The organism is Kosakonia sp. YIM B13571 (genome assembly GCF_042788095.1).
In the GTDB taxonomy this organism is placed as follows: domain Bacteria; phylum Pseudomonadota; class Gammaproteobacteria; order Enterobacterales; family Enterobacteriaceae; genus Kosakonia; species Kosakonia quasisacchari.
In genome coordinates, this window is record NZ_JBHZPL010000004.1 from 286,454 (window position 1) to 399,947 (window position 113,494).

114 protein-coding genes, 1 tRNA gene and 2 pseudogenes (2 of these 117 cut by a window edge) are annotated in these 113,494 nt (G+C 51.1%); 68 read left to right on the plus strand and 49 right to left on the minus strand.

Annotation, left to right across the window (positions count from 1 at the left end; genetic code table 11):
* A protein-coding gene (gene lldD / locus ACFX4O_RS12825) for an FMN-dependent L-lactate dehydrogenase LldD (protein ID WP_380209512.1) crosses the window boundary here: on the plus strand, positions 1–1,167 show its 3' portion. The gene continues 21 nt to the left of window position 1, outside the view; the window shows 1,167 of its 1,188 coding nt (coding positions 22–1,188); the start codon falls outside the window, past its left edge; the stop codon is at positions 1,165–1,167.
* Positions 1,168–1,203: 36 nt separating this feature from the next.
* On the plus strand, positions 1,204–1,677 hold the full coding sequence (trmL, locus tag ACFX4O_RS12830; RefSeq protein ID WP_131411439.1) for a tRNA (uridine(34)/cytosine(34)/5-carboxymethylaminomethyluridine(34)-2'-O)-methyltransferase TrmL: 474 nt from the start codon (positions 1,204–1,206) through the stop codon (positions 1,675–1,677).
* Between the two features lie 257 nt (positions 1,678–1,934).
* Here the strand turns inward: trmL and cysE are convergent, their stop codons facing one another.
* From cysE to ACFX4O_RS12855, 5 genes are all read right to left on the minus strand, one after another.
* Entirely contained in the window at positions 1,935–2,756 is an 822-nt protein-coding gene (gene cysE / locus ACFX4O_RS12835) for a serine O-acetyltransferase (RefSeq protein WP_131411441.1), read from the minus strand.
* A gap of 84 nt (positions 2,757–2,840) precedes the next feature.
* The gene (gpsA, locus tag ACFX4O_RS12840) at positions 2,841–3,851 is read right to left on the minus strand and encodes an NAD(P)H-dependent glycerol-3-phosphate dehydrogenase (RefSeq protein ID WP_380209509.1); all 1,011 of its coding nucleotides are present in this window, start codon (positions 3,849–3,851) and stop codon (positions 2,841–2,843) included.
* Positions 3,851–4,318 (minus strand): protein-export chaperone SecB, encoded by a 468-nt coding sequence (gene secB, locus ACFX4O_RS12845; RefSeq protein WP_017458193.1) that lies wholly within the window; start codon positions 4,316–4,318, stop codon positions 3,851–3,853. The genes gpsA and secB overlap by 1 nt, the downstream gene beginning before the upstream one ends.
* Positions 4,319–4,357: 39 nt before the next feature.
* A complete protein-coding gene (grxC, locus tag ACFX4O_RS12850) occupies positions 4,358–4,609 on the minus strand; it encodes a glutaredoxin 3 (RefSeq protein WP_007369517.1) in 252 nt (83 codons plus the stop codon).
* A gap of 31 nt (positions 4,610–4,640) precedes the next feature.
* Positions 4,641–5,072, minus strand: a complete 432-nt coding sequence (locus ACFX4O_RS12855) for a rhodanese-like domain-containing protein (protein ID WP_380209506.1) — start codon at positions 5,070–5,072, stop codon at positions 4,641–4,643.
* Positions 5,073–5,318: 246 nt separating this feature from the next.
* Here ACFX4O_RS12855 and gpmM point away from each other — a divergent pair, with 246 nt between their 5' ends.
* The 3 genes from gpmM to ACFX4O_RS12870 are packed head-to-tail and all read left to right on the plus strand — an operon-like array spanning position 5,319 to position 9,086.
* Positions 5,319–6,866, plus strand: a complete 1,548-nt coding sequence (gpmM, locus tag ACFX4O_RS12860) for a 2,3-bisphosphoglycerate-independent phosphoglycerate mutase (protein ID WP_380209504.1) — start codon at positions 5,319–5,321, stop codon at positions 6,864–6,866.
* A gap of 9 nt (positions 6,867–6,875) precedes the next feature.
* Positions 6,876–8,141, plus strand: coding sequence for a murein hydrolase activator EnvC (envC, locus tag ACFX4O_RS12865; RefSeq protein WP_380209502.1), 1,266 nt, complete (start codon positions 6,876–6,878; stop codon positions 8,139–8,141).
* A 3-nt stretch (positions 8,142–8,144) separates the two neighbouring features.
* Positions 8,145–9,086 carry a divergent polysaccharide deacetylase family protein gene (locus ACFX4O_RS12870; protein WP_380209500.1) on the plus strand — a complete coding sequence of 314 codons (942 nt, stop codon included), beginning with the start codon at positions 8,145–8,147 and terminating at the stop codon, positions 9,084–9,086.
* Between the two features lie 35 nt (positions 9,087–9,121).
* Here ACFX4O_RS12870 and tdh read toward each other — a convergent pair whose 3' ends face one another.
* Together tdh and kbl are read right to left on the minus strand one after the other, a co-directional pair.
* The gene (gene tdh / locus ACFX4O_RS12875) at positions 9,122–10,147 is read right to left on the minus strand and encodes an L-threonine 3-dehydrogenase (RefSeq protein ID WP_131412392.1); all 1,026 of its coding nucleotides are present in this window, start codon (positions 10,145–10,147) and stop codon (positions 9,122–9,124) included.
* 9 nt (positions 10,148–10,156) lie between these two features.
* Complete coding sequence (gene kbl, locus ACFX4O_RS12880; RefSeq protein ID WP_380209498.1) at positions 10,157–11,353, minus strand: glycine C-acetyltransferase; 1,197 nt, start codon at positions 11,351–11,353, stop codon at positions 10,157–10,159.
* 216 nt (positions 11,354–11,569) lie between these two features.
* Between kbl and rfaD the strand changes: the two genes are divergently transcribed.
* The 5 genes from rfaD to ACFX4O_RS12905 are packed head-to-tail and all read left to right on the plus strand — an operon-like array spanning position 11,570 to position 16,740.
* On the plus strand, positions 11,570–12,502 hold the full coding sequence (rfaD, locus tag ACFX4O_RS12885) for an ADP-glyceromanno-heptose 6-epimerase (protein ID WP_131412394.1): 933 nt from the start codon (positions 11,570–11,572) through the stop codon (positions 12,500–12,502).
* A gap of 2 nt (positions 12,503–12,504) precedes the next feature.
* Positions 12,505–13,551 (plus strand): ADP-heptose--LPS heptosyltransferase RfaF, encoded by a 1,047-nt coding sequence (gene rfaF, locus ACFX4O_RS12890; protein WP_131412396.1) that lies wholly within the window; start codon positions 12,505–12,507, stop codon positions 13,549–13,551.
* Positions 13,552–13,554: 3 nt separating this feature from the next.
* Entirely contained in the window at positions 13,555–14,538 is a 984-nt protein-coding gene (gene rfaC / locus ACFX4O_RS12895) for a lipopolysaccharide heptosyltransferase RfaC (RefSeq protein ID WP_380209495.1), read from the plus strand.
* Positions 14,531–15,634 carry a putative lipopolysaccharide heptosyltransferase III gene (gene rfaQ, locus ACFX4O_RS12900; protein ID WP_380209493.1) on the plus strand — a complete coding sequence of 368 codons (1,104 nt, stop codon included), beginning with the start codon at positions 14,531–14,533 and terminating at the stop codon, positions 15,632–15,634. Before rfaC ends, rfaQ begins: the two co-directional genes overlap by 8 nt.
* Positions 15,631–16,740, plus strand: a complete 1,110-nt coding sequence (locus tag ACFX4O_RS12905; RefSeq protein ID WP_380209491.1) for a glycosyltransferase family 4 protein — start codon at positions 15,631–15,633, stop codon at positions 16,738–16,740. The genes rfaQ and ACFX4O_RS12905 overlap by 4 nt, the downstream gene beginning before the upstream one ends.
* On the opposite strand, the gene ACFX4O_RS12910 is transcribed toward ACFX4O_RS12905, so the two are convergent.
* Positions 16,719–17,822, minus strand: a complete 1,104-nt coding sequence (locus tag ACFX4O_RS12910; protein WP_380209489.1) for a glycosyltransferase family 4 protein — start codon at positions 17,820–17,822, stop codon at positions 16,719–16,721. The two genes, ACFX4O_RS12905 and ACFX4O_RS12910, sit on opposite strands and share 22 nt — an antisense overlap.
* 244 nt (positions 17,823–18,066) lie before the next feature.
* On the opposite strand from ACFX4O_RS12910, the gene ACFX4O_RS12915 reads away from it, so the two are divergent.
* The 7 genes from ACFX4O_RS12915 (at position 18,067) to coaD (ending at position 25,910) form a co-directional block, all read left to right on the plus strand.
* Positions 18,067–19,434: an O-antigen ligase family protein gene (locus ACFX4O_RS12915; protein WP_380209488.1), complete on the plus strand. Its 1,368-nt coding sequence runs from the start codon at positions 18,067–18,069 to the stop codon at positions 19,432–19,434.
* A gap of 159 nt (positions 19,435–19,593) precedes the next feature.
* Entirely contained in the window at positions 19,594–20,577 is a 984-nt protein-coding gene (locus ACFX4O_RS12920) for a glycosyltransferase (protein WP_380209487.1), read from the plus strand.
* Between the two features lie 7 nt (positions 20,578–20,584).
* Positions 20,585–21,556, plus strand: coding sequence for a glycosyltransferase (locus tag ACFX4O_RS12925; protein WP_380209485.1), 972 nt, complete (start codon positions 20,585–20,587; stop codon positions 21,554–21,556).
* 19 nt (positions 21,557–21,575) lie between these two features.
* Positions 21,576–23,210 carry a sulfatase-like hydrolase/transferase gene (locus tag ACFX4O_RS12930; RefSeq protein ID WP_380209483.1) on the plus strand — a complete coding sequence of 545 codons (1,635 nt, stop codon included), beginning with the start codon at positions 21,576–21,578 and terminating at the stop codon, positions 23,208–23,210.
* A gap of 172 nt (positions 23,211–23,382) precedes the next feature.
* Positions 23,383–24,657, plus strand: a complete 1,275-nt coding sequence (gene waaA / locus ACFX4O_RS12935) for a lipid IV(A) 3-deoxy-D-manno-octulosonic acid transferase (protein WP_131412416.1) — start codon at positions 23,383–23,385, stop codon at positions 24,655–24,657.
* Positions 24,657–25,427 (plus strand): glycosyltransferase family 2 protein, encoded by a 771-nt coding sequence (locus ACFX4O_RS12940; protein WP_131412418.1) that lies wholly within the window; start codon positions 24,657–24,659, stop codon positions 25,425–25,427. Before waaA ends, ACFX4O_RS12940 begins: the two co-directional genes overlap by 1 nt.
* Positions 25,428–25,430: 3 nt before the next feature.
* A complete protein-coding gene (gene coaD, locus ACFX4O_RS12945) occupies positions 25,431–25,910 on the plus strand; it encodes a pantetheine-phosphate adenylyltransferase (protein WP_131412420.1) in 480 nt (159 codons plus the stop codon).
* An 11-nt stretch (positions 25,911–25,921) separates the two neighbouring features.
* Here the strand turns inward: coaD and mutM are convergent, their stop codons facing one another.
* From mutM to radC (ACFX4O_RS12965), 4 genes are all read right to left on the minus strand, one after another.
* Entirely contained in the window at positions 25,922–26,731 is an 810-nt protein-coding gene (mutM, locus tag ACFX4O_RS12950; protein ID WP_131412422.1) for a bifunctional DNA-formamidopyrimidine glycosylase/DNA-(apurinic or apyrimidinic site) lyase, read from the minus strand.
* A 75-nt stretch (positions 26,732–26,806) separates the two neighbouring features.
* Positions 26,807–26,974 carry a 50S ribosomal protein L33 gene (gene rpmG / locus ACFX4O_RS12955; RefSeq protein ID WP_003024094.1) on the minus strand — a complete coding sequence of 56 codons (168 nt, stop codon included), beginning with the start codon at positions 26,972–26,974 and terminating at the stop codon, positions 26,807–26,809.
* 20 nt (positions 26,975–26,994) lie between these two features.
* Positions 26,995–27,231 (minus strand): 50S ribosomal protein L28, encoded by a 237-nt coding sequence (gene rpmB, locus ACFX4O_RS12960; RefSeq protein WP_002436699.1) that lies wholly within the window; start codon positions 27,229–27,231, stop codon positions 26,995–26,997.
* 216 nt (positions 27,232–27,447) lie between these two features.
* On the minus strand, positions 27,448–28,116 hold the full coding sequence (gene radC / locus ACFX4O_RS12965) for a DNA repair protein RadC (RefSeq protein WP_020455753.1): 669 nt from the start codon (positions 28,114–28,116) through the stop codon (positions 27,448–27,450).
* A gap of 173 nt (positions 28,117–28,289) precedes the next feature.
* Between radC (ACFX4O_RS12965) and coaBC the strand changes: the two genes are divergently transcribed.
* The 4 genes from coaBC (at position 28,290) to ACFX4O_RS12985 (ending at position 31,854) form a co-directional block, all read left to right on the plus strand.
* Entirely contained in the window at positions 28,290–29,501 is a 1,212-nt protein-coding gene (gene coaBC / locus ACFX4O_RS12970) for a bifunctional phosphopantothenoylcysteine decarboxylase/phosphopantothenate--cysteine ligase CoaBC (RefSeq protein WP_380209581.1), read from the plus strand.
* Entirely contained in the window at positions 29,479–29,937 is a 459-nt protein-coding gene (gene dut / locus ACFX4O_RS12975) for a dUTP diphosphatase (protein WP_131412426.1), read from the plus strand. The genes coaBC and dut overlap by 23 nt, the downstream gene beginning before the upstream one ends.
* 124 nt (positions 29,938–30,061) lie before the next feature.
* Positions 30,062–30,658 (plus strand): nucleoid occlusion factor SlmA, encoded by a 597-nt coding sequence (slmA, locus tag ACFX4O_RS12980; protein WP_017458168.1) that lies wholly within the window; start codon positions 30,062–30,064, stop codon positions 30,656–30,658.
* Between the two features lie 179 nt (positions 30,659–30,837).
* The gene (locus ACFX4O_RS12985; RefSeq protein WP_380209479.1) at positions 30,838–31,854 is read left to right on the plus strand and encodes an SMP-30/gluconolactonase/LRE family protein; all 1,017 of its coding nucleotides are present in this window, start codon (positions 30,838–30,840) and stop codon (positions 31,852–31,854) included.
* 33 nt (positions 31,855–31,887) lie between these two features.
* Here ACFX4O_RS12985 and pyrE read toward each other — a convergent pair whose 3' ends face one another.
* Together pyrE and rph are read right to left on the minus strand one after the other, a co-directional pair.
* On the minus strand, positions 31,888–32,529 hold the full coding sequence (gene pyrE, locus ACFX4O_RS12990) for an orotate phosphoribosyltransferase (RefSeq protein WP_380209477.1): 642 nt from the start codon (positions 32,527–32,529) through the stop codon (positions 31,888–31,890).
* A 181-nt stretch (positions 32,530–32,710) separates the two neighbouring features.
* The gene (gene rph / locus ACFX4O_RS12995) at positions 32,711–33,427 is read right to left on the minus strand and encodes a ribonuclease PH (RefSeq protein WP_131412432.1); all 717 of its coding nucleotides are present in this window, start codon (positions 33,425–33,427) and stop codon (positions 32,711–32,713) included.
* Positions 33,428–33,549: 122 nt separating this feature from the next.
* Here rph and ACFX4O_RS13000 point away from each other — a divergent pair, with 122 nt between their 5' ends.
* The 5 genes and pseudogenes from ACFX4O_RS13000 to ACFX4O_RS13020 form a co-directional block, all read left to right on the plus strand.
* Complete coding sequence (locus tag ACFX4O_RS13000; RefSeq protein ID WP_131412434.1) at positions 33,550–34,413, plus strand: YicC/YloC family endoribonuclease; 864 nt, start codon at positions 33,550–33,552, stop codon at positions 34,411–34,413.
* Positions 34,414–34,615: 202 nt separating this feature from the next.
* Positions 34,616–35,839, plus strand: a complete 1,224-nt coding sequence (locus ACFX4O_RS13005) for a tyrosine-type recombinase/integrase (RefSeq protein ID WP_380209474.1) — start codon at positions 34,616–34,618, stop codon at positions 35,837–35,839.
* Positions 35,840–36,011: 172 nt separating this feature from the next.
* Positions 36,012–36,821: a DUF3289 family protein gene (locus ACFX4O_RS13010; RefSeq protein WP_086533093.1), complete on the plus strand. Its 810-nt coding sequence runs from the start codon at positions 36,012–36,014 to the stop codon at positions 36,819–36,821.
* A complete protein-coding gene (locus ACFX4O_RS13015; RefSeq protein WP_380209473.1) occupies positions 36,808–37,254 on the plus strand; it encodes a DUF943 family protein in 447 nt (148 codons plus the stop codon). Before ACFX4O_RS13010 ends, ACFX4O_RS13015 begins: the two co-directional genes overlap by 14 nt.
* A 202-nt stretch (positions 37,255–37,456) precedes the next feature.
* Positions 37,457–38,188: pseudogene (locus ACFX4O_RS13020) on the plus strand (tyrosine-type recombinase/integrase); the annotation flags it as partial.
* Here ACFX4O_RS13020 and ACFX4O_RS13025 read toward each other — a convergent pair.
* The 3 genes from ACFX4O_RS13025 to ACFX4O_RS13035 form a co-directional block, all read right to left on the minus strand.
* Positions 38,188–38,844, minus strand: a complete 657-nt coding sequence (locus tag ACFX4O_RS13025) for a hypothetical protein (protein WP_139512886.1) — start codon at positions 38,842–38,844, stop codon at positions 38,188–38,190. The pseudogene ACFX4O_RS13020 and the gene ACFX4O_RS13025 sit on opposite strands and share 1 nt — an antisense overlap.
* 194 nt (positions 38,845–39,038) lie before the next feature.
* Positions 39,039–39,245 (minus strand): helix-turn-helix transcriptional regulator, encoded by a 207-nt coding sequence (locus tag ACFX4O_RS13030; protein WP_380209471.1) that lies wholly within the window; start codon positions 39,243–39,245, stop codon positions 39,039–39,041.
* Between the two features lie 99 nt (positions 39,246–39,344).
* Entirely contained in the window at positions 39,345–40,196 is an 852-nt protein-coding gene (locus ACFX4O_RS13035) for a DUF6387 family protein (RefSeq protein WP_380209469.1), read from the minus strand.
* A gap of 216 nt (positions 40,197–40,412) precedes the next feature.
* On the opposite strand from ACFX4O_RS13035, the gene ACFX4O_RS13040 reads away from it, so the two are divergent.
* The 5 genes from ACFX4O_RS13040 to ACFX4O_RS13060 all read left to right on the plus strand — a co-directional run bounded on the left by ACFX4O_RS13040 (position 40,413) and on the right by ACFX4O_RS13060 (position 43,846).
* The gene (locus tag ACFX4O_RS13040; protein ID WP_180339164.1) at positions 40,413–40,580 is read left to right on the plus strand and encodes a hypothetical protein; all 168 of its coding nucleotides are present in this window, start codon (positions 40,413–40,415) and stop codon (positions 40,578–40,580) included.
* A 66-nt stretch (positions 40,581–40,646) separates the two neighbouring features.
* A complete protein-coding gene (locus ACFX4O_RS13045) occupies positions 40,647–41,207 on the plus strand; it encodes a hypothetical protein (RefSeq protein ID WP_380209467.1) in 561 nt (186 codons plus the stop codon).
* Positions 41,208–41,234: 27 nt separating this feature from the next.
* Positions 41,235–42,185, plus strand: a complete 951-nt coding sequence (locus ACFX4O_RS13050; protein ID WP_380209465.1) for a hypothetical protein — start codon at positions 41,235–41,237, stop codon at positions 42,183–42,185.
* 310 nt (positions 42,186–42,495) lie between these two features.
* Complete coding sequence (tnpA, locus tag ACFX4O_RS13055; RefSeq protein WP_007369221.1) at positions 42,496–42,930, plus strand: IS200/IS605 family transposase; 435 nt, start codon at positions 42,496–42,498, stop codon at positions 42,928–42,930.
* Positions 42,931–43,228: 298 nt separating this feature from the next.
* Positions 43,229–43,846 (plus strand): trimeric intracellular cation channel family protein, encoded by a 618-nt coding sequence (locus ACFX4O_RS13060; protein ID WP_131412436.1) that lies wholly within the window; start codon positions 43,229–43,231, stop codon positions 43,844–43,846.
* Here the strand turns inward: ACFX4O_RS13060 and ligB are convergent.
* Entirely contained in the window at positions 43,840–45,519 is a 1,680-nt protein-coding gene (gene ligB, locus ACFX4O_RS13065; RefSeq protein ID WP_380209578.1) for an NAD-dependent DNA ligase LigB, read from the minus strand. The genes ACFX4O_RS13060 and ligB overlap by 7 nt on opposite strands.
* Positions 45,520–45,776: 257 nt before the next feature.
* Here ligB and gmk point away from each other — a divergent pair, with 257 nt between their 5' ends.
* The 7 genes from gmk (at position 45,777) to ACFX4O_RS13100 (ending at position 55,013) form a co-directional block, all read left to right on the plus strand.
* The gene (gene gmk, locus ACFX4O_RS13070) at positions 45,777–46,400 is read left to right on the plus strand and encodes a guanylate kinase (protein WP_380209463.1); all 624 of its coding nucleotides are present in this window, start codon (positions 45,777–45,779) and stop codon (positions 46,398–46,400) included.
* A gap of 54 nt (positions 46,401–46,454) precedes the next feature.
* On the plus strand, positions 46,455–46,730 hold the full coding sequence (rpoZ, locus tag ACFX4O_RS13075; RefSeq protein ID WP_007369481.1) for a DNA-directed RNA polymerase subunit omega: 276 nt from the start codon (positions 46,455–46,457) through the stop codon (positions 46,728–46,730).
* 18 nt (positions 46,731–46,748) lie between these two features.
* A complete protein-coding gene (spoT, locus tag ACFX4O_RS13080; RefSeq protein ID WP_380209460.1) occupies positions 46,749–48,866 on the plus strand; it encodes a bifunctional GTP diphosphokinase/guanosine-3',5'-bis pyrophosphate 3'-pyrophosphohydrolase in 2,118 nt (705 codons plus the stop codon).
* A gap of 4 nt (positions 48,867–48,870) precedes the next feature.
* On the plus strand, positions 48,871–49,560 hold the full coding sequence (gene trmH, locus ACFX4O_RS13085; protein ID WP_380209458.1) for a tRNA (guanosine(18)-2'-O)-methyltransferase TrmH: 690 nt from the start codon (positions 48,871–48,873) through the stop codon (positions 49,558–49,560).
* 3 nt (positions 49,561–49,563) lie between these two features.
* On the plus strand, positions 49,564–51,645 hold the full coding sequence (recG, locus tag ACFX4O_RS13090; protein ID WP_380209456.1) for an ATP-dependent DNA helicase RecG: 2,082 nt from the start codon (positions 49,564–49,566) through the stop codon (positions 51,643–51,645).
* A gap of 124 nt (positions 51,646–51,769) precedes the next feature.
* On the plus strand, positions 51,770–53,155 hold the full coding sequence (locus ACFX4O_RS13095) for an NCS2 family protein (protein WP_131412446.1): 1,386 nt from the start codon (positions 51,770–51,772) through the stop codon (positions 53,153–53,155).
* Positions 53,156–53,276: 121 nt separating this feature from the next.
* Positions 53,277–55,013, plus strand: coding sequence for an AsmA family protein (locus ACFX4O_RS13100; RefSeq protein WP_380209454.1), 1,737 nt, complete (start codon positions 53,277–53,279; stop codon positions 55,011–55,013).
* Between the two features lie 50 nt (positions 55,014–55,063).
* Here the strand turns inward: ACFX4O_RS13100 and yicI are convergent, their stop codons facing one another.
* Together yicI and ACFX4O_RS13110 are read right to left on the minus strand one after the other, a co-directional pair.
* Positions 55,064–57,382: an alpha-xylosidase gene (gene yicI / locus ACFX4O_RS13105; protein ID WP_380209452.1), complete on the minus strand. Its 2,319-nt coding sequence runs from the start codon at positions 57,380–57,382 to the stop codon at positions 55,064–55,066.
* Positions 57,383–57,392: 10 nt separating this feature from the next.
* Positions 57,393–58,784 carry a glycoside-pentoside-hexuronide family transporter gene (locus ACFX4O_RS13110; protein ID WP_380209450.1) on the minus strand — a complete coding sequence of 464 codons (1,392 nt, stop codon included), beginning with the start codon at positions 58,782–58,784 and terminating at the stop codon, positions 57,393–57,395.
* 289 nt (positions 58,785–59,073) lie between these two features.
* Between ACFX4O_RS13110 and ACFX4O_RS13115 the strand changes: the two genes are divergently transcribed.
* From ACFX4O_RS13115 to ACFX4O_RS13135, 5 genes are all read left to right on the plus strand, one after another.
* Positions 59,074–59,168: transfer RNA gene (locus ACFX4O_RS13115), tRNA-Sec, on the plus strand.
* A gap of 162 nt (positions 59,169–59,330) precedes the next feature.
* Entirely contained in the window at positions 59,331–60,542 is a 1,212-nt protein-coding gene (locus ACFX4O_RS13120; RefSeq protein ID WP_380209448.1) for a tyrosine-type recombinase/integrase, read from the plus strand.
* Positions 60,543–60,993: 451 nt separating this feature from the next.
* Positions 60,994–61,881, plus strand: coding sequence for a GTPase family protein (locus tag ACFX4O_RS13125; protein ID WP_380209576.1), 888 nt, complete (start codon positions 60,994–60,996; stop codon positions 61,879–61,881).
* 54 nt (positions 61,882–61,935) lie between these two features.
* On the plus strand, positions 61,936–62,772 hold the full coding sequence (locus ACFX4O_RS13130) for a hypothetical protein (RefSeq protein ID WP_380209446.1): 837 nt from the start codon (positions 61,936–61,938) through the stop codon (positions 62,770–62,772).
* Entirely contained in the window at positions 62,772–63,251 is a 480-nt protein-coding gene (locus ACFX4O_RS13135) for a hypothetical protein (RefSeq protein ID WP_380209445.1), read from the plus strand. The genes ACFX4O_RS13130 and ACFX4O_RS13135 overlap by 1 nt, the downstream gene beginning before the upstream one ends.
* Before the next feature lie 354 nt (positions 63,252–63,605).
* Here the strand turns inward: ACFX4O_RS13135 and ACFX4O_RS13140 are convergent, their stop codons facing one another.
* Together ACFX4O_RS13140 and ACFX4O_RS13145 are read right to left on the minus strand one after the other, a co-directional pair.
* Complete coding sequence (locus tag ACFX4O_RS13140) at positions 63,606–64,376, minus strand: hypothetical protein (RefSeq protein WP_380209443.1); 771 nt, start codon at positions 64,374–64,376, stop codon at positions 63,606–63,608.
* A 106-nt stretch (positions 64,377–64,482) separates the two neighbouring features.
* Positions 64,483–65,478 (minus strand): DUF6685 family protein, encoded by a 996-nt coding sequence (locus ACFX4O_RS13145; protein WP_380209441.1) that lies wholly within the window; start codon positions 65,476–65,478, stop codon positions 64,483–64,485.
* 468 nt (positions 65,479–65,946) lie between these two features.
* On the opposite strand from ACFX4O_RS13145, the gene ACFX4O_RS13150 reads away from it, so the two are divergent.
* Positions 65,947–66,288: a hypothetical protein gene (locus ACFX4O_RS13150; protein ID WP_380209439.1), complete on the plus strand. Its 342-nt coding sequence runs from the start codon at positions 65,947–65,949 to the stop codon at positions 66,286–66,288.
* A 3-nt stretch (positions 66,289–66,291) separates the two neighbouring features.
* On the opposite strand, the gene ACFX4O_RS13155 is transcribed toward ACFX4O_RS13150, so the two are convergent.
* The 4 genes from ACFX4O_RS13155 to ACFX4O_RS13170 all read right to left on the minus strand — a co-directional run bounded on the left by ACFX4O_RS13155 (position 66,292) and on the right by ACFX4O_RS13170 (position 70,446).
* On the minus strand, positions 66,292–67,110 hold the full coding sequence (locus ACFX4O_RS13155) for a DUF4225 domain-containing protein (protein WP_380209437.1): 819 nt from the start codon (positions 67,108–67,110) through the stop codon (positions 66,292–66,294).
* 635 nt (positions 67,111–67,745) lie between these two features.
* Positions 67,746–68,051, minus strand: a complete 306-nt coding sequence (locus tag ACFX4O_RS13160; RefSeq protein WP_380209435.1) for a hypothetical protein — start codon at positions 68,049–68,051, stop codon at positions 67,746–67,748.
* Between the two features lie 109 nt (positions 68,052–68,160).
* On the minus strand, positions 68,161–69,123 hold the full coding sequence (locus tag ACFX4O_RS13165) for a hypothetical protein (protein WP_380209433.1): 963 nt from the start codon (positions 69,121–69,123) through the stop codon (positions 68,161–68,163).
* Between the two features lie 384 nt (positions 69,124–69,507).
* Positions 69,508–70,446 carry a type II toxin-antitoxin system RelB/DinJ family antitoxin gene (locus tag ACFX4O_RS13170; RefSeq protein WP_380209432.1) on the minus strand — a complete coding sequence of 313 codons (939 nt, stop codon included), beginning with the start codon at positions 70,444–70,446 and terminating at the stop codon, positions 69,508–69,510.
* Between the two features lie 358 nt (positions 70,447–70,804).
* Between ACFX4O_RS13170 and ACFX4O_RS13175 the strand changes: the two genes are divergently transcribed.
* From ACFX4O_RS13175 to ACFX4O_RS13215, 9 genes are all read left to right on the plus strand, one after another.
* On the plus strand, positions 70,805–73,927 hold the full coding sequence (locus ACFX4O_RS13175; protein ID WP_380209430.1) for a hypothetical protein: 3,123 nt from the start codon (positions 70,805–70,807) through the stop codon (positions 73,925–73,927).
* A gap of 532 nt (positions 73,928–74,459) precedes the next feature.
* Complete coding sequence (locus tag ACFX4O_RS13180) at positions 74,460–74,765, plus strand: hypothetical protein (protein WP_380209428.1); 306 nt, start codon at positions 74,460–74,462, stop codon at positions 74,763–74,765.
* Between the two features lie 101 nt (positions 74,766–74,866).
* Entirely contained in the window at positions 74,867–75,178 is a 312-nt protein-coding gene (locus ACFX4O_RS13185; RefSeq protein ID WP_380209426.1) for a hypothetical protein, read from the plus strand.
* Between the two features lie 85 nt (positions 75,179–75,263).
* Positions 75,264–75,593: a hypothetical protein gene (locus ACFX4O_RS13190; RefSeq protein WP_380209424.1), complete on the plus strand. Its 330-nt coding sequence runs from the start codon at positions 75,264–75,266 to the stop codon at positions 75,591–75,593.
* A 79-nt stretch (positions 75,594–75,672) separates the two neighbouring features.
* On the plus strand, positions 75,673–76,509 hold the full coding sequence (locus ACFX4O_RS13195; protein WP_380209423.1) for a hypothetical protein: 837 nt from the start codon (positions 75,673–75,675) through the stop codon (positions 76,507–76,509).
* Between the two features lie 3 nt (positions 76,510–76,512).
* Positions 76,513–76,863, plus strand: a complete 351-nt coding sequence (locus ACFX4O_RS13200) for a hypothetical protein (protein ID WP_380209421.1) — start codon at positions 76,513–76,515, stop codon at positions 76,861–76,863.
* Positions 76,860–77,219: a hypothetical protein gene (locus ACFX4O_RS13205; RefSeq protein WP_380209419.1), complete on the plus strand. Its 360-nt coding sequence runs from the start codon at positions 76,860–76,862 to the stop codon at positions 77,217–77,219. The genes ACFX4O_RS13200 and ACFX4O_RS13205 overlap by 4 nt, the downstream gene beginning before the upstream one ends.
* Entirely contained in the window at positions 77,216–78,031 is an 816-nt protein-coding gene (locus tag ACFX4O_RS13210) for a site-specific integrase (protein ID WP_380209417.1), read from the plus strand. Before ACFX4O_RS13205 ends, ACFX4O_RS13210 begins: the two co-directional genes overlap by 4 nt.
* Before the next feature lie 17 nt (positions 78,032–78,048).
* A complete protein-coding gene (locus tag ACFX4O_RS13215; RefSeq protein WP_380209585.1) occupies positions 78,049–78,237 on the plus strand; it encodes a hypothetical protein in 189 nt (62 codons plus the stop codon).
* Positions 78,238–78,467: 230 nt separating this feature from the next.
* On the opposite strand, the gene ACFX4O_RS13220 is transcribed toward ACFX4O_RS13215, so the two are convergent.
* From ACFX4O_RS13220 to ACFX4O_RS13240, 5 genes are all read right to left on the minus strand, one after another.
* Positions 78,468–79,019, minus strand: a complete 552-nt coding sequence (locus tag ACFX4O_RS13220) for a hypothetical protein (protein WP_380209415.1) — start codon at positions 79,017–79,019, stop codon at positions 78,468–78,470.
* 350 nt (positions 79,020–79,369) lie between these two features.
* Positions 79,370–81,883: a S8 family peptidase gene (locus ACFX4O_RS13225; RefSeq protein WP_380209413.1), complete on the minus strand. Its 2,514-nt coding sequence runs from the start codon at positions 81,881–81,883 to the stop codon at positions 79,370–79,372.
* 16 nt (positions 81,884–81,899) lie between these two features.
* Entirely contained in the window at positions 81,900–82,901 is a 1,002-nt protein-coding gene (locus ACFX4O_RS13230; RefSeq protein WP_380209574.1) for an AAA family ATPase, read from the minus strand.
* Positions 82,902–82,969: 68 nt separating this feature from the next.
* Positions 82,970–83,524 carry a recombinase family protein gene (locus tag ACFX4O_RS13235; protein ID WP_380209411.1) on the minus strand — a complete coding sequence of 185 codons (555 nt, stop codon included), beginning with the start codon at positions 83,522–83,524 and terminating at the stop codon, positions 82,970–82,972.
* An 858-nt stretch (positions 83,525–84,382) separates the two neighbouring features.
* Entirely contained in the window at positions 84,383–84,640 is a 258-nt protein-coding gene (locus tag ACFX4O_RS13240) for a hypothetical protein (RefSeq protein ID WP_380209409.1), read from the minus strand.
* Between the two features lie 811 nt (positions 84,641–85,451).
* Here ACFX4O_RS13240 and ACFX4O_RS13245 point away from each other — a divergent pair.
* Positions 85,452–85,898: a helix-turn-helix domain-containing protein gene (locus ACFX4O_RS13245; protein WP_380209407.1), complete on the plus strand. Its 447-nt coding sequence runs from the start codon at positions 85,452–85,454 to the stop codon at positions 85,896–85,898.
* 67 nt (positions 85,899–85,965) lie between these two features.
* On the opposite strand, the gene ACFX4O_RS13250 is transcribed toward ACFX4O_RS13245, so the two are convergent.
* The 3 genes from ACFX4O_RS13250 to ACFX4O_RS13260 form a co-directional block, all read right to left on the minus strand.
* Complete coding sequence (locus ACFX4O_RS13250) at positions 85,966–86,457, minus strand: putative zinc ribbon protein (RefSeq protein ID WP_380209405.1); 492 nt, start codon at positions 86,455–86,457, stop codon at positions 85,966–85,968.
* Positions 86,458–86,702: 245 nt separating this feature from the next.
* The gene (locus tag ACFX4O_RS13255; protein WP_380209403.1) at positions 86,703–86,918 is read right to left on the minus strand and encodes a helix-turn-helix transcriptional regulator; all 216 of its coding nucleotides are present in this window, start codon (positions 86,916–86,918) and stop codon (positions 86,703–86,705) included.
* A 111-nt stretch (positions 86,919–87,029) separates the two neighbouring features.
* A complete protein-coding gene (locus ACFX4O_RS13260) occupies positions 87,030–87,677 on the minus strand; it encodes an inovirus Gp2 family protein (RefSeq protein WP_380209401.1) in 648 nt (215 codons plus the stop codon).
* Between the two features lie 560 nt (positions 87,678–88,237).
* Here ACFX4O_RS13260 and ACFX4O_RS13265 point away from each other — a divergent pair.
* From ACFX4O_RS13265 to ACFX4O_RS13290, 6 genes are all read left to right on the plus strand, one after another.
* Positions 88,238–89,239: a hypothetical protein gene (locus tag ACFX4O_RS13265; protein ID WP_380209399.1), complete on the plus strand. Its 1,002-nt coding sequence runs from the start codon at positions 88,238–88,240 to the stop codon at positions 89,237–89,239.
* Between the two features lie 189 nt (positions 89,240–89,428).
* The gene (locus tag ACFX4O_RS13270; protein WP_380209397.1) at positions 89,429–90,250 is read left to right on the plus strand and encodes a DUF932 domain-containing protein; all 822 of its coding nucleotides are present in this window, start codon (positions 89,429–89,431) and stop codon (positions 90,248–90,250) included.
* 145 nt (positions 90,251–90,395) lie between these two features.
* On the plus strand, positions 90,396–90,875 hold the full coding sequence (gene radC, locus ACFX4O_RS13275; RefSeq protein ID WP_380209395.1) for a DNA repair protein RadC: 480 nt from the start codon (positions 90,396–90,398) through the stop codon (positions 90,873–90,875).
* Positions 90,876–90,941: 66 nt separating this feature from the next.
* Positions 90,942–91,250: a type IV toxin-antitoxin system YeeU family antitoxin gene (locus ACFX4O_RS13280; protein WP_380209393.1), complete on the plus strand. Its 309-nt coding sequence runs from the start codon at positions 90,942–90,944 to the stop codon at positions 91,248–91,250.
* 11 nt (positions 91,251–91,261) lie between these two features.
* Positions 91,262–91,477, plus strand: coding sequence for a hypothetical protein (locus ACFX4O_RS13285; RefSeq protein ID WP_380209392.1), 216 nt, complete (start codon positions 91,262–91,264; stop codon positions 91,475–91,477).
* 23 nt (positions 91,478–91,500) lie between these two features.
* Complete coding sequence (locus tag ACFX4O_RS13290; protein WP_380209390.1) at positions 91,501–91,821, plus strand: TA system toxin CbtA family protein; 321 nt, start codon at positions 91,501–91,503, stop codon at positions 91,819–91,821.
* Between the two features lie 601 nt (positions 91,822–92,422).
* Here the strand turns inward: ACFX4O_RS13290 and ACFX4O_RS13295 are convergent.
* On the minus strand, positions 92,423–92,593 hold the full coding sequence (locus ACFX4O_RS13295; protein ID WP_380209388.1) for a YlcI/YnfO family protein: 171 nt from the start codon (positions 92,591–92,593) through the stop codon (positions 92,423–92,425).
* A 132-nt stretch (positions 92,594–92,725) separates the two neighbouring features.
* Between ACFX4O_RS13295 and ACFX4O_RS13300 the strand changes: the two genes are divergently transcribed.
* Positions 92,726–93,034, plus strand: a complete 309-nt coding sequence (locus ACFX4O_RS13300; RefSeq protein WP_131412458.1) for a SymE family type I addiction module toxin — start codon at positions 92,726–92,728, stop codon at positions 93,032–93,034.
* 243 nt (positions 93,035–93,277) lie between these two features.
* Positions 93,278–93,559 carry a hypothetical protein gene (locus ACFX4O_RS13305; RefSeq protein WP_131412460.1) on the plus strand — a complete coding sequence of 94 codons (282 nt, stop codon included), beginning with the start codon at positions 93,278–93,280 and terminating at the stop codon, positions 93,557–93,559.
* A gap of 48 nt (positions 93,560–93,607) precedes the next feature.
* On the opposite strand, the gene ACFX4O_RS13310 is transcribed toward ACFX4O_RS13305, so the two are convergent.
* Together ACFX4O_RS13310 and ACFX4O_RS13315 are read right to left on the minus strand one after the other, a co-directional pair.
* Positions 93,608–94,711, minus strand: coding sequence for an alkene reductase (locus ACFX4O_RS13310; protein ID WP_380209386.1), 1,104 nt, complete (start codon positions 94,709–94,711; stop codon positions 93,608–93,610).
* A gap of 114 nt (positions 94,712–94,825) precedes the next feature.
* Positions 94,826–95,500, minus strand: a complete 675-nt coding sequence (locus ACFX4O_RS13315; protein WP_380209384.1) for a helix-turn-helix transcriptional regulator — start codon at positions 95,498–95,500, stop codon at positions 94,826–94,828.
* Positions 95,501–96,360: 860 nt separating this feature from the next.
* On the opposite strand from ACFX4O_RS13315, the gene ACFX4O_RS13320 reads away from it, so the two are divergent.
* Positions 96,361–97,431 carry an AbrB family transcriptional regulator gene (locus tag ACFX4O_RS13320; RefSeq protein ID WP_380209382.1) on the plus strand — a complete coding sequence of 357 codons (1,071 nt, stop codon included), beginning with the start codon at positions 96,361–96,363 and terminating at the stop codon, positions 97,429–97,431.
* On the opposite strand, the pseudogene vapC reads toward ACFX4O_RS13320, so the two are convergent.
* From vapC to ACFX4O_RS13335, 3 genes and pseudogenes are all read right to left on the minus strand, one after another.
* Positions 97,428–97,831 (minus strand): annotated as a pseudogene (gene vapC / locus ACFX4O_RS13325) (tRNA(fMet)-specific endonuclease VapC). The gene ACFX4O_RS13320 and the pseudogene vapC overlap by 4 nt on opposite strands.
* A gap of 130 nt (positions 97,832–97,961) precedes the next feature.
* The gene (locus ACFX4O_RS13330) at positions 97,962–98,843 is read right to left on the minus strand and encodes a dihydrodipicolinate synthase family protein (protein ID WP_380209380.1); all 882 of its coding nucleotides are present in this window, start codon (positions 98,841–98,843) and stop codon (positions 97,962–97,964) included.
* A gap of 10 nt (positions 98,844–98,853) precedes the next feature.
* Positions 98,854–99,546, minus strand: a complete 693-nt coding sequence (locus ACFX4O_RS13335) for a B3/4 domain-containing protein (protein ID WP_380209379.1) — start codon at positions 99,544–99,546, stop codon at positions 98,854–98,856.
* Positions 99,547–99,591: 45 nt separating this feature from the next.
* Here ACFX4O_RS13335 and ACFX4O_RS13340 point away from each other — a divergent pair, with 45 nt between their 5' ends.
* From ACFX4O_RS13340 to ACFX4O_RS13355, 4 genes are all read left to right on the plus strand, one after another.
* Positions 99,592–100,194, plus strand: coding sequence for a helix-turn-helix domain-containing protein (locus ACFX4O_RS13340; RefSeq protein ID WP_131412472.1), 603 nt, complete (start codon positions 99,592–99,594; stop codon positions 100,192–100,194).
* A gap of 110 nt (positions 100,195–100,304) precedes the next feature.
* On the plus strand, positions 100,305–101,468 hold the full coding sequence (locus ACFX4O_RS13345) for a multidrug effflux MFS transporter (protein WP_380209376.1): 1,164 nt from the start codon (positions 100,305–100,307) through the stop codon (positions 101,466–101,468).
* Between the two features lie 213 nt (positions 101,469–101,681).
* Complete coding sequence (locus ACFX4O_RS13350; RefSeq protein ID WP_131412476.1) at positions 101,682–102,077, plus strand: cupin domain-containing protein; 396 nt, start codon at positions 101,682–101,684, stop codon at positions 102,075–102,077.
* A gap of 211 nt (positions 102,078–102,288) precedes the next feature.
* Complete coding sequence (locus ACFX4O_RS13355) at positions 102,289–103,608, plus strand: Fic family protein (protein WP_380209374.1); 1,320 nt, start codon at positions 102,289–102,291, stop codon at positions 103,606–103,608.
* 38 nt (positions 103,609–103,646) lie between these two features.
* Here ACFX4O_RS13355 and ACFX4O_RS13360 read toward each other — a convergent pair whose 3' ends face one another.
* The 3 genes from ACFX4O_RS13360 to ACFX4O_RS13370 form a co-directional block, all read right to left on the minus strand.
* Complete coding sequence (locus tag ACFX4O_RS13360) at positions 103,647–104,540, minus strand: WYL domain-containing protein (RefSeq protein WP_131412480.1); 894 nt, start codon at positions 104,538–104,540, stop codon at positions 103,647–103,649.
* Positions 104,541–105,124: 584 nt separating this feature from the next.
* Positions 105,125–106,078 carry an aldo/keto reductase gene (locus tag ACFX4O_RS13365; protein WP_380209372.1) on the minus strand — a complete coding sequence of 318 codons (954 nt, stop codon included), beginning with the start codon at positions 106,076–106,078 and terminating at the stop codon, positions 105,125–105,127.
* Between the two features lie 79 nt (positions 106,079–106,157).
* Positions 106,158–107,093, minus strand: a complete 936-nt coding sequence (locus ACFX4O_RS13370; RefSeq protein WP_131412484.1) for a LysR family transcriptional regulator — start codon at positions 107,091–107,093, stop codon at positions 106,158–106,160.
* Positions 107,094–107,296: 203 nt separating this feature from the next.
* Between ACFX4O_RS13370 and nfsB the strand changes: the two genes are divergently transcribed.
* The gene (gene nfsB, locus ACFX4O_RS13375) at positions 107,297–107,950 is read left to right on the plus strand and encodes an oxygen-insensitive NAD(P)H nitroreductase (protein ID WP_380209370.1); all 654 of its coding nucleotides are present in this window, start codon (positions 107,297–107,299) and stop codon (positions 107,948–107,950) included.
* An 83-nt stretch (positions 107,951–108,033) separates the two neighbouring features.
* Here the strand turns inward: nfsB and ACFX4O_RS13380 are convergent, their stop codons facing one another.
* The 6 genes from ACFX4O_RS13380 to ACFX4O_RS13405 form a co-directional block, all read right to left on the minus strand.
* Positions 108,034–109,227, minus strand: a complete 1,194-nt coding sequence (locus tag ACFX4O_RS13380; RefSeq protein WP_380209368.1) for a zinc-dependent alcohol dehydrogenase — start codon at positions 109,225–109,227, stop codon at positions 108,034–108,036.
* Between the two features lie 249 nt (positions 109,228–109,476).
* Entirely contained in the window at positions 109,477–110,454 is a 978-nt protein-coding gene (locus tag ACFX4O_RS13385; protein ID WP_380209366.1) for an ABC transporter ATP-binding protein, read from the minus strand.
* Complete coding sequence (locus tag ACFX4O_RS13390) at positions 110,451–111,431, minus strand: ABC transporter ATP-binding protein (protein ID WP_380209364.1); 981 nt, start codon at positions 111,429–111,431, stop codon at positions 110,451–110,453. The genes ACFX4O_RS13385 and ACFX4O_RS13390 overlap by 4 nt, the downstream gene beginning before the upstream one ends.
* Entirely contained in the window at positions 111,428–112,375 is a 948-nt protein-coding gene (opp4C, locus tag ACFX4O_RS13395; RefSeq protein ID WP_380209362.1) for an oligopeptide ABC transporter permease, read from the minus strand. The genes ACFX4O_RS13390 and opp4C overlap by 4 nt, the downstream gene beginning before the upstream one ends.
* Complete coding sequence (locus ACFX4O_RS13400) at positions 112,375–113,334, minus strand: ABC transporter permease (RefSeq protein WP_131412497.1); 960 nt, start codon at positions 113,332–113,334, stop codon at positions 112,375–112,377. The genes opp4C and ACFX4O_RS13400 overlap by 1 nt, the downstream gene beginning before the upstream one ends.
* A gap of 47 nt (positions 113,335–113,381) precedes the next feature.
* Positions 113,382–113,494, minus strand: partial view of an ABC transporter substrate-binding protein gene (locus tag ACFX4O_RS13405; RefSeq protein WP_380209359.1) — the end only. The gene runs 1,591 nt beyond the window's last position; the window shows 113 of its 1,704 coding nt (coding positions 1,592–1,704); its start codon lies off the right edge, out of view; the stop codon is at positions 113,382–113,384.

Sequence of the window (113,494 nt, forward strand, 5' to 3'; positions counted from 1 at the left end):
GACTACCGCGCGGCGGCTAAACGCATTTTGCCGCCGTTCTTGTTTCACTATATCGATGGTGGCGCGTATGCCGAATACACCCTGCGCCGCAACGTTGAAGACCTGTCCCAGGTGGCGCTGCGCCAGCGAGTGCTAAAAGACATGTCTGAACTCAGCCTCGAAACCACGTTGCTTAATGAAAAGTTATCGATGCCGGTGGCGCTTGCCCCAGTTGGGCTGTGCGGCATGTACGCCCGGCGCGGTGAAGTACAGGCGGCGGGCGCGGCAGATGCGAAAGGCATTCCTTTTACGCTCTCGACGGTTTCCGTCTGCCCGATTGAAGAGGTCGCGCCGACGATTAAGCGCCCGATGTGGTTCCAGCTATATGTGCTGCGCGATCGCGGCTTTATGCGCAATGCGCTGGAGCGGGCGAAAGCTGCGGGTTGCTCAACGCTAGTATTCACCGTGGATATGCCTACCCCAGGCGCGCGCTACCGCGATGCCCATTCCGGCATGAGCGGCCCGAATGCGGCGCTGCGCCGTTATCTACAATCGGTGCTGCATCCGCAGTGGGCATGGGATGTCGGCGTCAACGGGCGGCCGCATGACCTGGGGAATATCTCCGCTTATCTCGGTAAACCGACCGGGCTGGAGGACTACATTGGCTGGCTGGCGAAGAACTTCGATCCGTCAATTTCATGGAAAGACCTGGAGTGGATCCGCGAATTCTGGGATGGCCCGATGGTGATCAAAGGGATCCTCGACCCGGAAGATGCCCGCGACGCGGTGCGCTTTGGCGCTGACGGCATTGTGGTTTCCAACCACGGCGGCCGCCAGCTCGATGGCGTGCTCTCTTCCGCCCGCGCGCTTCCGGCAATTGCCGATGCAGTGAAAGGCGATATCACGATCCTCGCCGACAGCGGCATCCGTAACGGGCTGGATGTAGTGCGGATGCTGGCACTCGGCGCGGATTCTGTCCTGCTGGGCCGCGCTTACCTGTACGCGCTGGCGACGCATGGCCGCAAAGGCGTCGCGAATTTGCTCGATCTGATTGAGAAAGAGATGCGCGTGGCGATGACGCTGACCAGCGCGAAATCGATTCGCGACATCAGCAAAGACTCGCTGGTCCAGGAGCTGAACCAGTTACCTGCCGCGCTGGCACCGTTGTCGCATGGCGACGCCGCTTAGAGAGTGCTATCCTGCCCCCGCTATTAAGGGGGCAGTATGTTAAACATCGTGTTATTCGAACCTGAAATCCCGCCAAATACCGGGAATATCATCCGCTTATGCGCCAATACTGGTTTTCGTCTGCATATCATTGAACCGATGGGGTTCACCTGGGACGACAAGCGCCTGCGCCGCGCAGGGCTGGATTACCATGAGTTCGCCGCCGTAAAACGCCATCATGATTACGCCGCGTTTGTCGAAGCCGAACAGCCGCAACGCTTATTTGCCCTCACCACCAAAGGCACGCCAGCACACAGTGCGGTAAGCTACCAGGATGGGGATTATTTGATGTTTGGCCCGGAAACACGCGGCCTGCCAGCGACTATCCTTGACGCATTGCCGCCGGAGCAAAAAATCCGCATACCGATGATGCCGGACAGCCGCAGCATGAACCTTTCGAATGCGGTGTCGGTGGTAGTGTATGAAGCCTGGCGCCAGTTAGGTTACTCAGGCGCCGTGCTGCGTAGCTGAAGGGGAATTGACGGATGACGGCGACACGTTAATCCGCCCTGCGGATAGCGATGCCTGTCATTGCTCACGCACTTATTTTGCTGGCTTATTGGTGAAGGCAGATTAAAGACGGACAGCGCGGAAAAACCGGAGCGAACACGAAAGCCATGAGGATTATTCGCTTCGCCCCTGCGGGCAGATGTGGTGGCACTGAATACCCCGTCGCGTTTGTTTGCGCGCTGCCCTGGTTCAGACTGGCGAGTAAATTAGTCAGACAATTAAATGCCATCGCCGTACTCGAACCCTTGGTTTACCCCGTTGAAATGCTGATCCATATCCATTGATGGTTTATCGCTTTCCGGCTTACCGACAATTCGTGCCGGAACACCTGCTGCCGTGGTATGCGGCGGCACCGGTTGCAATACCACGGAACCCGCGCCAATCTTCGCACCGCGACCCACTTCGATATTGCCGAGAATTTTGGCACCGGCACCAATCATCACGCCTTCGCGAATTTTCGGATGGCGATCGCCGCTGGTTTTGCCGGTCCCGCCGAGCGTGACCGATTGCAGAATCGATACGTCATCTTCAATGACTGCCGTTTCGCCCACCACGATGCCGGTTGCATGGTCGAGCATAATGCCGCGACCAATTCGCGCCGCTGGGTGAATGTCCACCTGGAAACTGACCGACACCTGGTTTTGCAGGAAAATCGCCAGCGCCTCGCGCCCCTGCGTCCACAACCAGTGCCCTATGCGATAGGCCTGTAGCGCGTGGAAACCTTTCAGATAGAGCAGCGGCGTGGAGTATTTATCCACCGCCGGGTCGCGCGTACGCACGGCCTGGATATCACAGGCAGCGGAGGCGATCATTTCCGGGTCGGCAGCGTAGGCTTCTTCGACGACTTCGCGAATGGCAATCGCTGGCATAATCGGCGAGGCAAGTTTGTTCGCCAGCATGTAGCTCAGCGCGCTGCCCAGGTTTTCGTGCTTGAGTAATGTTGCGTGGTAAAAACTGGCCAGCATTGGCTCACACTCCGCCAGTGCCCGGGCTTCGGCTTTAATATTTTTCCAGACCAGATCCAGTTCTTCACACGGCATTGCTTACTCCAGACGTGATAAGACGACAGGCTGGTCTGCGCCAGCCTTATCGTGAGTTCAAAAAGAGTCCCTGCGACTAAGGGGTTAGTGCTCTTCCTTGCGGGCACGACCTAATAGGGTCAATGCTGCCTCGCGCGCATTTTTTCCGCAATACAATACCTGATAAATTTCCTCGGTTATTGGCATTTCGACGCCAAACCGGTGCGCCAGCGCGCGTACTTCTTTGGTATTGCGGTAGCCTTCGACCACCTGGCCAATCTTATCCTGGGCGCTTTGCACGTCCATGCCCTGACCAAGCATCATGCCAAAACGGCGGTTGCGCGATTGGTTGTCGGTACAGGTCAGCACTAAATCTCCTAAACCCGCCATGCCCATAAAGGTGGCAGGATCGGCACCCAGCGCGGCACCGAGACGCGACATTTCGCTCAAACCACGAGTGATCAGCGCCGTACGCGCATTGGCACCAAAGCCAATACCGTCGGACATGCCCGCGCCAATCGCAATGACGTTTTTCACCGCACCGCCCAGCTGCACGCCGATGAAATCCGGGTTGCTGTAGACACGGAAACTTTTGCCGCAGTGAAGGAGCTGCTGTAAATCCTCGGCGAACTGGGGATCAGCAGAAGCGAGGGAAATCGCCGTTGGCAGGCCCGCCGCCAGCTCTTTGGCAAATGTCGGGCCGGAAATCACCGCCAGCGGAATATCCGGGCCTAACACCTCGCGCGCCACTTCTTCGAGCAGACGCCCGGTTTCGGCTTCCAGCCCTTTTGTCGCCCAGACGATACGTGCGTCATCGCGCATGAGCGGCTTGATTTGCGCCAGCACATCGCCAAAGACGTGACTTGGCACTACCACCAGGATATTACGGCTGGCGGAAAGCGCACGGGCAAGATCGCTCTCTAATTGCAGCGTATCGGGGAAAGGCACATCGGGAAGGAACGCGGCGTTGCAACGGTCGTGTTGCAGGGTCGCGATATGTTTTGGGTCATGGCCCCACAGCACAACCGGGTGGCCATTTCTTGCCAGTGTGATGGCAAGAGCGGTGCCGTAAGAGCCGGCACCGATCACAGTCATTGCAGCATTAAATGCGTTCATCAGGCATCCTGATGTTGTTCGGCACCTTCGCCAGTCTGCTGTTGCAGGTAGTTCATGAACAGCGCATCAAAGTTCACTGGCGCAAGGTTCAGTTGCGGGAAAGTACCGCGGGAAACCAGGCTGGTAATGCACTCGCGGGCATACGGGAACAGAATGTTCGGGCAGTATGCACCCAGGCAGTGCGCCATCTGCGTTCCTTCGATACCGTCGATAGAGAAGATACCACCCTGCTGCACTTCGCACAGGAAGCCAGTTTCTTCGCCCAGGGAAGCGGTCACGGTAACGCGCAGAACCACTTCATAAACACCTTCCGCCAGCTGAGTGGAGGCAGTGTCGAGATCCAGTTTCACTTCCGGTTGCCACTCTTTCTGGAAGATGTGTGGCGCATTCGGCGCTTCGAAAGAGATATCTTTCGTGTAGATACGCTGAATCTGGAAAGTCATTTCGGTGTTGTTTTGTTCAGACATGAGTGAATAACCCTTTAGTGTTGTAGTGCTCTAAAAGCATTAACGCAACAGCGGATCCAGCCCGCCACGCGCGTCCAGCGCATATAAATCGTCGCAGCCGCCAATGTGCTGCGCATCAATAAAAATCTGCGGAACCGTCGTACGGCCACTACGTTGAATCATCTCTTCACGTTTCACCATGTCGCCATCGATAGGCAGCTCAGCAAAAGCGACACCTTTGCTGCTCAACAACGCTTTTGCGCGGTGGCAAAACGGGCAAGTCGCTTTCGTGTAGATCTCAATATTGGCCATATCTCTTCTCCGATGTTTACCCGTGGGTAAATTATTTACCGCGAACTAACGGCAGGTTTTCGCCCATCCAGCCAGAGATACCGTCTTTCAGTACAAAGACCTTCTCGAAACCGGCTTTCACCAGCTCGTTCGCCGGGGTCTGGGCCTGCATGCCGGTACCATCAACAACGATAATCGGCGCGCTTTTGTGTTTTTCAAGCTCACCTACATTATTGGCTTTGATCTCGTTTGGCAGCAAATTCACCGCACCTGCGATGTGACCTTTACGGAAATCATCACGCTGACGCAAATCCACCACTACCGCATCTTCTTTATTGATGAGGCGCGTAGCTTCGCCGCGAGAAATCACTTTCACTTTAGACGCAATGCCCTTGAAAGTGGTAAACAGCACAGCACCGAACAACGCAATCCAGGCGATACACAGGATTGGGTTGCGGCCAACAAATTGCATAATTTCTTGCATCTGGGGTTACAACTCCGGACTTAGTGATTAAAAACCAGCAAGGAGTATACCTGCGCGGTGGGGCAAATACAGCCAGCGAGCGTGACGGAATGCATTTTCTGCGGAGTGTTACAGAAAAAATAAAGACTCGCGGTGCAAACAAGAGGCTGGTCAGCCGCTTTCTTTGATCTTCTGCGGCTATTTTATCGATTCAGCTGTAGTAAAATTACGCAAATTTTTTTGTCTTCTGAGCATGAGGTTGTCGCAATGTCGGTTTCTAAAAAACCTATGGTACTGGTGATTCTGGATGGCTACGGCTACCGTGAAGACCAGCAGGATAACGCTATTTTCAACGCTAAAACCCCGGTAATGGACAAATTGTGGGCCACTCGTCCGCATACGCTGATTGACGCATCCGGCCTCGAAGTCGGCCTACCGGATCGCCAGATGGGTAACTCCGAAGTCGGTCACGTTAACCTGGGCGCAGGACGTATCGTTTACCAGGATCTGACTCGCCTGGATAAAGAAATTAAAGAGCGCACGTTCTTTAGCAACCCGGTGCTGGGCGGTGCGGTAGATAAAGCAGTTGCTGCAGGCAAAGCCGTGCACATTATGGGTCTGCTCTCCGCAGGCGGTGTGCACAGCCATGAAGACCACATTCTGGCAATGGTGGAACTGGCTGCGGAACGCGGCGCGGAAAAAATCTATCTGCACGCTTTCCTCGATGGTCGCGACACGCCGCCGCGCAGCGCGGAATCCTCGCTGAAAAAATTCGAAGACAAGTTCGCCGCGCTGGGTAAAGGCCGTGTTGCGAGCATTGTTGGTCGCTATTTTGCCATGGATCGCGACAACCGTTGGGATCGCGTTGAACAAGCTTACAACCTGATGACCGAGGCCAAAGGCGAATACACCTTCGATAGCGCCGTTGCGGGTCTGCAAGCGGCTTACGCTCGCGACGAAAATGACGAGTTTGTAAAAGCGACGGTTATCCGCGCCGCAGGCCAGCCCGATGCGGCAATGGAAGATGGCGACGCACTGATTTTCATGAACTTCCGCGCCGACCGCGCACGCGAAATTACCCGCGCGTTCGTTAACGCAGACTTCGACGGTTTCGTACGTAATAAAGTGGTTAAGCTGGGCGATTTCGTCATGCTGACCGAATATGCCGCCGACATCAAAACCGCCGTCGCTTATCCGCCCGCTTCTCTGGCGAACACGCTTGGTGAGTGGATGGCGAAACACAACAAAACCCAGCTGCGCATTTCCGAAACGGAAAAATATGCCCACGTCACGTTCTTCTTTAACGGCGGTATAGAAGAGCCGTTCCCGGGCGAAGACCGTATTCTGATCAACTCGCCGAAAGTAGCGACTTACGACCTGCAACCGGAAATGAGCTCCGCAGAGCTGACCGAGAAACTGGTAGGCGCTATCACCAGCGGGAAGTACGACACCATTATTTGTAACTATCCGAACGGCGATATGGTCGGTCATACCGGCATGTTTGACGCTGCTGTAGCGGCTGTTGAAGCGCTGGATCATTGCGTTGCCGAGGTGAGCAAAGCGGTGGAATCCGTCGGCGGCCAGATGCTGATCACCGCCGACCACGGTAACGCAGAGCAAATGCGCGACCCGTCAACCGGCCAGGCGCACACGGCACATACCAACCTGCCAGTGCCGCTGATCTATGTTGGCGACAAAGCGCTGAAAGCCGTTTCCGGTGGCAAACTTTCCGACATCGCGCCAACTATGCTGACGCTGATGGGCATGGAAATCCCGCAAGAGATGACTGGTAAGCCGCTGTTCATCGTGGAATAATCGCTCCCCATGAGGGGAAAGGCGATTTTTTCAATTACATGGGTCGGGATCCGGCCCTTTCTTTGCGCCAGCGCACTCAGCGCTGGCGCATTGCTGTGCGCCGTTTCCGCCCACGCGGATGATCGCGATCAGCTCAAATCTATTCAGGCTGATATCGCTGAAAAAGAGCGCGCGGTACGCCAGCAACAACAGCAACGCGCGAGTCTTCTTGCCCAGTTAAAGGCACAGGAAGAAGCCATCTCTGCCGCTACTCGCCAGCTGCGGGAAACGCAAAACACCCTCGCCCAGCTCAATAAGCAGATCGCCGAGATGAACGCCTCGATTGCCAAACTGGAACGTCAGCGCACCACGCAAGAACACAACCTTGCGGCGCAGCTTGATGCGGCGTTCCGCCAGGGGCCGCACACCGGGATCCAACTGATTTTAAGCGGTGAAGAGAGCCAGCGCGGCCAGCGTCTGCAGGCCTACTTCGGTTATCTCAACCAGGCGCGACAGGAAACCATTGCTCAGTTGAAACAGACGCGTGAAGAAGTTGCCACGCAAAAATCCGAGCTGGAAGAGAAGCAGAGTCAGCAACAAACGCTGTTGTATGAGCAAAAAGCGCAGCAGGCCAAACTTGAACAAGCGCGCAGCGAGCGGCAGAAAACCCTTTCTGGTCTGGAATCTTCCATTCAGGAAGGACAACAACAGCTAAGCGAAATGCGCGCCAACGAATCTCGCTTACGCGATCGCCTCGCGCGTGCGGAAGCGGCAGCTAAAGCCCGAGCCGAACGCGAAGCCCGCGAAGCGCAAGCCGTGCGTGACCGCCAGAATGAAGCCAGCCGCAAAGGTACCACGTATAAACCTACCGAGAGCGAACGCTCGCTGATGTCCCGCACTGGTGGTTTAGGTTCGCCGTCAGGCCAGGCCGTCTGGCCGGTTCGCGGCCCGCTGCTGCATCGTTATGGCGAACAACTGCAGGGTGAACTACGTTGGAAAGGGATTGTTATTGGCGCGTCGGAAGGCAGTGAAGTGAAAGCCATCGCCGACGGGCGGGTGATCCTCGCTGACTGGCTGCAAGGCTATGGTCTGGTGGTGGTGGTTGAACACGGCAAGGGCGACATGAGCCTTTACGGTTACAACCAGAGCGCACTGGTGAGCGTAGGCACCCAGGTTCGCGCCGGTCAGCCGATAGCCCTCGTAGGGAGCAGTGGCGGTCAGGGCCGGCCTTCACTCTATTTCGAAATTCGCCGTCAGGGTCAGGCGGTCAATCCACAGCCGTGGTTGGGAAGATAAGGTTTGCTTCAATTTCGTCGTATTGTTTTGACGCTCGCCAGTGCGCTGGCGTTTTCTGCTCCGGTATTCGCCGGGAAACTCGCCATCGTGATCGACGATTTCGGCTACCGTCCACAAACTGAAAACCAGGTGCTGGCCATGCCGCAGGCGGTTTCCGTCGCGGTGTTGCCCAATGCAACGCACGCGCGGGAAATGGCGACCAAAGCACACAACAGTGGCCATGAAGTGTTGATCCATCTTCCAATGGCACCGCTGAGCAAACAGCCGCTGGAAAAAGACACGCTGCGCCCGGAGATGAGTAGCGCAGAGATTGAGCGCATCATCAGCGATGCCGTCAACAAAGTGCCGTATGCCGTCGGGCTGAATAACCATATGGGCAGCGCCATGACGTCAAGCCTGTTTGGCATGCAGAAGGTAATGCAGGCACTGGAGCGCTATAACCTCTATTTTCTCGATAGCATGACCATCGGCAATAGCCAGGCGCTGCGCGCAGCCTCCGGCACCGGAGTGAAAATCATTAAGCGCAAAGTGTTCCTGGACGATACACAAAACGAAGGTGATATCCGCCGTCAGTTTGACCGCGCCGTACAGTTAGCGCGCCGCAATGGTTCCGCCATTGCTATTGGTCACCCGCATCCCACCACCGTTCGCGTTTTGCAGCAAGCGCTCTCCAGCCTGCCTGCAGATATTACGCTGGTGCGCCCAAGTGACCTGCTCAATGAACCGCAGACAGATACGTCTACACCCAACGCCACACCGCCAGGTAATGTCAACCCACCACCGCGTAATCCGTTCCGCGGTGCAAAACTGTGTAAAGCGAAGCACAAACCTGAGCCGGTTTACGCCAGCCGCTTCTTTAGCGTAATTGGTGAAAGCGTTGGCGAAAGTACGCTGGCGCGTTATATGCAGAATCAGTGGCAAGGGTGGAAAACAACCCACCCTTAAGCATTAAAAAGGCGCCCGCAGGCGCCTTTTCGTCATTAATCCCAGCTCAGAATCACTTTGCCGGACTGACCCGAACGCATCGCGTCGAATCCCTGCTGGAACTCATCAATGCTGAAACGGTGGGTAATGATCGGTGAAAGATCCAAGCCAGACTGGATCAACGCCGCCATCTTATACCAGGTTTCAAACATCTCCCGGCCATAAATCCCTTTGATAAACAGCCCCTTGAAGATGACCTTAGTCCAGTCGATCGACATATCGGACGGCGGAATACCCAGCATCGCAATACGGCCACCGTGATTCATGGTGTCGAGCATCGTGCGGAACGCAGGCGGCGCGCCGGACATCTCCAGACCCACGTCGAACCCTTCCGTCATGCCCAGTTCTGCCATCACATCCGCCAGATTCTCTTTGGCGACGTTAACCGCGCGGGTAACCCCCATTTTGCGCGCCAGCTCGAGGCGGTACTCATTCACATCGGTGATAACCACATGGCGTGCGCCAACGTGTTTTGCCACCGCCGCAGCCATAATACCAATCGGGCCTGCGCCGGAGACCAGCACGTCTTCTCCCACCAAATCAAAGGAGAGCGCGGTATGCACCGCGTTACCAAACGGATCGAAAATCGACGCCAAATCATCCGAAATATTGTCGGGGATTTTGAAAGCGTTGAACGCCGGGATCACCAGGTATTCGGCAAAACAGCCCGGACGGTTGACGCCCACACCGGTGGTGTTGCGGCACAGGTGCGTACGCCCGGCGCGGCAGTTACGGCAGTGGCCGCAGGTAATGTGGCCTTCACCGGAAACGCGATCGCCAATTTTAAAACCTTTCACTTCCTGGCCGATGCCCACCACTTCGCCGACATATTCATGGCCGACCACCATCGGCACAGGAATGGTTTTTTGCGACCAGTCGTCCCAGTTGTAAATATGAACGTCAGTGCCGCAAATCGCGGTTTTGCGGATTTTAATCAGCAGATCGTTATGACCAACATCCGGCTCCGGTACGTCGGTCATCCAGATGCCTTCTTCCGCTTTCAGTTTGGATAACGCTTTCATTTCACGCCCTCAGGCAATCACACCCAGTTGTTTACCAATGCGGGTAAAGGCAGCAACCGCACGCTCAATTTGTTCAGGCGTATGCGCCGCAGACATCTGTGTGCGGATGCGTGCCTGACCTTTCGGCACCACCGGGAAGAAGAAGCCGGTGACGTAAATCCCCTCTTTTTGCAGCTCACGCGCGAAGTTTTGTGCCACCACCGCATCGCCCAGCATCACCGGAATAATCGCATGGTCTGCGCCTGCCAGCGTAAAGCCTGCGGCGGTCATTTTTTCGCGGAACAAACGGGCATTGGCCCACAGGCGATCGCGCAGCTCAGCGCCGGACTCGAGCATTTCCAGCACTTTAATGGACGCCGCAACAATGGCTGGCGCCAGTGAGTTGGAGAAAAGATACGGGCGGGAACGCTGACGCAGCCACTCCACCACCTCTTTACGCGCCGCGGTGTAACCGCCAGACGCGCCGCCAAGCGCCTTGCCCAGCGTGCCGGTGATGATGTCCACGCGCCCCATCACGTCGCAATATTCATGCGTACCGCGCCCATTCGCGCCAACAAAACCGACCGCATGAGAGTCATCGACCATCACCAGCGCGTCATATTTATCCGCCAGATCGCACACGCCTTGCAGGTTGGCGATCACGCCATCCATCGAAAACACGCCGTCGGTCGCAATCAGCACATGACGCGCACCCGCTTCACGCGCCTCTTTCAGGCGGGCTTCCAGCTCCTGCATATCGTTATTGGCGTAGCGGTAACGCTTCGCCTTACACAGACGCACACCATCGATGATAGAAGCGTGGTTCAACGCATCGGAAATGATGGCATCTTCCGCGCCGAGCAGCGTTTCAAACAGGCCGCCGTTCGCATCGAAGCAGGAGGAATAAAGAATGGAATCTTCCATGCCGAGGAAGTCGGCCAGCTTCTTCTCCAGCGCTTTGTGGCTGTCCTGCGTGCCGCAGATAAAGCGCACCGACGCCATACCGAAGCCGTGGCTGTCCATGCCGGCTTTCGCGGCAGCAATCAAATCAGGGTGGTTGGCAAGGCCAAGGTAGTTATTGGCGCAGAAGTTAATAACATGGTCACCGTTCGCCACGGTGATATCAGCCTGCTGGGCTGACGTGATAATGCGTTCTTCTTTAAACAACCCTTCCGCACGTGCGGTTTCCAGGTCGTTCGTTAACTGTTTATAAAAATCCCCACGCATCGCAATTCTCCAGACTGGGCAAATTTCGGCACATATTACCGAAAGGTATACGGTGATACGAGATGACACAGCATCCATTCTTCATTTTGTAGCATAAATCACGCATAGCCATATCGTTCACTGGGTGAATGGCTGAAGGGTCGTCAATGTGATGATATGATAAGAGACATTAGTGTCTGAGATCGTCTCAACGCTCCACTTTTCAAAGGTACAGTTATGATCATCGTGACCGGCGGCGCGGGTTTTATCGGCAGTAACATCGTTAAAGCCCTGAATGATAAAGGCATCACCGATATTCTGGTGGTGGATAACCTGAAAGACGGCACCAAATTCGTCAATCTGGTCGACCTGCACATTGCCGACTACATGGATAAAGAAGATTTCCTGCTGCAGATTATGTCTGGCGAAGAGTTCGGTGATATTGAAGCCGTATTCCACGAAGGTGCGTGCTCATCCACCACCGAGTGGGACGGCAAGTATATGATGGATAACAACTATCAGTACTCCAAAGAGCTGCTGCATTATTGCCTGGAGCGCGAAATCCCGTTCCTGTACGCCTCTTCAGCCGCGACTTACGGCGGGCGCACCTCGGACTTTATTGAATCCCGCGAATACGAAAAGCCGCTCAACGTTTACGGCTACTCAAAAATGCTGTTCGACGAGTATGTGCGCGGCATCCTGCCGGAAGCGAATTCCCCAATTGTCGGCTTCCGCTACTTCAACGTTTATGGCCCGCGCGAAGGGCATAAAGGCAGCATGGCGAGCGTGGCATTCCACCTCAATACCCAGTTGAACAACGGCGAAAGCCCGAAACTGTTCGAAGGCAGCGATAACTTCAAACGCGATTTCGTCTATGTTGGCGACGTGGCGGCGGTGAACCTGTGGTTCTGGGAAAACGGTGTTTCCGGTATCTACAACCTGGGCACCGGTCGCGCAGAATCTTTCCAGGCCGTTGCCGATGCGACACTGGCTTTCCACAAAAAAGGCAGCATCGAATACATTCCGTTCCCGGACAAACTGAAAGGCCGCTACCAGGCGTTTACCCAGGCGGATCTGACCAACCTGCGCGCGGCGGGTTACGACAAACCGTTTAAAACCGTCGCCGAAGGCGTAACCGAGTATATGGCCTGGCTGAACCGCGACGCGTAAGTATGAAAATTTTGGTCATTGGCCCGTCCTGGGTCGGCGACATGATGATGTCGCAGAGTCTTTATCGCACGCTTAAAGCGCGCTTTCCCCAGGCGATAATCGATGTGATGGCACCCGCGTGGTGCCGTCCACTTTTATCACGCATGCCGGAAGTCAACGAAGCGATCCCCATGCCGCTCGGCCACGGTGCGCTGGAAATTGGCGCACGCCGTAAGCTGGGCCACAGCCTGCGCGAGCGCCGTTATGACCGCGCCTATGTGCTGCCCAACTCGTTTAAATCCGCACTGGTGCCGTTCTTTGCCAACGTGCCGCACCGCACTGGCTGGCGCGGTGAAATGCGTTACGGCCTGCTCAATGATGCCCGCGTACTGGATAAACAAGCCTGGCCGTTAATGGTGGAGCGCTATGTGGCGCTGGCCTATGACAAAGGCGTAATGCGCTCGGCGAAAGATCTGCCTCAGCCGCTGCTGTGGCCGCAGTTGCAGGTTAACGACAGCGAGAAATTACAAGTTTGCGCGGCGTTTGATCTTTCTGCAGAACGTCCGATGATTGGCTTTTGCCCCGGCGCAGAGTTCGGCCCGGCCAAACGCTGGCCGCACTATCACTATGCCGAGCTGGCAAAGCAGTTAATTGACGAAGGCTACCAGGTGCTGCTGTTTGGTTCAGCAAAAGATCACGAAGCGGGCAACGAGATTCTGGCCTCGCTGAGCACCGAGCAGCAAGCCTGGTGCCGCAATCTGGCCGGCGAAACTCAACTGGAGCAAGCCGTTGTGCTGATTGCCGCCTGTAAAGCGGTGGTCACCAATGATTCCGGTTTAATGCACGTCGCCGCCGCGCTTAACCGCCCGCTGGTGGCGCTGTATGGCCCAAGCAGCCCGGATTTCACTCCGCCGCTGTCGCACAAAGCACGCGTGATCCGCCTGATTTCCGGCTACCACAAAGTGCGCAAAGGCGACGCCGCTGAAGGTTATCACCAGAGTCTGATCGACATTACCCCGCAGCGCGTGCTGGAAGAGTTGAACGCGCTGTTGCTGGACGCGGAAGGATAATCGATGCGGGTATTGATCGTTAAAACCTCGTCGATGGGCGATGTGCTGCATACGCTGCCCGCGCTTACCGACGCCGCGCAGGCGATTCCCGGCATCCGTTTTGACTGGGTGGTGGAAGAGGGCTTCGCCCAGATCCCCTCCTGGCATGCAGCTGTTGAGCGCGTTATTCCGGTGGCGATTCGCCGCTGGCGTAAAGCCTGGTTCTCCGCGCCAATTGCGGCCGAGCGTAAAGCCTTTCGTCAGGCGGTGCAGGCCGAGCAGTACGACGCCATTATTGATGCGCAAGGGCTGGTGAAAAGTGCCGCGCTGGTCACCCGGCTGGCGCACGGTGTGAAACACGGCATGGACTGGCGCACCGCGCGCGAGCCATTAGCGAGCCTGTTTTACAATCGCCACCACCACATTGCTAAACAGCAACATGCGGTTGAGCGCACCCGCGAATTATTCGCCAAAAGCCTCGGTTATACCAAACCGCAAACGCAGGGCGATTACGCCATTGCACGCCACTTTGCCGTCGCTGACGCAGCGCGTTCGCCATATGTTGTGTTTTTACACGCCACCACCCGCGATGATAAGCACTGGCCGGAAGCGCACTGGCGCGAGCTACTTAATTTGCTGGCCGACAGCGGTTTACGCATAAAGCTTCCGTGGGGCGCGCCGCATGAAGAAGCCCGCGCGAAACGGCTGGCACAAGGGCTGGATTTTGTCGACGTCTTGCCGCGGATGAGCCTTGAGAATGTGGCGCGAGAACTGGCTGGCGCGCGGTTTGTCGTCTCGGTTGATACCGGTTTAAGCCATCTTACCGCCGCACTGGACAGGCCGAACGTCACGCTTTATGGCCCAACGGACCCTGGTCTTATCGGCGGCTACGGAAAAAACCAAACCATTTGCCGCCCGGAAAACGCTTCGCAGTTGAGCAACCTTTCTGCCGCTGCGGTTTATCGCCAATTACAGCCTTTGCTGGCAGCTGAGCGTGCCCATGTCTGATTTTTTCTCACCCGAGCGCCCGCCGAAACGGGTGTTGATTATCAAGTTGCGTCACCACGGTGATGTCTTGCTGACCTCACCGATGTTTACCGTACTGAAGAAAAACTGGCCCGGCGTTGAAGTGGATGCGCTGGTGTACGACGATACACAGGCAATGTTAACTAATCATCCGTATATCGATCAGGTGCACACCATTGGGCGCAAATGGCGCAAACAAGGTTGGTTGAAGCAGTTAAGCCTCTATCGCGGCCTGCGCAACCGGCTAAAGGCGCGCAATTACGATGTACTGATTAACCTGACCGAACACTGGCACGGTGCGCGTCTGGCGCGCAAGCTGCAACCTCGCGTCTCTGTCGGCTTCAAACCGGATAAGCGCGGCGGCCTTGCCCGCTGGCGCTGGGTGAAATCCTTCACCACGCTCTATCCGGCTATCCAGGATAACAGCCGCCATATGGTGGAAGTGAACCTGGATGCGCTGCGCCGCATTGGTATCCACCCGGCCAGCGCAGAGGACAAACGCACGCTGTTTACGCCAGGCGAGGAAGCGGAAAACACGATTCTGCAAAAACTGGCGGGCTTTGGCCTTGCCAGCAAATCCTATATCCTGGTGCACCCGACATCGCGCTGGATGTTCAAAGCCTGGCAAATCGACAAGCTGGCGGCGACCATCGACACGCTGGCAGCCCGTGGTTTACCGATCATTCTCTCTGCCGCACCCGCCAAAGAAGAGAGCGAATATATGGATAAGCTGCGCGCCGCACTAACGCAGCCGGTGTTTGATTTGAGCGGCCAGTTGAATCTGAAAGAGCTGGGCGCGTTGATGAAACATGCGCGGCTCTTCTTCGGCGTGGACTCCATGCCAATGCACCTGGCCAGCGCGGTGGGTACGCCTACTGTCGCCATTTTCGGCCCAACGGGCGCGATAAAATGGGCACCCTGGGGTGTCTCTTATCGAGTCATTATCGCCGGTTTCACCTGCCAGCCTTGTGGCAAAGCGGGCTGCGGTGACAGCCAGGTTTCCGATTGTATTACCGCCATTACGCCTGCGCAGGTGCTCGGCGCGATTGATACCTTACTGCTGGAAAACCCCGCATGAAGCTGGCTATCGTCAGACAAACCTATAACCCGAATGGCGGTGCGGAGCGTTTCGTCTCCCGCGCGTTGAATGTGCTGGCGCAGGACACCTCGCTGGATGTCACGTTGATCGCCCGCGAATGGGAAAACGCCGCTGGCTGGCACACTCTGACGGTCAACCCGCCATTTCGTAACCGCAAAATGCGCGAAGCAGGTTTTGCAGAAGCGGCGGCGGCGCGCTTTGCCGATTTCGATATTGTGCAAAGCCATGAGCGCATTCCCGGAGCAACCATTTTCCGCGCCGGAGACGGCGTACACGCTACCTGGCTTGAGCAGTACAGCCGCATTCTGTCGCCGCTAAAACGCTGGTCGCAGAATTTCAGCCCCTATCACCACTACATTCTGCAGGCGGAACGCCAGATGTTCGCGCATCCTGCGCTGCGCACGGTTATCTGCAATTCGCGGATGGTGCGCGATGATATCGCCCGCCGTTTTCAACTGCGCGACGACCAACTGACAGTGATTTATAACGGCGTGGATACCGCCCATTTCCACCCCCGCGTGCGCGAGTTGTCCCTGCGAACGGAACTGGCCATTCCCGCCGATGCGCCGGTGCTGGCGTATGTCGGCTCCGGTTTTACCCGTAAAGGCGTCGCGACGGCGCTGCACGCCATTGTTGCGCATCCGTCCGTCTGGCTGCTGATTGCTGGTCGCGATAAACACGCCCGTAAGTTTGAAAAGCTGGCGCACCAGTTGGGGGTAGCGAAGCGGGTGCGTTTTCTTGGCCCGGTGGCGGATATTCGCCAAGTCTACGGTTCGGCGGATGCGCTGATCCTGCCAACGCTCTACGATCCATTCCCGAACGTCTGCGTTGAAGCGCTGGCTTGCGGGCTGCCGCTGTTTACCAGCCCAGGCTGTGGCGCTGCCGAATGGGTGGTCGAAGGGGAAAACGGCTGGGTGCGCGATGCGCTGGACAGTGACGGCTACAGTGCGTCAGTCGATGAGTGGCTGGCTGGCCGCGCACGCGGCGTGGATTATGCGGCGGCGGCGCGCGCCACCGCAGAACCCTGGACACTGGAGCGGATGGCCCAGCAGTTGCAGGCGCTTTACCGCAATCTGCTGCGCTGAGTGGCGTCGGCGAAGACCTTTTCCATCGCCGCCAGCATACATTCACGCGTTAAGTGGGTGCACAGGTAATCATAACCCTGTTGTGCCAACGTATCGCGTAGCGCGGCATCGCCGATCAGGCGGACAATCGCGCCACGCAGGGCTTCCACATCGCGCTGCACCACCAGCAAGCCGGTTTGTTCATTGATAATGGCATCTGCCGTCCCCCCCGCATCTGTGGCGATAGTCGCGATGCGGCAAGCCAGCGATTGCAGTACACCTTGCGGTACACCTTCCATATCGTGCGACGGACTTAACGCAATATCGAACGCCGGAAACCACTGCGAGGGGTTGCTTTGATGACCCGCCATCAGCACACGATCCTGCAAACCTAGCTGAACGATTTCCTGTTCCAGCATCGTCCGATGTGGCCCTTCACCGACAATTGCCAGTTTGATCGCCGGGTCGTTAATTTGTGCCAACGCTTTTAGCAACACGCTATGACCTTTGTTCGGGCGCAAATGGGACACCACACCCAGCCACAGGGCATCTTGCGCTAATCCGCACTGTTCACGCGCAGCCATTTTATCTGCAGGATGAAAACGACGGGTATCAACACCGCTTGGCACCGAGGTAGTTTGTTCCAGCGGCACACCGATATCGACCATTTGATAGCGCAGCGCCTCTCCGGTACTGACGATATGCGCGCAGGCACGGCGGAATAGCCAGCGCGTGGTCCAGTTATTGCGCGGCGTACCGGAAGCGTGCCGAGTACGTACCAGTGGCACCGGACGCGACAGTGTGAGGTTTGCCAGCGCCACCAGCCAGGTATCGGCGGAGTTATGGCTATTAATCACATCAATGTTGTCGCGGTTCGCTCGTAACCACCGACGCAACTCAAGTAGATTAGCGATATTCTTACGTTTCAGCGGCATAGTCACCACCGTTAAGCCGGCATCGCTCGCCATCTGGTGCAGCGGCGCGGTTTCGGGACACAGGATAGTCACCTGATGGCCGCGCTCCAGCATGCCTAACGACTCATTGATAATCCGCAGCGGCTGCCCGCCTTTCCCGCCATCTGCTTCAGTGTGAACAATATGCATAGATTTCCTGTAACCTGGCTTACAGACGCCATAAGTGGGGCATTATATACATCGGTAACGCCGAAGTGCACGGCAAGCTATTTCCAGGAGAAAGCCCTGGTTACAAAGAAGCCACTTCTTAACATAATTTTTCTGTGGTAGTTTTCCCCGGGCTTCATCACACTGCCCTCGCGATCCTGGGGAATGTATTCTGGAACGTTAATTTGCCGATAAGGCCACAAATTTATTAATCAGCCTGAGAATTATGACTAAAACTCGCACTTTTTTGGCAGGGATCCTGGTCCTCTTCACCCTCGCTCTGTGTTTTGTCTGGCCAATGCCTAACGGTCAATTACCTTTCCACAGAAATGGGTTCATCTATCCGGTTATCGCGCTTTCACTCGGCCTGTTTTTCACCTCTCCACAAGCTCGCGCTCAATTGCACGGTAAACAGTTGCGCTTTGTCCTTTATACGCTTGGTGCGTTAACACTCTTCCTGCTGATCAACGGCTTGTTTGTTGCGCCAGATTTGAAAGAGATGCTCGGCACCTGGGATGGGCAATGGGTGCGTCCCGCACTACTTTTTTGTGCGGGTATTGTGTTGTTGCCAGCCGTACAATCGGCTTTCCCCAATTTTTCCGCTGCCCGGCTATTTACGTTGATTGTGCTTTCTTTCTGGGGCGTCATTCTCATTCATTTGTTGGACACGATTTGGCTTTACTGGCGTGATGGGATAATCCATTGGGGTGAGACGCGTATTGTATTTAACCGCACGCGTATGAGTTTCCAGATCAATATGATCACCGGTTTTATTCTGGCTGAGCTGTTGGCGCGCGGTTTAATGCACCAGCGTTTTCTGCGCCTGAGCACACCGGTGCTTGGGCTGCTACTGCTGTCTAACCTCGTCTGTACCGCATTAGTGGACACACGCTGGGGGACTATCGGCCTGGTTGGCGGCCTGTTTTCCGCCTTCATCCTCATTACGCTGCATAATATGCAACGCAGCCGGGTAGTGTTGACCTGTGGCATTTTAGTGGCAATCGTCACGGCATCTGCGGCGCTGGGCTACGCCTCGTGGAAAACAGACCCGCGCTGGCAAAGCCTGGAAAGCGATGCGATTACCGGCTGGAATGCCCCTTTTGACAGTTTCTGCTATATCAAGAGCGCAGCAGCACCCATAAACGATATGGGTATGCCGATGAACCACTCGAATGGCTGCCGGGCCAGCTTTTTCCATCAGGGATGGAAATTGGTTTTTGAGTATCCTGCAGGGATGGGCCCCCACAAAGAAGCCTTCAACTATATTTTGAATCGCGATTTACATACCGATCGCATTACCATTCCGCACAGCCACTACGGCCTGATTGAATTCGGTCTGCAAAATGGTTTCGCGGGCATCGCGGGCTGGTTAATTCTGTTGGCAGGATGTTGGTATATCGGCTGGCGGCACTTTCGCCATGGCAACACGATGATCGGCATGTTTTTGCTGCTGTTTACGATTGGCTTCTTCTCACGCACGTTGGTTGATCATAACTTGCTGGATCACTATCTTGAGCAATACATGTTTCTTACTGGCCTATTGATTGGCATGTGTGCTTTACAGCAGCTGCGCTCTGATCCCCCCAAAATCTAACAGTCTCCCCATGCGCCAGTAGCTTTCTTTATCGCTTCATAGATAATGAGCACCGCTGGCGCAACCACCACGGAACAAATCTGCCGCTTCGATGGTCTTTAAAAGGCCATCAACTATCAGGGTAAATCCCTCGCACAGTCCGCTTTTAACGGAGAAAGCATGTCCGATATACCGCAACTGAGCCTCGTTATTGCTGTTTATAATGGCGAAAAATTCCTCAGCGCATTCTTTGACAGTATCAAGAATCAGCAACTTGAAAGTCTCGAGATGATTGTTGTTAACGACGGTTCAACCGATGGGTCTGCCAAAGTGATCGCGCGTTACGCCAGTGAGTTTACCCACTTTCAGGTGATCAACCAGGCTAACCAGGGCGTTTCAGCGGCGCGAAATACCGGCCTTGCCGTCGCGCGCGGTGAGTATCTGGCTTTCCCCGATATCGATGATGTGATTTATCCCGGCATGTATCCACGCCTGCTGGAGATAGCGACACAGGGTAATCTGGATGTTGCTACCTGTAATGGCACTTACATCTATGATGACGGCCGCCCGGCAAAGAAAATTTTTCCGTCCGATAAACTCTCTTCAACAGGCGTACTCGAAGGGCCGGTGTGGTTGCAAATGGCGCTCTCGTCACGCAAGTTTCTGCATGTCACCTGGCTGAATATTTACCGTCATGCGTTTATCAAAGAGCATGGCTTTACGTTCGAACACGGTTTGCGCCATCAGGATATACCCTGGACAACTGAAGTATTGCTTACCGCGCAGCGTGTTCAATATGTGGATGAAACGTTTTACGACTATTTGATCCATTCTGCATCGGTATCACATATTCCTGGTACTAATGACACTCGTATGCGTTCAGCGCGCCATTATATGAAAATCCTCGAAATGCTCGACGCGATTAATCGTCGATACCCGGAACAAGTCAAACGTGTGCCGGCTTGTCAGTGGCAAATCGCCAAAGAAGGGTTGGGCATTTTGCATGAGATTAATAACATTGATGATCTAGCAAAAAAACGTGAGATCACGCAGGAGCTTTTTGACCGCGGGATTTGGTCAATGATTTGGCAGAACGCACGCGGATTCCGTCAACGTTGGCGGCTTGGGCGTCGCTACTTTCGGCTTAAAAAACTTATTAAATAACTAAACTATGACCAGATTTAGGTTACATATCGTCTCACATGACGACTTTATCGCGACGAATTTTGCCGATTTTCAGACCCTGCTGGATGAAAGCGTCAATCCGGATGATATTCCCCATCGTTTTTATTGCGGGGGCCGGGGTGTATGGACATTTCAAACCATACTCAGTCTGAATTATTACTACCCTGGCGAAATAGGATTTTCATGGGGCACTGAGTGTCGTGCAGACGCCATTAATTTGCTGCATAACGATCATTTCGGTTATCGGATAAAACCGTGGAATGGTCTGACCGTTGTCGCCCGAACCGATCGCCCACCCGTGCTCGGCGCAGATTATGTGGTCGAACAAAACCCAGCAGTCTTATCGACACCAGATCGCATATTCATCCCACATTGGCCTCAACCGGGTTTGCAACCACGTGAACGTGACGATAACACCGTGCGTACCGTCGCCTACTTCGGCAGTAAAGACAGCCTTCCGGATGCGTACCAAACCGAAGAATTTAAACAACGACTGGCGGAGCAAGGTATTACGCTGCGCATCTCGTTTGATAACTGGACAGATTACCGCGATGTGGACGTATGTCTGAGTTTTCGCAAAAACCACGATCACCGACTGGCACGTAAACCAGCCAGTAAGTTAATTAATAGTTGGCTGGGCAAAACCGTCATGATCTGCGATGACGAACCCTCTTTCCGGGCTATACGCGAAAGCGATCTGGATTATCTGATCGCCCAAACGCCCGATGAAACCTTTGCCGCCATTATGAAGTTGAAGAATTCTCCTGATTTGTTTGCACGTATGCGCGAACATGGCGAAAAACGGCGACTTGCACATTCCCATGAAGCTGTTGCAGCTAACTGGAATGCCTTGTTCGAAAGTATCTGGAAAAAAGGGTTACACAACCGCACTACCGTCGGGCGCGCTTTGCGTTTCGTATTGAGTAAGGCGATTCGCCCACTGACCAGGAAATTTTAATAATAAGCCAGGTAGTTAAATGTTAAGTAAGAGGTTTTCGGCCCATGGAAGAGTGGGGAGCGATAGCGTACGGACGCTGATCCTGACATTATCTTTTGTAGTGCTTTTTTCTTTTTCTGAACTCATTGTTATCGCGAAGGATCATGTCTATCGCCCCAAAAGTGATGATATTGCGCTCTATCTCATCATTGCTCTGCTGGCCGCTATCAGTGCACGTTTCATCATTACGCGTTTATTGCTATCCGTAACTTTCATCGTTCAGGTTACAGAGGCCATTTACTATCAATTTTATGGTCAGTTCTATGGGCCAAGTGAAGTCTGGCTGGCTTTCGTTGAAACAAACGATATCGCCAGAGGTATGATTGACAGCCTGAGTTCACTAGGAATCTTCTTTTCTATCCTGGCAGTCGCGCTTATCTTCATTCTCGGCTTTTCCCGCCGCCTTGCGCCGCAGTGGCGAAATTCACTGGCGGTACCGTGCCTGTTAGCCATTACTGTGATGTTTGTCGGCCAATTTTATAAGGCCAAAGATGGACAGATGTACAAATTCAACCCGGATCTGCGCCACTCCTTGCTACGTAATGGTTTATCTGCGATCAGCTTCAGTGCCATGCGTCTGATTCCCGAAGCCATGTCCGGCGAGAACCAGAATATAGCGAGTTACGAGCCTTATCAGGTGAAGCCAAGAAGTGATTTTCAGTTTGGTAAGTATTCAATCATTTTGGCCATTGGTGAAAGCCTGAACCCGCACCATATCAGTGCTCTCGGCTATGAGCGCGATACGACGCCGGAGCTGAAGGCATTGATGGAGCAATATCATGGCAGTAGCAAACTGATCGTCTCCAATGCCGTCTCCACCCGTGTCGCAATCCCGATGCTGGTGAATAATTTGCGTGAGCCAGATAACTATTTTGCATACAAGTCGAAAGCAACCAATATTTTCGCTAATGCAAACAAGCAGGGGTTTGAAACAGCGTTTATTTCAGCACAAGGGCTTGAGGGCTTGAGTAACTGGATCGGTATTCACGATATCGATTTATGGGAGGATACACAGATTCGCCCGGCACCAGACATCGGCGCGGATCAAGTGTTAACCCCGTCGGTTGAAGACGCTGGGATGAATTGGGATAAGCCATTCTTAATGGTCTTGAACAGCCGCGCACCGCATATTCCTTACGATAGCAATATCCCGCAAGGGTTTGCTAAATTCTCTACGCCAGCGCTTAGCGACACCGTGGCACAGAAGAAAAATGAATATGACGACGCCGTGCGCTTTTATGACAAAGAGCTGGCTTCTGCCATCCGTACTGTTATGGCGAAATCGAAGCTGCCAGTGCTGGTCTTTATTACTTCCGACCACGGCGAGCGGGTTGGAGAAGGCGGTTTATTTGGGCATTCGGTCGTTGAAATGCCGATCGCAGAGGTGCCGTTTATCTATTTCAGTAACGACCCCACAATGTCGCTAAGCGCTATTTCGCCACAAGCGCCACGTAACCATTACCAACTGGCAACCCTGATAAACAAAATGATTGGTTTTGATGTGAGCAACCCCAATCAAAAAGATGATAGCTACTACATCACCGGGGGCGATATTCGCGGCCTTTCCGAAAAAGTGACTTATCATCTGGATTCCCTTTCGGACGGTAAACCATAATCACCGCGTTGGGCGGGCAGAAATGCCCGCCTTTTCTTAATTTCCCACCAGAATCATTTCCCTACAGGACGTTACGCCCTCAAAAGAAGTGGCTTACGCGCCAAAGGTATAGCTTTAGCCGCCCTAAATGCTTAGAATTTGCCCGCCGAATCTTAAAAAAACGGATAGTCGCTTGGAATTGTTGTATACCACCCTGCTTTACTTAATTCAGCCTCTGGTGTGGTTGCGATTATTACTTCGCAGCCGCAAAGCCCCTGCTTACCGCAAACGCTGGGCTGAACGCTATGGTTTTTGTCGTAACAAAGTGAAGCCGGACGGTATTCTGCTGCATTCCGTCTCCGTGGGAGAAACGCTGGCGGCGATCCCGCTGGTACGCGCGCTGCGCCATCGCTACCCTTCGCTGCCCATCACTGTGACCACCATGACGCCAACCGGCTCGGAACGGGTGATGTCTGCGTTCGGCAAAGACGTACATCATGTCTATCTCCCTTACGATCTGCCCTGCGCCATGAACCGTTTCCTCAATAGCGTTCGCCCGAAGCTGGTGATCGTGATGGAAACCGAACTGTGGCCGAACATGATTTCCGCGCTGAAAGCGCGCCAAATCCCACTGGTTATCGCTAACGCACGGCTGTCAGAACGCTCGGCAAAAGGTTACGGCAAGTTGGGCAAATTTATGCGCCGCCTGCTGAGCAAAATTACGCTGATTGCCGCACAAAACCAGGAAGATGCCGACCGTTTTCTTCAATTAGGCTTAAAGCGCAGCCAGTTGACCGTGACCGGCAGCCTGAAATTTGATATCTCCGTGACGCCAGAACTCGCCGCCCGCGCGATAACTCTCCGTCGCCAGTGGGCGCCACGCCGCCAGGTGTGGATTGCCACCAGTACACACGATGGTGAAGAAGCGATTATTTTACAGGCGCACCGCAAACTGCTGGAAACCTTCCCTGATTTACTGTTGATCCTGGTACCTCGCCACCCGGAACGCTTCCCGGATGCGCGCAATTTGACGCAGAAAGCCGGGTTCAGCTACACCTTGCGCAGCTCGGGTGAAATTCCATCCGGCAGCACGCAAGTGGTGATTGGCGACACCATGGGTGAACTGATGATGCTGTACGGCATCGCCGATCTGGCGTTTGTTGGCGGCAGCCTGGTCGAGCGCGGCGGCCATAACCCGCTGGAGCCCGCAGCGCACGCGATTCCCGTGTTGATGGGACCGCATACATTTAATTTCAAAGATATCTGCGCACGCTTGCAAGAAGCGGAAGGGTTGATCACCGTCACCGATGCGGATTCGCTGGTGAAAGAGGTTTCAACGCTGCTGACGGATGAAGATTACCGTTTATGGTATGGCCGTCACGCCGTGGAAGTGCTGCACCAGAATCAGGGTGCGCTGGTTCGTCTGCTGCAACTTCTGCAACCGTATTTGCCTCAGCGGAGCCACTAATGTCCAAACGCTTGTCGGTGGTAATGATCGCCAAAAACGCGGCGGATCTGCTGCCTGATTGCCTGGCATCTGTTGTCTGGGCCGATGAAATCGTGCTGCTGGATTCCGGCAGTAGCGACGACACGGTTGGCATTGCCAGCCGCGCAGGTGCCAAAGTCTTCACTCATACCGACTGGTCGGGTTACGGCGTACAGCGCCAGCTGGCGCAGCGCTATGCCAGCGGCGATTACATCCTGATGCTCGATACCGACGAACGCGTGACCCCTGAGCTCGCAGAGCAAATTCGTGCGACGCTCGCCGCGCCACAACCAGGCGCCGTTTACAGCATTGCCCGCCGTAACTATTTCCTTGGTCGCTTTATGCGCCACAGCGGCTGGTATCCGGATCGTGTTACCCGCCTGTACGAGCGCGAGCGCTATCAGTACAACGGCAATCTGGTGCATGAGTCGCTGGATGCGCCGCAAGCGCCGGTTATTGCGCTCAGTGGTGATTTGCTGCATTTGACCTGCCGGGATTTCGCCAGCTTTCAGCGTAAACAGTTCAATTACGCCACGGCGTGGGCACAGGAACGCCATCAGCGCGGTAAAAAAACGTCGCTACCGGGGATTTTCGCGCATACTTTGGGCGCATTCGCCAAAACGTTGTTACTGCGCGGCGGCGTGCTGGATGGAAAACAGGGCTGGCTGCTGGCGGTGGTAAACGCGCAGTATACTTTCAATAAATACACCGAGCTGTGGGCGCTGAACCACGGTTATTCAGAGAAAGAATAAGCGATGAGCACAAAAGCGATTTATCCCGGCACCTTTGACCCCATCACCAACGGGCATATTGATATTGTGACCCGCGCCGCCACGATGTTTGGTGAAGTGGTGTTAGCGATTGCCGCCAGCCCAAGCAAAAAACCGCTGTTTGACCTGTCAGAGCGCGTGGCGTTAGCGCAAGCAGCGACGGCGCATCTGCCGAATGTTTCCGTGGTAGGGTTCAGCGATTTGATGGCCAATTTTGCCCGTGCCCAGCAGGCAAACATCCTCATTCGCGGCTTGCGGGCGGTGGCGGATTTTGAATATGAGATGCAGTTGGCGCATATGAACCGCCATCTGATGCCGGAGCTGGAGAGCGTGTTTCTGATGCCATCAAAAGAGTGGTCGTTTATCTCTTCTACGCTGGTCAAAGAAGTGGCGCGCCATCATGGCGATGTCACCCACTTTCTGCCGCCAGACGTTCACCAGGCGCTGTTAGAGAAGCTTAAGTAAGCTTCTGGCTCTTATTTCTGGCATTGCCGGCAATAAAATGTTGAGCGCTGAGCATGCTTTGCGGCAATGACAGGCGTACCGCAAACGCGACAAGGCTTCCCTTCCCGACCATACACCTGCAACTCCTGAGCGAAATAGCCCGGTTTGCCGTCGCTTTGCAAAAAGTCTTTTAGCGTAGTTCCGCCCTGTTCAATAGAGCGCAGCAGCACCGCTTTGATCACCCGCACCAGGATTTCGCACTCCTGCGCCGAGAGCGACGACGCCAGCCGATCGGGATGGATCCCGGCGGCAAACAGCGATTCGCTGGCGTAGATATTCCCCACGCCGACCACCAGCTTGTTATCCATGAGCCAAGGTTTAATGGCGGTTTTCTTCTTCACGCATTTCTGCTGGAAATAGTCAGCGTTGAAAGCGTCGCTGAGCGGCTCCGGGCCGAGATGCGCCAGCACATTGTGACCTTCCAGCTCTTTCGTCCACAGCCACGCGCCAAAACGACGCGGATCGGTGTAGCGCAGCACTTTGCCGTTGCTCATCACCAAATCGACGTGGTCGTGTTTTTCTGCGGGTAAATCATGGGGAAGAATGCGCAGGCTACCGGACATGCCAAGATGAATAATGATCCAGCCGTCAGGCAATTCGAGCAGCAAATATTTGGCGCGGCGCTGAACACTCAGAACCGGTTTGTCGCTCAGGCTATGGATCTCTTCGGAAACTGGCCAGCGCAATCGCCCGTTGCGCACCACCGCATGAAGAATGGTTTCGCCAACGAGGTGCGGCTCAATACCTCTGCGGCTGGTTTCGACTTCGGGTAATTCAGGCATCTCGTCTCCGGTTTATGAATGGTCAGAAATGCAAAAACCCCGACAGTGCGGGGTTTTTGTTCAAGAAGACTAAAATTATTTGATTTTAGCTTCTTTGTACAGCACGTGCTGACGGACAACTGGATCGAATTTTTTCAGTTCCAGTTTTTCCGGCTTAGTACGTTTGTTCTTCGTGGTGGTGTAGAAGTGACCAGTACCAGCGGAAGAAACCAGCTTGATTTTCTCACGAATACCTTTAGCCATGATTTATATCCTCTAAGTACTTAGTACTTTTCGCCACGGGCACGCAGTTCAGACAGAACTGTATCAATGCCTTTCTTATCGATTACACGCATACCTTTAGCAGATACACGCAGGGTGACAAAACGCTTTTCGCTCTCAACCCAGAAACGGTGAGAGTGCAGGTTCGGCAGGAAACGGCGTTTAGTCGCGTTCAGTGCGTGGGAACGGTTGTTACCGGTCACCGGACGCTTGCCAGTAACTTGGCAGACTCGGGACATGTCTATTCTCCAAAAATCAAATTAGCTCGAGCTTCGTATGGGGTATCGGCGCCTCGTCAGGCTTTACAGCCCGGTCATCGCAGTTCTATGTGAACTCTCGATTGCCAGGCCCAAATGCCAAACCCGAGATTCTCAAAGGTGGCGTAGTATACGCTGAGTCGGCGGTGTGCTCAAGTCCCGAACAGACAAAGATCCCGATGGATCGCGCAAAGTGGTCTAAATCCAACCACGTTCGGCAAAAGAAACGTACTCACCGCGGCCAATAACCAGATGATCGAGCACCCGGATGTCCATGAACTGGCAGCATTTTATTACCCGTTCGGTGATCTGCCTGTCCGCTTTGCTCGGCTCAGCGTTACCAGAGGGGTGATTATGCGCGAGGATCACGGCGGCCGCATTGACTTTTAACGCTTCGCGCAAAATTTCTCGCGGATGCACCTCAACCTGGTTAATCGTGCCGGTAAAAAGCCGACAGTGTTTGAGTATCCGGTTCTGGTTATCCATCAGGATCACCATAAAAATCTCGCGCTCTTCACCCGCCAGCTGGCTTTGTAAAAACTCGCGTGTCATTTCCGGGCTCAGCAGGGAGCTCTCTTCCAGCAGGCGCGCATTATAATAGCGCCGAGCCAGTTCGCCGATCCCCCGCAATTGGGCGTATTTGGCAAGACCAATGCCATGCACCTCCTTAAAATCATCAAGATCGGCGGAGAGCAGCGTATACAACGAACCAAACTGCTTAAGCATTTCACGCGCCACGGTGAGCACGCTCTTTCCCTGTGTTCCGGTGCGCAAAAAGAGCGCCAGGAGCTCCACATCAGTCAGTGACTCAATACCGAACTTCATCATCTTTTCACGCGGTTTCTGGGGCGTAAAAACAATATCCATATTCATTTCTCCTTCGCTCTCGCCAATGCTGCCATAGCTGCCGTTTCCCTTCGACTGTGGATAAATATCTCTGCGTAGCGCCTCGCAAAGTGGATTGTGGGCAACAGCACGACAACACCAGGATTGTGATAAAATGCCCAGCTTCTGGTGAAATCCAACAGGAAAGAATCATGATCAGTCTGGCGGGTAAAAAGATTGTCCTCGGCGTGAGCGGCGGTATCGCGGCCTATAAAGCGCCCGAACTGGTGCGCCGTCTGCGCGATCGCGGAGCAGAAGTCCGTGTCGCAATGACCGAGGCGGCCAAAGCCTTTATTACGCCGATGAGCCTGCAGGCCGTTTCCGGTTATCCGGTTTCCGATAGCCTGCTTGATCCCGCCGCCGAAGCGGCAATGGGCCATATTGAGCTGGGTAAATGGGCTGATTTAGTAATTCTCGCCCCCGCCACCGCAGATTTGATCGCCCGCATCGCGGCCGGTATGGCAAACGATCTGGTCTCCACTATTTGCCTCGCCACACCGTCGCCTGTCGCCGTTGTTCCCGCGATGAATCAGCAGATGTACCGCGCCGCCGCCACCCAGCATAATTTGCAGGTGCTGGCCTCGCGCGGGCTGTTGTTGTGGGGCCCGGACAGCGGCAGCCAGGCCTGTGGCGATGTTGGCCCTGGAAGAATGCTCGATCCGCTGACCATTGTAGATATGGCCGCCGCGCATTTCTCACCGGTCAAAGATCTGCAACATCTGAACATCATGATTACCGCCGGGCCGACGCGTGAACCGTTGGATCCGGTACGCTACATCACCAATCTCAGTTCCGGTAAGATGGGCTTCGCCATTGCCGCCGCCGCCGCACGCCGTGGTGCGAATGTCACGCTGGTTTCCGGCCCTGTTTCGCTGGTAACGCCGCCGCTGGTGCAACGTGTGGATGTCACCACTGCACTGGAAATGGAGGCCGCTGTTCAGAGCCGCGTTCAGCAACAGAATATTTTTATCGGCTGCGCCGCCGTTGCGGATTATCGCGCCGCCAGCGTCGCTGAAGAAAAAATCAAAAAGCAAGGCGATGAAATCACGATAAAAATGGTGAAAAACCCGGATATTGTCGCTGGCGTTGCCGCACTTTCTGCTCATCGCCCTTATGTTGTTGGGTTTGCTGCCGAAACAAATAATGTGGAAGAATATGCCCGGCAAAAGCGCGCCCGCAAAAACCTTGATTTGATTTGCGCTAACGATGTTTCGCAATCGAATCAGGGATTTAACAGCGACAACAACGCATTACACCTTTTCTGGCAGGATGGCGACAAACGCTTGCCGCTGGAGCGCAAAGAACTTCTGGGACACCTATTACTGGACGAGATCGTTACCCGTTATGATGAAAAAAATCGACGTTAAGATTCTGGACCCGCGCGTTGGCAAGGCATTCCCGCTGCCGACATATGCCACCTCCGGTTCCGCCGGACTTGACCTGCGCGCCTGTCTCGACGACGCCGTAGAGCTGGCGCCTGGCGCGACGACGCTGCTGCCAACCGGTCTGGCAATCCATATTGCCGATCCATCACTGGCTGCGGTCATTCTGCCGCGTTCCGGTCTGGGCCATAAACATGGCGTCGTGCTCGGCAACCTGGTAGGGTTGATTGACTCGGATTACCAGGGTCAATTGATGGTTTCCGTCTGGAACCGCGGCCAGGACAGCTTTACCATCGTGCCGGGCGAACGCATCGCGCAAATGGTCTTTGTGCCGGTCGTTCAGGCAGAGTTTAACCTGGTAGAATCCTTTGACGCGACCGAGCGCGGCGAAGGCGGCTTCGGCCATTCAGGGCGTCAATAAGCAGCCCTATTTAACGCATCACACGGCGAAATAACGCGATAACATCACCGCAAACGCACTCCGTTTGCGGTCGCCCTGTGGTTGCTCGCCTGACAAGTGCTTATTTTCAGGGGTATTTTGGAACATGGCAGAAAAACAAACTGCGAAAAGGAATCGTCGCGAGGAAATACTTCAATCTCTGGCGCTGATGCTGGAATCCAGCGATGGAAGCCAGCGCATTACGACGGCAAAACTGGCGGCGTCCGTTGGCGTTTCTGAAGCGGCGCTGTATCGCCACTTCCCCAGTAAAACGCGCATGTTCGACAGCCTGATTGAATTTATCGAAGATAGCCTGATTACCCGTATCAACCTGATTTTAAAAGACGAGAAAGACACGACCGCGCGTCTGCGTCTGATTGTGCTGCTCATTCTGGGCTTTGGTGAACGTAATCCGGGTTTGACACGCATTATGACCGGCCACGCCCTGATGTTCGAACAGGACCGCCTGCAAGGGCGCATCAGTCAGTTGTTTGAACGCATTGAAGCCCAGTTGCGCCAGGTGTTACGCGAACGCAAGATGCGTGAAGGCGAAGCCTACGCGACCGATGAAACGTTACTGGCAAGCCAGCTGCTGGCATTTTGCGAAGGGATGCTGTCGCGCTTTGTGCGCAGCGAGTTTAAATACAGCCCGACTGAAGATTTCGACGCCCGCTGGCCGCTGTTGGCCGCGCAATTACAGTAATACCTCATGCAGCCCTTGTGGCTGCATTCTCATTTCCCCGCAATCTGTGAAACAGCCCAACGTAATTCGTTAAGATGCCAGATGTCGCGGCGTCGCGGATTCTCTACCCTCCCTCTGGCAGTATCTTTCCACTTAAGCGAAATATCCTCATAAATACCCTACAAATAAGGAGACGCTTGATGGCAACATCACGTCGGGAACTGCTTAAACTCAGCGGTATTGCCACCGCATCATTACTTCTTAGTCAAAAGAGTATCGCCGCCTGGGCACCCTCAGCCCGCTACCCCGATCCAAGTATCGTCGCGCTGGATGACAGCTTTCGCGACTATATGGTTTCCAGTGCCAAAGTAGAGCAGATAGCGACCGGTTGCCGCTGGGCAGAAGGGCCAGTCTGGTTTGGTGATATGCGCATGTTGCTGTGGAGCGATATTCCCAACAACGCGGTCATGCGCTGGGATGAAGTCACCGGCGCAACCAGCATTTTCCGCCAGCCGTCGAATAACGCTAATGGCCATGCTCGCGACAGACAAGGGCGTTTAATCAGCTGTGAGCACGACACCCGCCGCATTACGTGCACAGAGTATGACGGCACGATCACCGTGCTGGCAGACAGCTATGACGGCAAGCCGCTGAATTCACCGAATGATATTGCCGTGAAATCCGACGGTTCCATCTGGTTTACCGATCCGCCATTTGGCATTGCCGGTTTTTATGAAGGGCACAAAGCCACGCCGCAACTGCCGCAGAACGTTTACCGCCTGGATCCTAAAACCCGCAAACTGGAAGTGGTGTTGGGCGATGTTAAAGGGCCAAACGGCATCTGCTTCTCACCGGATGAAAAAACGCTGTTTGTGGTAGAAAGCCGCGCGACACCTAACCGTTTAATTCTGGCGTGGGATATCGAAGGTAATCAGCTAAAAAACCGGCGAGTACATATCGACTGCGGCAACGGCACGGCAGATGGTATTGCCATTGATGTACATGGCAATCTGTGGTGCGGCTGGGGAATGGGAACCGAAGAACTGGACGGCGTACGCGTGTTCAATCCGCAAGGCAAAGCGATTGGTATGATCCACCTGCCGGAGCGATGCGCTAACTTGTGTTTTGGCGGCGAACAGCGAAACCGCTTGTTCATGGCCTCCAGCACCTCGGTCTATTCACTTTATGTAAATACCCAGGGCGCGAAGCTGGTGTAAAACGGGCCCGGCAGTCACCTGCCGGGAACACATTTAAACGCCGTACTGTTCGCGGTAGGTGCGCACAGCGGCCAGATGATCGGCCATCTCCGGTTTCTCTTCCAGGTAGGCAATCAAATCTTTGAGCGTGATAATCGAAATCACGTTACAGCCGTAGTCGCGTTCCACTTCCTGAATCGCCGAAATATCACCGCGACCACGTTCCTGGCGATCCAGCGAAATCAGCACGCCAGCAAGCGTTGCACCATTAGCCTGGATAATCTCCATCGATTCGCGAATCGCCGTACCAGCAGTGATCACATCATCCACCAGCATGACACGGCCCTGCAATGCGCTGCCCACCAAGTTGCCACCTTCGCCGTGGTCCTTGGCTTCTTTACGATTAAAGCAGTAAGGCACATCGCGCTCGTGGTGTTCCGCCAGCGCCACTGCCGTGGTGGTCGCGATAGGAATGCCTTTGTAAGCCGGACCAAACAGCAGGTCAAAATCGATACCGGAATCCACCAGCGCTTCGGCGTAAAAACGGCCTAACAGAGCCAGATCGCGCCCGGTATTAAACAACCCAGCGTTGAAGAAATAGGGGCTTTTGCGCCCGGATTTCAGCGTGAACTCGCCGAACTTCAGCACCTGCTTGTTAAGCGCAAATTCAATAAACTGACGCTGATACGCTTTCATGGATCCGCTCCTCATCTCACTTTTCATTATTTACAGATTACGCCAAATACCTCGCGCGACCTCGTGCAGACAACGTAAGCCACACCTGGTGAATAGTAGGCGTGCCCTGGGGTAGCCGACAAAGAAGCCGGGTGAAGTATAAAGCGCAAAAAAAAGGGCGACTCATCAGTCGCCCTTAAAATTAATTCTCTAGCGCCGCCTTCTGCGTCGCGATAATCGATTCGATTCCCCCTCTGGCCAGCGCCAGCAGGGTGAGCAACTCTTCATGGGAGAAGGGCTCGCCTTCCGCCGTTCCCTGAACTTCAATCATGCGACCGTCTTCAGTCATCACCACGTTCATATCGGTTTCGGCTGCGGAGTCTTCCACATATTCAAGATCACAAACGGCTTCGCCATTAACAATACCCACGGAAACCGCTGCAACCATGCCTTTCATCGGGTTGGTTTTCAGCTTCCCGGCGGCAACCAGTTTGTTCAGCGCATCCGCCAGCGCAACACACGCGCCGGTAATTGATGCGGTACGCGTACCGCCATCGGCTTGAATGACGTCACAGTCAAGCGTAATGGTGAATTCGCCCAGCGCATTCAAATCAACCGCCGCACGCAGCGCGCGCGCGATAAGACGCTGGATTTCCATGGTACGCCCGCCCTGTTTGCCTTTCGCTGCTTCACGCGCGTTACGGGTGTGGGTGGAGCGCGGCAGCATGCCATATTCGGCGGTGATCCAGCCCTGGCCCTGGCCTTTCAGAAAGCGCGGAACGCCCTCTTCGATGGACGCAGTGCACAGTACTTTGGTATCACCAAATTCAACCAGCACGGAGCCTTCTGCGTGTTTTGTGTAATTACGGGTCAGGGCGACGGGGCGCACCTGGTTGGCGCTACGGCCTGCTGGACGCATGATAATTTCTCCGGCTTATCGAATGTGGCTGCGCATTATACTGGCTTACCAAGGTTATTCCTATCCTGATAAGGCCACGAAAGCTATAATCCCCGCATCTCTCTTTGAAAACGGGAACGTCTATGATCCGCAGTATGACCGCCTATGCCCGGCGTGAAATCAAGGGTGAATGGGGCTCAGCCTCCTGGGAACTGCGCTCGGTTAACCAGCGTTATCTGGAAACTTACTTCCGTCTGCCGGAGCAATTTCGCAGCCTCGAGCCGGTTGTCCGTGAACGTCTCCGTAGCCGTCTGACGCGCGGTAAAGTCGAATGTAATCTCCGTTTTGAGCCCGATGCCAGTGCGCAGGGCGAACTGATCCTGAACGAGAAACTGGCAAAACAGCTAGTTAATGCGGCTAACTGGGTCAAAATGCAGAGTGACGAAGGGGAAATCAATCCGGTTGATATTCTGCGCTGGCCAGGCGTAATGGCTGCGCAAGAGCAGGATCTGGACGTCATCGCCGCGCAGATCCTCGCCGCGCTGGATGGCGCACTGGATGACTTCATCATCGCCCGTGAAACCGAAGGTCAGGCGCTGAAAGGGCTGATTGAGCAGCGTCTGGAAGGCGTGAGCACCGAAGTCAGCAAAGTGCGCGCCCATATGCCGGAAATCCTGCAATGGCAGCGCGAGCGCCTTGTTGCAAAACTGGAAGAGGCGCAGGTACAGCTTGAGAACAACCGTCTTGAGCAAGAGCTGGTGCTAATGGCGCAGCGCATTGATGTCGCCGAAGAGCTGGATCGCCTCGAAGCGCATGTGAAAGAGACATATAACATTCTGAAGAAAAAAGAAGCGGTTGGCCGCCGTCTCGACTTCATGATGCAGGAGTTCAACCGTGAATCGAACACGCTGGCTTCCAAGTCAATTAACGCTGAAGTGACAAACTCTGCCATCGAGCTCAAAGTGTTGATTGAGCAAATGCGCGAGCAGATTCAAAATATCGAGTAAATTCTTTCAAAGTCTACTCAAATCCATAAGCCCATGTTAAATGGGCTTTTTTATTTAAAAGATAGTCTATTAAAGACCACTAAAATCCATTAAAAACCACCACCAGGTGGGGAGTAAATGGGGGAGCATTTCTTCTTTACTAGCCCAATCTGGCAGTTTATAACAATGTCCCCCCCACATTGATTTTCATCAGGTTAGGTATATGGCATCACTCACAGTCAGGACGGTTCAGGCTCTCATCAAAGCAGGAGAACCAGGGAAGTTTGGTGATGGGCGTGGTTTGTATCTGAAAGTCCCACCTAAAGGTGAGCCGTATTGGATGCTTCGATACACAATCGGCTCTAAGAGACGAGAAATCACCTTAGGTAAGGTATCTCATCTATCTCTGTCCGAGGTACGTAGCCTCGCTGAGGATACCCGAAGAAAAGTTGCCACCGGGGATGATCCTATTGCTGAGAGAAAACTCAATCGCCCTAAGCAACTGACCACAGTAGATGGACTGTTTGAAGACTGGCACAAAGATCTGGTCAAGCGTTTGAAGTATCCACAAATCCCAGAGAGGGTGTACAGAAAAGATATCGCCCCAACGATTGGTCAACTTTCTTTGACGAAAATAACTCCCATTGATGTCCGAGCCATTCTGCAAAAAATTACATATAGCGGAAGGCCAACCATCTCAAATGATGCTCTGCTTTACATGAAACAACTTTTTGATCACGGCATTAAACTTGGTCTGGTTCAAAGCAACCCAGCGACTGCTTTCAAAGTGAATGATGCCGGAGGAGTTGAAAAAAGCAGAGAAAGAGCATTGAGTCTGGATGAGATTACTCATGTTTTTAAAGTGTTCAGGCAACACTCTGACAGCTTCTCTCGTGATAACTACCTTGCATGCGCCCTGCTACTACTCCTTGCTGTTCGCAAAAGTGAACTAACGGAAGCACCTTGGTCAGAATTCAATTTAGACGAGAAAAAATGGTGCCTGCCAAAAGAAAGAAGTAAGTCTGGTGTTGGCATAGTCATCCCACTTCCCCCGCTCGCTGTCAAGATTCTGGAAGAGCTAAAGATCAGAGCATGGGATTCGCCTTATGTCTTCCCAAACCGCCGCGTGAGCAAATCTCAGCACATGGGTAAAGACACTCTAAACAGAGCAATTGCTAAGTTGTTTGGAGCTGAACCAGGCAAGAAGAAGCAACCACTTAATGTCATGGGACACATTGAATACTTCACTGTCCATGACCTGAGAAGAACCAGTAGAAGCCTACTTGCCTCACTGTCCGTTCCTCCGCATGTGGCAGAACGGTGTCTGAACCACAAACTCAAAGGTGTTGAAGGGATCTATGACAGGTATGATTATTTTGATGAAAGAAAAGAAGCCTTACAAAGAGTTGCAGAGAAAATAAGTTTTATTATTGAGAGTCAGGTTTAATCAACTTTGTCCCTGAGCGACTGCCTACCTTAACAGGCACAGCGACATAAAGTGCATTTGAAGGAACATCCTGTCTGACTTTTTGAAAAAAATGTTAAGAAAAGTCCTAATTGCGCCACAGAGCGATAGTTGTATAGTGGTTGCACATTTGACTGTAAGGGATTTATTTCGAATGAACGCAATCGATAGTAGGCTGATAGTCTTCTCAACCCAAAAAAAATTCAATGACAGACATGCCGATGATATGCAAAGCGGCGACATTGATGTTGATACACTAATAAAGCATTACCATCTTGGGCAAGTATCAACTTTCATTGACTGGACAACTTTTGGTCCTTCCTATAAACATCCCTATCTGAATTCAATACAGCCAGCAAGTAAAGAAAAAGCCATTGCAATGCTATATGATGAGTTAAGATCGCAGTCGTATGTATTTTCTTTTCAAGGGCCATACCAGGGTTTGATCAAAGATCTTTTCAATCATATGCAACGAAATAATGGAAGAGATTATCAAAACCCTGCAATGAACAATGCGTACAGAAATTTAATATTGGCTGACAATTCCCCGAACAGCACCAGAGCGATAATTAAAAGAGCTATAGAACAGTTTGATTTTAGCAAATCAAAACTAACAAAAGAAAACTTCACTAATGATTTATATAAAAGTCATTTACCCAAATATACAAGATGGAAAGACTGGGTTAATGGTATGGGTATTACCGTTCATGACGTGAACAGTACAGAGATTTCAATTGAGAGTCTCGTACTTGAAGGAAATAAATATACTGCGGTTATCAAATACAGAGCACAGGACCATTTTGGATTAGACAGAGAAGATATACTGAAACCTAAATTTAACTCGATTTCCTTTTTTAGGATATGGTTTGTACTTCAGCGTGCAAAGCATTTGGCTCAAAAACCATTTTTCACTAATTTTGAAGCCACAATAACACTGACAGGAGAAGCCAATGTTAAAATATAAAAGGACTGTAGCAACTGTAATTGTTTTAATCATTGCATACTGCATATGGATTGCTGTCAGACCAGCGAAAATAGTCAGAGTCGATAATGATGCTGTTTTTGTAGAACACTTGCCAATGACAACAGAAGGAAAACTAAAATGGTGGTTGAAAAACAAAGAATTATTGCAGGAAAAATATCACATCATTAATAAACCGTATAACTTCACGGTTACCATCATGAGCTTTGATGGTTATGAAGAATTACCTAAAGGAACAATGGACGGTTCTATCGATGATTATACCTGCTTTGATGATACTGATCAAAAGCATGAAAAATGCGTGTATAACAATATAGCAATAATTATTAGAGGCAACCTTGATGGAAAACAATTTATAAATATTGATGGCAAAACATATACCCAGACACAAGACGGAAAAGTTGAGTTAAAATGAAGATTATTTTCTTTCTATTTATTTATAAAAAAAATAGGCATTAATACGAAGGCCGGACTCAAACATCGCAACTATTCTTATGATCTTAAGACATTAAAAATTACCACAATGGGTATGATACCATCATTGATACCATCACGCGCACCTATTCACTATAATCCACCAGGTTCAAACCAAGTATCAAGGTCAATGTTCATCAAGTATGCACTTTTTGCAACTCTTCGACCATGCAATCAAGCTTAGATTATTGTTAAACAATTCAGCTTCTGCGTTTAAGGTCAATGATGCAGGTGGAATCGAAAAAAGCAGAGAAAGAGCATTGAGTCTGGAAGAAATTGGTCAGGTATTTAGAGTTTTCAGAGAACACTCTGACAGCTTCTCTTGTGATAACTACCTTGCCTGTGCCCTACTACTACTCCTTTCTGTTCGCAAAAGTGAGCTAACCGAGTCTCCTTGGGCAGAATTCGATTTGGATGAGAAAAAGTGGTCTTTACCAAAAGAAAGGAGTAAGTCAGGAGTGGGCATTGTGATTCCGCTACCACCACTGGCAATTGAAATGTTAAAAGAGCTAAAGGTCAGAGCTTTTGGTTCTGATTATATCTTCCCTAACCGCAGGGTGAGTAAGTCGAGGCATATGGGAAAAGATACCCTCAACAGGGCGATAGCCAAGCTATTCGGGGTAGAACCAGGTAAGAAGAAGCAACCACCTAATGTAATGGAAAATATTGAATATTCCACAGTCCATGACTTACGAAGGACTTGCAGAAGTTTACTTGCATCGCTGTCTGTTCCCCCACATGTCGCAGAAAGATGTCTGAACCACAAGCTGAAAGGTGTAGAAGCTATTTATGACAAATATTATTATTGTGAAGAAAGAAGAAAAGCCCATCTTTTATTAAACGAAGAGCTAAAACAAATAATTTTACTTTCAAGTTATTTTCTTTTTACCCATTCACTTTTAGAAAAAGTCATAGAAGACTTACAGGCAAAACCTATAGAAATACAAAATGAAAAAGATAATGCTAGGATGGTTATACAATACCAATTAGGATTATCATAAAGTTTCAACTTAATCACTTCCCTAAATAAAATCGATATCCATATAAATAACACATAATAGCTTATTGTTTGATTAATTTTTGAAACAGAGTATGGTTTTGAACTTAAAAATAATTTATTTATGACACTACTCTCATTTTCTCCCAAATGAGAATTGGCTACAACTTTATATAATGGGCCTGTAATATCATCTTCTAACATATCAACATGTTTTTCCCAATTTTGCTGCCAAAACTTACTTCCTTTATTAACGCAAACCCAAGCGAATGAAAAGACAGCTCCTAAACATCCAACTAATAAAGTAAGCTCTCCCCTATACTGGGCTAATAAACTGTTAGATGATTGAATAGCAATGAATGCAACCAAACTTGCCCCAATGAAAGTCCAAAAATAAGTGGCCCTTTTCCAATATAATTCTATTTCGAACTTTCGTATTTCAAGAGCATAAGTTAAAGCTTTGTCTCTCTTACATGAGTTTGACAGAAAAGCCTCTTTATAATCCAATTCATTGAAATCATTACTTTTTTGCATGAAATCCTCCTGATATTTTTGTATGAATATTATAGGTATCCATACCCGATATTAAGAAACCACCTTTAAATACCTATGACGTAAGCCCTGCCTGAAAAAATGTAAAGAATTACGTTAAATATAGGCTTAGTTAAGATATAAACTTTACAAATCTGAGAATTAATCTTCATAAATACGAAGGCTGTAATTTTATTTCAAGCGACATGCTTTCTTGAATTTTCAATAGTTAATTGAATCCACTCTTCCACTTCACTTTCAATGAAAGCAACGGCACGAGCACCGATTTTAACGGGGGAAGGAAAACGATTTTGGTTGATGAGGTGATAGACCCAGGCTTTACCATATCCAGTGCGATGCAGAACCTCTGGTAAACGAATAAGGCGTGTAGTGTGCTGATTCATAGTCGTTTCCTTTTATGTGTTTCGATGGAAACGACTATACGAATGAATCAGCGGGAAAGAGACCGAAACCGGGAACGCCAGAGCTAATGGAGATTGGCCTTAGTCAGAATCAGAGATTCTCATCACGTCTGAAACTCTGATGTTTTTGAGATGGCTGTTTTTGTTGATGAACAGATGAAACTGTCGGATGAAAGGTATACTCGCGGCCTTCAGAGCAAAGGGTCTGTCTGTATCTCTGATTTGGTGATTAAGACGTGTTTGTTCCTCATTGTCATCGTCCGTATATAGAAGCCGGGAAAGGCGGTCTTCGGATACACGAACCTGGTGCAGGTTTGACCATACTAAGATATCAATGAGGGGTATCAGTCTGTAGTTGATGATTTTCTTAATCGTGCCATAGCCGAAGCGGATAGCGTCGTTTGTATCTGCCTCGATACCTCTGACCTTACGCCACTGAGGTAGTGCAGCCTTCAGGGATTCAGCAATTTCTTCATCTGTTCCATTAGTCAGGTCGATTTCGACCATAACGGTATCCCTGAACAGGCGAGGTAGAGCTTCTGATACAGGTCTATCGAGGAATTCACGGTTAACCGAATACTCATTGCCGCCTTCCCAAAAGAACAACGAATTTTGTAAACCTACTATGCTGAGTTGAGCCAGTCTCTCGGTTGTCGTCAAAAAGAAGTGCGGTGGCTGGTAGAGGGTGTCTTCCCTGGTCAGGTAGCCCAGATGCTGCTCTGTAATTAGGAAAGGGTTCCCACTGAAAATCCGGTTAATGTAGAGTCTGACCGCTTCTGCCTCAAACTCTTCATGGTATGGCTTGAAGAACAGCGTCCTTGCAAGCAGCTCGTGGTATAACTGTAGAAGGGTGAGATCTTCGAACTTACGATATGTGTCGATATTCAGCCATTTTTTGATCTCCTTTGTATTCTCCACAGACCAATTCTTCATCAACCTAGCCCTCTCATATTAATTAGCATTTGCTTTTTTCATTAGTAGTTATCTAAAAGTAGTAGGGAGTTTATCCTTGAAAAAGTAAAGCTTTTATATATATAAAACAAGATCACTTAAAATTATAACTTAAGATAGCTGAATATAATTTGACCAAAACGAAACAATAAAGTATAATTATAATACTATTATGTTATTTATCCACAGGAGGTTCTTATGGATATGGTAGAATTATTAAGAAGGGCGAAAGAATCAGCAAAACATCGCTCTGATGAAGAAAGGCGTCAGATTTTAATTGATGCAAAGATCCTTACCAAAGAAGGTCATTATAATTCTCGTTTCTTTACAAAAGAAACTGTTGAGAAAAGTAAAAAAAACGATTGATTATAAAGGGTTTTTATAAATCAAATGTATTCATCTAAACCAAGTATTGTATATGGCTTTCATGGAATGGATAAAACAGCGGGATTATCCATTCTTCTTCAGGATGAAGAATTCAAACATAGTAATAATTTATATGATTGGTTAGGTGGTGGTGTTTATTTTTGGGAAAATAATTATGAACGGGCAATTCAATATGCTGAAGAAGATAAAAAAAGAAAGCATTCCAAAATAAAAACACCATTTGTTCTTGGCGCAGTGCTTGAACTAGGTCGCTGCTTCGATCTTTTAGATCAAAAAAATATAGATTTCCTTAAATTTTCCTATGACGAGTTAATGATTTCTTTAAAAAAGGACAAAAAGGAAATCCCTGTTAATTCTGCATTTGGTAAAAATGACTTTGATTTTAAACGGAGAGAACTTGATTGCGCAGTAATTCGACATGCACATGAGTTGGCAAAAAAAGAAGGAAGAGTTTTTGACTCAGTAAGGGCTGCTTTCCTGGAAGGAGAGCCTCTTTATGAAGGCGCAAAGTTTCATGAAAAAAATCATATACAAATTGCTATAATTAACCCGAATTGCATAAAAGGGATTTTTATTCCAAGACAAATTTCAGTTGAAATTGCTTAGTGTAAAAACAACCATGAGCCATTACAAATGAAAGCTAAAAAAGATTATATATATCTCGATACCAATATTACAAGTGATTTTAAGCTTTTTGATAATCATCAGTGGGATTTATTTAAAAAAGTTCAAAAAAAGTATTATATACCATTTTCTCATGCGCATCTTTTTGATTTGAGTAATAGCCCTAAAAAATATTTGAGCGAAGACTTACATCTCATTGAGCGTATATCTGATGGCTATTTTTTGAATGGTCTCGATATAAACGGGAAATTTTCAATTGTTAAATTGGAACAAAATATCGAAAAGTTCTTTGAAAAAGTTATAGAAACACATAAAAAAGAAGGAGAAACAGAAAAGCAAAACAGAAAATACTATGTTCCAGATTATGACAGGCATAAAGTAGAATTATCAAAAATGCATAAAAAATCCTTTCTTACTGACATGATTATAAAGAACAATGGTATTTTGGATGATAATCTTCCAAATATAATAATGTCATATTTAATAGAGAACCTTGAATCACCCAGCGCTTATAAAAGTTTCAGAAAGCAAGTCCAAGACGCTATTGCTCACTCCAAAAAATACAACACATATAAAAACTTACCAAAACAATATACGGGTTTTTTAGAGATTTTTTCTGGTTCACTGACCGATGATGAGTGCTTCACAAAATTAACAGAGTATATGAGATGGGCTGGAAGAATAAATGGTGATGGCTTTGATGTACTTTCAGCGCCTCAACAAATAGTTAATATTTATTCTATTTTAGACTTAGTTAAGGGCTTCAGCGAGGATTTCTCCAGCACTAACAAATGGTCAAACATGTATTATGATGGTCAGCACTGTGCGAATGCGAGTCAGTCAAAATTTTTCATATCCAAAGAAAAAAACAATAAAAGCAAATATGACATTATTAAACGAGAATTCAAATTAAAATATCAGGAAATAACCCTCGATTCACTTTTGTTTAGATTTTTATAAACATTTGGTTGATAGAGTTGAAGATACCGTGATGGGGGGGGGTAATGTGGGGAGTATTTTATTACTAAACACATAAATCATAATCACCCAATTGTTTTTATTGAATAATTTATAATAATCAATATTCAGATTCAGAATATTGAGTAATCTTTCGGCCGCAGGTTGAAAAGGCCCAACTGGGCCTTTTTATTGTCACCCTTAAACCACCTCCTGGGGAGGTGGTGATTGATCCTGTAAGGCTATAGCCTGAAGAATGCCCATGCCGGAATATCTCTGCTTACTCACCACAAGTAAAAGGAGACAAACCGACATGGGGCTTTACCGGAGTTCATCACATGTATATTGGCGTTGTAAATACCACATAGTCTGGACGCCTAAGTACCGTTTCAGGATCCTGAAAGATAAGTTGGGCAAGGAACTTTACAGGACAATCTACATTCTCTGCGGAATAAAGGATTGTGAGGTTCTGGAGCTAAATGTTCAGCCAGATCATGTACATCTAGTCGTAATAGTCCCGCCGAAAATCTCGATATCAACTCTAATGGGGCATCTGAAAGGTCGCAGCGCAATCAGACTCTACAATCGTTTCCCACACATAAGAAAGAAGCTATGGGGCAACCACTTTTGGTCACGTGGCTACTTTGTAGATACTGTCGGTGTGAACGAGGAAATTATCAGACGATATGTGAGGCATCAGGAGAAAACGGAACAAATACATGAACAGCAAATGGAATTGCTAGAGTAGTAAGCGGAAAGTGACAATAGCCCCCCTTACAGGGGGCATTCTCAAAAGCCACCTTCTAAGAAGGTGGTCTTTTACTTATCACGCTGCCCGTGATTTACTTATGCTTAAATCTATTAACCCCTACCATTCACCAGCCGTTTCAACTTGATTTTAAATTTAAAAATCAAATAGATAAATTAATCAAACTTTCACACCCTGCATTAGCTAAACTTATCCAAAACCATGTTCCTTAGAAAATCTAAATCGCATACCTGAGTGTAAATCGCTACCCTGCCGCTTCTGATTTACGGGGGCGGGCATGCTGTTACATATTCTCTATCTTATTGGTATCACGGCCGAGGCCATGACTGGCGCACTGGCGGCGGGTCGTCGCAGAATGGATACCTTTGGCGTAATTATTATCGCCACAGCAACGGCGCTGGGCGGCGGATCGGTACGCGATATCCTGCTCGGCCACTACCCGCTCGGCTGGGTAAAGCACCCGGAATATGTCGTCATTGTTGCCATCGCGGCAGTGTTAACGACTATCTTCGCGCCGGTGATGCCGCATCTGCGCCGTCTGTTTCTGGTGCTTGATGCCCTGGGACTGGTGGTTTTTTCCATTATCGGTGCGCAGATCGCCCTCGATATGGGTGAAGGCCCGGTTATCGCCGTGATTGCCGCTGTTGTAACCGGGGTGTTCGGCGGCGTGTTGCGGGATATGTTTTGTAAGCGTATCCCGCTGGTGTTTCAGAAAGAGCTGTACGCCGGAATCGCCTTCGCCTCTGCCGTGATCTATATCGTTCTTGGTCATCTTGTTTCCAGCCACGATATGGTGGTGATTGCAACCTTGCTGTTTGGCTTTATTACGCGGTTACTGGCTATCCGCTGGAAGCTCGGCTTGCCCGTGTTCCACTACAAGCACAGCACTCACTGAAACGCTTTTACTCCTTGAGCTCCCAACCAAACCGAAAGTTTTTCAATTTCGGAAGCATGCACAAAGGCAACGATCTGCCGGGCTTTTTCAGCACCAATCGCCGGGAAACGCTGCCACTCCTTTTCGTTACGCGTGCGCAGTTGCTGCCATGTCGTGTCGCCAGTGACTTTCAGAGCAGGCTGCGGCAGCGGCGCTCCCAGTGCAATTAGCCAGCGAATAAACGGCCTTTCTCGCACCAGCGAAAAGCGATGCCAGAGCTGTAAACCGCGTTCCGGTGAAATACCGGGCGTCGATTGTAATTGCTCTTTTGTCAGCGCCAGCCAGGAAAAAAGATGCTCGAAGTGATGCGCCTGATTCAGCCCCCGCCAGCCACTTTCGCCAAGCCCCTCAATCCCCAGCGCTTTTGCCGAGCTGAGCCACACCAGACGGGCAATAAATTGCTCCTGACATTCCGCAGAGGCATAAAAACAGGTCAATGGGGTAAAACGAGGCGCAGGCGGAATAGGTTTATCGCGAACAAGTGCACGCCACACCACACTGTCGATGCGCGGGATCCCTTGACCGGCAAGGCTGATAGCGATTTGATCGCCAGGCGCAACATCCAACTCTTGCCAACGCCTGACAGAGCCTAAATTGACCCGCTGGACGCGTTTGTCATCGAGTTGTACCGGTTCCAACTGAGCAACCACGGAAATTTTACCGGTACGCCCAATGGCAAACTGAATATCTTTTACCGTTGCAACTTCCTCGGGTGGTTCATATTTCCAGGCTGCCACCCAACTACCCTGTCCTGGCAGCCACGTATTTCCCGCCGGCTCGGTTCCCGAACGCACCACCACGCCATCGGTGACGAAAGGCAATTCAGAAGTAAACCAACGGCTGCGGAGCTTCTCCACGTCTTCTACCGTGTTCACTGGCACGCTATATTGCTCTTCGTCACTAAACCCTGCGTTGCTGAGTTCCGCCAACTTTTGTGCCAGCGTTGCCGGGCCGTCTGGCCAGGCCCAGACGAAAAAAGCCAGATCATTGAGAATGGCGTGCTCGTTACGGCGCATCATCGCACCGGCAACTTTTGCGCGGGCGTTAAGCCCACCGGCCTGTTTCTGAATATGGTTTTCCGTGCGTAAAAACAGTTCACCCTGTAATACGCTATTCGCCAGCGCACCACTCACCGTTTTAGGAATCGATGGGATAGCGCGTATTTTTGCCGTCCAGTCCTCACCAGCCAGCCCATCGCCGCGACTGATTGCCTGTGTCAGTTCACCATTGCGATAAATTAACGTCACCGCGACGCCATCCACTTTAGGCTGCGCCCAGAGATCGGTTTTTCCTGCCATCCAGCGCTGTAGCGCTTGCTTACCCGCCAGTTTTTGTACCCCAGTGTGCGCGACAGGATGTTTCACACTGCCGCCGGGTAAGACAGGTGTTGAATTTGCGGGTTCAAGTGCAAAACAGCGTTGCCACGCCGCCAGCCGCGCGCTTAGCTGGTCGTAAACAGTGTCGCTTACCTCACTTGCCCCCTGCTTCCAGTAGTGTTCATTCCACTGGCGAAGCTGTTGCTGAAGGCGATTAACCTCATCTTGCGCTCTCGATGGCGACCAGACAGGGCACACCGCCTGGCTGGATAGGCTCCATAGCAACAGACACACTGCGAATCCGGTTCTTTTCCACATCATCCCTTCTCCTTGTGATAGCGACACTGTTATAGCGAGGCCAACACAGTGATGGCGACATAGAAAAAGAGAGTTTGCGAGGAGGGTTCCGGCAATTCACTGCCGCTGTGGAAATTTGCAAACAAAACAGGAAAGCAGGCCGCAAAATGTCAAACTCAGCGGGAAAAAGTGTGACAAAGGCTACGTCACATAGCGCCGATGTGTATAATAGGCACGTATGTAAGTTTCCTTTCGCAATTCACATACAAAAGACTCTCATGGCTCAAGGCACGCTCTATATTGTTTCCGCCCCCAGCGGCGCGGGTAAATCAAGCCTCATCCAGGCTTTGTTAAAAACCCAACCGTTATACGATACGCAGGTTTCTGTTTCGCACACCACGCGCGCTCCGCGTCCGGGTGAAGTGCACGGTGAACACTATTTCTTTGTTAATCATGACGAGTTTAAATCCATGATTGGCGATGACGCGTTTCTTGAGCATGCCGAAGTCTTTGGTAATTATTACGGCACCTCGCGCGCAGCCATTGAGCAAGTGTTGGCAACCGGCGTAGATGTGTTTCTTGATATCGACTGGCAGGGCGCGCAACAAATTCGCGCCCGTATGCCGCAGGCGCGTAGCATCTTTATTCTGCCGCCGTCGAAGCTGGAGCTCGATCGCCGCTTACGCGGGCGCGGTCAGGATAGTGAAGAAGTCATTGCGAAACGTATGGCGCAGGCGGTTGCGGAAATGAGCCATTACGCGGAATATGATTACCTGATTGTGAATGACGATTTCGATACCGCTTTGGGCGATTTGAAAACCATTATTCGCGCCGAACGTCTGCGCATGAGCCGCCAAAAGCAGCGACATGACGCTTTAATCAGCAAACTATTGGCAGACTGAGCCTGGTTTCAGTATCATGCCCAGTCATTTCTTCACCTGTGGAGCATTTTAAGTATGGCACGCGTAACTGTTCAGGACGCTGTAGAGAAAGTTGGTAACCGTTTTGACCTGGTGCTGGTCGCCGCGCGTCGCGCTCGTCAGATGCAGGTTGGCGGTAAAGATCCGTTAGTCCCGGAAGAAAACGATAAAACCACCGTTATCGCGCTGCGCGAAATCGAAGAAGGTCTGATCAACAACCAGATCCTCGACGTCCGTGAGCGCCAGGAACAGCAAGAGCAGGAAGCCGCAGAATTGCAGGCCGTTACCGCCATTGCTGAAGGTCGTCGTTAATTAACCTGCAGGTCACCCTTGTATCTGTTTGAAAGCCTGAATCAGCTGATTCAACACTATCTGCCTGAAGAGCAAATAAAACGTCTCAGGCAGGCGTATCTCGTTGCACGTGATGCTCACGAGGGACAGACACGTTCAAGCGGTGAACCTTATATCACGCACCCGGTAGCGGTAGCCTGCATTCTGGCCGAGATGAAACTCGACCACGAAACGCTAATGGCTGCCCTATTGCATGACGTGATTGAAGATACTCCCGCCACCTACCAGGATATGGAACAGTTGTTTGGCAAAAGCGTTGCCGAGCTGGTGGAAGGGGTGTCCAAGCTTGATAAGCTTAAGTTTCAGGATAAGAAAGAAGCGCAGGCCGAAAACTTTCGCAAGATGATTATGGCGATGGTGCAAGACATCCGCGTCATTCTTATCAAGCTCGCCGACCGCACCCACAATATGCGTACGCTGGGTTCTCTTCGCCCGGACAAACGTCGCCGTATCGCCCGTGAAACCCTCGAAATCTATAGCCCGCTGGCACACCGTTTAGGTATTCACCACATCAAAACCGAGCTCGAAGAGCTGGGCTTTGAAGCGCTGTACCCAAACCGCTATCGCGTGATCAAAGAAGTGGTCAAAGCCGCACGCGGCAACCGCAAAGAGATGATTCAAAAAATCCTCTCGGAAATCGAAGGGCGTTTACAGGAAGCGGGCATTCCCTGCCGTGTCAGCGGTCGCGAAAAGCACCTTTACTCTATCTACTGCAAAATGGTGCTGAAAGAGCAGCGTTTCCACTCGATTATGGATATCTACGCCTTTCGCGTGATTGTTCACGATCTGGATACCTGTTATCGCGTTCTGGGCCAGATGCACAGCTTGTACAAGCCACGGCCTGGTCGCGTGAAAGACTATATCGCCATTCCCAAAGCGAACGGCTATCAATCCCTGCACACTTCAATGATTGGCCCGCATGGCGTGCCGGTTGAGGTGCAAATCCGTACCGAAGATATGGATCAGATGGCAGAGATGGGGGTTGCCGCGCACTGGGCGTATAAAGAGCATGGCGAAAGCAGTACCACCGCGCAAATCCGCGCCCAGCGCTGGATGCAAAGCCTGCTGGAGCTGCAACAGAGCGCCGGTAGCTCGTTTGAATTTATCGAGAGCGTTAAATCTGATCTCTTCCCCGATGAGATTTATGTTTTCACTCCGGAAGGCCGCATTGTCGAGCTGCCCGCTGGTGCAACGCCGGTGGATTTCGCCTATGCGGTACACACGGATATCGGCCATGCCTGCGTTGGCGCGCGCGTTGATCGTCAGCCGTATCCGCTGTCGCAGTCGCTTTCCAGCGGCCAGACGGTAGAAATTATCACCGCACCAGGCGCACGCCCGAATGCCGCATGGCTGAACTTTGTCGTCAGCTCGAAAGCACGCGCAAAAATCCGCCAGATGCTGAAAAACCTCAAGCGTGACGACTCGGTGAGCCTTGGCCGCCGTCTGTTGAACCACGCGCTGGGCGGAAGCCGCAAACTGGCCGAAATTCCGCAGGACCATGTGCAGCGCGAGCTGGATCGCATGAAGCTCGCTTCGCTCGACGATCTGCTGGCAGAAATCGGCCTCGGCAACGCCATGAGCGTTGTGGTAGCGAAAAACCTGCAACAAGGGGAAGCCGCGCAGGGTACGCAAGCACCAACGGGCGCAAATGGCGGTCATCTGCCGATTAAAGGCGCAGATGGCGTACTGATCACCTTTGCCAAATGCTGTCGCCCCATTCCTGGCGACCCGATTGTCGCGCACGTCAGCCCAGGAAAAGGGTTGGTTATCCACCATGAGTCCTGCCGTAACATTCGTGGCTACCAGAAAGAGCCAGAGAAGTTCATGGCTGTCGAGTGGGATAAAGAGACCGCGCAGGAATTTATCACCGAGATCAAGGTGGATATGTTTAACCATCAGGGCGCACTGGCGAACCTGACGGCAGCGATTAACACGGCCTCTTCGAACATTCAGAGCCTGAATACCGAAGAGAAAGATGGCCGCGTCTATAGCGCGTTCATCCGTCTGACGGCGCGCGATCGCGTCCATCTGGCGAATATCATGCGCAAAATCCGCGTGATGCCGGATGTGATTAAAGTCACCCGCAACCGAAACTAACTTTATGAATTCTCAGCGTTATGCGCGTATCCGCGAGATGCTCGCCAGGCGTCAACCGGACCTGACGGTCTGCATGGAGCAGGTTCACAAACCTCATAACGTCTCCGCCATTATCCGTACTGCGGACGCCGTCGGCGTGCATGAAGTTCACGCCGTCTGGCCAGGCAAACGCATGCGCACCATGGCCTCATCCGCAGCAGGCAGTAACAGCTGGGTGGAAGTGAAAACCCACCATACTATTGGCGATGCTGTTGGCGTGCTGAAAACGCGCGGCATGCAAATCCTCGCGACCCATCTGTCCGACAAAGCCGTTGATTTTCGGGAAATAGATTATACCCGCCCGACCTGTATTCTGATGGGCCAGGAGAAAACGGGGATCACTCAGGAAGCGCTGGATCTGGCGGATCGGGACATCATTATCCCCATGATTGGCATGGTGCAGTCGCTGAATGTTTCCGTGGCTTCAGCCTTAATCCTTTACGAAGCGCAGCGCCAGCGGCAAAACGCCGGTATGTATCAGCGTGAAAACAGCACGTTGCCGGATGAAGTTCAGCAACGCCTGCTGTTTGAGGGCGGCTATCCGGTGCTGGCGAGAGTCGCGAAACGCAAAGGTCTGCCTTACCCTCACGTTAATACGGAAGGTCAAATCGAAGCCGACCCAACGTGGTGGGCAACTATGCAGGCGGCGGGATAACCGATGAAAGGTAAGCTGCTTGATGCGGTGCCCTTAAATTCGCTGACCGGTGTCGGCGCGGCGCAGAGCAGCAAGCTAGCGAAAATCGGCCTGCATACCGTTCAGGATCTCCTGCTTCACCTCCCGCTTCGCTACGAAGATCGCACCCAACTTTACCCGATTGCCGACCTGCTGCCGGGCGTTTACGCCACGGTGGAAGGCGAAGTGTTGAACTGCAATATCACGTTTGGCGGCCGCCGAATGATGACCTGCCAGATTAGCGACGGTTCCGGCATTCTCACCCTGCGCTTTTTCAACTTCAACGCGGCAATGAAAAACAGCCTTGCCACTGGTCGCCGAGTGCTGGCCTACGGGGAAGCAAAACGCGGGAAGTACGGCGCGGAGATGATCCATCCGGAATACCGCGTGCAGGGCGATCTCAGCACCCCGGAATTGCAGGAAACTCTGACGCCGATTTACCCGACCACTGAAGGTATTAAGCAGGCGACACTGCGCAAACTCACCGACCAGGCGCTGGAGCTGCTGGCAACCTGCGCCATCAGCGAACTGCTGCCGCCGGAGTTGGCACAAGGCATGATGAGCTTGCCGGAGGCGTTGCATACGCTGCATCGCCCGCCACCGTCACTGCAATTAAGCGATCTGGAAAGTGGGCAGCACCCGGCGCAGCGCCGTTTGATCCTTGAGGAATTACTGGCGCACAACCTCAGTATGCTGGCGTTGCGCGCCGGGGCGCAGCGTTATCATGCGCAACCACTCAGCGCCAAAGATGAACTGAAAAACCGTCTGCTGGCTTCATTGCCGTTTAAACCAACCGGCGCACAAACGCGCGTGGTCGCGGAGATCGAGCGTGATATGGCGCTGGATATGCCGATGATGCGCCTGGTGCAGGGCGATGTGGGCTCCGGTAAAACGCTGGTTGCCGCACTGGCGGCGCTGCAGGCGGTTGCCAATGGCAAACAAGTGGCGATGATGGCACCTACCGAGCTGCTGGCAGAGCAACACGCCAACAATTTCCGCAACTGGTTTACGCCACTTGGTGTGGAAGTGGGCTGGCTGGCGGGCAAGCAAAAAGGCAAAGCACGCCAGGCACAGCAAGAGGCAATTGCTAGCGGTCAGGTACAAATGGTGGTTGGCACCCATGCGATTTTCCAGGAACAGGTGCAGTTTAACGGCCTTGCGCTGGTGATTATCGACGAACAGCACCGCTTTGGTGTTCACCAGCGCCTGGCACTGTGGGAAAAAGGCCAGCAGCAGGGTTTTCACCCGCACCAGTTGATCATGACTGCAACACCAATTCCGCGCACGCTGGCGATGACCGCCTACGCGGATCTTGATACCTCGGTGATCGACGAGCTACCGCCAGGGCGCACACCGGTCACCACTGTTGCCATCCCGGATACACGCCGCAGCGAGATTATCGACCGCGTGCGCAGCGCCTGTACCGGCGAAGGCCGCCAGGCATACTGGGTTTGTACATTGATTGAAGAGTCCGACCTGCTGGAAGCACAAGCGGCGGAAGCGACCTGGGAAGAGTTGAAACTGGCGCTACCGGAACTGAATGTCGGCCTGGTTCATGGTCGCATGAAGCCGGCGGAAAAACAGGCGGTAATGCAGTCGTTCAAACAGGGTGAGTTACATCTGCTGGTCGCGACCACGGTGATTGAAGTGGGCGTGGATGTACCGAATTCCAGCCTGATGATTATCGAAAACCCGGAACGGCTCGGCCTTGCGCAACTCCACCAGTTGCGTGGCCGTGTTGGGCGCGGTGCGGTAGCTTCTCACTGCGTTCTGCTCTACAAATCCCCGCTCTCCAAAACGGCGCAAAAACGTCTGCAAGTGCTGCGCGACAGTAACGATGGCTTTGTGATTGCGCAAAAAGATCTGGAAATTCGCGGTCCCGGCGAACTGCTTGGTACTCGCCAGACCGGCAACGCGGAATTCAAAGTCGCCGACCTGCTGCGCGATCAGGCGATGATCCCGGAAGTACAACGCGTTGCCCGCCATATTCATGAGCGTTATCCGCAGCTCGCCGAAGCGCTGATCGACCGCTGGATGCCAGAAACAGAACGCTATTCCAACGCCTGAGTTTTAGAACCTTATACCGTAAAATGAACACCCCTTAGAAAAGTATGTTTTTAGCATAGCAACCGTTTGCTTTTACCAAACAGTCCGATAAAATCAGCGCTTTTCCATCAGGGGATTGCTTGAGATGTCCGTAAACACCATCGAGTCAGAAAGTGCGCAACCGGTTGCGCAGACTCAACCCAGCGAACTGATCTACCGACTTGAAGATCGCCCGCCGCTGCCGCAAACCCTGTTTGCCGCGCTCCAGCACCTGCTCGCAATGTTTGTTGGCGTTATCACGCCCGCGCTGCTTATCTGCCAGGCGCTGGGTTTACCGGCTCAGGACACTCAGCACATTATCAGCATGTCGCTGTTCGCCTCAGGCGTAGCCTCTATTATCCAGATCAAAGCCTGGGGCCCGGTTGGCTCCGGGTTGCTCTCGATTCAGGGCACCAGCTTTAACTTTGTGGCGCCACTGATTATGGGCGGTACCGCGCTGAAAACCGGCGGTGCGGACGTGCCCACGATGATGGCTGCACTGTTCGGTACCCTGATGCTGGCCAGTTGCACCGAAATGGTTATATCCCGCATTCTGCCGTTCGCGCGCCGCATTATTACCCCGCTGGTTTCCGGCGTGGTAGTGATGATTATCGGCCTGTCGCTGATTCAGGTGGGGCTGACATCCGTTGGCGGCGGTTTTGCCGCGATGGGCAACCACACCTTCGGCGCCCCGAAAAACCTGCTGCTGGCAGGCGTGGTGCTGGGGCTGATTATTCTGCTTAACCGCCAGCGTAACCCCTATTTACGTATCGCTTCGCTGGTGATCGCCATGGCCGTAGGTTACGTGTTGGCAATGTTTATGGGCATGCTGCCGGCATATAGCGCACCAGCAACCTCCTTTATGGTGCCGACGCCGCTTTACTACGGGCTGAGCATTGACTGGACCCTGCTGTTACCGCTGATGCTGGTATTTATGATCACCTCGCTGGAAACCATCGGTGACATTACCGCAACTTCTGATGTTTCCGAGCAGCCCGTCGCCGGCCCGCTGTATATGAAACGCCTGAAAGGCGGCGTGCTGGCAAACGGCCTCAACTCATTTGTTTCCGCTGTTTTCAATACTTTCCCGAACTCCTGCTTCGGCCAGAACAATGGCGTTATTCAACTGACCGGCGTTGCCAGCCGTTATATTGGCTTCTTCATTGCGGTGATGCTGATGGTGCTTGGCCTGTTCCCGGCAGTCAGCGCTTTTGTACAGCAACTGCCTGAGCCTGTGCTCGGCGGTGCAACGCTGGTGATGTTCGGTACGATCGCCGCATCCGGCGTGCGCATTGTTTCCCGCGAACCGCTGAACCGCCGTGCGATCCTGATTATCGCACTGTCGCTGGCCGTTGGCCTGGGCGTTTCCCAGCAGCCGCAAATCCTGCAATTCGCCCCGGACTGGCTGAAAAACCTGCTCTCTTCCGGCATCGCCGCAGGCGGGATCACCGCGATTGTACTGAATCTGATTTTTCCACCAGAGAAAAACTGATAAACCCCGCGGCAACGGGATAAAAACCGTTGCCGCCGTAACGCCCTTTCATCATTCCGCCCTTGAGCATTGCGCATAAATCGTGCATAACTGCCAGACTGGCAACTGGGGATGGAAGATCATGAAATTTCTTGGAAAGCTGCTCTTTGTCGTTGTTATCGCCCTGCTTGTGGCGATCATCGCTTGCTATTTCCTGCTGCAAACCCGCTGGGGTGCAACACAGGTCAGCAAGTGGGTAAACGACAACAGTGACTATCACCTCACTTTCGAAGCGATCGATCACCGCTTCTCCTCCCCTTCCCATATATTGTTGAAAGGCGTGGATTTTGGCCGTAAAGGCAAACCGGCGACGCTGGTCGCCAAAACGGTGGATATCGGCCTGAGCAGCCGCCAGCTTACCGATCCGCTGCATGCCGACACCATTCTGTTACAGGACGGCACGCTGAATTTCTCCCCGGCTGCAGCACCGCTGCCGTTCCAGGCTGATCGCCTGCAATTAAGTAATATGGCGTTTAATAGCCCGACCACCGGCTGGGATCTCAGCGCCCAGCGTGTCACCGGCGGCGTTGCGCCGTGGCAGCCAGTCGCGGGAAGTGTGCTGGGCAGTAAAGCACAGATCCAGATGAGCGCCGGTTCGCTGACGTTAAACGGCGTTCCCGCCAGTAACGTGCTGATTCAGGGCAGTATCGATAAAGATGTCGTTACGTTGACCACTATTGGTGCGGATATGGCGCGCGGCTCTCTGACCGGAGACGCGCAGCGCGCCGCCGATGGCAGCTGGGTGGTGAACAATTTGCGTCTGAATGATATCCGCCTGCAAAGCGATAAGTCGCTGCTCGATTTCTTTAATCCATTAACCACCCTGCCGTCGCTACAAATTGGCCGCATTGAAGTGACCGACGCCCGTTTACAAGGGCCAGGTTGGGCGGTCACCGATCTCGATTTGAGTTTGCGCAACCTGACGCTCACCAATGGCGACTGGAAAAGCGAGGACGGTAAACTGTCGATGAACGCCAGCGAGTTTATTTACGGTTCGCTGCACCTGTTCGACCCAATCCTCAATGCTAACTTCTCGCCGCAGGGCATTGCGCTGCAACAGTTCACCTCGCGCTGGGAAAACGGCATGGTACGCACCTCCGGCAACTGGTATCGCGCAGGCCACGCGCTGGTGCTGGACGACACCGCGTTTGCCGGGCTGGAATACACGCTGCCGGAAAACTGGAAACAGCTGTGGATGGAGGATTTACCAACGTGGCTGAATACCGTCACACTGAAAAAATTCAGCGCCAGCCGCAACCTAGTGATTGATATCGACCCGGCATTTCCCTGGCAGCTAACGGCTCTGGACGGCTATGGCGATAACCTGCAACTGGTGCGCGAGCGCAAGTGGGGCGTATGGGGTGGAACGGCGAAACTGAACGCCGCGGCCGCCACCTTTAACCGCGTGGACGTACGCCGCCCGTCACTGGCGCTGAACGCCAACAGCAATGTCGTCACCATCAGCGAGCTAAGCGCGTTTACCGGACAAGGGTTGCTGGAAGCCAAAGCGGTGGTTGCGCAAACGCCAGATCGCAGCGTTAACCTCAGCCTGAACGGGCGCGGCGTGCCGGTGAATGTATTGCAGGAGTGGGGCTGGCCGGCGCTGCCCATCAGCGGCGACGGAAATCTGCAGCTCACCGCCAGTGGCAGCGTGCGCGCCGATGCGCCGCTTAAACCGTCGGTGAACGCCGAGCTTTCCGCCATTAACGTGCAGAAACAGCAAATCAAGCAGAACATGCATGGCGGCGTGGTATCCGGCGGCGTTGTCGCGCCTTCGGCGGAACCCACATCAACGCCTTCACCTCAGCCGACTCCCTGAACATGACATTTCCTCTCCCTCACGGGAGAGGAATAACGCGAAGCACAAACTCACAGCGTAATGCGTATCTCCCCGCCCTGCGGCGTAAGCACCACACCCGGCTCACTGCCGGATTGCGTGGCACCTTGTACACCCGCAATCTGCGCGATATTGCGCAGGCACAGCGTCCAGTTGTGCCCCTTGCCTTCGCTACACACAGTGATCACCCCCGCGTTGCGTTTGGCTCGCAAACGGAAGATCACCGCACCGCTGGCATCCGGCACGTCGCATAACGCTTCGCGTCCCTCTTCCAGCGCAAACAACTGGAAAGCGGTGCCGTCATGCCAGGCGTAGTCCGGACGCTGGTCGTTGCTGCCGAGCGCCAGCAATGTGTTATCCCGCACGTAAACCGGCAGGCTCATAAAGTCGTGGCGCTGTTTATGCCAGCAGTTGCCGGGTAATGTGTCGTTGTGCCACAGATGTGTCCAGCGTCCTTCCGGCAGGTAAAACTGCACGTCACCCGCTTCACTGAACACCGGCGCGACAAGCAGCGCATCGCCAAGCATGTATTGACGGTCAAGATAGTCACAAGCCGGATCGTCCGGGAAGGAGAGCATCATGGCGCGCATCATCGGCAAACCGGATTCGTGTGCCAGTGCTGCCTGCCGGTAGAGGTACGGCATCAGGCGGCATTTCAGTTGCGTGAAGTGGCGCACCACATCGCAGGACTCGTCATCGTACGCCCACGGCACACGATAAGATTTGCTGCCATGCAAACGGCTGTGGCTGGAGAGCAGGCCAAACGCGCACCAGCGTTTGTAAACATGCGCGGGAGCGGTGTTTTCAAAGCCGCCAATATCATGGCTCCAGAAACCAAAACCAGACAGGCCAATCGATAGCCCGCCGCGCAGGCTTTCCGCCATCGATTCATAGTTGGCGTAGCAGTCGCCCCCCCAGTGAACCGGGAACTGTTGCGCGCCGACAGATGCCGAGCGGGCAAACAGCACCGCGTCCTGCTCGCCAACGGTTTCTTTCAGCACGTTCCACACCAGCTCGTTGTAGATGTAGGCGTAATGGTTATGCATTTTCTGCGGACACGCGCCGTTATGCCACACCACATCAGTCGGGATGCGCTCGCCAAAGTCGGTTTTGAAGCAATCCACGCCCATCGCCACTAACGCTTTGAGTTTATCCGCATACCACCGGCAGGCTTCCGGGTTAGTGAAATCATAAATCGCCAGCCCCGGCTGCCATTTATCCCACTGCCACAGTGAACCGTCCGCGCGTTTCAGCAGATAGCCCTTCTCTTTCAGCTCGCGGAACACCGGCGATTTCTGGCCGATATAAGGGTTTATCCAGACGCAGATTTTCAACCCGCGCGCTTTCAGGCGGGTGATCATTCCTGCCGGGTCCGGGAAGGTCATCGGGTCCCATTCAAAATCGCACCACTGGAAAGCCTTCATCCAGAAGCAGTCGAAGTGGAAAACGTGCAGCGGTAGCTGGCGCTCCGCCATACCGTCAATAAAGCGGTTAACCGTCGCTTCGTCATAGTTGGTGGTAAACGAGGTGGTAAGCCACAAACCAAACGACCAGGCTGGCGGCAACGCCGGGCGACCGGTGAATTGCGTATAGCGGTTCAGCACATCCTGCGGCGTTGGGCCGTCGATCACGAAATACTCCAGATATTCGCCCTCAACGCTGAACTGCACTTTGGACACCTTCTCCGAACCCACTTCAAACTCCACCGCTTGCGGATGGTTTACCAGCACGCCGTAGCCACGATTGGTGAGATAAAAGGGGATATTTTTGTACGACTGTTCGGTGCTAGTGCCGCCGTCGCGGTTCCAGGTTTCCACCATTTGCCCGTTGCGCACCAGCGCGGTAAAACGCTCGCCGAGGCCATACACGGTTTCACCCACGCCCAAATCCAGCCGCTCAAACAGGTAATTGCGACCACTGTTGCCATCCTGCACGTAGCCGTTGTTTTTCAACTGGCTACCGGTAATGCGCACGCCATCGCGCAGGAAATCGAGTGCCCAGTTTTCACCTTTACCAATGCGCACACTGAGCGCACCGCTTTGCAGCTCGGCAAAATCGTCGGTATTGCGCATTTCCACGTGGACGTCTTGCGCAACATTAAGCGGGAAGTGCGGGCCGTTATCTATTGCTCCCTGAAAATGTTCGATGCGCACGCCAATAATCCCTTCCTGCGGCGAGAAAAAACGCAGGGTGAAGAGCGGCGTATCCAGTTGCCAGGTGCGCTCGCGCACGTCGCGTGGGGCGGCATAGACCACCATCTCATTACCCTGTTGTTCGACTTCAAACACCTGCACCGGCTGGATCAATGTAAGACCCGGCTGGATAAGCCAGTTGCCATCACTGATTTTCATGCATAACTCCTTACAGTAACTCTTCCCGTGGTGAAACATGCCCAAACCGTTGCTGGCTGCGGTGCTCGCCGCGCGCCAGTTGTTCCATGATCGTTTTGAGGAGCGGTGTTTTCAGGGTGTAGTAGCGTTTGGCGATAAAAGCGCTGAGCAAGTAACAGGCCGCCGGAACCAGCGTAAACAGCGCAATGATGATGCTGATGGTGGCGCTGTTCTGGCTTTGTGCCGCAGCATTGTAGCCACCGCCCGCTAGCGCCCAGCCAATCAGTGCACCGCCGAAAGCGAGGCCAAGTTTCAGCACAAACAACGTGCCCGCGAAGCTGATGCCGGTGAGACGTTTACCGTTGCACCATTCGCCGTAATCGACGGTGTCGGACATCATCACCCACTGGATCGGCGTAACCAGCTGATGCAGCACGCCGATAACGAAGATAAAGATGAACATGGTGACGCTGGCCTGAACCGGCACGAAGAACATGGCGATGCTGAGCACGGTGAGCGCCGCGTTGGTCCACCAGAAAATGGTGACTTTGCATTTCCAGTCGGTGAGCGGCTTAGCCAGTGCGCTGCCAATCAGGTTGCCGACGCAGTAGGTAGTGAGAAACGCGGTGAAAATGGCGGCATCGCCCATGATCCAGGTGACGTAATACATCATCGCGCCGCCGCGCACGCAGACCGCGAGAATATTCAGGATGGTTAGCAGACCCACGATGCGCCACTGATCGTTTTGCCAGATGTCGCGCAGATCTTCACGCATGCCGGTGGTGCTCGGCGGCGCCTGGATACGCTCTTTGGTGGTGAAGAAGCAGAACGCCAGCATCATAAAGGCGACCACGGAGAGCACCGCGATGCCGCCCTGGAAACCGAAAATTTTGTCATCGCCGCCAATCAGTTTCACCAGCGGCATCATCAGCACGGTGGAGAGCATGCCGCCCGCCGTCGCCAGCACGAAGCGCCAGGATTGCAGCGAGATGCGCTGCTGCGGGTCGTTGGTGATCACACCACCGAGGGCGCAATAAGGAATGTTGACCACGGTGTAAAGCAAAGTAAGTAACGTATAAGTGACAGCGGCGTAGATCATCTTGCCGCTGAGGCTGAGATCCGGCGTGCTGTAGGCCAGAACGCACACAATGCCGAACGGCAACGCGCCGAAAATTATCCACGGGCGGAACTTGCCCCAGCGGCTGCGGGTGCGGTCGGCGAGCAGGCCCATGCACGGGTCCGAAACGGCGTCTAATGCACGCGCCAGCAGAAACATGGTGCCGACAAACCCGGCGGGGATGCCAAAGATATCGGTATAAAAGAACATCATGTACAGCATTACGTTATCAAAGACGATATGGCTGGCGGCGTCTCCCATGCCGTAGCCAATCTTTTCTTTCACAGAAATAATCTGACTGTCCATTTTTGTTTCCTTTACGCATGAAAAATACGCAGAAAGCGGTTTCAGACGTTGTAAACGATTGGATTTCAGCCGGGTATTGCGAATTCTAGTTATCTGATTACGTTTATTCTTTTCTGTGATCACGGTTCCTTTAGCGGGTGAAAAATAGCTAAGCCATGGAAAAGATGAAGATTTATCTTAAACAACCGTTTGCGGCGGGAGCACAATGAGAAAATTTATGACGGAAGTATGTGGTAAATGCCTGAAAGTAGCTATAATGCGCCCCGCCTCCATGTAGCAATGCAGGCGCGGAAGATCGTCATCTCCGGTGAGGTGGCTGGACTTCAAATCCAGTTGGGGCCGCCAGCGGTCCCGGGCAGGTTCGACTCCTGTGATCTTCCGCCAGTTCGCCTCTCCTGAGCTCCACTCTCATCAATTAATCCCTTATACTACCTGATATTGCAATCGATCATGCCCTTCCGAGGTCAACCCATGTCTACCAGAATCAAGTACATTCTGGGGGCACAATGGGGGGCATAAAAGATGCCCCTTTCCGAGGTGCCCCCAATGAAGCTAACAGCCCGACAAGTCGATACAGCCAAACCCAAAGACAAGCCGTACAAGTTATCTGATGGTGGTGGCCTCTATCTTGAGGTAACAACCAATGGGTCACGTTACTGGCGTTTGAAGTATCGTTATGCAGGCAAAGAAAAGCGGTTAGCCTTTGGCGTTTATCCAGAGGTTTCGCTCGCCGAAGCACGTGAAAAACGTGATGCTGCTAAGAAAGTATTATCAACTGGAAGTGACCCTGGTGAAGTCAAGAAAGCAGAGAAAATCGCTCAGAGACTAAACTTTGGAAATACTTTCGAAGCGATTGCCCGTGAATGGCATCAGCACAAAGCAGACCGTTGGTCATTACGGTATCGTGACGAAATCATTGATACCTTTGAAAAAGATATATTCCCTTATATTGGCAAGCGGCCAATTATCGAAATCAAGCCAATGGACTTGCTTGAAGTCCTTCGCCGAATGGAAAAACGTGGCGCACTAGAAAAGATGCGTAAAGTCCGTCAGCGCTGCGGGGAGGTTTTTCGTTATGCCATAGTTACGGGGCGGGCTGAATATAACCCGGCCCCCGATCTTGCCAGCGCTTTAGCGACGCCGAAAAAGGAGCACTTCCCCTTCCTTACGGCTAGTGAACTTCCTCATTTTCTCAACGACCTAGCGGGTTATACAGGCAGTATCATCACTAAAAACGCAACTCAGATTATTATGTTAACAGGGGTGCGTACACAGGAGCTCCGCTTTGCCCGTTGGGAAAATATCGATTTTGAAAAACGGCTCTGGGAAATTCCTGCGGAGGTAATGAAGATGAAACGCCCTCATATTGTGCCGCTCTCTGAACAAGTCATTACATTGTTTAAGCAGCTTGAACCGATCTCCAGACATCATCCACTCGTGTTTATTGGCAGGAACGATCCGCGTAAACCTATCAGTAAGGAGAGTGTTAATCAGGTTATTGAGTTACTGGGATATAAGGGCAGGCTTACAGGGCACGGTTTCCGCCACACGATGAGTACCATTCTGCACGAACAAGGCTTTAACTCAGCGTGGATCGAAACACAGCTTGCCCATGTAGACAAGAACGCGATTCGCGGTACGTATAACCATGCACAGTATCTGGAAGGTAGGAAAGAGATGATGCAGTGGTATGCAAATTATATTGAATCTCTGGCAGAAAGAACCGTTATACAGGGAACATTCGGTAAGACTGCGTAGCTACTGCTGATTTACCTCATATAAACATACCTAAGCCGTTGATCCTTATTTATTTTACTTAAGTTAATACGTAACAACGTTCCATCGATTACTTTGCAACAGACCGGGAATAACCCGGCCTGTTGCTAAAATTTATTGTTATGCGTACCCATTCAATATTTCCCTCTTCAATTATGATCTGTAAAAACGATCAGTCATTTAATTTTGATAGCTAAAGTCAATCAATTAATTAATATTGATCGTTTTCATTGATTAATTATAACGATCGATAAGCTCAAATTGATCTGAATTACCGATTTTACTCTTATGCCTGTTCTTGAAAGGATCTCGTAGTTTCGGGCCGTAAGGCACTAAACATTAAATAATTTTAAGGGGGATTAACGCCTGATTCTTCGGCGTTTTTGCGAATTTTAAAACCGTAATCTGACTGGTCAGAAAGGTAGGCTACATGATGAAAGATGAAGGGAACTCAAGGCATAACCCGGTTAAAGATGCACTGGAGATTTTGCCTGAAAACATCAGGGAGAGTATTTCAAGACGCATTAACGAAGTCATTAACTATGAGCCAGTGATTGGCATTATGGGTAAGACCGGGGCGGGTAAATCCAGCCTCTGTAATGCGATCTTCAAAGGAGATATTTGTGCTGTCAGTGATGTGGAATCCTGTACGCGGGAAACGCAGGAAGTACGCATTCAATTTGGCAAGCGCTCAATCAGGCTGATTGATATTCCGGGAGTAAGTGAAAGCACAGCACGTGACAGTGAGTATGAGCAACTCTACCGGGAATTGCTGCCGAAGCTGGATCTCGTTCTCTGGGTCATTAAAGGAGATGACCGGGCATTCTCAGCGGATGAACATTTCTACAAGAACGTTCTGCAACCTGCTGGAGGTGAAGAAAAGACACTGTTTGTGCTTAATCAGGTAGACAAGATTGAGCCTTTCCGTGAATGGGATGTACAGAATGCTCAACCCTCGCCAGCGCAGATAAAAAACATCATCGATAAGAAAACCTACATTACTCACCGACTCGGTTTTACTGATCATCCTGTTATCGCTGTTGCTGCCAGCGAAGGCTATAACGTCACTCAACTGGTTGAGGCAATGGTGCGAGCACTCCCAAAGCACGCACAAAGCGGCGTAGCGTCACAGGTAAAGGAAGAGCACAAAACAAAAAGCGTAATAGAAGAAGCAACAGAAGGGTTCGGAGACACTGTTGATCGTGTGATTGATGAATTCATTGATGCCTCTCTTCCTAAGCCAGTGGCAACCATGGTGAAAGCAGCCAAAACAGTGGTTGTCAGTGGGTTAAAGAAAGCCTGGAATTTCTTCTTCGGTTAAAAACCTGTTCAGCCTCCTGAATCTCAGGGGGCATTTCTCATTGAAGGATTAAATATGAAAAGATTACTCGGCGGTGCCATGCTATTAAGTGCAGGCATGTTCTCTGTGTCTGCTTATGCAAACCCGGCTGATTCCTGTGATGGTGAACAAACCATCTTTGATGCATATGCCATTAAGGGAGGGAAGCACGTTGGTGTGTGTTATGTCGCTGGAAATGTTCGTTATGTGTACGGTAAAGATTCTGGAAAGCCGGATATTTTATTAAATGTACCTGCGGATAAAGTTAAATTCACTCTATCCGGGAATGGCGATCAGAGCGTGACCATTCCTAATGGTGACTACAGCTATACAGTGGGCGAATCCCTGCGTGGTGGCTCATTTATTCAGGTATGGAAACAGCAGAAGCTTATTACTGAAATTGAATTAAATGGAGAGACACTGGAAAATCACATAGAGAAATTCTCAAATAATGCCAATGCCAATGCCAATGCCAATGCCAATGCCAATGATGCTATTACACTTAATGTATCCGCTAAATACAGTGATGTTCCGGCAGGAAGATATTATTTCTGGAAATATCAACTAATCAGTAACGTGGATAATCTTACGATTAATAAAATCACTATCAACAATGGACATTGCCTGATAAATGAAAAGAAACGTGTTTTTATGACAAAAGTACGTGAACACAACATGCTTGATCGGTTGAATAATGGTGGACGAAATCAGATTTCAGAAGACCATGACACGCCCCGTACAGACTGGGATCTTAACACGGGTGGTGTCTATTACTTTACGGTTTCTTCTGACAGGGATTATGGAAAATGCAGGCCTCGTGAAGTCCTTATTGAAACCAATAAAGGTATTTCAACCTTTCGCTGGAAAAATTAATGATGAACGATATAAATTTATTAAAGAATAACCTTGATACTAAGGTATTAAACTTCGTGCTGTTGACTGCTGTTACAGGTGGCATTTACCCATTAATGTGGTTATTTCTCAATCAGCGGAAATTAACCGAAGGCATGAAGGATAACTTTGTCGATAGCAATTACCCCCTATGGATCGCCGTTGCCACAGGTATGGGATGGTTTTTGTCAGATTTCAGCTATGAAATAAGTGACGAAGACACCATTCTTGACTACATCGCCGCGCTGTTATCGTTTGCATCCATTGTTATGTACATCGTTTGGAGTTTTAAGGCTAAAACTGCATTGCAGGCTTACGTTTTAAAAGAGTTTAAATTTGAACTTAAAATGAACCTGTTCTACATTTTCATATTCAACATATATTACATTGTTTACTGTATTAACAGTATGGAATTTGAGTACCAGAAACACAAAATCATTTTCAGCCAACAACAGGGTTAGTTGTTTTACATATAAATAAGAGCACCATTAATGGTGCTCTTATTTTTTTACTTTTTGTAGCGTGCCGCGCTAAGGAAAAGCTCGTTTCTTCTGAGACGAACTCCCCTCTGGTCAAGCTGATACCCCTGATGCTCCATCACCTGACGGGCCATTTTCCCCAATCATCTGTTTAATCCGGTCATTGTTTTCATTGCTGACCTCATTACCAAATCGTTCAATAAGGTAGGGTTGAACAACTTCCAGTTTGTTTTGTTATTCTGGGTGGGGCGGGTTATTGCCGACCAGCCCCTGAGGACGATAAAGAAAAGGGCAATCCGGTAAATTTAATGCATCATTTTACCTTATTGGCTTTCATTATTTCTCTCCAAATTCAATGTCTTTTTTTATACAAAATAATGACTGAACATGCCTGTTTTTAGCGAAGAATTCAATGTAACTATTCACCATTACATTCCAGTGAGCGATTACGCCATCAAGTAGCGTTTTCATCTCTTCTTTGTCTTCATCCCGGAGGTGAAAAGGGAGTGTTGAAAGCATGTCATCCTTGAGACATTTCTCGTATCTTTCTACGTCTCTCATCAGGATAAGTTCGATGTTGTTCGCGTGGGTTATGCATTCTTGCAGGGAAGTCAGCATGCTGTTCAGTGCTTCCTTCCGGCTGTCAACGGCAACGATGCCGTAGCTGAGCATCTGAATGGATAACCGCTCGCAGTCGTTCAGGATTTGAGAATGGCGTTCATTAAGATTTCTGAAAAGTTCCATCGTAGCCTTTATTGGGAGACGATCCTTTCTGTCCGGAATACGGTTGTCTAATCCAAGGTAACGGATATATACCACACCAGCCACTTCCATAAGCTTGTTCTTCATGCTGAGTTCGACAAGGTTCTCATTGATCAGTTTGATGGCCAGTTCGAATCCTTTAGTATAGAAAAACTCCGCCAGATAACGACGGGCTGCCAGGGCTGCCGCGACGGCGGCTATTGCCATAACCACATTGGCAATAGCGATTATCCAGTTACTGAGATCGTTTTTCTTGGTGGCACAACTCCAGATAATAATAAAAAAAATGACGGCCATTACAAAAACGCCGATTGCATAGATTATGCGATCTATTTTGCTTGCCATGAGAATCCCTTTTAATCTGAGTATGTAAAATACAAAGGATGTTTTATAAACTTTTTTAAAAAATCATCCCTGCCCTATTATCCTGATGGTTCCCATCACGGTACGATTATCTGGTATTTTCTTTTCGAAGACTGAACGGTTCACCCAGAGATATATCCCTTACCTCATGAAGGTAGGGTTTGTTATGGTAAGCCTGTGGTTTTTTCAGATACTCCGGCAGCGGGATGATTTTTCTGGCCTCTGCAGCCATTGCAATCCATTTGCTGAAAAGCACTTGCCTGCCTTTTAGCTCTGCTTTTGCAATGAAGGCAAAATTCACGTTCTGATGGTACCGTACTGGCTTCAAATAGCGCACTTTCCGGCTCACCAGGCTGCTCATCAGTAACCGGAACTGCGTGTCGTTATAACTGTACCCATTATCCCTGCGCGACAGAAAAAGGAATGAAAAATAATCTGCCTCCAGTTCCTTGACCGCGTCAGCATTAACCGACAGTTTTTCTATAGCTGCCTCCCGGCGATACGGAATCTTATCCCGAAGGCACTGCCAGATAACCTTCGCCGCGTGGTGGGAGCCGCCGGAATTGGAGGCGACATAGCGATCGTACCAGCCGTAGTAGGTCACACGGACAGGACAGCGGCGGGAGAATCCTTCCTTCTCGATATGCCTGACGTTGGCCTCCCAGTCTTTCTGCGTGGCGTCGGGCAGGTTAGCCCCGGGATACATCCCCATGCCCCAGGCCTCCAGGTTCCTGAACCAGCTGCCGTTAATTCGCGGGTTAAAGCCCGAACCAAAACTCTTTGACGCCGTCAGGCTCTCAATCCTGGCAAAATCAAACTCAGGATCGAGCACTGTTTCCCTCGTGATAAGTTTTTTAAGGAGTAGCCTGAGTTCCTCCGGCAACTGGCTGACCGAAGGTCTGTCAAAGTCAAAGACCTCTTCCAGTTGGAGAAGGGTGCCGGCGTCGGCGGTGGGACGAAAAAGGCAGACGTCATCGAGATACAGCAGCGCGCCTTCGTCCATTCGGTAGCTGAATCCCTGCCGCAGCAGACGGTCCGTCACGCTAAAGAGAAGATTCAGAATGCGGTTTATATTGCCTGTCATTTTTGTTTTTTCTCCGTGTCTCATGCAGTCCATTGTGTCGGGCAGTTGGTCACTGCCCGGGGGCGGGATGGTTCCGCTCCGCTCCGGTCAGGTTGTCGATTAGCTGCCCGGCATGACTGATATTCAGCGCGGTCATCTTGGTTTTCAGCGCGGTCAGCATCCCCGCATGGCTCAGGCGAACCCGTGGAGATAGGGCCCCCTGATATCCCTTTGAAGATTTGCATGTAGTCCGTTAAAAATCATATCAAATATGATTTTGTTTAACGTAATGATAAATCATACCCATTGCAGCTTGCTGGCCATGATGATGATAGTGTCACAGAGTATGATTTCTGAACGGCCGCCCGGCTGTCGCTATCATCCTGAAGTATGGCAAACTCGCGGGCAGCAGGACAGGTCAGTAAAGCCTGTCAGGATACAGTTTAAAAAAAACCACCCGGAAGGTATGCTTTCAGGAACATAACAACCATGAAGGAAGGAGATCATGTGGCCAGTGAACTGACAGAAAAAGACCTGCTGGAGAATGGTTTCACCGTCAGAAACGTATCCCGGCTCAGGGAAGTGCTGAACAGGAATGAAAATGCCGGCGAGACGCTTTCGGGACTGGTTGATGATTTGAGCCGGCGTTTTTACGGGGGCGTCATTTGCCTGTTTCTTGTTCTGGCGCCGCTGGTTTTCCTTCCCGTTTTTTATCCGTCTTCCCTGCTGCTGTATTACTTACCGGTCGCCATTTTTGGTGTGATTGCGGTCTGGTATCTGATACCTCTCGGCCTTTCATGGAAAGCATACCGGATGATGAAAGGCCGGTAGGGATCACTGCGGTTTTTCGTCATGCTGCAGCTGGTAAAGCGTATGGCCAATTTTTGCCCCTTTCCACGTCGCCGAAACGCCTTTAATGGCCAGTGCCGTCCGGCTCATGGTGGTCACCTGTCGCATGAAGTCGGGGGCAAGATACCGGTACAGACGCCAGGCATCAGGTTTCAGGGTGAGCTTGAACATGCCATAGTAGGACGTGCTGAGATCCACCAGTTGATAAGCCAGTAAGCCCACCTTACGATCAAAGCCCAGAAATTCGGCCGACCCTTCAAAGCCATCGCGCATAAAGTTGACGGGATGCGCTTTCCCCGCCAGCTTCTGGATGCCTTCCGCTGCCGAAGAGACACCATTAAGCACCAGGGTCGCACCGGCGATAATGCCTAGCACATTTCCTGTCGGAACGGATGAAGCAATGACACCAATACCACCGGCTATCTGCAGACCGGAAATGACTACACCGACAAAATCAATGACATAGCCGAAGAACTTCCCGTTCTCTTCGTAGATCCTCACCGATGCGGTGAGAACAGACTCCCCCGTCCTGAGCATTTTGTCCTGAATTTTCAGGTTATTGTTTTCCTCACGGATGTTCCGGATACACTGCTGGCATTCCTGCTCTGTCGCGCCATTGCGGATGGCGGCCAGCTGAAGCTTACTGAAATCACGCACATTGTCCTGAAAGCGAACGCGCGTCAGGGCATCTTTAATATGAAACCCCGATACGGCAAGTGCTGTATTCATCAGCTGATTCACTTCCAGTGAGGCCATTGTCAGGAAATAGCCCGAAAAGCGATTACCACCTGTATATATGTCCAATTCCTTCCCTCGAATCGTCGTGGACCAGAAAATATACGGTAGCACACACCTTTAAGCTGTGACAGATTCCCGGCTGTATCTCATTACCAGATAACTTTCACTACCGGCCTGAACTGAATCGCCACGGTTTCCGGAGTGTAGTCAGGGGATTGTTAACGAAATGAGATGGTGCAACACCGGCGTCGTGACGACAGGATCAGGGGGTAATTAACTCCGTGAGGACAAAGCAATGAAGAGAACCCGTCAGGAAGTTGTGGCACGCTGGCTTGCCAGCCGTGCACCGGAGCAGCGTACCGTGAAGAAGCGCAGAAATTCTCGGATGAATGCTGGCAGACGGGGCTGCGCCTGTCTGCCCGGCCTCGTTCACATTATGATCTGATCATGAATGAAGTTCGGTGGTCTTTCATCGCGTGACACATGACAAACAGGCCATCCCTCAGGGAATGGCCTGTTTCTCTATCATTTTTTCTCCAGCCCGTCATTACGAGCCAGGGGCGCCAGTGACCAGCTCCCGCATCCGGAAGCGCGCCATGGGACGGGAGAGACCAGTGATTCAGACCACGATAATCTCTTCCAGATTCCTTGCCATATACGCACCGGGCGTAGTGGCCACCCGTCAGCGTTGACGGCACTGGTTAGTGAAGCTCTGCTGGAGCGGGTCGCGTTTTATTGCTTCGCCCTGGAAGGGTTGACACGCGTGTGGCCTTACCATCCGGTTTTTTGCGTTTCGGTTTGTTGAGGGCATAAAGTTCACGCATTTCGTCACGAACCGCGCGCCCCGCTTTCAGGGCAACTTCATCGAGCCGTTTATCTATTTCTGTAGCTACCAATTTTTCGATGTGCTGATCCATACCACCACTCAGCGATGCCTTACGTAAGGTTGCCGCGTTGCCGTGAAGTAGTCTGCCATCTTTTGAAAATGCTTTGTCACTATTACTCATACAAAACCTCAGCTGAAATATAATCCCGGCATAACCGGATTTGATATATTTGCAGAATTCAATTAAGTACTTCTGCTGAATTTTAATTGACTACGAGACTGACGATGGCTTAACACGAGCAGCAAATAGGAATACCTGTATATCCCTCCGTCTCATCAATGAAAAGTGTGTTACAGATGTGGCACCCACGAATACGTGGTAGAGACGTCAACCCACGTGGCAGCAAATCGGTCAGCTTATCTTCAGACCAGACAGCACCATCGCGAATATCAGACGGGAGTATATTTCCAAGCCTCCAGGACGGTTGGTTCGCACGCCACGACCACATTGGCGAAAACAGAAAATAGTGGTCGTATGTGTCACGTTCAGCTTGATGTTTTCTGAATCCAACTTCACGTTTCCATGGGGCCTGAATAATGCTGAAACCCATGCCCATTTCAGCTGTGTGAATGTAATTACCTCCACTGTAATGATCCAGCGTCGCAAGAGATGTCGCTGGATGGCTTGCTGGCGGGAACACCCACAGATAACATTCATTCTCAGTAACACGAGAAACAAGCTCGCTTTTACCTCCCTTTGTAAAGGAAGCCGCAAGAGAAAACCTGGCGTTCCAGGAGATATCTGGTGCCGGGATCAGTTTTGAAGCAATTGCCAATGTGGCTGTCACAGGGGTTAACTCCACCCCTTCATCGTTTAGCGCAAGGTTTTTACGAAGATCTTCAAACGCCCGCTTTTTGATATCTTTCGGAATGGCTGGATCAAGTAAAAGCTGAACCTGATTTACACCTATCCCTGCTTCTTTAAGCCTTGTAATGACCGTTTCAGCCACACCCATAGCCTGAAAAATATCTGTATCCAAACACTTCTCGGCACGTTTTATTGTGTCGAAAAGGTTGTACTGCTTTGAACGTGACTTACCGCGGATCTCAATTGGAGTCTCTCGTTTTGAGTTTACTTCAGGTGATACAGTGCCAATTGCAGCGTGCACAAGCTGACGGCAATAAACTTCGTCTATTGATAACTCGCTGCTCAGACGGCTGATACATTCAGATAGAAGGTTTTTTTTAGACATGACTACTCCTCAAGTTTGACGTTTTGTAAGCTGCGCTTGTTGGGCCGTTAATCGCGAAGCTAGACGTCAAATAAAGGGTTCATCATATTTGAAATTTCAGGTCGTATGTATGCACGGCAACCACACAACAACTACTGATTGCCTAATCAAAGCAATTTTTTCTCAAGAAAGCAAGCGCTCTTTTTCGCCCCATCCCTTAAGCCCCTCATTCTGAAGGAAGCGAATGGCTATATCTCGCCGTGAGTTATCTCGCTGTGAGTTCACCCGATGGATGCAGTAGTCACCCCGTTACCCTGAGGAAACTTTTCCCCTTTTCGTCATTACGTTCCTGGAGCCTGCCGGCGGCCTGCTCCCGCATTCGCGCGCGCCGGGGAGACCTGTCATTCAGGCCACAACAATCTTTTCCAGCTCCCTGTCCATATACGCACCGAGCGTGGCGGCCACCCCGTCAGCGTTGACGGCATTTTGTTCCGTAACCGCACGATTCGGGTACAGGTGGAAGAACGCATACCCTTCCACAAACATGAAGCCGATCTCGGTACCGCGCTTCCCGCTCACCGGTGTGATGTAGGGGCTGGTAACGTTAAAAACGTGATCAGTGACTGTAGGGAACGTGAAACCCTGCCAGTTCAGGCAGTCGGGTAACGACTGCCCCCTGCGGGCGGGTTTCAGCATCACGCGGATCTGCCAGATATCAGACGGGTATTTCTCCGGCCGGTACACCTCGACAGAACAGTACGTGCCCTCGTGTGTAAAGGTCTCGGTCACCGCCCCGGCCTGGTGGAGGCCCATCTCGGTCATGCGGGTTTCAGCCCTTGCCAGCGCCGCGGCAAAGACTTTCTCTTTTTTCAGGAACAGGGTTCGTCCATAGCTGTTCGGTGAATCCTCCAGAATGCTGTGGCAGAGGGTCAGCGCCAGATAAGCCTCGCCGAGCGAAGACTGGACATAGTGCTGCAGGTGTTCACCCGCGCGCCCGGTAGCGCTGTACAGACGCATGTCGTCTTTGATCATGCCGATATCGATGGCCAGCGCCTGACAGTATGTCCGGCGCGCGTCCTCTGTCAGCGTATCCTCGTTCATCAGCCGGGCGATCTCCGCGAGCCGGGGCCGGGCCGACAGCAGGCCGTCGAGGGTGTTCTGCAGCGACTCTTCCGGCCGCCAGACCCGGGTTTCTATCGTGAAAGGCAGCCGGTCGTTCTGATCGACAAACTGGTAAAGGGCAGTGATGGCCTGGGTGGCCGTGCAACCCAGCTGCTGGAGTTTGGGGTCAACACGTTCTTTCAGCGCCGCATCCAGGCGGGCGTTAATCATGGCTAACGGCATGGCCGTACTCCTTGTTTACCTGTTTTATGTAAAGCACGATTGCTTTACCCTTTTTGTGTATCATAACTGCTTTACACATAAAGTAAAGCAGATGTGCTTTACTTAACTGATGCCAACACATGCATTATTGAGATGAATTATTGCCTTATCGGCATTAACGCTTTTTTGTTAAGAATGCAGATATTTTATTGCCCGAGTGTCACCAGTAGCGGTTTCTGCATCCGCAGATCCGTTTTCTGTTAGTTCCGAATCTGCCCTCTGGACTGACCGGAAGAATGCAAGATTGAGATTTTTAAAGAAATACTCTGCTTACAGGACGTATGATGAAGAGGTTGAGCACCCACCTATCAGGAACGCTATGTCTGGCAAATTCCTTACACACCTTTCAGCTAAAATACGAGCCGAACTCAAACACAACCTTAAGAACAATGCGGTGTATAAACGACATCGCTGGAGCCTGCCTGAGAGGGCACAGGTGTACTGCTCCACGCATTATCTGAGGGCTATGTTGTTTCTCTGGACGGCGGCCGCAGGCGCAGTCATTGCTGCGGAATATTTTCGCCCCGTATTTCATTCTTTTGCCGTTACCTATCTGAAAGGCGTCACGGTACTACCGGCATGGATGTCAAACCTGCTGGGCGCGCAGTTGACGATTATCGGGATCGTTTTTCCACTGGTTGTGGGTCTTATCAGCGTGCTCTTTCAGAAAAAATCGTCCCGGATACATATTCAGTCAGCTTATCAGCTTCATTCAGGTTACATGTTTGCGGGTCTCAGCGGACTGTCACTGGCCGCATTTATCGTGATTGGCGGATTGTTTTCATCAGCAGGCGATAAATACCGGACGACCGCCTTTGCCATTACGGCCCTGATCTGGATGCTGTTTAATCTCGGGCTGTCTATATGGTTTTTTATATCAAGCCTGAATATTCTGGATGATAAAAAGCGCAATCACCTTATGCTGAAGTACTTTCAGTCAGAGATTGTGGAAAATTTTATTTTACGCTCACTGATAAATGCATGGCTCCGGTACCCAGGCAACTATCTTGATAAATATTACATTAAAGGCATTGAGATCCTGCGCTGGTATGTTTCAGGTGAAGAAAAGATGCAATTACTGCCTTACTATGTAGGTGAAGGAAAGGACATAACTGATGTCCGGCCGCGACTACTCAGTTTTCTTTTGCGATTTCTCCGGCCTGTTAAAAACAGTAATGGTGAACTTATTTTACTTCCCTCGCTCGGCCGTAAGCAGGATACCATTACGCTAATTGCATCTTCTAATGTCATTTTTCCCCGAGGCTGGGCATTTCTCTTCAGAAGATGCTTTATCAGAGGCCCCCAAAAAAACTGGAAAGAATACCGGGATATTACCCGCGATTTTTACAGTGAGGCCTACGATGCCCTTGAAGACGGAAATATCAGTTCTTTCATCAGCGCCGCAGACAGGCTGGTTGAAACCTACACAGCGCTGAAAAAAAGTTTCCGGTATGCAGACGGTAATTATATTGATGAATGCGGTGACACGGAATTTATGCTGACATTCAGCCAATCTTTCCATCGGGATTTTTATGCTTTCAGCCATACTACGGTAAAGTCGCTGGAAACCACAGGTGAATATTTTCGTCATGTAATGACCATCCCGTTCTCAGTATACCGGGACTCTGACAGCCGGCAGTTGAGTGATTTTGAGCAATATGTTAAGTCTCTTTTCCACGTGTGGCATGCGCTGACAGACTGGAAAACAGGGTATGGTGATAATCTGACTGTCGCTCAGGAGCTACGTCACCGCGAGCTTGTTAAGGACTTCATCGGTGAATGGGAAAGCTGGTACATGTGGCGACGTCTTCAGAACCGAGCCGGAGAACAATCTGACAGCGATCAGAACTGCCTTCTGGCTCATCTTTTTCATACCGCTCAGACTGTCATAACAGCAGTCATGAAAGATGACCGTTTTGCCGCAGAACACAGCTCAGATATGCTGTTGCTCTGGTATGGACGGAATAACTTTGAAGAGCATTTTGAGCAGTACCGGTGGCACAGTTTTTTATTCACGCCTGCGTTATTAGCGCTGGACCCTGACGGTTCTGACTGGCAGGCAGTACTACGGGGTCATGAATATTCAGCCAACAAGACGCTGGCGACGGTATTTTATAACGCTCTCGCTGACGTGCGTCTGCTGACTGCCGGTTATATTCTTTCTCATATCAGGCAGAAAAAGAATGTCCTCCTGAAAGACGTTGTCAGGCGACTCCTGAGTTCAGACCTTGTCTATCCAACTGGCGCACATGATCGCCTGACGTTTTCGTTTAAGTCAGCCACTGATATTATTGACAGCATCATCAGGCTGGAACACCGTAATAACGGTCGTGAAGACGGCTGGTACGGGATGCTGACCGGACTCATAAGAGCATTTTCAGCATTCAATGATACCCAAACCATTACCGGTCGCATTTATATGGGTACCTATGAAGATGTCAGGAATATTTACGAAAGTTACGCTGATATTGCTTTTTATTTTTCAGTTGGGTCCCTTACTGTCAGCAGGCGTGTACAGGATGCACTGGATGAGAACATCTTCACGTATTATACGAAGCAGCGAGTTATCAATCAGCTCAATGGAATGAAGCGTCGTGAAGATACCCCCTCTGACGGGTATTTAATGCCGGAGAAAGATTTCAAGGCGAAGATAACTGCTTTCAATACAACGCTTGATGCCTATATTCTGGCGTTCAGTCAGAGTATGCAGGATGAACTTATTCATGCTGAAGTCGATACAGAACGCCTCAGAAATACCGATCTGACTCTCACTCACGGGCTGCCCGACATGCTTGCTCAGGATGCCCTGCTTTCCCGTTTTTCCTTCAGCAGCGTTGAGAGCAGGGATACGGCATGGGAGGCCAGGTCAGTTTGCGGAACCATGCCCAAAAATAACATTGCCCGGGGCATTAACAGCAATGTATACGGCGAGTTGACAGCGCTCCAGGAAGTCAAAAATTATCTGCTTCATGACGTTTACCGCATCCTGAGCCATCTGCCGCCGCAGCGGACCGAAAACGTCCGCAACGTGGACGAACTGCTGCAGCATGTCAGGGAGATGACCGCCGATAACGACAGCTTTACGCTTATTTTCTTCGGAACCCGCCTGGGGAGCGAGCTGCGTGAACTGACCCATCATGCTGACAGGCATGCAGAGCTGGGGATCACTGTGGACCTGATGTCACCTCCCGGCGGCCTGATGCCGGTCAGAATCAACGGCTGTGTTGTCTACCAGGTGTGGGGCTATAAAGGATGCTATTCCCTGCTCGTCAGGAATAGCATCTTCGGTAACCTCCATCTGCGGAGAGATCCTGATGGTCTGCTATTCAGTTCATCGTGGCAGACGGACAGTGAAGATCCCCTGACCGGTTCGGTGACCACCACCTGGGATCAGATGCTGGAAATCAACGGTGCTGTGGTGGCCCGGTTCGAACATCTCTGATAAATCTGTCTGAGCGGGACACATAATTCCCGCTCAGACAATATTATTGCGTATTTCTTACATTTAACTCTCTATAATTAATTTATATGCAATAATCCACACATCGCAACAATCCTCCACTTTTTGTGTTCTTAAGGCAATAATCTCTCTTACTTTTTTGAGATCCGATTTCTGGTAGTTTCGGATCACTGCCCTGTCCCCCGCCGCGCGTCCGCCCGTGAACACCACATGTGGTGACTTTCTGCCTTGTTACAGCGCAGTATGTTGTATTTTTTCCCCCGTCCGTGACCCGGCGCGCAGGTGTCACGGATACCGTTTTGCTTATTTCCTCACCATGTTACACTTCCGGAAACGGGCAATACGCAGAAAAACGGATCCCCGCCGTGACGTCGTCGTTAATTCCATGCCGTGGCTGTGTGTCTGCTTATTATCAATATTGTGATTATCACTCAAGGCGATAATGCAGAAGGAAAGGATGACGTCAGTGCGGGAAAGTTTCAGGGCGGGATAATTTCAGAGATAAGGATTTGCCATGAATAACAGAAAACCACCTCAACAGTTTAACAACCTGATGTCACTTATAGATGAACTGAATAATGTCGGTCATTCATCAGATAAGATCTGGTACAGCGGAAAACTTATCAATGGTAAGCAGTCCTGGACCAACCCGGTTACATTTATTGCCGCCGATAGTCGCATGATTGCTCAGCGGCGTAGCGACGGGACATGGTGGACGCTGTATGGATATGACGATATGAACGATCCCGTTATTCCTGAACCAACCAATAGCTTCAACCTTGATGAACACTGGTTTCAGTTAATGACACTGTTTCAGTGAACGGCCCCTTCACAATGGTATGAGTGGCGGGATTTCTCTTCAGGATACCGGCTGCATCAATGCCGAAATTGCGCGTTGCCGCGTGAACGGACGAAGAACGGATGAATGAGGAAACGCCAGTGCCGCAACGATTAGACAGTCTGGTTGATCTCCTCCGTGAGCTAAACCGTGCCGGCCATCCTGACGACCGGATCTGGTTTTACGGGGACAACCGTGGTGACCCGGTGGCATTTCAGGCCGCAGACTCACGCCTGATAGCGGAACGCCATGATGATGGTTCGTGGTGGACCGTTGCGGGCTACCGGGACGCGAATGATCCGCGCATGCCGGAACCCGAGGACGCATTCAATGTGGATGAGGCGCGCGGTCAGCTGCAGATATTTTTTGATGACACAATCAAAGAAAATGAATAACGGGCTGACATGCATCTGCACTGCGGCCACGACGGCACCTGACGCACGACAGGTACATTATCTTCCCTGACCAGAAGGCCCCTGTATGACGGAAATTCCAGGCAGTGATTCGTTACTGGAGCGTATCGCTTTTTACCTCTGGCCCGCTCACGAAGTGCTTCTCTACAGAAAAACAACTGACGCAGAGGGAGATGATTATTACCTAATCCTGAACGGGACCGGAGATGAGCTGGCTGAATGGGATGAAGGTGAACAAAACTGGATAGTAGTTAACCCCCCCGTCGTACTTGCGATGCCACAAATACAGTCGAGCTTGCTCCGGTGCTTGCCCGGATTGAGCAGCAAACTCTCAGAATGGCTATGTGCAGGGGGCAGCTTGGTTTATTCATTCCATCTGTCACAAAAAAATCAGTAAAAAGGCTCGGCCCTGCATCTTGACCAGTGCTGGAGTGAGAATGACTGAGTCTGTTCTATACAGGCGGAGGAGAGTACCGATGGGAAAGATGAAAGAACTTCTCTTTGATATGCAGGAAGAACGGTGCATTGCATGGATTATGGAAAATTATCCGGATGCCGAGGAAGGAACGGAAGAATGGGATGCTGCCGCTCAGGAATATAGCTGGATGCTTGAAGCACAGGAGGAGGCGGCTTATCTGTGGTCCTTCCAGGAATCACTGAACGACCTGGAAAGTCGTTACAGACATGCTGTGCGTGAACTGGATGAGCTCCATGAGCTGATTGGTTCTTCCTGCGGCGGTATTGTCTGTCGTCTGGGGTTTGCCCACACCGTAACGGTGATGGAAGCGTTTCTGATGTATTCCGCCCGAGCCCTGCTGAATGATCCAGTCCATCTGGATCGTTTCTATGCCAGCCTCAGTCACAATCCTCGCCTCAACGGCCAGCTCAGGAAATGCCGGGGCGCAGTGGAGCAGCGCTATCAGAAACGCAAGGATACTGCGGTTTCCCTCACGGAAGACGAACTCAGGCTGCACAGTGCACAACTTTGTGTCAGCCAGCTGACTTTCCATAATCTGGACATCATGACCGCTTATTTTGATGCGGTTCTGAAAAGCAGGCATGACTGGCCCGTCGATGACCTGCGGGATATCGTCCGGACGCGCCAAGATTTGATTCACCGGAATGGAGTCAGTACAGAGGATGAACCCGTGTCAGTAAATCAGTGGCAACTGAACAGTGCCATAGGAGCAGTGCGTGCCTTTATTGACGCCGTCGCCCTGACCCTGCGGCGGGAAACCGGTCGTGATGAACAACGCTTCCGGGTACCGCCACCATTTATCAACGTAACGAATCCTGACTTTTCTAAGGAGTGACAGATGCCTGCAAAACCGATAACACTGGCCGGAGTCCATTATCCCCGTAAAGGCGATGCTGAGCGCTGGCTGCTGGCGCAGCGTGATGCCGTGGAAACTCTGGGCGGCGTCAGCGAGGGGCCGCTGTTTGAACAGCTGAAGGATCTCTTCCTTCGGTACTGTCAGGCTACTGACTGGCCGCTTAAAGGTGACAGAGTTACACATTTCACGGTGGGCTATGAGCACCGCGGTAAAGGTGATGCCGGTGGCTCCACCAAATGTTTCTTTGTTCATTTTGATAATAACGATAAGGGCGATTCGTTTTCGGTGGAAAAGGCACTGAAGAATGTCCTTCGTCTGGAAGGAAACCAATGACAGCCATGAAAACCGACAGCGTATCTTTACCGTCACCCTCTGAGAACCTCACTTCATTGCTGATCCAGTGTCAGGCGTTGCAGTCGGCCGCCGACAATATCCGCCGTCCGCACCCGCGCGCCACGGTGGCTGAACTGGACGAAACGCTGGATCCGTTCGCACAGCGCATGCAGCGCGCCTGTCTTTATGCTGCCCGGATTGACCGTCTGCTGGCTATGGAAACCTGCCTGGCGGACACCGGTCGCCTGCTGGAAGAAAAGGGGCTGATCAGTGTGGCCGCCGGCAACGATTATGCCCGGGCAGCGCTGGCCTGGCTTGAGCTCGCCGCCGGGACACAAGACAGGGAGCGGGCATGACACGCTTCTCTCCCCCGTCGCTGATTGCGGACCCAGCCCTGGCCCCCCTGCCGGTGGCCATCGATTACCCCGCGGCGCTGGCGCTGCGCCAGATGGCGCTGGCTGATGATGCGTTACCGAAATACCTGCTGGCCATCGAGGTCAGTGCCCTGCTCCATTATGTCCCTGATCTGAAGCGGCAGACCCTGCTGGCCACGCTGTGGAACTGTGGCGGTCGCATCAATGAAGTGCTGGCACTTTCCACCAGTGATTTCCGTCTTGATGTGCCGCAGCCGTGGGTGCAGCTGGCGACGCTGAAACAGCGGGAAGAGAAAGCCACCCGCGGCGCCGGACGCCCCCGTAACGGCACGGCTCCTCCCCGGATCGTCCCGCTTTCGGACATGCAGTACGTCACGCAGCTGCGCACGCTCTTCGCGACCCTGAAAATTCCGGCAGAACGACGGAACAGGAATACCGGGCGGACAAAACGGGTCCGCATCTGGGATATCACCGATCGCACGGTGCGGACCTGGATCAATGAAGCCGTTGCCCTTGCAGATGCTGACGGAGTGAACTTCTCGGTTCCGGTCACCCCGCACACGTTCCGGCACAGCTACGCGATGCACATGCTCTATGCCGGTATCCCCCTGAAAGTACTCCAGTCACTGATGGGGCACAAAAATATCAGCTCGACCGAAGTCTATACCAGAGTGTTTGCTCTGGATGTGGCGGCAAGCCACCGCGTCCGGTTCCAGATCCCCGGCGCCGATGCCGTCAGCGTATTGAAACAGCTTTCCCCCGGGCTGCCCGGTGATGATGACCACCGAAACTGAAAAGGAGTCCGTGCTGTATGGCCATGAAACTTGTCCGCAAGAAAGCCCCGCGTGGCGTTCTGTTCCGCATTCTGGACGACGATGAAGTCACGGCCATTGAGAACTTGTCTGGTCGGCGGGTTTCCGCCGGGCGTGAGCAGCGCGAGCTGGCAGAAAAGGTACTCAGGGAAATGCGTCAGAGGGAAACCGGTCGCTCCGGCCGATGATCGTACGCGCCGTACACGCCGTTCGCGTATCGCACGTCTGCTTCTTAAGGATGCAGGGTTGACGGGAAAGAAGCATCGCACAGTTTGAGATATGCATATTTGCGTGAATCTATGGAATTACATATGAAAAGTGGCCTCAGCAGGGAAGATGCTGAGGCCATGGTTCAGATGGACTTAGGACATGGCGATGGGTGAGGGCATTATATTCAGTCAATCTATTTAAAATGATTTCACCTTACAAATTCTGAGCATAGTTTTTGGGCTAAGTTAACGTCTAAATTCGGGAATAAACTAAAAATATCAGATTCTGAAACATTATAAAGTGCCCCTACTTTCAAACGTAATTTCTTTATTGAGTCATAGAACGGTTCTGGAAGCTCATTTGCCAGATTGGCGGCATCACGATAGGAAGGTAATTTGGATGTCATTGCATGATTAGTAAAACGCTTGCTCATTTCCTCGCTAAATATAGTTGCGACCCCCTCTTCCAAAACATTAGTATTCCCGATCTTAGGATTTAATAAATGAACAGTTTCATGCGCTAACTCGTACAGAGTTGTCGGCCAGTAAACTTTTGCGTTAAGTGAAAGAACAGCAAATGCACCATCGAGGGATGGTGTATTACAGATATAAGGATGGCCTTCACCAAATACTGGTTGATATATTTTTTTAATTGGATCCTTATTACCTATCAATCCTTCAATATGTGTAAGTAGAAAATTTTGTAAAGCCCAAAGTCCTTCGGGAGACTCTGATGGAAGACTGGAGATGAATTTGTACATTGTCATTCCTATTACTTGAATTAAAAAAACAATAACTAAGCAACATAATTCCTTACTCACGTTTCACGGACCTAGAAGAAGCGCCAACAGGGCATCCCAAAACTCGCATACCTTCGGTGCGGCTGCCATCTCTGATGATTAAAGTTCTCTCATCACATCGCCGCAAGGCTTGCATTAAAAAAGTTATCCAAAGTAAATCATCCCTGTTGTCTTCATTCCATATAACCAATATTCGCATTACGAGGAATGGTTAACTTATAATCTACCGTTCCATGAATCTCACTTCACACAGGAAACATTTGTGTCTTCCAAAAAAAGGCTGTGTAACCTTACCACAGCCGCGCTTTTTATCAGGTTATAATTGAAATATCGACTATATTTTTAATTTCAGTATAGATATTTACATTTTCGTCCGGTACTTCAATGCTGATTAGAAGAGAATATTTTACATTGTTTCTCCACCGTTCTTCACCTGTCCGGTATTTCCACCACCCACTAACCGGGAATACTGCAATTGTATGCATGTCTATAAGATCGGCTACTGACCCCGCCCATCTGTCTGAATGAATGGAACCACGTGTTCTTAATTGTGTCCCGAGGAACCATCCCTGATTATCTCCTTCCGGCCCGGTATAATCCTCTGTTAAAGCTAATGCATTAATACTTGAGCGGAAGTTTTGCAGTGTCTGTCCGGGTCGTATGGTGCTGAATCGCAGGCCGTGCGACTGATAGCTATATCTTGAACGATATCCCCGACGACCGGGATTGGGCTCAATGAAATAAGAAAGTGTGACACGCATTTTGACCTGCGTTTCCGGGGGGAGTGCCTCCAGTGCAGTTAACGGCCATGGCAACTGATGCAGGTTCATCACATTATTCTTCGGGTCGGCAGATGCGGCAGCTCCATCTTCCTTAATGAAGGGTTGTAATTCGCTCTCTGCTATTAATGTCAGTGCATTATCTGCACTGTATCTAGCCCTGTTAATGTCCGGAACACCGTGGCCTACCATTCTGAGAAGATATTCTTTTGCAAGCCCCGCAGAGTGGGTGTCACAAAGCTCATCAAAACGCGCCATCATGCGAGGAGTCCATTCTGCTGAATGCACGACCAGACCGCGAATAGTTTCAGGCCACAGTTCTGGATATTGTGTCCTTAGAAGCGCCGCATCTCGGGAAATCAGAGCACATGCGGCACTCGTATCTCCATAACTTTGGAACGCAGGACCGGGCACTCTCCCAGATGTCGTCAGCAGAGAGACATCTGCACAGGTATCTACAGTTGTTTCATCCGGGGAGAGAATGTGATTTCCACCTTCTGCTACAACATCAGGTTTATGAGGAGCCTGCTTACGCCATGACCAGTGCACCGATGACCGGCTTGAGGGTGAAACATCACCAGGCAAAGCAAACGCGGACCAGCCTGCGAATGTGGGGTCGTCAATGGTGGTGAGATCAGTGTAAGCCCCAACAGTTAACGCATTCCAGGACTGAGCCGGATCTTCAATTGGTGAAAGTGCTACCTGATGCCAGTAGTCTGTATCATGGATGACATTTCGGTTGTTTCCAGCTGACACAACGAACAGGCGTCTTACACCATCATCAATTCCACAACTGAAACGGTCAATTTCCGCAGACCAGGAGGATGGCATTCCTGTTGTCGAACCTTCATCGGAGGTTATCGCTAGGCTGTATATGCGATTAAGCTGTGGTCGTGCAATCTCAAGACGGGAGGCGGTGCCCACTGTTATGCTGCCATAGAGCTCAGGAGGATTACTTCCGATCGGCGGAATAATTCTCCCTGATTCAATGAGGAAAGGCACATGCACCGGGTCATTACTTTGACTGACCTTAAGTAGATCGCCAAATGCCACAAGGCCCGCTTGCATTGAGCCATGCTGAATTTCAATATTGTGATGGTTTGAATAATGCGGCCACTGGGATGTCCAGCATTCTGCATAAGTCCCTGCTGTAATGTGCATCAGCAAATGATGGTCATAATTTATACCGGTATCAAGTATGGATACCGCACAGTTTGCATTAGCAAGAGGCTGGATACGTCCGGAGATATCATTAACCCATTGCGCCTGCTCGAAAGGGGAAGAGTTAACGACAGGAAATGGAGTGTCTTTCGCTCTTCTGAGTTCTTCAAGATTGGCAATGAGTTCGGGGGCTCTTTCCAGTTGTTTCCGCGAACATTTAATAAGCAGGACGACAGATTTGAAAAAATTGAGCGAGGAACGACCCAGTTCAGCATTGAGCCTTTCAGCGAGTTGCGTTCCTGTCCGGTGGGGGTCATTATTCTGATCCTTTTTAAGCCAGAGTTCCCACCATACCTGTTCATCAGCATCTCGTGGATAAAGCCAATCTTCATCTGTCCAGAAAGAGTAAAGGTGAGCAAATCTTACCTCTGCGATACTGGCAATTAAAGGATGGTTAGCGGGATAGTGCTTATTCTCTTTTGCTTTATAGCGGTCTTTATCAGGATCAAGATACTGATTAACTTTCCTTAGAAAAGCACCACGCCTTGCTTCAGGGATAAATAACGTTGCAACTTCATGTCGATTCTCCGTTTTGATAAGGCAAAGTTTGAAATCAGTATTGTCCAGTTTATCCAGTGGCAGCTTGCCCCCTTCCTGACCAATAACTTCAATATAAATGCCAATCTCTTCTGTTAGTGGTGCTTCGCGAATTGCAGCTCTTGCATCGTAATGAGATAATATATTCTCATATTGCACTTTAAGAGCACCGCCGTGAGCTTGTCTGTCAAGGGCGGGGATCTGAGTGCTTCTTGCAGTGTTTTTAGATTTAAACTTTTCAGGCTGAACAAATTTCGCGACACTCAAATGATTCCTGTCATTTGCCATTATGCCCTCTGCTGAGTTATTCCCGGTTTACGCCACCCCCTTTATGTCTTCTTGTGAGGGCTTTGACGACTATCGGTGTTTCCAGTTTTCCGTCAAAATATATAACGGCATCCTTTGCAGCATCATCACAGGAGCGCGTAATTTCAGCAGAACTCAGGCCCAGAGCCTCTTTTGTGATTGTCTCCCAGTCGAGATGGTTAACATCAAAAAGTGATAGTCGATTTTTCATCAGCATATCAATCTGTGCTTCTTGCGGCTTTTCAAACTGAATAATATCGTCGAAACGGCGATAAAGAGCCTGATCAAGTAGCTCCGGGTGGTTTGTTGCTGCAACAATGACGCTTTCTGAGTAATCCTGCTCCACAAACATCAGAAAGGAATTCAACACCCTTCTGATTTCGCCCACATCATTTGATGCACCACGTTGTGTGCCAATAGCGTCAAATTCATCGAACAAATAGACAGCTCGTGTCTGTCTGATGTGATCAAAAATAAGACGTAATTTTGCCGCAGTTTCTCCCATATAACGGGTAATTAGGCTATCCAGGACTATGGTGTAGAGCGGCAAACGAAGTTCAGTAGCCAGCATGAGAGCTGACATTGTTTTACCTGTTCCCGGCGGCCCGGTAAAGAGAAGTTTTCTTCGTGGTACTAACCCGAACCGCTTTAATTTGTCTGATTGCCGTTGTTCAGTTACGACTTTCTCAAGCCTTTCTTTGACATCTACTGACAGAACAAGCTCTTCAACATGCACATCACTAGGGGTCAATTCCAGCAACCCCTGGAGTTCACTTTTGGGCTGGTGTATGAATGGAAGAGTTTTTGCTGTCGTCAGATGACTCACCTTTTCTTCGTTCTTCTGTGATTTTTCAACAAGTAACTTGATGTCATTTGCGAGTTTGTTGTGGCCCTGACGTGCTTCTTTCGCCGCGACCTGGAGAGCAATGGAGTAAAAACGCGCTTCATCACCGTCAGCGTGACTCTTTAAAAGCGCTTTAAACTGTTCTGCGGTTGCCATCATCAACTCTCCTTTGAGTACGTTGATAGTATAAATATTAGTTCTTTAATGCACATTAAGAATGTGACTTATAGTGCGCGATCTGGAACGATCACTCCGACATATTTGTAGATTGTCGTTCTGGATACACCGTACTTCTGCGCAATATCACTCACACTACTTTCAGGATGACTCAGTAATTCTTTGATATGCGTGATATCTTCCCGGCTGAGTTTCATTTTTCTTCCGCCAAGGCGTCCTCTTGCCCTGATGGCCTTAAGACCTTTACGGTTTTTCTCATGTACAAAAGCCTGCTCACATTCCATCAGTAACTGACATATCCGAACCAGCGTATCTCCGGATTCACGTGATGAATCCAGTTGCTCACGGATACTGATCAGGAAAGCGTCCTTAGCGGCAACAGACAATATGGTTCTAATCACACTGGCCAGATTGCGTCCCAGCATTTCAAGGCCGGTAACTACCAGTACGTCTCTAGGCTTGAGAGTGTCCAGACAGGTACTCAGGTGCTGAAAATCTTTCTCTTTATCTTCAAAGATCAACGTACAACCAGCGGATTTAAGGCTCTCATGCTGATTGAGGTTATCTGCGAAGTGCCGCATATAGCCGATTTTTTGATTCATGAACAATAAAATTACATTGATTTATTTACGTAAAAGTTAACACTATTTTGATAAAAAATCCACCAGATTTGGTGGTGTTGATGCATGACAGTTTCATGACGTAGTACTGCAATATTGCGGAGCAGGAATACCTAACGCAGCGCAGGCAGCAATGGAAATTCAGAGCTCTCCATACATTTAATCAATTGGTTTGTTCTATGAGATTTTATGGCAGGCAGGTTTACCGGCTGTAGTGGCATACCAACTTTGGCCACATAGCCGAGCGAAGTGTGAGATGTCCGCTCCTGGCAGAGGCTGTGTGAAAACGATTTAAGCTTGGGACATGAACGCAAAAGAGGCCGACGCCAGCGCTTTTACGTAAAAATTTGCATCATCTTTTCTATGCAAATTTTCTTAGAAATCGTCTAAACGCGTGACCTTCTGTCAGCAATCAGAGTTTTCACACAGCCTGGGTACACAGGGGACACCCAAGCCGAGCAGATCTCCCCTGGACGCGCAGTCAATTCTGTCCACTTGAGCTGGCAAATAGTGATCACGCTTGGTAAAAAACACCCGTCGTGGCGCTGATCGTTTTCTACAAGAGCAAAACTTAGTTTTGCCGTTCTGGACCGGACAAGTTGTCCGGTTCTTACGTTCCATAAAAGTGTTTTAAAAGTACGCTTCTGGGTTGAGGGCTTTGAAGCCCAATGATGATGGCCAATTTGTACGACTTATTCAATCGCCATAGTCGCCCACCCAACTTGGTGTCGGACCGTCTTGAAATAACCACTCGTAGCCCGTTTGCTCCTTCAAACGGGCAAGTACTCTATAAAGCCGTTTGTGCATTGAAGTGTCGATGAATTTGATGAGGTCTTCCCACTAGTTTCTTCCACCTATATGCAGTCCTAAAGTCATTTGCGCCTGTATATGAAATTGTGTGCCGCTGAACGAAAATCCTACTAAGGTATCAATCGATTCATGACCTCCATTATGGGCATAACGTTCGTCGCGAATTTTATAAAGCTCATCATGAACAGCCCTAAGGTGGGTGGGGAGGTCATTCCGCTGGAGAACGTAAGTGCTATTGCTTTTGGCGAACAAACGTGCGTAGCTGACCACAAAAGCGGTAGTTAACATCTCCTGTTCCATCATCGATTCTGTAGTGATTTCAAACTTGGTTGTACGAAGCCGATGATAAATGTAACTAAGGCTTGATGTAGTAGGGATTGCCTTTATAAGTCTAACCAGACTTTCAATCTCTTTATCGCAACCGCTGATAATCTCACACCCCTTCTTCAATATTTGTTCAAAAGGCGCTCTCAGATCAGCTGGCAATTTGTTAATAAACTCTTCAGAGACGCTGTAGTAGTCGTCGCCTTCAAAAATGGGGGGGGGGACATAGCCATCTGGGTAAACCCTGTGTGGAGAAATTGCGCCATATTCAAACCAATTGGCGAGATTTGGTTTATCAAGATAAATAAAGTCTCCATTATGGCTTGGAAGCGGAAGGACGTGCAGAAGGTTGAGTCAAAACCGGCTGGAAAAGTGCCGTGAATTGCCTGTAGCACATGGCAAATTATCCGTTGGTGCATATCCACTGGACACTACCGTCATTGTGACCAGTACCAAGTGGGCTCGATGGTATTCCCATCTGCAGCCAAGGTCAGAGTTTGCTAGCCTTCGTTCAGTCGTGATTACTGATGACGGGTAAGAAGTAACTTTTTTCGTTGCGTTTGGATGGATTGCTTTCGAAAGTATAGGTTCGTACTGCTACCTTCAACAAACCTTCCGATTGCAATATAATGACAAAAATGAATTTCTTTTCAGTACTATATTACTGAATAAAGCTAATATAAAGCCAAATTACTATAATTTCGGTAAAATATTACTATTAATGAAGTTAAATATCGCACTATAGTTTTCATTCTAATAACCTGGATTGTTCAGTATGAAGAGTAATCATAGTCAGCTCAGTTGGGGGGAGCGCCCCATCCCGAAAGGACCGGAGCATTTCGGCGAGCGTCTCAAAGCTGTTATCGGAAAGCAGTCTGTCGCCTCTTTTGCCAGGGATTGCGGAGTCTCCGAAGCATCCATGAGAAAGTACCTTAAAAGCGGTACTGAGCCAGGTATCGACAGCGTAGCTACGATTGCCGCATACACCGGCCGTTCTTTGACCTGGCTTATCACGGGAGAGGGTGACCCCTTTACTGAAAATGCCAGGCAGGCCGGAGAACATCTCTCAGAAGAAGATATCGAGAAATGGTGGAGCCTGATTTTCGGCGCTTTGGACATTGAGAATAAAACCAAAATTATCCACGCTTTTCAGCAAGGTGGACTGAGTGCTGTATTTCACCCTTCTCTCGCTATCAATAAGGCAGTCAAAATAAAGGGATAGTTAGGGCCTGTAAGCGCATTCCTGAATGTGAGATGTCCGCGATGGTGAGCAACGGCTTCAGGATGGCTTACCGGTCGCCTGAAGGTGGTATTTGAGCTGTTGTCGCTTTATTCCCCGAATTCGATTTACCTTCCGGCTGGTTATAATTCCAGCTCCAGTCTCCCCTGCTGATACTATATATCCCCGTTTTGCAGGTCTTACAATGTTTCTCCCCCTGATAGTGAGTATTGCACCAGACACAGAACCAGTGCGTAACCGGGTTGATGGTATCCATACTGTCAACCAGTGCGCGTAATCGTAGAAGAAAAGCCTGTCTCCTGATTTCTGCCCGAATGTAACCGCATTTTGACACATCGGCTTTAGTGACTTTAGTAGGCGGAAAATGCTCAAACCAGGCTTCTTCACCAATGATGTTGTCCTGCAGCCTTACAGGACAATGGCAATCAGGACAGCGCCACAGATTGTCAGTTCCGGGCTGAACCTCTTTTGCAGGAACGTAATGATTGTCAGCGTCGAGAGCCAGATACTGCTTTACCCGCAATATGTTTATCTTGGGCATAGATATAATTCCTTTTATTTTCACAAAGATGAGACTGTAATGACAGTCAGATGAGATGTGTAAATGCTCAGTGTATTTCTGTCGGTATTTTCGACATGCGTAGAATACGCTACATGCGTTTCTGACCGATTTTCTTTTTAAGATACATGACTTGCTAGTTTTAAAGCACAAAGCTTCAATGAAGGTTTTGGAGGAGGTTTGAGTCCGCAACTGGGGTCAACTTATCAGGTTCATTCTCAGTTATGTTACTGTCGCGACTGATTGATGCGGTTTTGAACCCAAGCTTCTACTTCACTTTGCATCCAGCGGGAGCTACGACCCAGTTTAATTGGCTTCGGAAACTCTCCGTCTTTGATCAGCTTGTAGAACCATTTATCGGTTAAGCCCGTAAAGCTGGTGATAAATGCCATATCGACCATTTTGTCGTTGGTGAGGTAGGATTGTTGGAAGTTGTTACTCATGGGGTTGTCTCCATCCTGATATTGAGTGAATCAGGAGAAGCGCCATTGCTGGTGGTTGACCGTTGACGCATTCTCCTTCTCAACATCCACTCCCTAGTAATAAATTACTTATCAGTTCTGAGAACAGCCAAAGTTACGCTGACCATCTAAATTGTTTTTGCTGTACTCTTTAGCCAAATACATTGCTCTTGAGGTCAAATTTTCGTAAGTATCCTCGAAGTAACGGTTATTACGGTTTAACTGGTAAAAGCCACTTGGAGGGATGTGAATCAGCCCCTTATATTTGTTTTCCGCATAATCTCTTTTTATTGCCCTTATCCATGCCTGAACAACCATATTAAAAACACTCTGGTTGAAAGCATTGTCAGGATCTTGTTTAATCTTCCCCGGCCACGCATAGGCGTCTTTGTTGAGCAAAAGTAATACGTGATAATGCTTCTTGCTCCCTTCCTGATTAAATTCCCGTACCCATACAAATCTCATGTTGCATGTCAGGGTCTTCTTACCCGTTTTTTGCTTACGTTTAATATCCGCTTTGATTTGTGATTTTACTGAGTTGATGAAACGAGTTATGACCTCAGAGGCGGTATAACACTGTGTAGGGCAATCTGGACGCTCTTCTTCGTCAGGGAAGCGCAGATCGACTCTGATTGCCAATAGGCGGGGATACTGTTTTAACGCTCTGTCGATTGTTCTGGTGATACCGTGCACATAGGCTTGATTCAGTTCCCCATACCGACTCTGGTTCTTGATGCTCATTACATGATGTCCTTAGCTGATTGAACTCAGCTCATCGGATACCTGGTAATGATTTAAGGAATGATGGTCTCTTCCTACCCCTTTCTCTGGCTCTTCTCTAAGGGGATGGTTACGGGTACTAATATCCCCTCATGTAGATCTACTTCCGTATGTCTGTGTCCCTTACTTATGTCTTTGTTCCTCATTGATATCTACGTCTACTACATCTACGTCCATTATTAACAATACGAAGGAACAGAAGGGAAAGGAAGAGAATGGAAATAGAAGAAGAAAATAGAAAACAAAAGGGAAAAAGCCATTGGAACCGCTCTCTAGTTAGCTGGATTTTTCTGCTTTTTTAGGAGTGATTGGATAGCGTGTACTACCTGCCAGAGCGGTGTTGCCGACAAAACCAGTATAGGGAGAGTAGTATTTTTATACTTACCCCAAACCCTTATTCCAGGAAAGCTGCCATGTGTGCACACACGGCATTAAAGCGCCAATATGTTATTGCGTATGATTTGGGGCCCCCATAAAATACGAGCTAAAAGGGACTCCCATACTTTATTTTAGGGTTCAAAATGGCAAGTAAAAATACGATCAAAGTTCATATTGGCGATGACTTACTTTATGATGTAATAATTAAAGAGGCTCATGGTGTAGGAAAGGGTAAGTCTGAGTTTATTCGGGATATAGTTCAGAAAGAACTCTCAGATAAAATCATTGCAAGAAAAGAGGAAATGAATAATTCTTACTCTATTTTTAAAGATGATTACCATGGAGTGAACTCTATCTTCAATCGTAATTCTTATAAAACTGCCCACCCTGCGGATATGACCATAGATTCAGTACGGCAAATAACTAAAGATGGTGTTATTCAGCTTCACAAGATTGATGAGATAATATCTCATGATTATGAATCTATCTTTTTTGGCATGATGTCTTTAAGCCTGAAAGCTTTAATGAATTCTGTAAAAAATGAAGTGCAGGGATTAATCCCTAAAATGATCAAAGATAAATGGTCTGAACTCGAATATGGTATGGATGTCGCCGATCTGAATCTTATTTTCATTGACAGGGTTGATGTGGTTGTCAAATCTTATACAGAGGGAGACGCAAATACGAAAAGTAAGGTCATTATAAATATAAAAATCCATCTACAGGCATCAAGGTTCCTTTTTAAATCGATAGAATATAACAAAGACTTCCTCAGGATCGACTTTCTTAATATACGCTATCATCGTTTCAAAGATGTTGCAGTTAAGGGCTGGTTATCTGATAGATATGAACGATTGCTTTATTTGAAACCAATAAGAGAAGTATTGCTGGGCGGTTTTTTTGCTGGATTATTATACAGACAAAAAGAAAAAGAACTGTTAATGACTGAAATAGACAACTTGTATTTAAATCAGGATTTTGGTCAAAATGGCATGTTGGGAGTTCCGGACAGGTTCGTCAAACTACATATGAACAACGAACAAATCAAACTCAACTTGGGATCATTCAGAAATGCGTTTGAAAGCGTTAAAGAAAAGATGAATGGATTTAAAAGAAGCGATGGCTCTCCTGATTGGCTAAAGTGACACCCATAGAAAATTAAATATATATTATTAGTATGAGAATGTGATTTTTATCAACAAGAACATCTGGATATAGTTCTGTTGCAAAACGTCAGACTTCTTCTTAATTTAACAAAAGTACCAGCCAATATAAAGGCCATGCTCCTAAAGAGTCATGGCCTTTTCTTTTTTCTTCTTGACTAGGAATTCATTATGACTCGTTTAGCTTCCCGCTTTGGTCAAGTGAATGTAATTCGCCGTGACCGTCCTTTAACTCACGATGAATTGTTTCGTGTCGTTCCAAGCGTATTTAGTGAAGATAAGCATGAATCGCGCAGTAACCGTTATACTTATATTCCGACAATTACCCTACTGGATAACCTGCAACGTGAAGGTTTTCAGCCGTTCTTCGCCTGTCAGACCCGTGTGCGCGACCAGAGCAAACGTGAACACACCAAACACATGCTGCGTTTACGCCGTGAAGGCCAAATCACCGACAAACAGGTGCCGGAGATTATCCTGCTTAACAGCCATGATGGTTCGAGTAGCTATCAAATGTTACTTGGTATTTTCAGGGCTGTATGTCAGAACGGGTTAATTTGCGGTGAGTCCTTTGGTGAAGTGCGGGTACCCCATAAAGGAGATGTTGTTGAGAAAGTCATTGAGGGTGCATATGAGGTTTTGGGGATCTTTGATTGTATAGACGAGCGACGAGAAGAAATGCAGGCACTGATGCTCCCGCCGCCTGCACAACAGGCAATGGCTAAAGCGGCGCTGACCTATCGATTTGGCGAAGAGTTCCAGCCAGTGACAGAAACGCAGTTGTTGGTACCCCGCCGTTGGGAAGATCAAAATAATGATCTCTGGACGACTTACCAGCGGATTCAGGAGAACCTGATTAAAGGAGGGCTGCCGGGACGCACTGCACAAGGGAAAAGCAGTCGAACTCGTGCTGTTGCTGGAATTAATGGTGATGTAAAACTCAATCGTGCTTTATGGGTGATGGCAGAAAATATGCTTCACCTATGCTCATAGACTACATATTAGGTATTGATATTTAAAGCGTTACCCTATCACCATACTTAGCTAGCTTATACCAGCATCGTTATGCTTGGGCATTAGCCTTCATTACGACTACCCATTTCTACTGCTCGAAATCTCATTGACCGAGAAACCTACTATGTCTGAATTGCCAATGATGGCCCCACCGGGGATGACATCCGCTTCACTACGCATCATAGAACGTGCAATACGATTACTTGACCGGCACCTTCGGGTGTCCGGTCAGCCACTGACCTCCAGCCATGCTGTCCGGGATATGCTGCGTCTGCAGATGGCCGGGCTTGAGCGCGAGGTCTTTATGGTGTTTTACCTCGACAACCAGAACTGCCTTCTGGAAAGCGAGACCGTTTTTCTCGGCACCATCAACCAGACCGAAGTCCATGCACGCGAAATCGTCAAAGGGGCACTGCGCCACAACGCCGCAGCCGTCATTCTGGCCCATAACCATCCGTCAGGATGCATCGACCCCAGTCATGCCGACAAGACCGTCACACAACGGCTCATACAGGCTCTCGGGCTCATTGAGGTCCGTGTGCTGGACCATTTCGTTGTTGGGCGCAGTGACATCCTGTCCTTCGCAGAGCAAGGCCTGATATGAAGGCCCTGACAATAAACATCATCCATTACCGGAGTAATAACTCATGACATCATCCATTTCCCCGCAATGGGGCTGCGGCAGGACATCACACCCTGCTTTGGTGCCCGTCTGGTGCAGGAGAGGAATCGGCTGCATTACCTGGGCGACCGAGCCGGTCTTTACGGTAAATTCTCACCTGAGCTATTACAGGAGCTTGACCATAGTTTCCCGATATTTATCAGCATCATGGAGGCTGCTCTGCGAAGCTGTGAGCTGGACCCTCATAATTCGCGCTGTATCAGGCTTGAAAGAGAAGGGTTGGTTTGTGAGGCCGATACGCGAGGAAGTTGCGGCTATGTCTACGTCACCATTTATCCGGTTCCATCGTCAGCTTAAAGGAGGTAAAAATGCCTGTATCAATGGAACGGCTTGATAGCTTATGGAGGGAACTGGGAAACATCGTTGTAGCAGAAAACGAAGGTAGCCTTATTATCAGTAAGCCTTTTCTCCATTTTCCAACCGGTACGCCCGTTTTAGATATCTGGACCTGGTTCGAAAACAGTAATAATGAATTCTTCGTCGCCCAAATGCTTTACGGCAAACCAACACACTATACGTTCTGAAATTAACTCATTAAGGATTACGGATGAAACAGTTTACCGTACCGGTTACGGTACCGATTTCACCATACCTGCAACCCGTGCAGGTATGGCAAACATTACTCACATTTCTGCTGGATAAACATTATGGACTTACACTGAATGACACACCTTTTCATGACGGCAACATCATCAGTGAACATATTGAGGCAGGAGTTTCGCTGGTAGATGCGGTTAACTTTCTAGTGGAGCGCTTTGAACTTGTCCGTATTGACCAGAGAGGTTTCACCAGGCAAGATCAAGAACCTTGGTTAACACCTTTGGATGTCCACCGGGCAAGATTTAAACTCAGCATGAATCGCGCATAATTTAAACAGTGATCTAACAAGGAAAATCATGTGGGGGCATAATTGGGGGCATGCAAGGGATCGCGATTTTAAAATATTCAATAAATTCAATGTGATTATCAATTAAATACGACTCCTGTGATCTCCGCCAAAATGCTTTATAAAACCTGATTTGTTTGCCACCCCCTTTGTTTTATATATCAATCATCATTTAATGACCTTTTCAGAAAATTTATTTTTACAACCCTGCTATATATAAAAATCCGTAGTATATTTATAAATCCGGCAAGGGCAATAAGGAGAAAGTAATATGGAGTGGTTATTGGGTGGGTTTGTTTTTTTAGTAATCATCGCCGCAATATTTAAGCCAACCAGATGTGATATTTGTAATGCTAGCTTTAAGAAAAAATACTATACATGGACTATTGAAGGAAAAAAGCAACACTTATGTCCAAACTGTAATAGTAAAATGAATAGAAAGATCAGTTCGCAACGATTTAAAGATAGATTTGGGTAACTAATTTTACAAAGAGGCTTTTCTCAATTATTTCTGATTAGTTAAATACAAGTCATTTAACTAATCTCTGTATTTAAATAACCTCTATAAAAAGAAGATATTATTTTATTTCATTCCGCTTTTATCCAACCGCATCCTACAAGCCTCTTTAACCCACTTACTGAAATTCCCTTTTCCGGCCGCTTTCTCAATCTGTTCCAAAAGATCATCCTCAAATCGGATGTTCTTCATCGTGCTTTTGGTTCGATCAAAATTAAGCTTCTTTTTTTCTTGCATGGTAGGTACCACTTCGGTTACGTTATGTTCATGTGGTACCTACCACATGAAATTGGATTTCGTAAACAACGCTCCGATGTGCAGGAACACAACCGGAGCGTCTAACCATCCCCAACTATCAAGGAGTTGATAATGGCTGATCCGCATTCTACCTCAGACTTCACCATTGCCGGAACCGAGCACAACGTAATTGTGCGATATCGCCCGAATCAGGGCGACGCGAGCACGCCGAGCATCACGCTTTCCGGCAAGTGGCTGCGCGATGCCGGGTTTAATACCGGGCAACATATTCTGGTGAAAGTGATGCAGGGCTGCATCGTGCTGGTGAAATACAGTGATAAAGAGGAGTGGCTGGCGACGGCGCTGGATAAAACGCGCAAGCAGCTCAGGGAAGTGAAGGACGTCATGAAAAACGCGTATCTGCAATCACGGCCAGACTGAATCCTGCCGATTTGCAGCATGACAAATACAGCGTGCCTGCGGGCAGGCTGTATTTGCCGGGGCGGAAGGAAATGAAAAGACCAACCTGGAAGGTGTTTTACGGTGAGAAGAACGCGGTGAAATCGGCAGCATCGGCTAAATACTGCACGCCAAAAAACGCGTTAAAAGTCGTTCGTTTCCCTCTCTGCATCACCATTATTAAGGAGTAAGATAAGCGCCTCGAAATTCCACAGACAACAACCGATGAAGCGCTTCCTTTTTATTCTCTCCACCGCCTTTATTTTCAACACCAGTTTTGCTGCCGCCCCGTTGCCGAAAGACGTTCAGGATTTCCGCAACCTTGCCGAAGAGTGCGAGCATTTCGCCGGCGAGCAGGATTCGGATCTCGACGAGCAGCGCCAGAAAGAGCTGGATGCCAGCCTGCAAGCCACCTGCGGCAAAGCGGTGGTGCAGCTCAAAACGCTGCGGGAAAAATACAAAAATGACACGGCATTAATGAAAGTTATTAATGCCTATGATTTCTGACGGCGGTTTGCAGCACGCAAAAACGGGGGCGTTTGCCCCCGTTCGTTATTACGCTTTCTGTAATGGATAATCCAGGTAGCCTTCTGCGCCGCCGCCAAAGAATTTCTCTCTGATCGGTTCGTTAAGCGGCAGATTATGTTGCAGGCGGTACGGCAAATCCGGGTTGGCAATAAACGGTCGGCCAAAACCAATTAAATCCGCCCAGCCGTTCACCAGCGCTTCTTCGGCACGTTCCGGCGTATATTTGCCAGAGTAAATAAGCGTGCCGTGGAAAATAATACGCAGCGCTTCTTTAAACGCCGCAGGCATCACCGGCGCGTCGTCCCAGTCCGCTTCGGCGATGTGAATGTAAGCAATGCCAATCGCATTCAGAACGCTCGCCGCCGCGAGATAAGTGGCTTCCGGCGTATCATCGCGTGAACCCATCAGCGTAGTAAGCGGAGCCAGGCGAATACCGACGCGTTCTTTACCAATCGCCGCAGAAACGGCTTCCACCACTTCTTTCATAAAGCGCAGGCGGTTTTGCAGCGAACCGCCGTATTCGTCGTCGCGCAGGTTCGACTGCGAATCAATAAACTGGTTAATCAGGTAACCGTTCGCGCCGTGTAATTCGATGCCATCGAAACCGGCAGCAATTGCGTTACGCGCCGCTTGTGCGTAATCGTTGACGATAGCGGGAATTTCCTCCACAGCCAGCGCACGCGGCATGGAGTACTGCACCATATCGCCCACGCCATTTTCCGGTCCGCGCCCTTCCACATCGACAAACACTTTTACGCCTTCGGCCTGAATCGCCGAAGAGGAAACCGGTGCCGCGTTACCGGGCTGCAAAACGGTGTGGGAAACGCGCCCCACATGCCACAACTGAGCAAAAATTTTGCCGCCCGCGTGATGCACCGCATCGGTCACTTTTTTCCAGCCAGCAATTTGCGCATCGCTGTAAATACCCGGCGTCCAGGCGTATCCCTGACCCTGCTGGCTGATTTGTGTGCCTTCGCTGATAATCAGCCCGGCACTGGCGCGCTGCGCGTAGTAATCCGCCATCATGTCGGTGGCCACATCACCCGTTCCGGCACGGGAGCGGGTCATTGGCGGCATCACAATCCGGTTAGTTAACGCGAGCGTCTTCAGAGAATATTTATCGAATAACATGGTGGCTTATCCTTACTTGATTCGGTCGATGTGGTTGCGGTTAACAACCTGATGCGAAGCAGGATAGGCGCACAAGAGTTTTGAATAAACAGCAACAAAAGCAATAAACTATTGCTACATGGTCAATAAAGAACGCTGACGAGTCCGCAACGCAGGTATATGACAGAAACTGCCAGAGTAAAGCGGTGAAACCACAGGTTCTGAAGCAGGCTTATTCGCGCGTCTTATCATCTTTAGCTCATTCGTCCCGATACGGGGAAGAAATATCGCATCCGCCATGACTTTTCCTTCGGAGCAACAAAAACAGTCGTTCCAGTTATTATAAATATGGATAAGCTCCGCCATACTGTTTAAACCCAGTTTACGTAATATCGCATTTTTATAATTACTGACGATTTTCTTATCAATACCCAGTGACTGCGAAATCGCGTCACTGGACTGGTAATCAAGAAATCGCAACATAATTTTATATTCCGTCGCGCTAAAGTGGACTTCGCGAAAGGAATAGATCTCTTCATGCCCCTTCAGAAAGTTAAGTATCTTTCTGATCTCGTGCCGCAGCAAAGATACCGAAGAGGATTTATCGATTGTAATAAATCGAGTGCAAATAAAAGAATTAAACCCTTTTTCTTCACTTAAAATATAGAGCAATGAGTTCATACTAAAAAACAATATTTTCCCATCTCCCCGTTCATAGGCAACCAGCGTATGCGTTGCATGTGGGTTAATGGCTTTAAGCAGCTTATCCATGCCCATGACAAAATAGCTATCCTGAGAGATGATATACATATCCAACCTCCGGGAAATAATATTTGCCAGCGAATTATGGCGAAAACAAAATTATGTCTTCGTTTAATTTGAAATGTGATATCGCGTTTGGCATCACGATACCATTATTAATTTAGAAAATAATCAAATAAAAAAGCACAAAAAATGCTACCGCCCATGGCTTTCACCAAAGAATGCTTAAATGAACGATTTCAGCAGTAGCCATAAAATCCATAAAAAAAGCTGTTTAATCCATAATGAAAGCCATGGGTACCTGGGAAGAAATTTCACTTAGGAAAAAACGAAGTTTTAGGAAGTAATCGTCCAAAAGTATTAGCTTTAAATTAAATAAAAATGCAGCAATAAAGTTTAACATGCTTAAAAAACAGAAAAACTTTAAAATTTAATAAGTTAGAACTCATAAAATAAAAACAGTAACACAGAGTAATAAAAAATTAGTCACTAAGGTTACATTACGCAAGGAAACCAATAAGAGATTAGGAATTTTCACAAACATCAAAACCTATGGGTGTAATAGCCCATACCAATCAAATTATTAGGAAAGCAGAAAATAATTGAATTAGAAAAAATATATTCTCTCGAATAAATATTCGTTAATAAAAACATCGTCTGCCGTAGCGCTTATGGAGAGTTCGCGCTGACAAATATGCTGGCTAAGCAAAACACGGTAAATCCCCCTTGGGATTATAGGTAATATCTGCCAAATTGCCTTGCCGGGAGGGAAAGTGCGTTTGCAGGGATGAAGAAGAACACTTACATTCAAAGACCCAACCTTGCTTTTCAACATGTTATTTTTCGGGAAGCGTTATGCCGTTGATTGATTTTACCGCCGCTGCGGCGGTGTGCAGGGGGTGCCGCTGATGGCGATAAACACGCCCTGGTTTCGCAACTGGTTACAGCTTATCGCCCTTTCATTGCTTTTCGTGGCCGTAATGGAACTCATCCATCTGCCTGCCGCGCTCCTGTTGGGGCCGATGTTTTCCGGCATTATTCTCGCCATCTTCAACCGGCCGGTTACCGTCAGTAAAAAATACTTCGCCGCCGCGCAGGCGGTGGTCGGTGCGATGATTGCGCATGCGATCCCGCCGTCCGTGTTTGGCCGCATCGCCGCCGACTGGCCACTGTTTATCAGTTGTATTTTCTCCGTTATTTTCGCCAGCGCGATTCTTGGTTGGATCATGGCGAAATTGCAGGTTTTCCCCGGTTCAACAGCCATTTGGGGATCGTCGCCAGGCGCAGCGGCGGCCATGACGATTATGGCTGAGAGCTTTGGCGCGGATGTCCGCCTGGTGGCGTTTATGCAGTATCTGCGGGTGATGATCGTGGCGCTGGTCGCGGTACTGGTGACCCGCATGTGGATGGGCACTGAGAACGCGGATCACGCGGTCGCCACCTTTACGTTGTTCGGCCCGGTGCGCTGGCTACCGTTTGCCGGAACATTACTGGTAATTGCAGCAGGTTACCTGATTGCCCGCTGCGTAAAAATTCCCTCCGGGCCAATGTTGATAACGTTGGCACTGGGAATAATCGTTGAAGATACCGGTTTGCTGTCGCTGGAATTGCCGCCGTGGCTGCTGGCGCTCTCCTACGCGATGATTGGCTGGAGTATTGGCTTACGTTTTACGCGAGAGATTGTCTGCTACGCTGCCCGCGCATTACCGCGCGTGCTGCTGTCGGTTCTGACGCTCGTCGCAGTGTGCTGCGGTTTTGCCTGGTTACTGGTGCAGTTCGCCGGGATCGACCCGCTCACCGCTTACCTTGCCACCAGCCCCGGCGGGGCGGATACCGTGGCGATTATCGCCTCGTCAAGCCAGGTGGACATATCGTTTGTGATGGCGATGCAGACCGGGAGGTTTATCCTGGTGCTGATAACCGGCCCGGCGATTTCCCGCTTTGTGGCGAAACGGCTGGGGGCGCAATCATCTGGTTAATGCGAGGTCCAGCCCTGCAAGCGCAAGCCAGGTATGCGGGCGAACTCGCGAGTGTTATTGCTGACAAGCCCCAGTCTCAGTGAGCGAGCATGTGCGCCAATCATGGCATGATATGGCCGACTGGCGTACCCGCTCTGGCTAACTCCGCGCGCAACAGGCCTGTATGAACAGCAGCATCTACGCCATATGGCAGCACTTCCAGGCGTGCCGTAATCCCTTCCACAACATGCAAATTTTTTTCGGGGATGGCCGATTTCTCGGCACCCTAAATCAGCTCCATTAACGTGACAGCGCTGATACACATCTGCCCGTTGTGCTGATTAAAAGCCTGCCTGACGATTTCAGGTTTGTTCTTGATAGTGAAAATGCAAATATTCGTATCCAGCATAAATTTGATCATCAAAAGTCTTCCCTGTTTTGCTCCCCTGGCTGCTCCCGTGCAGCCATAAAATCTGGTGACACACTTTCACCATCAAACCAGCTATCCCAGGCCTCTCCGGAGGGGGTACGGAACGTTCAAATAGCAATCGTCAGGCTAACCGCAGTTGCTCAATTACGTCTGCCACTTCGCGGCGCGCATCGCCGGTCAGCGTTTGCAATGGCGCGGGCAAGCACGATGCGCCCGCTAAACCCAGCAGTTCCGCCGCAGTGGCCATCACCCGCAGGCTACCGCCGTAGCGTTTACAGATGTCCCACAACGGTTGCAGCGCATCAGAGTGCGCACGCGCACGCGTTAAATCTCCTGCCTGCGCCGCATGGGAAATCGCCAACGCCGCTTGCGGAAACAACCCGCCAAGCACCGAATACCAGACGCCGCATCCGGCGCTAAGACCATCAACCGCGCTGGCATCGCCGCTGATACCCAGCGTGATGCTCTGCGGAATTTGCGGGCGCAGGCGCGCAGCTCGCTCGGGTGCGGAAATCGGTGGGACTTTGATTGAGCCAATATTGGGCAATTGAGCAATACGCAGCAGCAGTTCGTCGCTAAAGGTGAAATGGGTGGTGCCGGGGTTATCGTACACGCAGAGTGGCACGGAGAGTTCGCGCGTAACGGCAGCAAACAGGCTGAACACTTCCTCTTCGGTTAAAGCGTGGTAGGAAACCGGTGCCAGCAGCACGGCGCTAACGCCCGCTTTCTGCGCGTCTTCCGCCAGCCACAGCACATCGCGTGTGCGCAACGCGCCAATCCCGGCAATCACCGGAACCGCGCCGGAATGTTCCGTCGCCAGGCGCAGCGCATTAGCCCGCTCGGTACGGCTGAAATAGGGATAGCACCCCGTCGAACCCAGTGCGCCAATCGAATCGACCCCGGCAACGCGCAGCCGTTCAATCAACTTCACGTAAGCCGTTTCATCCAGCCGTTCGTCGCGCAGCGGCGACAGCGGAAATGCGCTCAATCCTGTGAAATCCATTCTTCCCCCTTCAGAGATCAAACCCGAGCCTGGTTTTTTCAACACGACAGCCCGGCATCATACGTTGCAATCCGGCGATCAGTTCGTCGCCTGCCTCACATAATGCGTCCAGCGGCATTTCCGGCAGGCTTTCGAGGATAAACCACATCTGGCTGTCGGCAGCGCTCAGGCGGGTGCGCACGCCCTGCCGCCAGTTCCAGCGGCGGCACGTTACGCCAGTGTCATCGCGCCAGATAACTTCTCCCGGCTCCGGTGATTCGTGCGCCAGCTCACCCTCTTTCATCATGTCGAACAGCTCCGTACCGTCAGCGAGCGTCAAACGCGGCGCGCCGTGATAGGCCGCAATGTTCTCGCCACCGACGGGAATAGCGTAGCGCAGGCTGATGGCATTATAGAGATCCACCACCGGGTCAATTGCAGGTACCACGCCGTCGCGCTGCACGCGTTTTCGCAGCGCTTGTGCCGAGCAGGGCGTGCGTTTTGGCTTTGCGCCAAAGCGCTTAAACACCTCATCCCATGCCGCCAGGTGCACATCCGCCCATACCGGGCCGCCCGTAGCCACACACTCACAGGCGCTCGCCAGTACCGTTTCGCCCACTTGCGGGTTCACTAGCGGCGCGGCATCAACATAAATGCTAAGTGCGCGAAAACCAGGGGCGATGGCGGAAAGACGGGCATCGATTGACGGCTGAACGGAAAGCATCGGATAATCCTTTTTAGTGACCATTTTATTGCACAGTATCGACCGATGACCAAAAAAGTCAATAAACCGACCGACTCAGGCGCGGATGTTCATCGCGTCAGTGAAGCGGTGGCAACGCGTATTAAAGCGTTTCGTAAGCAACAAAAACTCTCGCTGGATGAGCTTTCCCGCCGCGCGGGTGTCAGCAAAGGCATGCTGGTCGAGATCGAAAAATGTCTCGCCAATCCGAGTATCGCCCTGCTGTGTAAAATCGCCGCCGCGATGGGCGTTTCGGTGGCCGATATCGTCGATGTCGCCAGTAAACCGACCGCACATCTGATCGAAAAAGAAGACATCCCCACGTTGTGGCAGGGCGAAAACGGCGGCACTGCGCGGTTGCTGGCAGGCACCAGCGGGCCGGATATGCTGGAGATGTGGCGCTGGGAGATGTTCCCCGGCGAGCGGTTCGCCTCGCCAGGCCACCCTTCCGGCACCGTGGAACTGCTGCACGTTGAGCGCGGCACGCTGCACATTCAGGTTGGCCAAACGGCGCTCGTCGTGGGTGAAGGCTGCTCTGCGGTGGCACAAACCGACACCGCGCACCACTATGCCAATGAAAGCAGCCAACCTGTTATTTTCACCATGACGGTGAGCGAACGTCACTCATGAATTTGGCGCATAACGTCATTATGATTTAATGGCGTTATCATTTGTGCCGCACTGATTAAGATACCGTTCCGCCCTTGTCGGCGTTCCCTTCGTGACTTAATCAGGATTTTATGAACAACAAGCTACACGGGCCGCTATTTCTCGCGATCCTCAGCGCGCTGATGGCCTTTACGTCCCTGTCGACGGATATTTACCTGCCCGCGATGCCCTTGATGGCGAAAGAACTACAGGGTGATATTGAACTGACCATCACCGGCTTTTTGGTCGGCTTCGCGCTGGCACAACTGGTATGGGGGCCGATCAGCGACGCAGTCGGTCGCCGTACGCCGCTGTTTATCGGCATGCTGTTGTTTATCATCGGTTCTGCCGGATGCGCGCTCTCCACTGAAATCCACCAGATGGTGTTCTGGCGCGTGTTTCAGGCTTTCGGTGCCTGCACCGGCCCGATGCTGGCGCGGGCGATGATCCGCGATCTGTTTGCCCGCACCCGCGCGGCGCAAATGCTCTCAACCTTAACCATCATTATGGCGATAGCGCCGATCGTTGGGCCGCTGGCGGGCGGGCAAATTATTCAAATCACCAGCTGGCACGCCATTTTTTGGCTGCTGGCGGGAATTGGCGCGCTGATGTTTCTCTCGCTCTATTTCCTGCCGGAAACCTTACCCGCCGAAAAACGCACCAAAGCTTCGCTGCCGGGCGCATTTCGTAACTACCTCGCACTGCTGCGTAACCGCGCGTTTATGCGTTACACGCTGTGCGTGACCTTCTTCTACGTCTCTGCCTATGCCTTTATTACCGGTTCGCCGTTCGTTTACATCCGCTATTACGATATTGATCCGCAATATTACGGCTGGCTGTTTGCCGTCAATATTGTCGGCCTAATGGGGGTGAGCTTTCTGAACCGGCGGCTGGTGCAGCGCCATCCGCTGGATAAGTTACTGAAAATCGCCGTCACGGTTGCCGCGCTGGCTATGGTGGCCCTGGCTCTGGCAGTGAAATTGCAGTTCGGCGGCATTGCTACGGTGATTATTCCGGTGTTCCTGTTCTTCTCGATGAACGGCATTATCGCTGCCACCTCAACCGCCGCCGCGCTCGATGCCGTTCCCTCTATCGCCGGTTCCGCTTCGGCGCTGATTGGTTCGCTGCAATATGGCAGCGGTATTATCTCTTCGCTGCTGCTGACGTGGTTTCGCGACGGAACACCCTGGACGATGGCGTGGATCATGGCGCTGTTTACCCTTGCCAGTGCAGTCATGGCGCTACGCCGCCATTGATGAGTTTTACTCATAAGCTCATGCCGATTTCCCCCAATAGTACCGGTAGTCAGTGAGGATTATGATCGCCCTGTCACTTTTCCTTTCGAAGTGGATAGGGCGCAGAAAATCGGGTTACTTACCGGTGTCAGTCGCGGTTCTGGTCGCGACGCATTCAACGATTTCTCGCCTGCCAGCTACGCTTTAAAACGTATTCAAACACGGGAGAACAGCATGAAAATCATCCGCAGCGCCTCGGTTCCCTCTGCGCAAGGGCCGCAGGACTATTTCACTGGTCGCGTACGTCTCGACGCGCCGTTTAAAGCCGACGAACCCGCACGCGTGGGTGGCGCGATAGTCACTTTTGAACCCGGCGCGCGTACCGCATGGCACACCCATCCACTAGGTCAAACGCTGATTATTACGCACGGAAAAGGGTGGATTCAGTGCGAAGGCGAAGCCGTCCAGGAGATGAATCAGGGCGATATCGTCTGGATCCCGGAGGAGGTGAAGCACTGGCACGGCGCAACGGCTGAGAACGCAATGACGCATATCGCCATTGCCGAATCGCTCAACGGCAGCCCGGTTACCTGGCTTGAACATGTTACCGACGAGCAGTATCACGGCTAATCCGGAGGCATAATGAGCAACGTAGAAAATAAAGATTAGCCGAAAGCGCAGCCGAGCTGGTCTGCCCATTATGGGCCGCATTTCTGCGAGATGGGCCGAAAAAATCGAATATGGACCCTATTTTTCTTACCATGAGCCGTATTTGCCTTTATGATGGGCCGTATTAACATTTACGGCCCACAAGGCTAAGCGGGTTGGGTAAGGAGAAAGTATGGCTGTACGAGACGAAATACTGGTGACGATCCGCGAGAAAAATACGCCCGTCAGTTCCAGCGAACTTGCCCAGGCGCTCCAGGTTGGCAAGTCGACAATCAAACGCCACCTTGAAGTCCTTATCAACGAAGGATTATTGCGTAAAGAAGGAGTGGGAAAAGCCACCCGCTATACACTATCCCGTGCTGCGCTTCATCGCCTGGTGATGGCCGCAAACGAATCTCCTGCGCCATATAATGCCCGGTCTCTGTTGACCTACCTTCAGTCTCCGCTTACCACACGAGAAATCACCGGTTATGTCCGGGATTTCGTCGATGCCTACATCCCTAACGAAACATTTTTACTGTCTGAAGCGCTTGCGGAAACCCTGCTGAACGAAGGCCAAATGGCGGGCCAACAGCCTGCCGGAACCTATGCCCGAAAAGTACTGGAACAACTGCTGGTCGATCTCTCATGGTCCTCTTCTCGCCTGGAAGGCAACACCTATTCACTGCTGGCAACAGAAGAGCTGTTTCGCAGTGGCAGGGAAGCGGGAGACATGGATGCGGTAATGCTGCTCAACCATAAACAAGCCATTGAGTTTCTTATTGATGCGGTTCCGCAGTACGGGCTCACAACACCTGTCATCAGCAATCTGCATTCGATCTTGATGAGTGATTTATTGTCGGACTCAATGGGGCTTGGCAGCATAAGAACCAAAATCGTTAACGTCAGCGGCACGACATATACACCTCCACAGACGCCTGTTTTGCTTAAAGAAATGTTTGAAATCATTGTTGAGAAAGCAAGGCTGATTAAAAACCCGGTTGAATCCGCGTTTTTCCTGTGGGTCAACCTTGCTTATCTACAGCCCTTTGAAGATGGCAACAAGCGGACAAGCCGGCTCGCCGCAAATATTCCGTTGATGATTTACAACAGCGCTCCCCTCTCCTTTCTCGACGCAGACCCCACCGAATACGCCTATGCCATGATGGGGATTTATGAAAAACGAGACGTCTCCCTTGCCGCTGAGCTCTTTGAGTTTTTATATCGCCGTTCAATTAAAAAATATGCTGTCACACTCGACGCGATGGGTGTACCTGACCCGTTTCGGTTTCGTCATCGCGAAGCGTTAAATGAAGCGATTGGTTATGTGGTTCGCGAAAGGCAGAACCTGGACGCCGCGCTAACGTCTATCGCCCTCGACGAGGGAGAAACGGCTCGTTTCAAAGCGCTGTTGCAGGAAGAACTGCGCATCCTTGAGGTGTATAACTGTGCGCGGTACCGCCTGCCGATGGGGTTAGTGAAAAAGTGGATTGAAGATGGAAGGCCTCGCTAGCCCCCCACCAATACTTTTCACTTTTGTAGGCGCGGACGCTATCTCTGCGCCACGCCGTGGGCGTAGCGCAGGTGCAGATCCTGCTCAAACTGTTCGCGCAGCGACGCCGGAGAAAGAATGCCGATATCCGGCAACCAGTAGCGCAACCAGCGAAACAGCGTGTGCGGATCGGTGATGGCGGTAGCGAGCGTTAAGCTACCGTCATCATGCTGTTCAACAATGCGTTGCGCCGGAAACAGCGCCCGGCGGGTGACATACTCGGCGGCGTGCGCCGAGACGCGCAGCAGCGCTTCCACCCGCGAGCCAAAACGGATGCCGACGCTGTTTTCCAGCTCCGCCAGCACCTCCGCATGGGGTTCAAAACAAAGAGTTGTGCTTTTCAGGTTTTCGATTCGCGCCACTTCAAACGCTTTCAGCCGTCCATTTTCCACCGCAGCCAGATACCAAAGACCGTACTGGTTAATCAGCCGATAAGGCTGCGCACACCGGGGTTTATCGCGATAGTGATATTCCACTTCGCAATGCCCGGTAATGGCGTGATTAAGCTGATTAATGACATCTTCAATTTGCCGGTTCTCCCGGCTACTCGGCGCGTGAAACGTAATATTGCCACGGTGCTGCATACTGTTACGCAGTGATTGACCGTCATTACGCGGAAACAGGTGCGCCACGCCGGTAAAATCGGCGAACTCCGCCAAATGGCCGTTATGCAAGGCAGGAAGAAGATGGACACTGAGTTTATAACGCCCCGGCGAAACCTGATCGAGAATATGCCCAAGCCGTGCCAGATCGCGATAAGCCGTACGTTCCGTGATACCGAATTTTTCGCACAGCCACGCTTTATCAATGATCTTTCCCTGATACAGTGCCGCGAAGATCTCGCACAGCCGCTCAATCAACGGGTCGTGTTTTCTGTCGTGACTATCCTTCATTGTGACGGGTTCCGAAATACAAAGTCTCAGGAGACGTTAACGGTTACGGCCTGACCCACGCGCCACGGCCCTGCTTTCCAGGTAACACCTTGTTTTTTCATAGTGGTTAACGGCAATAACACGAAAAACTAAAATGAAATTTCCGCCCAAAGCGCAACAATTACACAATGCCATGATTTCGCTCAGGGAAAGATAAACGATCGCCCTGACAGGGTGTGTCACTTGGGGATTTTTTGCACATTACTGCTGCGTTTACTTCAACAAAACCTCAACAGATCCGCCGCTTACACTCTTCCTTCTATGGGCGATACCGCCAATCACTAACGACTCAGGTAGTTACCGTTAAGCGTGCTGGCGGTGTCTACCGCACTCTGATGGCGAAAGACACCCGCGTGACTTACGCCGGTTCGATGGGCAAAGTGAGGGCTCACACGCCGCCAATAAGTGCGCAGATAAGTTGCGTTATATTCTTGTTTGCCGTTGTTTTAAAAGCGTATTGCGGTCTGGATTGGTGCGCGGCTATAGCTCAATTGCGCATCAGGTTATGCAGCCCGGCAGCGGTATACCGCTCCGGGCAATGGGGATCAGGCACCGGCTTTATTCAGCGCGGCGATTTCATCTGCGGAGAGGTTTAACGATACGGCGGTGACAAAGCTGTCGATATGCGCCAGTTTGGTGGCGCTGGCAATCGGCGCGGTAACGCCCGGTTGCTGAATCAGCCACGCCAACGCCACTTCGGCGGGTTTCACATTGTGGCTGGCCGCCACGCTTTCCAGCGCCTCAACAATGGCGAAACCACGCGGGTTCAGATATTTGGCAATCCCCTGCCCGCGCTGGCTTTGGCTCAAATCTTTTTCACTGCGGTATTTACCGGACAAGAAACCGGACGCGAGGCTGTAATAGGTCACCACGCCAATGTTTTCCCGCACTGTTAAATCCTGCAACGCGCCTTCAAAGCTGGAACGGTCGTAAAGGTTGTATTCCGGTTGCAGCACCTGGTAGCGCGGCAGACCTTTAGCGTCTGCCACTTTTAACGATTCGCCCAGTTGCTCGGCATTCAGGTTGGATGCGCCAATGGCGCGGACTTTCCCGGCTTTCAGCAACTTTTCATACGCGCCGAGCGTTTCGTCATAGGTGGTTTCACTGTCCGGCCAGTGTGAGAAATAGAGATCGATATAGTCCGTTTTCAGGCGGCGTAACGAATCTTCCACCGCCTGGGTGATCCAGCGCGCGGAAAGGCCTTTCTTACCCGCTTCGCCCATATCGGCGCCGACTTTGGTAAACAGCGTCACTTTGTCGCGCGCGCCAGGATGCGCCGCCAGCCAGTTGCCAATAATGGTTTCCGATTCGCCGCCTTTATTGCCCGGAGACCAGCGCGAGTAAACATCGGCGGTGTCGATAGCGGTAAAACCTCGCTCCAGCAATGCATCCAGCAAGCTGAAGCTCTGTTTTTCATCGACCGTCCAGCCAAAAACGTTGCCGCCGAAAACCAGTGTCGGGATCTGTAACCCTGTTGTACCCAGTGAACGTAAAGCCATGTGCTGATACCTCCGTAAGCGTGCGTAATGTGCTACGCAAAGAGGTTAATCCTGGCGCGCAGTGGCGTACATTTTTTGGTCATCCGTGCGGTTTAAACGCCGGGTGAGTTTGCAGCAACGCGGTGATCGGGCGCAGATGTTCACGCAACACGCTATGCAAATGGCGAATTGCCGGGGAAAACTGTTTGCGATGCGGGCAAATCAGGTTCAGCGGCGTGGCTTCGCCAGGGTGCTGCGGCAACAGCACTTCCAGCCTGCCGGCCAGCACATCAGCGCTGATATCGATCCACGATTTATAAATAATGCCCATGCCTTCCAGCGCCCAACGCCGGGCAACATCGGCGTCGTCGCACAGCATACGGCTTTTGACGATCAACTGGCGCCGCATACCGTTTTCCGGAAAGCTCCATTTGTCATACACCTGGCTGTTCATGGTGAAGAGTAAACAGTGGTGATTAACCACGTCATCCAGCGTTTGCGGGCGTCCGTGCTGCGCCAGGTAAGCCGGTGCCGCCGCCAGCACCCGGCGGTTATCTTCCGCCAGCGGCAGCGCGACATAACTGTTGTTGTCCAGCACGCCGTAACGAATGGCGATATCGACCGGATCGCGAAAGACATCGCTGATTTGATCGGAAAGCGAAAGCCGCAGCGACACTTTGGGGTGCTGCTCGCAAAAGCGCGTAATCAGCGGCAGCAGAACATTGCGGCCTATATCGGAAGGCACTGCCACGCGCAACTCTCCCTGAATCTCTTTATCGCCGCTGTGCAAACTCTCGGCACCAGCCGCGACTACCGCCAGCATCTCCTGCGCGAAAGGGAGATATTTTTCCCCTTCGGCGGTAAGGCGCAAACTGCGCGTGGAACGCACAAACAGGCGTTTATCCAGATCCCGCTCCAGCCGGTGTACCGCCGCGCTCACCTGGCCTGGTAACAGCCCGGCTTCACGCGCCGCATTTGAAAAACTTCCCAGTAGCGCTGAACGGACGAACAGCGTGACATCTTCCAGCCGAATCATGGTTTCTCCGCAGGATGAATAACAGGCGAGTGACCTCTCTGTTTTGCCAGAAAACCGCGCCCGGGCAAACCCCATTTTCACTCGCCGAGTGAAAGTGCTGCCTTTTTACACCGATTTATCTTGTGCCGCTTTGCGTTTATTCTCCTCACACTCTACGGGACGGTTCGTCCCGAATTTTCATACATTGCGCCAGGAGAATAACGATGACACTTGATGATGCCGTAATTGCCCGCCATACCGTGAAAGCCTTTGAACCCGGCAAAACGCTGCCGCAGGACAAAATCGACACGTTGCTCAACGTGCTGCAAAACAGCCCCTCTTCAGTGAACTCGCAACCGTGGCACTTTGTGGTCGCCTCCACGCCGGAAGGCCGCGCGGCAATGGCGAAAGCCGCCACCGCCGCGTTCGTTTATAACGAGCCGAAAATCGTCAATGCGTCACACGTTATTGCCTTGTGCATACGCAGCGATCTTGATGAGCAGCATCTGCAAAATGTTCTGGAACAAGAGCAGAAAGAGGGTCGCTTTAAAGACGAAGCGGCAAAAGCGGGTCAGGATAAGGGCCGCCGTTCGTACGTGAATATTCACCGTTATGAGCAACGCGATTTGCCACAGTGGATGGAAAAACAGGTTTATCTGGCGTTGGGCGGCTTGCTGCTGGGTGCGGCAATGCTGGGGATTGATGCCACACCGATGGAAGGTTTCGACCAGCGCGAACTGGATCTCTCCCTCGGCCTGCGTGAGAAAGGGCTGACCAGCGTGGTGCTGGTGTCGCTCGGTTTTCGCAGCAACAACGATTTCAACGCCGCGCTGCCAAAATCGCGCCTGCCGCGCGACGAGATTTTTACCTTTATTTAAGCTTTCAGCGCTTCGGTATGCCTCTCCTCGCCAGGAGAGGCATTGCGCGTTCCAACAATTCCCGATAGCGAACAGGCGACAGGTTAAATCGTCGCTTTTTCTGCATTCATGCCCGGCACGAGGATCACTTTACGGCAATCTTCGGCATGCTTATCGAAGATGTCATACCCGCGAGCGGCCTCTTCCAGCGGCAGGTGGTGCGTGACGATCTCTTCCGGTTTCAAATGACCAGACTCAATCAGCGGTAACAAATCCGGCAGATACGCATGCACATGCGTCTGGCCCATTTTGAATGTCAGCCCCTTATCAAACGCATCGCCAAACATGAACGCATGGATAAATCCGGCATACACGCCGGGCACGCTGACAATCCCGCCCCGGCGCGTAGCAGCGATCGCTTGTCGGAGCACTTTCCCGCTGCTGCCTTCGATTTTCAGCGTGCTGAGCACCGTTTCGGTGGTGCTGCCTTTGGCTTCAAATCCCACGGCATCGATAACGGCGTCAACGCCACGGTGTCCCGCCGTGTTTTCAATTATCCAGGCGGCGGGATCGTCATTGTTATCGCAGTTAATCGGTATCACGCCATAGCGATCGCGGGCAAAAGCCAGCCGGTAGTCGCTGTCATCAATCATAAAGATCTGTTCTGCCCCCTCCAGACGTGCGCAGGCCGCCGTGAGTAAACCGACTGGTCCGGCACCGTAAATCGCCACGCTGGAACCGGGTTTCACCTCGGCGTTTTTCACCGCCTGCCACGCGGTAGGCAAGATATCGGAGAGAAACAGCACTTTCTCATCGGCCAGCGTATCCGGCACTTTAAACGGCCCGGTGTTGGCTTTCGGCACCCGTACATATTCGGCCTGGCCGCCGGGAATACCGCCGTACAAATCGCTGTAACCAAACAGCGCCGCAGGCGGCGTGATGCCTTTGCGGTTCAGCGCCGCGCCTTTGCCGGAATTGGTTTGCTCACAGGCCGAGTACTGGTGAAGTTTGCAGAAGAAACATTCCCCGCAGGCAATGACAAAAGGGATCACTACCCGGTCGCCTTTACTGACGGCATGAACGCCCGGCCCGGTTTCCACCACTTCGCCCATAAATTCATGACCGAATATATCGCCGTGATTGGTGCCCGGTATTTTCCCGTGGTAAAGATGCAGGTCAGAGCCGCAAATTGCCGTTGCGGTAACACGAAGAATAATATCGTCTGAAGATTCGATAACCGGGTCGGGGCGGTTATCAACGCTAACTTTATGCGCGCCGTGATAAGTCAGTGCTCTCATATATCCTGTTCCTTATAAGGTTCAGACAGAACTGATAAGCATAGAACAGACCAGCGAAGAGAAATAAAATAGGCAGTAATTCTTAATGTCAGCGAAACGGTTATTTACAACGACGATATCACTGACCATTTAAATTACCGTCGCGCTTATTTAAAAATATAAATATCAATTATCGGCAGTAGTGAAGAGATTATTTTCTCTATTTCTGGCTGGTTATGTAACGCCAGCCAGAAATAAAAAGACCATTATTTATTTTGCTATTCCCACCAAATGACATGCCACATGATGTCCTGGCTCCACCTCACGCAGCACGGGGATTTCGACGCGACATTGTGCGGTTGCCAGCGGGCAGCGCGACGAGAAACGACAGCCGGACGGCGGGCGCGACGGATCGGGAATTTCCCCCTGCACCACAGCGACGGGTTCGCTATCCGGGTCAAGCGTTGGCACCGCCGCCAGCAATGCCTGGGTGTAAGGGTGGAGCGGCTGGTTAAACAACGTGTCGCGGCTGGCGGTTTCCACCAGTTGCCCGAGGTACATCACCGCGATGTCATCGCACAGGTGTTCCACCACGCCCAAATCATGGGAGATAAACAGGAATGTCACGCCGTGATCGTCGCGTAAATCCGCAAACAAATTAATAATTTGCGCCTGAATGGAGACATCCAGCGCCGAAATCGGCTCATCGGCGATGATGAAATCCGGGTTGAGGATCAGCGCGCGCGCAATGCCAATACGCTGGCGCTGCCCACCGGAAAACTCGTGCGGGAAACGGTTGTAATGCTGCGGTGCCAGCCCGCAAATCTTCATCACGTCCAGCACCTTGTCGCGCAGCTCTGCCCGGCTGCACAGCTTATGCTCGAGCATCGCTTCGCCAATCGCATCGCCCACGCGAATACGCGGGTTCAGGGAACTGTACGGATCCTGAAATACCAGCTGGATTTTCGGACGCAGCGCGCGCATCTGTTTCGCGCTCAGGTCTTGCAGCTCCTGGCCGCGATACTTCACGCTACCTGCGGTTTTGTCGTACAGCCCAAGCAAGGTGCGGCCAACGGTGGTTTTACCGCTGCCGGACTCACCCACCAGCCCGAAAATTGTCCCCTGGCGAATCTTAAAACTGACGCCGTCCACGGCGCGTAACTCTCCGGTTTGCTGGCCAAACAGTCCGTCACGCAGCGGGAAGTGCTTTTTCAGCCCATCCACTTCAATCACATATTGCTGGCTCATGCGGTTGGCTCCACTAACGCACTGTGAATACACGCGGCTTGCCGCGTTTGGCCGATAAGCGGTGGGATCCCCGCCCGGCACTGCTCGGTCGCCCGTTCGCAGCGATCGTAAAAGGCGCAGTACGGCGGCAGCGCGGCGAGATCCGGCACCTGGCCCGGAATGGAGTAAAGCCGACGCCGGCGCTCGCCCGGAATGGGGCGTGCAGCGATTAACCCTTTGGTGTACGGATGCAGCGGGTTACGCAGCACATCGGCCGTCGGGCCTTGTTCAACAATGCGCCCGGCGTACATCACCACCACATGCTCCGCCATCTGCGCAATCACGCCTAAATCATGGGTGATCAGCATCAGCGCCATCTCATGCGCCCGTGCCTGGTCGCGCAGCAGCCGCAAGATTTGCGCCTGCACGGTAACATCCAGCGCGGTAGTTGGTTCATCGGCGATCAGCAGTTTGGGCTGGCAGCTCAGCGCCATGGCAATCATGATGCGTTGCAACATGCCGCCGGAAAGCTGATGCGGATAGCTGCTCATCAGGCTCTCCGCCCGCGCCAGCCCCACTTCGGTGATTAACTGGGTGGCATGCGCCCATGCGGCTTTTGGCGTTTCGCCGCGATGGCGAATCAACGGTTCGCAAAGCTGCTCGCCAATGGTCAGCACCGGGTTAAGCGCGGTCATCGGCTCCTGGAAAATCATCGCCAATTGGTTGCCGCGCAGATCCGCCATTTTTGACGGCTTCAGGCGCAGCAAATCCGTGCCCTGAAACAGAATTTGCCCGCCGTCGATGCGGGCCGCTTGCGGCGGCAGCAAACCCATCAATGCCATAGCGGTCACGCTTTTGCCGCAGCCGGACTCGCCCACCACGCCGATAGTTTGCCCGGCGTTGATGGTGAACGACACGTCCTGCACGGCGCGTACGCGCCCCTGTTCACCCGCAAAAGAGAGGGACAACTGATTAAAGGTGATCAGCGGTTCGCTCATTTCACGCTCCGTTTCATCTTCGGATCCAGCGCATCGCGCAGGCCGTCACCCAACACGTTAATCGCAATCACGGTAATAAAAATGGCGATACCCGGCGGCATCCACAGCCACGGGCGGCGCTGAAAATCGATCAGACTGTTGGCGGCGTCCATCATGTTTCCCCACGATGGCGTGGGCGGTACCACGCCAAGCCCGAGGTAACTCAGCGCGGACTCCATCAGGATGGCGTTTGCCACCGCCATGGTCGCCATCACCACCAGAATCGGGATGGTATTTGGCAACAAGTGACCAAACAGACGGCGACGCGACGACAAGCCCAGCACTTGCGTCGCCAGCATGAAATCACGCTCGCGCAGGGAGAGAATTTGCCCGCGCACCAGCCGCGCCAGCTTCGGCCACTCCAGCAAACTGAGCATAATAACCACCATGTAGATGCGTGATTCAGCGGAGAAATCGAGTTCCGACAGCATCGCCCCGGCAACAATCAGCAGCGGTAAGCTCGGAATGGTCATCACCAGATCCGCCAGACGCATGATGAGTTTATCCGTCCAGCCGCCCGCGTAGCCGGAGACCGCGCCCAGCAGATAGCCGAGCGCCACGGAGAGCAGCATGGTCAGCAGACCGATAATCAACGAAATGCGCCCGGCCAGCAGCAGGCGGGTATAGACATCACGACCCAGAAAATCGGTGCCCAGCCAGTGTTCCGCACCGGGGGGCTTGTTGATCATCAGCGCGTCGGTGGCATCGTTTTTCCACGGTGACCAGACCGGCCCAAGCACACACCAGACCGTCATCACCACCAGCAAAAACAGGCACAACATGGCTAAATGATTATGGCACAGCGCTTTCCAGGCTTGCCGCCACGGTGAAGGCGTGGCCTGCGCCAGCGCCGGGATTTCCGCTTTACGAAGGCGGCGATTGGTTGAAAAAAGCGAACCGAACATCACGACCTCACCCGAATACGCGGATCTGCCCACGCGTAAAGCACATCAGCAATCAGGTTGCCGAGAATGGTTAATACCGCCAGGAACAGGGTAAAGCCCATCAGCACCGGGTAATCGCGCGCCGCCAGCGAATCGATATGAATATGCCCCGCACCCGGCCAGTTAAACACTTTTTCGGTGATGATCGCGCCCGAAAACAGCCCCGGCAGTTCAAATCCGAGCAGAGTGATAATCGGCAGCAGTGCATTGCGCAGCGCATGTTTAAAAATCACCGTCCGTTCGCGCAGCCCTTTGGCGCGCGCGGTGCGGATAAAATCCATCTTCACCACATCCAGCATGCTGGCGCGGAAATAGCGTGTCAGACTGCCCGCCTGCAACATCACCAGCGCCAGCACCGGCAACACCAGGTGCGCCGCCACCTGCATCACCCACGCCCAGCCGCCTTCGTCGCTGCCGGTGTTGGTCATGCCGCCGACAGGCAGCCAGTGCAGATCCACGGCAAACCACTTAATCAGCAGCAGGCAGAGGAAAAAGGTCGGAAAGGACATGGCGGCGAACACCACCACACTCACGAGGTGATCGAACAGCGAGTTGGGTTTCAGCGCCGAGGCGATACCTACCGCCAGGCCAATACCCCAGTAAAACACCAGCGCCACGCTTGCCAGCAGGAACGAGTTCCAGATGTACTGGTTAAGCAACTGACTCACCGGGATTTGGTATTGCAAAGAGAAGCCTAAATCACCGCGTAACAACTGGCCGAGCCAGTGCAGATAGCGGGTGAACAGCGGTTGATCGAGACCGTAAATGGCTTTCAGTTCAGCGGCGCGGGCGGCGGTCAGCGTGATGTTGCCGTCAATAAAGTCGCCCGGCGTTTTGGCAAACAGCATGAAGATAATCAGCGAAGCCAGCAGCAGCATTGGCACGGTTTGCAGCAGCCGCCTCAGGATAAAATTTCGCATAGCGCTCTCATGGCAACTGCCGGGAATCCCCGGCAGTTGTGATGGTGTTACTTGACGATTTTCACATCCGGCAGGCTGCCGGTCAGGCCGTTATAGATATCCGGTTTAAAACCGGTGACGCGGGCGCTGCTGGCCGACAAAATCTCGCGGTTGCCCAGCA

Bases quoted from the DNA above. Each gene is read 5' to 3' on its own strand.
- trmL (WP_131411439.1), top strand. From the start codon at position 1,204: ATGTTAAACATCGTGTTATTCGAACCTGAAATCCCGCCAAATACCGGG.
- cysE (WP_131411441.1), bottom strand. From the start codon at position 2,756: ATGCCGTGTGAAGAACTGGATCTGGTCTGGAAAAATATTAAAGCCGAA.
- gpsA (WP_380209509.1), bottom strand. From the start codon at position 3,851: ATGAACGCATTTAATGCTGCAATGACTGTGATCGGTGCCGGCTCTTAC.
- secB (WP_017458193.1), bottom strand. From the start codon at position 4,318: ATGTCTGAACAAAACAACACCGAAATGACTTTCCAGATTCAGCGTATC.
- grxC (WP_007369517.1), bottom strand. From the start codon at position 4,609: ATGGCCAATATTGAGATCTACACGAAAGCGACTTGCCCGTTTTGCCAC.
- ACFX4O_RS12855 (WP_380209506.1), bottom strand. From the start codon at position 5,072: ATGCAAGAAATTATGCAATTTGTTGGCCGCAACCCAATCCTGTGTATC.
- gpmM (WP_380209504.1), top strand. From the start codon at position 5,319: ATGTCGGTTTCTAAAAAACCTATGGTACTGGTGATTCTGGATGGCTAC.
- envC (WP_380209502.1), top strand. From the start codon at position 6,876: ATGAGGGGAAAGGCGATTTTTTCAATTACATGGGTCGGGATCCGGCCC.
- tdh (WP_131412392.1), bottom strand. From the start codon at position 10,147: ATGAAAGCGTTATCCAAACTGAAAGCGGAAGAAGGCATCTGGATGACC.
- kbl (WP_380209498.1), bottom strand. From the start codon at position 11,353: ATGCGTGGGGATTTTTATAAACAGTTAACGAACGACCTGGAAACCGCA.
- rfaD (WP_131412394.1), top strand. From the start codon at position 11,570: ATGATCATCGTGACCGGCGGCGCGGGTTTTATCGGCAGTAACATCGTT.
- rfaF (WP_131412396.1), top strand. From the start codon at position 12,505: ATGAAAATTTTGGTCATTGGCCCGTCCTGGGTCGGCGACATGATGATG.
- rfaC (WP_380209495.1), top strand. From the start codon at position 13,555: ATGCGGGTATTGATCGTTAAAACCTCGTCGATGGGCGATGTGCTGCAT.
- rfaQ (WP_380209493.1), top strand. From the start codon at position 14,531: ATGTCTGATTTTTTCTCACCCGAGCGCCCGCCGAAACGGGTGTTGATT.
- ACFX4O_RS12905 (WP_380209491.1), top strand. From the start codon at position 15,631: ATGAAGCTGGCTATCGTCAGACAAACCTATAACCCGAATGGCGGTGCG.
- ACFX4O_RS12910 (WP_380209489.1), bottom strand. From the start codon at position 17,822: ATGCATATTGTTCACACTGAAGCAGATGGCGGGAAAGGCGGGCAGCCG.
- ACFX4O_RS12915 (WP_380209488.1), top strand. From the start codon at position 18,067: ATGACTAAAACTCGCACTTTTTTGGCAGGGATCCTGGTCCTCTTCACC.
- ACFX4O_RS12920 (WP_380209487.1), top strand. From the start codon at position 19,594: ATGTCCGATATACCGCAACTGAGCCTCGTTATTGCTGTTTATAATGGC.
- ACFX4O_RS12925 (WP_380209485.1), top strand. From the start codon at position 20,585: ATGACCAGATTTAGGTTACATATCGTCTCACATGACGACTTTATCGCG.
- ACFX4O_RS12930 (WP_380209483.1), top strand. From the start codon at position 21,576: ATGTTAAGTAAGAGGTTTTCGGCCCATGGAAGAGTGGGGAGCGATAGC.
- ACFX4O_RS12940 (WP_131412418.1), top strand. From the start codon at position 24,657: ATGTCCAAACGCTTGTCGGTGGTAATGATCGCCAAAAACGCGGCGGAT.
- coaD (WP_131412420.1), top strand. From the start codon at position 25,431: ATGAGCACAAAAGCGATTTATCCCGGCACCTTTGACCCCATCACCAAC.
- mutM (WP_131412422.1), bottom strand. From the start codon at position 26,731: ATGCCTGAATTACCCGAAGTCGAAACCAGCCGCAGAGGTATTGAGCCG.
- rpmG (WP_003024094.1), bottom strand. From the start codon at position 26,974: ATGGCTAAAGGTATTCGTGAGAAAATCAAGCTGGTTTCTTCCGCTGGT.
- rpmB (WP_002436699.1), bottom strand. From the start codon at position 27,231: ATGTCCCGAGTCTGCCAAGTTACTGGCAAGCGTCCGGTGACCGGTAAC.
- radC (WP_020455753.1), bottom strand. From the start codon at position 28,116: ATGGATATTGTTTTTACGCCCCAGAAACCGCGTGAAAAGATGATGAAG.
- dut (WP_131412426.1), top strand. From the start codon at position 29,479: ATGATGAAAAAAATCGACGTTAAGATTCTGGACCCGCGCGTTGGCAAG.
- slmA (WP_017458168.1), top strand. From the start codon at position 30,062: ATGGCAGAAAAACAAACTGCGAAAAGGAATCGTCGCGAGGAAATACTT.
- ACFX4O_RS12985 (WP_380209479.1), top strand. From the start codon at position 30,838: ATGGCAACATCACGTCGGGAACTGCTTAAACTCAGCGGTATTGCCACC.
- pyrE (WP_380209477.1), bottom strand. From the start codon at position 32,529: ATGAAAGCGTATCAGCGTCAGTTTATTGAATTTGCGCTTAACAAGCAG.
- rph (WP_131412432.1), bottom strand. From the start codon at position 33,427: ATGCGTCCAGCAGGCCGTAGCGCCAACCAGGTGCGCCCCGTCGCCCTG.
- ACFX4O_RS13000 (WP_131412434.1), top strand. From the start codon at position 33,550: ATGATCCGCAGTATGACCGCCTATGCCCGGCGTGAAATCAAGGGTGAA.
- ACFX4O_RS13005 (WP_380209474.1), top strand. From the start codon at position 34,616: ATGGCATCACTCACAGTCAGGACGGTTCAGGCTCTCATCAAAGCAGGA.
- ACFX4O_RS13010 (WP_086533093.1), top strand. From the start codon at position 36,012: ATGAACGCAATCGATAGTAGGCTGATAGTCTTCTCAACCCAAAAAAAA.
- ACFX4O_RS13015 (WP_380209473.1), top strand. From the start codon at position 36,808: ATGTTAAAATATAAAAGGACTGTAGCAACTGTAATTGTTTTAATCATT.
- ACFX4O_RS13025 (WP_139512886.1), bottom strand. From the start codon at position 38,844: ATGCAAAAAAGTAATGATTTCAATGAATTGGATTATAAAGAGGCTTTT.
- ACFX4O_RS13030 (WP_380209471.1), bottom strand. From the start codon at position 39,245: ATGAATCAGCACACTACACGCCTTATTCGTTTACCAGAGGTTCTGCAT.
- ACFX4O_RS13035 (WP_380209469.1), bottom strand. From the start codon at position 40,196: ATGAAGAATTGGTCTGTGGAGAATACAAAGGAGATCAAAAAATGGCTG.
- ACFX4O_RS13040 (WP_180339164.1), top strand. From the start codon at position 40,413: ATGGATATGGTAGAATTATTAAGAAGGGCGAAAGAATCAGCAAAACAT.
- ACFX4O_RS13045 (WP_380209467.1), top strand. From the start codon at position 40,647: ATGGATAAAACAGCGGGATTATCCATTCTTCTTCAGGATGAAGAATTC.
- ACFX4O_RS13050 (WP_380209465.1), top strand. From the start codon at position 41,235: ATGAAAGCTAAAAAAGATTATATATATCTCGATACCAATATTACAAGT.
- tnpA (WP_007369221.1), top strand. From the start codon at position 42,496: ATGGGGCTTTACCGGAGTTCATCACATGTATATTGGCGTTGTAAATAC.
- ACFX4O_RS13060 (WP_131412436.1), top strand. From the start codon at position 43,229: ATGCTGTTACATATTCTCTATCTTATTGGTATCACGGCCGAGGCCATG.
- ligB (WP_380209578.1), bottom strand. From the start codon at position 45,519: ATGTGGAAAAGAACCGGATTCGCAGTGTGTCTGTTGCTATGGAGCCTA.
- gmk (WP_380209463.1), top strand. From the start codon at position 45,777: ATGGCTCAAGGCACGCTCTATATTGTTTCCGCCCCCAGCGGCGCGGGT.
- rpoZ (WP_007369481.1), top strand. From the start codon at position 46,455: ATGGCACGCGTAACTGTTCAGGACGCTGTAGAGAAAGTTGGTAACCGT.
- trmH (WP_380209458.1), top strand. From the start codon at position 48,871: ATGAATTCTCAGCGTTATGCGCGTATCCGCGAGATGCTCGCCAGGCGT.
- recG (WP_380209456.1), top strand. From the start codon at position 49,564: ATGAAAGGTAAGCTGCTTGATGCGGTGCCCTTAAATTCGCTGACCGGT.
- ACFX4O_RS13095 (WP_131412446.1), top strand. From the start codon at position 51,770: ATGTCCGTAAACACCATCGAGTCAGAAAGTGCGCAACCGGTTGCGCAG.
- ACFX4O_RS13100 (WP_380209454.1), top strand. From the start codon at position 53,277: ATGAAATTTCTTGGAAAGCTGCTCTTTGTCGTTGTTATCGCCCTGCTT.
- yicI (WP_380209452.1), bottom strand. From the start codon at position 57,382: ATGAAAATCAGTGATGGCAACTGGCTTATCCAGCCGGGTCTTACATTG.
- ACFX4O_RS13110 (WP_380209450.1), bottom strand. From the start codon at position 58,784: ATGGACAGTCAGATTATTTCTGTGAAAGAAAAGATTGGCTACGGCATG.
- ACFX4O_RS13120 (WP_380209448.1), top strand. From the start codon at position 59,331: ATGAAGCTAACAGCCCGACAAGTCGATACAGCCAAACCCAAAGACAAG.
- ACFX4O_RS13125 (WP_380209576.1), top strand. From the start codon at position 60,994: ATGAAAGATGAAGGGAACTCAAGGCATAACCCGGTTAAAGATGCACTG.
- ACFX4O_RS13130 (WP_380209446.1), top strand. From the start codon at position 61,936: ATGAAAAGATTACTCGGCGGTGCCATGCTATTAAGTGCAGGCATGTTC.
- ACFX4O_RS13135 (WP_380209445.1), top strand. From the start codon at position 62,772: ATGATGAACGATATAAATTTATTAAAGAATAACCTTGATACTAAGGTA.
- ACFX4O_RS13140 (WP_380209443.1), bottom strand. From the start codon at position 64,376: ATGGCAAGCAAAATAGATCGCATAATCTATGCAATCGGCGTTTTTGTA.
- ACFX4O_RS13145 (WP_380209441.1), bottom strand. From the start codon at position 65,478: ATGACAGGCAATATAAACCGCATTCTGAATCTTCTCTTTAGCGTGACG.
- ACFX4O_RS13150 (WP_380209439.1), top strand. From the start codon at position 65,947: ATGAAGGAAGGAGATCATGTGGCCAGTGAACTGACAGAAAAAGACCTG.
- ACFX4O_RS13160 (WP_380209435.1), bottom strand. From the start codon at position 68,051: ATGAGTAATAGTGACAAAGCATTTTCAAAAGATGGCAGACTACTTCAC.
- ACFX4O_RS13165 (WP_380209433.1), bottom strand. From the start codon at position 69,123: ATGTCTAAAAAAAACCTTCTATCTGAATGTATCAGCCGTCTGAGCAGC.
- ACFX4O_RS13170 (WP_380209432.1), bottom strand. From the start codon at position 70,446: ATGCCGTTAGCCATGATTAACGCCCGCCTGGATGCGGCGCTGAAAGAA.
- ACFX4O_RS13175 (WP_380209430.1), top strand. From the start codon at position 70,805: ATGTCTGGCAAATTCCTTACACACCTTTCAGCTAAAATACGAGCCGAA.
- ACFX4O_RS13180 (WP_380209428.1), top strand. From the start codon at position 74,460: ATGAATAACAGAAAACCACCTCAACAGTTTAACAACCTGATGTCACTT.
- ACFX4O_RS13185 (WP_380209426.1), top strand. From the start codon at position 74,867: ATGAATGAGGAAACGCCAGTGCCGCAACGATTAGACAGTCTGGTTGAT.
- ACFX4O_RS13190 (WP_380209424.1), top strand. From the start codon at position 75,264: ATGACGGAAATTCCAGGCAGTGATTCGTTACTGGAGCGTATCGCTTTT.
- ACFX4O_RS13195 (WP_380209423.1), top strand. From the start codon at position 75,673: ATGGGAAAGATGAAAGAACTTCTCTTTGATATGCAGGAAGAACGGTGC.
- ACFX4O_RS13200 (WP_380209421.1), top strand. From the start codon at position 76,513: ATGCCTGCAAAACCGATAACACTGGCCGGAGTCCATTATCCCCGTAAA.
- ACFX4O_RS13205 (WP_380209419.1), top strand. From the start codon at position 76,860: ATGACAGCCATGAAAACCGACAGCGTATCTTTACCGTCACCCTCTGAG.
- ACFX4O_RS13210 (WP_380209417.1), top strand. From the start codon at position 77,216: ATGACACGCTTCTCTCCCCCGTCGCTGATTGCGGACCCAGCCCTGGCC.
- ACFX4O_RS13215 (WP_380209585.1), top strand. From the start codon at position 78,049: ATGGCCATGAAACTTGTCCGCAAGAAAGCCCCGCGTGGCGTTCTGTTC.
- ACFX4O_RS13220 (WP_380209415.1), bottom strand. From the start codon at position 79,019: ATGTACAAATTCATCTCCAGTCTTCCATCAGAGTCTCCCGAAGGACTT.
- ACFX4O_RS13225 (WP_380209413.1), bottom strand. From the start codon at position 81,883: ATGGCAAATGACAGGAATCATTTGAGTGTCGCGAAATTTGTTCAGCCT.
- ACFX4O_RS13230 (WP_380209574.1), bottom strand. From the start codon at position 82,901: ATGGCAACCGCAGAACAGTTTAAAGCGCTTTTAAAGAGTCACGCTGAC.
- ACFX4O_RS13235 (WP_380209411.1), bottom strand. From the start codon at position 83,524: ATGAATCAAAAAATCGGCTATATGCGGCACTTCGCAGATAACCTCAAT.
- ACFX4O_RS13240 (WP_380209409.1), bottom strand. From the start codon at position 84,640: ATGTTAACTACCGCTTTTGTGGTCAGCTACGCACGTTTGTTCGCCAAA.
- ACFX4O_RS13245 (WP_380209407.1), top strand. From the start codon at position 85,452: ATGAAGAGTAATCATAGTCAGCTCAGTTGGGGGGAGCGCCCCATCCCG.
- ACFX4O_RS13250 (WP_380209405.1), bottom strand. From the start codon at position 86,457: ATGCCCAAGATAAACATATTGCGGGTAAAGCAGTATCTGGCTCTCGAC.
- ACFX4O_RS13255 (WP_380209403.1), bottom strand. From the start codon at position 86,918: ATGAGTAACAACTTCCAACAATCCTACCTCACCAACGACAAAATGGTC.
- ACFX4O_RS13260 (WP_380209401.1), bottom strand. From the start codon at position 87,677: ATGAGCATCAAGAACCAGAGTCGGTATGGGGAACTGAATCAAGCCTAT.
- ACFX4O_RS13265 (WP_380209399.1), top strand. From the start codon at position 88,238: ATGGCAAGTAAAAATACGATCAAAGTTCATATTGGCGATGACTTACTT.
- ACFX4O_RS13270 (WP_380209397.1), top strand. From the start codon at position 89,429: ATGACTCGTTTAGCTTCCCGCTTTGGTCAAGTGAATGTAATTCGCCGT.
- radC (WP_380209395.1), top strand. From the start codon at position 90,396: ATGTCTGAATTGCCAATGATGGCCCCACCGGGGATGACATCCGCTTCA.
- ACFX4O_RS13280 (WP_380209393.1), top strand. From the start codon at position 90,942: ATGGGGCTGCGGCAGGACATCACACCCTGCTTTGGTGCCCGTCTGGTG.
- ACFX4O_RS13285 (WP_380209392.1), top strand. From the start codon at position 91,262: ATGCCTGTATCAATGGAACGGCTTGATAGCTTATGGAGGGAACTGGGA.
- ACFX4O_RS13290 (WP_380209390.1), top strand. From the start codon at position 91,501: ATGAAACAGTTTACCGTACCGGTTACGGTACCGATTTCACCATACCTG.
- ACFX4O_RS13295 (WP_380209388.1), bottom strand. From the start codon at position 92,593: ATGCAAGAAAAAAAGAAGCTTAATTTTGATCGAACCAAAAGCACGATG.
- ACFX4O_RS13300 (WP_131412458.1), top strand. From the start codon at position 92,726: ATGGCTGATCCGCATTCTACCTCAGACTTCACCATTGCCGGAACCGAG.
- ACFX4O_RS13305 (WP_131412460.1), top strand. From the start codon at position 93,278: ATGAAGCGCTTCCTTTTTATTCTCTCCACCGCCTTTATTTTCAACACC.
- ACFX4O_RS13310 (WP_380209386.1), bottom strand. From the start codon at position 94,711: ATGTTATTCGATAAATATTCTCTGAAGACGCTCGCGTTAACTAACCGG.
- ACFX4O_RS13315 (WP_380209384.1), bottom strand. From the start codon at position 95,500: ATGTATATCATCTCTCAGGATAGCTATTTTGTCATGGGCATGGATAAG.
- ACFX4O_RS13320 (WP_380209382.1), top strand. From the start codon at position 96,361: ATGGCGATAAACACGCCCTGGTTTCGCAACTGGTTACAGCTTATCGCC.
- ACFX4O_RS13330 (WP_380209380.1), bottom strand. From the start codon at position 98,843: ATGGATTTCACAGGATTGAGCGCATTTCCGCTGTCGCCGCTGCGCGAC.
- ACFX4O_RS13335 (WP_380209379.1), bottom strand. From the start codon at position 99,546: ATGCTTTCCGTTCAGCCGTCAATCGATGCCCGTCTTTCCGCCATCGCC.
- ACFX4O_RS13340 (WP_131412472.1), top strand. From the start codon at position 99,592: ATGACCAAAAAAGTCAATAAACCGACCGACTCAGGCGCGGATGTTCAT.
- ACFX4O_RS13345 (WP_380209376.1), top strand. From the start codon at position 100,305: ATGAACAACAAGCTACACGGGCCGCTATTTCTCGCGATCCTCAGCGCG.
- ACFX4O_RS13350 (WP_131412476.1), top strand. From the start codon at position 101,682: ATGAAAATCATCCGCAGCGCCTCGGTTCCCTCTGCGCAAGGGCCGCAG.
- ACFX4O_RS13355 (WP_380209374.1), top strand. From the start codon at position 102,289: ATGGCTGTACGAGACGAAATACTGGTGACGATCCGCGAGAAAAATACG.
- ACFX4O_RS13360 (WP_131412480.1), bottom strand. From the start codon at position 104,540: ATGAAGGATAGTCACGACAGAAAACACGACCCGTTGATTGAGCGGCTG.
- ACFX4O_RS13365 (WP_380209372.1), bottom strand. From the start codon at position 106,078: ATGGCTTTACGTTCACTGGGTACAACAGGGTTACAGATCCCGACACTG.
- ACFX4O_RS13370 (WP_131412484.1), bottom strand. From the start codon at position 107,093: ATGATTCGGCTGGAAGATGTCACGCTGTTCGTCCGTTCAGCGCTACTG.
- nfsB (WP_380209370.1), top strand. From the start codon at position 107,297: ATGACACTTGATGATGCCGTAATTGCCCGCCATACCGTGAAAGCCTTT.
- ACFX4O_RS13380 (WP_380209368.1), bottom strand. From the start codon at position 109,227: ATGAGAGCACTGACTTATCACGGCGCGCATAAAGTTAGCGTTGATAAC.
- ACFX4O_RS13385 (WP_380209366.1), bottom strand. From the start codon at position 110,454: ATGAGCCAGCAATATGTGATTGAAGTGGATGGGCTGAAAAAGCACTTC.
- ACFX4O_RS13390 (WP_380209364.1), bottom strand. From the start codon at position 111,431: ATGAGCGAACCGCTGATCACCTTTAATCAGTTGTCCCTCTCTTTTGCG.
- opp4C (WP_380209362.1), bottom strand. From the start codon at position 112,375: ATGTTCGGTTCGCTTTTTTCAACCAATCGCCGCCTTCGTAAAGCGGAA.
- ACFX4O_RS13400 (WP_131412497.1), bottom strand. From the start codon at position 113,334: ATGCGAAATTTTATCCTGAGGCGGCTGCTGCAAACCGTGCCAATGCTG.